This window comes from Pseudooceanicola aestuariicola (assembly GCF_045763785.1).
Lineage (GTDB): Bacteria > Pseudomonadota > Alphaproteobacteria > Rhodobacterales > Rhodobacteraceae > Pseudooceanicola.
In genome coordinates, this window is sequence record NZ_JBJGSF010000001.1 from 743455 (window position 1) to 856199 (window position 112745).

Annotated in this window: 113 protein-coding genes and 1 pseudogene (2 of these 114 only partly in view); 63 read left to right on the forward strand and 51 right to left on the reverse strand. The window is 61.1% G+C overall.

From position 1 onward, the window contains the following. Both ACI3GR_RS03270 and ACI3GR_RS03275 read right to left on the reverse strand, forming a co-directional pair. Positions 1–236: the 5' portion of a thioesterase family protein gene (locus ACI3GR_RS03270; RefSeq protein ID WP_407492571.1), read on the reverse strand. It extends 235 nt beyond the left edge of the window; 236 of the gene's 471 nt are visible here — the first part of the coding sequence; its start codon is at positions 234–236; the stop codon falls past the left edge of the window. Beyond that, on the reverse strand, positions 233–745 hold the full coding sequence (locus ACI3GR_RS03275) for an acyl-CoA thioesterase (protein ID WP_407492573.1): 513 nt from the start codon (positions 743–745) through the stop codon (positions 233–235). Before ACI3GR_RS03275 ends, ACI3GR_RS03270 begins: the two co-directional genes overlap by 4 nt. Before the next feature lie 140 nt (positions 746–885). On the opposite strand from ACI3GR_RS03275, the gene ACI3GR_RS03280 reads away from it, so the two are divergent. After that, positions 886–1437: a hypothetical protein gene (locus ACI3GR_RS03280; RefSeq protein WP_407492575.1), complete on the forward strand. Its 552-nt coding sequence runs from the start codon at positions 886–888 to the stop codon at positions 1435–1437. Between the two features lie 83 nt (positions 1438–1520). Here the strand turns inward: ACI3GR_RS03280 and gatB are convergent, their stop codons facing one another. The 4 genes from gatB to pepN form a co-directional block, all read right to left on the reverse strand. Beyond that, positions 1521–3035, reverse strand: coding sequence for an Asp-tRNA(Asn)/Glu-tRNA(Gln) amidotransferase subunit GatB (gene gatB, locus ACI3GR_RS03285; RefSeq protein WP_407492577.1), 1515 nt, complete (start codon positions 3033–3035; stop codon positions 1521–1523). 213 nt (positions 3036–3248) lie between these two features. Continuing rightward, positions 3249–4448, reverse strand: a complete 1200-nt coding sequence (locus ACI3GR_RS03290) for a hypothetical protein (RefSeq protein WP_407492579.1) — start codon at positions 4446–4448, stop codon at positions 3249–3251. A gap of 184 nt (positions 4449–4632) precedes the next feature. Next, complete coding sequence (locus ACI3GR_RS03295; protein WP_407492581.1) at positions 4633–5385, reverse strand: SDR family oxidoreductase; 753 nt, start codon at positions 5383–5385, stop codon at positions 4633–4635. 10 nt (positions 5386–5395) lie between these two features. Continuing rightward, a complete protein-coding gene (gene pepN, locus ACI3GR_RS03300; protein WP_407492582.1) occupies positions 5396–7945 on the reverse strand; it encodes an aminopeptidase N in 2550 nt (849 codons plus the stop codon). Between the two features lie 159 nt (positions 7946–8104). Here pepN and ACI3GR_RS03305 point away from each other — a divergent pair, with 159 nt between their 5' ends. The 3 genes from ACI3GR_RS03305 (at position 8105) to ACI3GR_RS03315 (ending at position 9986) form a co-directional block, all read left to right on the forward strand. After that, a complete protein-coding gene (locus tag ACI3GR_RS03305) occupies positions 8105–8299 on the forward strand; it encodes a hypothetical protein (RefSeq protein ID WP_407492584.1) in 195 nt (64 codons plus the stop codon). 126 nt (positions 8300–8425) lie between these two features. Then, positions 8426–9205 (forward strand): gamma-glutamyl-gamma-aminobutyrate hydrolase family protein, encoded by a 780-nt coding sequence (locus ACI3GR_RS03310; protein WP_407492586.1) that lies wholly within the window; start codon positions 8426–8428, stop codon positions 9203–9205. A gap of 229 nt (positions 9206–9434) precedes the next feature. Further along, entirely contained in the window at positions 9435–9986 is a 552-nt protein-coding gene (locus ACI3GR_RS03315; RefSeq protein WP_407492588.1) for a DUF2087 domain-containing protein, read from the forward strand. Between the two features lie 59 nt (positions 9987–10045). Here ACI3GR_RS03315 and ACI3GR_RS03320 read toward each other — a convergent pair whose 3' ends face one another. Together ACI3GR_RS03320 and ACI3GR_RS03325 are read right to left on the reverse strand one after the other, a co-directional pair. Beyond that, a complete protein-coding gene (locus tag ACI3GR_RS03320) occupies positions 10046–12295 on the reverse strand; it encodes a xanthine dehydrogenase family protein molybdopterin-binding subunit (RefSeq protein ID WP_407492590.1) in 2250 nt (749 codons plus the stop codon). Positions 12296–12298: 3 nt separating this feature from the next. Continuing rightward, positions 12299–12760, reverse strand: coding sequence for a (2Fe-2S)-binding protein (locus tag ACI3GR_RS03325; RefSeq protein WP_407492592.1), 462 nt, complete (start codon positions 12758–12760; stop codon positions 12299–12301). Between the two features lie 103 nt (positions 12761–12863). Here ACI3GR_RS03325 and ACI3GR_RS03330 point away from each other — a divergent pair, with 103 nt between their 5' ends. Continuing rightward, positions 12864–13454, forward strand: a complete 591-nt coding sequence (locus ACI3GR_RS03330) for a TetR/AcrR family transcriptional regulator (RefSeq protein ID WP_407492594.1) — start codon at positions 12864–12866, stop codon at positions 13452–13454. Between the two features lie 68 nt (positions 13455–13522). Here ACI3GR_RS03330 and ACI3GR_RS03335 read toward each other — a convergent pair whose 3' ends face one another. Together ACI3GR_RS03335 and ACI3GR_RS03340 are read right to left on the reverse strand one after the other, a co-directional pair. Continuing rightward, on the reverse strand, positions 13523–13912 hold the full coding sequence (locus ACI3GR_RS03335; protein ID WP_407492597.1) for a VOC family protein: 390 nt from the start codon (positions 13910–13912) through the stop codon (positions 13523–13525). A gap of 3 nt (positions 13913–13915) precedes the next feature. Beyond that, positions 13916–14668, reverse strand: coding sequence for an SDR family NAD(P)-dependent oxidoreductase (locus ACI3GR_RS03340; protein ID WP_407492600.1), 753 nt, complete (start codon positions 14666–14668; stop codon positions 13916–13918). 118 nt (positions 14669–14786) lie between these two features. Between ACI3GR_RS03340 and ACI3GR_RS03345 the strand changes: the two genes are divergently transcribed. The 6 genes from ACI3GR_RS03345 to ACI3GR_RS03370 all read left to right on the forward strand — a co-directional run bounded on the left by ACI3GR_RS03345 (position 14787) and on the right by ACI3GR_RS03370 (position 20739). Continuing rightward, complete coding sequence (locus tag ACI3GR_RS03345) at positions 14787–15731, forward strand: MBL fold metallo-hydrolase (RefSeq protein WP_407492602.1); 945 nt, start codon at positions 14787–14789, stop codon at positions 15729–15731. After that, positions 15722–16180 carry a methyltransferase family protein gene (locus tag ACI3GR_RS03350; protein ID WP_407492604.1) on the forward strand — a complete coding sequence of 153 codons (459 nt, stop codon included), beginning with the start codon at positions 15722–15724 and terminating at the stop codon, positions 16178–16180. Before ACI3GR_RS03345 ends, ACI3GR_RS03350 begins: the two co-directional genes overlap by 10 nt. Before the next feature lie 124 nt (positions 16181–16304). Further along, positions 16305–17879: a Re/Si-specific NAD(P)(+) transhydrogenase subunit alpha gene (locus ACI3GR_RS03355; protein ID WP_407492606.1), complete on the forward strand. Its 1575-nt coding sequence runs from the start codon at positions 16305–16307 to the stop codon at positions 17877–17879. A gap of 15 nt (positions 17880–17894) precedes the next feature. Continuing rightward, on the forward strand, positions 17895–19370 hold the full coding sequence (locus ACI3GR_RS03360; RefSeq protein ID WP_407492608.1) for an NAD(P)(+) transhydrogenase (Re/Si-specific) subunit beta: 1476 nt from the start codon (positions 17895–17897) through the stop codon (positions 19368–19370). Between the two features lie 196 nt (positions 19371–19566). Beyond that, positions 19567–19776 carry a hypervirulence associated TUDOR domain-containing protein gene (locus tag ACI3GR_RS03365; RefSeq protein ID WP_407492611.1) on the forward strand — a complete coding sequence of 70 codons (210 nt, stop codon included), beginning with the start codon at positions 19567–19569 and terminating at the stop codon, positions 19774–19776. Positions 19777–19779: 3 nt separating this feature from the next. Further along, positions 19780–20739, forward strand: a complete 960-nt coding sequence (locus ACI3GR_RS03370; RefSeq protein ID WP_407492613.1) for a DNA topoisomerase IB — start codon at positions 19780–19782, stop codon at positions 20737–20739. A 1-nt stretch (position 20740) separates the two neighbouring features. Here the strand turns inward: ACI3GR_RS03370 and ACI3GR_RS03375 are convergent, their stop codons facing one another. From ACI3GR_RS03375 to ACI3GR_RS03390, 4 genes are all read right to left on the reverse strand, one after another. Further along, positions 20741–21796, reverse strand: coding sequence for a YeeE/YedE family protein (locus tag ACI3GR_RS03375; RefSeq protein ID WP_407492615.1), 1056 nt, complete (start codon positions 21794–21796; stop codon positions 20741–20743). 218 nt (positions 21797–22014) lie between these two features. Then, positions 22015–22980, reverse strand: coding sequence for an ABC transporter permease (locus ACI3GR_RS03380; protein ID WP_407492617.1), 966 nt, complete (start codon positions 22978–22980; stop codon positions 22015–22017). Next, a complete protein-coding gene (locus ACI3GR_RS03385; RefSeq protein WP_407492618.1) occupies positions 22973–23980 on the reverse strand; it encodes an ABC transporter permease in 1008 nt (335 codons plus the stop codon). The genes ACI3GR_RS03380 and ACI3GR_RS03385 overlap by 8 nt, the downstream gene beginning before the upstream one ends. Positions 23981–24064: 84 nt before the next feature. Continuing rightward, positions 24065–25771: a peptide ABC transporter substrate-binding protein gene (locus ACI3GR_RS03390; RefSeq protein ID WP_407492619.1), complete on the reverse strand. Its 1707-nt coding sequence runs from the start codon at positions 25769–25771 to the stop codon at positions 24065–24067. Between the two features lie 245 nt (positions 25772–26016). On the opposite strand from ACI3GR_RS03390, the gene ACI3GR_RS03395 reads away from it, so the two are divergent. From ACI3GR_RS03395 to ACI3GR_RS03405, 3 genes are read left to right on the forward strand one after another with little or no spacing between them, the layout of a single operon-like run. Next, complete coding sequence (locus ACI3GR_RS03395) at positions 26017–27882, forward strand: ABC transporter ATP-binding protein (RefSeq protein ID WP_407492620.1); 1866 nt, start codon at positions 26017–26019, stop codon at positions 27880–27882. A gap of 3 nt (positions 27883–27885) precedes the next feature. Then, positions 27886–29049, forward strand: coding sequence for an acetylornithine deacetylase (argE, locus tag ACI3GR_RS03400; protein ID WP_407492621.1), 1164 nt, complete (start codon positions 27886–27888; stop codon positions 29047–29049). A 15-nt stretch (positions 29050–29064) separates the two neighbouring features. Then, positions 29065–30228 carry a M20 aminoacylase family protein gene (locus ACI3GR_RS03405; protein WP_407492622.1) on the forward strand — a complete coding sequence of 388 codons (1164 nt, stop codon included), beginning with the start codon at positions 29065–29067 and terminating at the stop codon, positions 30226–30228. Positions 30229–30319: 91 nt separating this feature from the next. Here ACI3GR_RS03405 and ACI3GR_RS03410 read toward each other — a convergent pair whose 3' ends face one another. From ACI3GR_RS03410 to moaA, 3 genes are read right to left on the reverse strand one after another with little or no spacing between them, the layout of a single operon-like run. After that, positions 30320–31360, reverse strand: a complete 1041-nt coding sequence (locus ACI3GR_RS03410; protein WP_407492623.1) for a glycosyltransferase family 4 protein — start codon at positions 31358–31360, stop codon at positions 30320–30322. 2 nt (positions 31361–31362) lie between these two features. After that, the gene (locus ACI3GR_RS03415; protein WP_407492624.1) at positions 31363–32643 is read right to left on the reverse strand and encodes a 3-deoxy-D-manno-octulosonic acid transferase; all 1281 of its coding nucleotides are present in this window, start codon (positions 32641–32643) and stop codon (positions 31363–31365) included. Between the two features lie 10 nt (positions 32644–32653). Then, on the reverse strand, positions 32654–33661 hold the full coding sequence (gene moaA / locus ACI3GR_RS03420; RefSeq protein WP_407492625.1) for a GTP 3',8-cyclase MoaA: 1008 nt from the start codon (positions 33659–33661) through the stop codon (positions 32654–32656). A gap of 136 nt (positions 33662–33797) precedes the next feature. Between moaA and ACI3GR_RS03425 the strand changes: the two genes are divergently transcribed. Continuing rightward, on the forward strand, positions 33798–34247 hold the full coding sequence (locus ACI3GR_RS03425; RefSeq protein WP_407492626.1) for a hypothetical protein: 450 nt from the start codon (positions 33798–33800) through the stop codon (positions 34245–34247). Here the strand turns inward: ACI3GR_RS03425 and ACI3GR_RS03430 are convergent. Genes ACI3GR_RS03430 through glmU form a run of 3 tightly spaced genes read right to left on the reverse strand, consistent with a single transcriptional unit; the run spans position 34237 to position 38105 of the window. Next, positions 34237–34929, reverse strand: coding sequence for a DNA alkylation repair protein (locus ACI3GR_RS03430; RefSeq protein ID WP_407492627.1), 693 nt, complete (start codon positions 34927–34929; stop codon positions 34237–34239). The two genes, ACI3GR_RS03425 and ACI3GR_RS03430, sit on opposite strands and share 11 nt — an antisense overlap. Beyond that, positions 34926–36749: a glutamine--fructose-6-phosphate transaminase (isomerizing) gene (glmS, locus tag ACI3GR_RS03435; RefSeq protein ID WP_407492628.1), complete on the reverse strand. Its 1824-nt coding sequence runs from the start codon at positions 36747–36749 to the stop codon at positions 34926–34928. Before glmS ends, ACI3GR_RS03430 begins: the two co-directional genes overlap by 4 nt. Next, positions 36750–38105, reverse strand: coding sequence for a bifunctional UDP-N-acetylglucosamine diphosphorylase/glucosamine-1-phosphate N-acetyltransferase GlmU (gene glmU / locus ACI3GR_RS03440; protein ID WP_407492629.1), 1356 nt, complete (start codon positions 38103–38105; stop codon positions 36750–36752). 113 nt (positions 38106–38218) lie between these two features. Here glmU and ACI3GR_RS03445 point away from each other — a divergent pair, with 113 nt between their 5' ends. From ACI3GR_RS03445 to ACI3GR_RS03455, 3 genes are all read left to right on the forward strand, one after another. Beyond that, positions 38219–38881: an HAD-IA family hydrolase gene (locus ACI3GR_RS03445; protein ID WP_407492630.1), complete on the forward strand. Its 663-nt coding sequence runs from the start codon at positions 38219–38221 to the stop codon at positions 38879–38881. Between the two features lie 64 nt (positions 38882–38945). Further along, complete coding sequence (locus ACI3GR_RS03450) at positions 38946–40238, forward strand: TCR/Tet family MFS transporter (RefSeq protein ID WP_407492631.1); 1293 nt, start codon at positions 38946–38948, stop codon at positions 40236–40238. Beyond that, positions 40235–41443: a DegT/DnrJ/EryC1/StrS family aminotransferase gene (locus ACI3GR_RS03455; RefSeq protein ID WP_407492632.1), complete on the forward strand. Its 1209-nt coding sequence runs from the start codon at positions 40235–40237 to the stop codon at positions 41441–41443. The genes ACI3GR_RS03450 and ACI3GR_RS03455 overlap by 4 nt, the downstream gene beginning before the upstream one ends. A 19-nt stretch (positions 41444–41462) precedes the next feature. Here ACI3GR_RS03455 and ACI3GR_RS03460 read toward each other — a convergent pair whose 3' ends face one another. Continuing rightward, the gene (locus tag ACI3GR_RS03460; protein ID WP_407492633.1) at positions 41463–41939 is read right to left on the reverse strand and encodes a pyridoxamine 5'-phosphate oxidase family protein; all 477 of its coding nucleotides are present in this window, start codon (positions 41937–41939) and stop codon (positions 41463–41465) included. A gap of 137 nt (positions 41940–42076) precedes the next feature. Between ACI3GR_RS03460 and ACI3GR_RS03465 the strand changes: the two genes are divergently transcribed. The 37 genes from ACI3GR_RS03465 to ACI3GR_RS03645 all read left to right on the forward strand — a co-directional run bounded on the left by ACI3GR_RS03465 (position 42077) and on the right by ACI3GR_RS03645 (position 75727). Then, positions 42077–43240: an isovaleryl-CoA dehydrogenase gene (locus ACI3GR_RS03465; protein ID WP_407492634.1), complete on the forward strand. Its 1164-nt coding sequence runs from the start codon at positions 42077–42079 to the stop codon at positions 43238–43240. Between the two features lie 42 nt (positions 43241–43282). Next, positions 43283–43561 (forward strand): hypothetical protein, encoded by a 279-nt coding sequence (locus tag ACI3GR_RS03470; protein WP_407492636.1) that lies wholly within the window; start codon positions 43283–43285, stop codon positions 43559–43561. Beyond that, complete coding sequence (locus ACI3GR_RS03475) at positions 43561–45114, forward strand: AMP-binding protein (protein WP_407492638.1); 1554 nt, start codon at positions 43561–43563, stop codon at positions 45112–45114. The genes ACI3GR_RS03470 and ACI3GR_RS03475 overlap by 1 nt, the downstream gene beginning before the upstream one ends. Then, entirely contained in the window at positions 45111–45686 is a 576-nt protein-coding gene (locus tag ACI3GR_RS03480) for a hypothetical protein (protein WP_407492639.1), read from the forward strand. Before ACI3GR_RS03475 ends, ACI3GR_RS03480 begins: the two co-directional genes overlap by 4 nt. Continuing rightward, a complete protein-coding gene (locus ACI3GR_RS03485) occupies positions 45683–45922 on the forward strand; it encodes a hypothetical protein (RefSeq protein ID WP_407492640.1) in 240 nt (79 codons plus the stop codon). The genes ACI3GR_RS03480 and ACI3GR_RS03485 overlap by 4 nt, the downstream gene beginning before the upstream one ends. Further along, complete coding sequence (locus ACI3GR_RS03490) at positions 45919–47526, forward strand: carboxyl transferase domain-containing protein (RefSeq protein ID WP_407492641.1); 1608 nt, start codon at positions 45919–45921, stop codon at positions 47524–47526. Before ACI3GR_RS03485 ends, ACI3GR_RS03490 begins: the two co-directional genes overlap by 4 nt. A 75-nt stretch (positions 47527–47601) precedes the next feature. Beyond that, a complete protein-coding gene (locus ACI3GR_RS03495; protein ID WP_407492642.1) occupies positions 47602–48564 on the forward strand; it encodes an NAD(P)H-dependent flavin oxidoreductase in 963 nt (320 codons plus the stop codon). 11 nt (positions 48565–48575) lie between these two features. Further along, positions 48576–50513 (forward strand): ATP-binding protein, encoded by a 1938-nt coding sequence (locus tag ACI3GR_RS03500; RefSeq protein ID WP_407492644.1) that lies wholly within the window; start codon positions 48576–48578, stop codon positions 50511–50513. Then, on the forward strand, positions 50510–51172 hold the full coding sequence (locus ACI3GR_RS03505) for a glutathione S-transferase family protein (RefSeq protein ID WP_407492645.1): 663 nt from the start codon (positions 50510–50512) through the stop codon (positions 51170–51172). The genes ACI3GR_RS03500 and ACI3GR_RS03505 overlap by 4 nt, the downstream gene beginning before the upstream one ends. Then, positions 51169–51834: a glutathione S-transferase family protein gene (locus tag ACI3GR_RS03510; protein ID WP_407492646.1), complete on the forward strand. Its 666-nt coding sequence runs from the start codon at positions 51169–51171 to the stop codon at positions 51832–51834. The genes ACI3GR_RS03505 and ACI3GR_RS03510 overlap by 4 nt, the downstream gene beginning before the upstream one ends. After that, entirely contained in the window at positions 51834–52694 is an 861-nt protein-coding gene (locus ACI3GR_RS03515) for a hydroxymethylglutaryl-CoA lyase (RefSeq protein ID WP_407492648.1), read from the forward strand. Before ACI3GR_RS03510 ends, ACI3GR_RS03515 begins: the two co-directional genes overlap by 1 nt. A 33-nt stretch (positions 52695–52727) precedes the next feature. Further along, on the forward strand, positions 52728–53510 hold the full coding sequence (locus ACI3GR_RS03520) for a crotonase/enoyl-CoA hydratase family protein (RefSeq protein ID WP_407492649.1): 783 nt from the start codon (positions 52728–52730) through the stop codon (positions 53508–53510). A gap of 291 nt (positions 53511–53801) precedes the next feature. Next, complete coding sequence (locus ACI3GR_RS03525) at positions 53802–54167, forward strand: NADH-quinone oxidoreductase subunit A (RefSeq protein ID WP_407492650.1); 366 nt, start codon at positions 53802–53804, stop codon at positions 54165–54167. Continuing rightward, a complete protein-coding gene (locus tag ACI3GR_RS03530) occupies positions 54158–54691 on the forward strand; it encodes a NuoB/complex I 20 kDa subunit family protein (protein WP_407492651.1) in 534 nt (177 codons plus the stop codon). Before ACI3GR_RS03525 ends, ACI3GR_RS03530 begins: the two co-directional genes overlap by 10 nt. Positions 54692–54703: 12 nt before the next feature. Further along, positions 54704–55309, forward strand: a complete 606-nt coding sequence (locus ACI3GR_RS03535) for an NADH-quinone oxidoreductase subunit C (protein ID WP_407492653.1) — start codon at positions 54704–54706, stop codon at positions 55307–55309. Continuing rightward, the gene (locus tag ACI3GR_RS03540) at positions 55309–56529 is read left to right on the forward strand and encodes an NADH-quinone oxidoreductase subunit D (protein WP_407493591.1); all 1221 of its coding nucleotides are present in this window, start codon (positions 55309–55311) and stop codon (positions 56527–56529) included. The genes ACI3GR_RS03535 and ACI3GR_RS03540 overlap by 1 nt, the downstream gene beginning before the upstream one ends. Further along, entirely contained in the window at positions 56526–56822 is a 297-nt protein-coding gene (locus ACI3GR_RS03545) for a hypothetical protein (RefSeq protein WP_407492654.1), read from the forward strand. The genes ACI3GR_RS03540 and ACI3GR_RS03545 overlap by 4 nt, the downstream gene beginning before the upstream one ends. Beyond that, positions 56803–58137: an NADH-quinone oxidoreductase subunit NuoE gene (gene nuoE, locus ACI3GR_RS03550; protein ID WP_407492655.1), complete on the forward strand. Its 1335-nt coding sequence runs from the start codon at positions 56803–56805 to the stop codon at positions 58135–58137. Before ACI3GR_RS03545 ends, nuoE begins: the two co-directional genes overlap by 20 nt. Before the next feature lie 16 nt (positions 58138–58153). Further along, entirely contained in the window at positions 58154–59101 is a 948-nt protein-coding gene (locus ACI3GR_RS03555; protein WP_407492656.1) for a helix-hairpin-helix domain-containing protein, read from the forward strand. An 18-nt stretch (positions 59102–59119) separates the two neighbouring features. After that, a complete protein-coding gene (locus tag ACI3GR_RS03560) occupies positions 59120–59347 on the forward strand; it encodes a DUF5337 domain-containing protein (protein ID WP_407492657.1) in 228 nt (75 codons plus the stop codon). A 5-nt stretch (positions 59348–59352) separates the two neighbouring features. Beyond that, complete coding sequence (gene nuoF / locus ACI3GR_RS03565; protein ID WP_407492658.1) at positions 59353–60645, forward strand: NADH-quinone oxidoreductase subunit NuoF; 1293 nt, start codon at positions 59353–59355, stop codon at positions 60643–60645. Then, on the forward strand, positions 60642–60995 hold the full coding sequence (locus ACI3GR_RS03570) for a hypothetical protein (RefSeq protein ID WP_407492659.1): 354 nt from the start codon (positions 60642–60644) through the stop codon (positions 60993–60995). Before nuoF ends, ACI3GR_RS03570 begins: the two co-directional genes overlap by 4 nt. Before the next feature lie 249 nt (positions 60996–61244). Beyond that, positions 61245–61649 carry a DUF5333 domain-containing protein gene (locus tag ACI3GR_RS03575; RefSeq protein ID WP_407492660.1) on the forward strand — a complete coding sequence of 135 codons (405 nt, stop codon included), beginning with the start codon at positions 61245–61247 and terminating at the stop codon, positions 61647–61649. A gap of 102 nt (positions 61650–61751) precedes the next feature. Continuing rightward, complete coding sequence (nuoG, locus tag ACI3GR_RS03580) at positions 61752–63770, forward strand: NADH-quinone oxidoreductase subunit NuoG (protein WP_407492661.1); 2019 nt, start codon at positions 61752–61754, stop codon at positions 63768–63770. Continuing rightward, a complete protein-coding gene (locus ACI3GR_RS03585; RefSeq protein WP_407493592.1) occupies positions 63770–64165 on the forward strand; it encodes a YNQ4 family lipoprotein in 396 nt (131 codons plus the stop codon). Before nuoG ends, ACI3GR_RS03585 begins: the two co-directional genes overlap by 1 nt. Positions 64166–64171: 6 nt before the next feature. Beyond that, positions 64172–65212, forward strand: coding sequence for an NADH-quinone oxidoreductase subunit NuoH (gene nuoH / locus ACI3GR_RS03590; protein WP_407492662.1), 1041 nt, complete (start codon positions 64172–64174; stop codon positions 65210–65212). A gap of 1 nt (position 65213) precedes the next feature. Continuing rightward, positions 65214–65708 carry an NADH-quinone oxidoreductase subunit NuoI gene (gene nuoI / locus ACI3GR_RS03595; protein WP_407492663.1) on the forward strand — a complete coding sequence of 165 codons (495 nt, stop codon included), beginning with the start codon at positions 65214–65216 and terminating at the stop codon, positions 65706–65708. Positions 65709–65719: 11 nt separating this feature from the next. Beyond that, a complete protein-coding gene (locus tag ACI3GR_RS03600; protein ID WP_407492664.1) occupies positions 65720–65932 on the forward strand; it encodes a DUF4259 domain-containing protein in 213 nt (70 codons plus the stop codon). Continuing rightward, positions 65932–66357 carry a carboxymuconolactone decarboxylase family protein gene (locus ACI3GR_RS03605; protein ID WP_407492665.1) on the forward strand — a complete coding sequence of 142 codons (426 nt, stop codon included), beginning with the start codon at positions 65932–65934 and terminating at the stop codon, positions 66355–66357. The genes ACI3GR_RS03600 and ACI3GR_RS03605 overlap by 1 nt, the downstream gene beginning before the upstream one ends. Next, positions 66354–66959, forward strand: a complete 606-nt coding sequence (locus ACI3GR_RS03610) for an NADH-quinone oxidoreductase subunit J (protein ID WP_407492667.1) — start codon at positions 66354–66356, stop codon at positions 66957–66959. Before ACI3GR_RS03605 ends, ACI3GR_RS03610 begins: the two co-directional genes overlap by 4 nt. Positions 66960–67041: 82 nt before the next feature. Continuing rightward, positions 67042–67347, forward strand: coding sequence for an NADH-quinone oxidoreductase subunit NuoK (nuoK, locus tag ACI3GR_RS03615; protein ID WP_407492668.1), 306 nt, complete (start codon positions 67042–67044; stop codon positions 67345–67347). A 4-nt stretch (positions 67348–67351) separates the two neighbouring features. Next, positions 67352–69496, forward strand: a complete 2145-nt coding sequence (nuoL, locus tag ACI3GR_RS03620) for an NADH-quinone oxidoreductase subunit L (protein ID WP_407492669.1) — start codon at positions 67352–67354, stop codon at positions 69494–69496. Next, entirely contained in the window at positions 69496–71052 is a 1557-nt protein-coding gene (locus ACI3GR_RS03625) for an NADH-quinone oxidoreductase subunit M (protein ID WP_407492671.1), read from the forward strand. Before nuoL ends, ACI3GR_RS03625 begins: the two co-directional genes overlap by 1 nt. Before the next feature lie 12 nt (positions 71053–71064). Next, positions 71065–72501, forward strand: coding sequence for an NADH-quinone oxidoreductase subunit NuoN (gene nuoN / locus ACI3GR_RS03630; RefSeq protein ID WP_407492672.1), 1437 nt, complete (start codon positions 71065–71067; stop codon positions 72499–72501). A 4-nt stretch (positions 72502–72505) separates the two neighbouring features. Then, on the forward strand, positions 72506–73264 hold the full coding sequence (locus ACI3GR_RS03635) for a biotin--[acetyl-CoA-carboxylase] ligase (protein WP_407492673.1): 759 nt from the start codon (positions 72506–72508) through the stop codon (positions 73262–73264). Positions 73265–73280: 16 nt separating this feature from the next. Next, a complete protein-coding gene (locus ACI3GR_RS03640) occupies positions 73281–74060 on the forward strand; it encodes a type III pantothenate kinase (RefSeq protein ID WP_407492675.1) in 780 nt (259 codons plus the stop codon). After that, complete coding sequence (locus ACI3GR_RS03645; protein ID WP_407492676.1) at positions 74057–75727, forward strand: ribonuclease J; 1671 nt, start codon at positions 74057–74059, stop codon at positions 75725–75727. Before ACI3GR_RS03640 ends, ACI3GR_RS03645 begins: the two co-directional genes overlap by 4 nt. Here the strand turns inward: ACI3GR_RS03645 and ACI3GR_RS03650 are convergent. The 6 genes from ACI3GR_RS03650 to ACI3GR_RS03675 form a co-directional block, all read right to left on the reverse strand. Beyond that, entirely contained in the window at positions 75724–76041 is a 318-nt protein-coding gene (locus ACI3GR_RS03650; protein ID WP_407492677.1) for a PilZ domain-containing protein, read from the reverse strand. The genes ACI3GR_RS03645 and ACI3GR_RS03650 overlap by 4 nt on opposite strands. A gap of 70 nt (positions 76042–76111) precedes the next feature. Further along, entirely contained in the window at positions 76112–77551 is a 1440-nt protein-coding gene (locus tag ACI3GR_RS03655) for a DEAD/DEAH box helicase (RefSeq protein WP_407492678.1), read from the reverse strand. A gap of 137 nt (positions 77552–77688) precedes the next feature. Next, entirely contained in the window at positions 77689–78642 is a 954-nt protein-coding gene (locus tag ACI3GR_RS03660; protein ID WP_407492679.1) for a glycosyltransferase family 2 protein, read from the reverse strand. Then, complete coding sequence (locus ACI3GR_RS03665; RefSeq protein WP_407492680.1) at positions 78639–79541, reverse strand: glycosyltransferase family protein; 903 nt, start codon at positions 79539–79541, stop codon at positions 78639–78641. The genes ACI3GR_RS03660 and ACI3GR_RS03665 overlap by 4 nt, the downstream gene beginning before the upstream one ends. A gap of 174 nt (positions 79542–79715) precedes the next feature. Then, on the reverse strand, positions 79716–81323 hold the full coding sequence (locus ACI3GR_RS03670) for a peptide chain release factor 3 (RefSeq protein WP_407492682.1): 1608 nt from the start codon (positions 81321–81323) through the stop codon (positions 79716–79718). Positions 81324–81473: 150 nt separating this feature from the next. Beyond that, positions 81474–82385 carry a Hint domain-containing protein gene (locus tag ACI3GR_RS03675; protein ID WP_407492683.1) on the reverse strand — a complete coding sequence of 304 codons (912 nt, stop codon included), beginning with the start codon at positions 82383–82385 and terminating at the stop codon, positions 81474–81476. Between the two features lie 181 nt (positions 82386–82566). Between ACI3GR_RS03675 and ACI3GR_RS03680 the strand changes: the two genes are divergently transcribed. The 7 genes from ACI3GR_RS03680 (at position 82567) to ACI3GR_RS03710 (ending at position 88475) form a co-directional block, all read left to right on the forward strand. After that, a complete protein-coding gene (locus tag ACI3GR_RS03680; RefSeq protein WP_407492684.1) occupies positions 82567–83346 on the forward strand; it encodes an SDR family NAD(P)-dependent oxidoreductase in 780 nt (259 codons plus the stop codon). Next, a complete protein-coding gene (locus ACI3GR_RS03685) occupies positions 83347–84462 on the forward strand; it encodes a YhaZ family DNA alkylation repair protein (protein ID WP_407492685.1) in 1116 nt (371 codons plus the stop codon). It begins immediately after the preceding gene. Positions 84463–84541: 79 nt separating this feature from the next. Next, on the forward strand, positions 84542–85624 hold the full coding sequence (locus ACI3GR_RS03690; protein WP_407492686.1) for an ABC transporter ATP-binding protein: 1083 nt from the start codon (positions 84542–84544) through the stop codon (positions 85622–85624). A gap of 148 nt (positions 85625–85772) precedes the next feature. Then, on the forward strand, positions 85773–85988 hold the full coding sequence (locus ACI3GR_RS03695) for a twin-arginine translocase TatA/TatE family subunit (protein ID WP_407492687.1): 216 nt from the start codon (positions 85773–85775) through the stop codon (positions 85986–85988). Positions 85989–85994: 6 nt separating this feature from the next. After that, positions 85995–86588, forward strand: a complete 594-nt coding sequence (gene tatB, locus ACI3GR_RS03700) for a Sec-independent protein translocase protein TatB (RefSeq protein WP_407492688.1) — start codon at positions 85995–85997, stop codon at positions 86586–86588. Continuing rightward, positions 86585–87604 carry a twin-arginine translocase subunit TatC gene (gene tatC, locus ACI3GR_RS03705; RefSeq protein ID WP_407492689.1) on the forward strand — a complete coding sequence of 340 codons (1020 nt, stop codon included), beginning with the start codon at positions 86585–86587 and terminating at the stop codon, positions 87602–87604. The genes tatB and tatC overlap by 4 nt, the downstream gene beginning before the upstream one ends. Positions 87605–87623: 19 nt before the next feature. Further along, a complete protein-coding gene (locus tag ACI3GR_RS03710; RefSeq protein WP_407492690.1) occupies positions 87624–88475 on the forward strand; it encodes an ATP-binding protein in 852 nt (283 codons plus the stop codon). Positions 88476–88576: 101 nt separating this feature from the next. Here the strand turns inward: ACI3GR_RS03710 and ACI3GR_RS03715 are convergent, their stop codons facing one another. The 24 genes and pseudogenes from ACI3GR_RS03715 to ACI3GR_RS03830 form a co-directional block, all read right to left on the reverse strand. Then, the gene (locus tag ACI3GR_RS03715) at positions 88577–89800 is read right to left on the reverse strand and encodes a peptidoglycan DD-metalloendopeptidase family protein (RefSeq protein WP_407492691.1); all 1224 of its coding nucleotides are present in this window, start codon (positions 89798–89800) and stop codon (positions 88577–88579) included. A 61-nt stretch (positions 89801–89861) separates the two neighbouring features. Continuing rightward, positions 89862–90515: a protein-L-isoaspartate(D-aspartate) O-methyltransferase gene (locus ACI3GR_RS03720; RefSeq protein ID WP_407492693.1), complete on the reverse strand. Its 654-nt coding sequence runs from the start codon at positions 90513–90515 to the stop codon at positions 89862–89864. Then, complete coding sequence (gene surE / locus ACI3GR_RS03725; RefSeq protein WP_407492694.1) at positions 90512–91294, reverse strand: 5'/3'-nucleotidase SurE; 783 nt, start codon at positions 91292–91294, stop codon at positions 90512–90514. Before surE ends, ACI3GR_RS03720 begins: the two co-directional genes overlap by 4 nt. Before the next feature lie 119 nt (positions 91295–91413). Next, positions 91414–92055 carry an SDR family NAD(P)-dependent oxidoreductase gene (locus ACI3GR_RS03730; protein WP_407492695.1) on the reverse strand — a complete coding sequence of 214 codons (642 nt, stop codon included), beginning with the start codon at positions 92053–92055 and terminating at the stop codon, positions 91414–91416. A gap of 49 nt (positions 92056–92104) precedes the next feature. Further along, positions 92105–92359: an amidophosphoribosyltransferase gene (locus ACI3GR_RS03735; protein WP_407492696.1), complete on the reverse strand. Its 255-nt coding sequence runs from the start codon at positions 92357–92359 to the stop codon at positions 92105–92107. A 201-nt stretch (positions 92360–92560) separates the two neighbouring features. Continuing rightward, complete coding sequence (gene purF, locus ACI3GR_RS03740; RefSeq protein WP_407492697.1) at positions 92561–94012, reverse strand: amidophosphoribosyltransferase; 1452 nt, start codon at positions 94010–94012, stop codon at positions 92561–92563. 186 nt (positions 94013–94198) lie between these two features. Continuing rightward, positions 94199–94753, reverse strand: a complete 555-nt coding sequence (locus tag ACI3GR_RS03745) for a CvpA family protein (RefSeq protein ID WP_407492698.1) — start codon at positions 94751–94753, stop codon at positions 94199–94201. A 23-nt stretch (positions 94754–94776) separates the two neighbouring features. After that, on the reverse strand, positions 94777–96141 hold the full coding sequence (radA, locus tag ACI3GR_RS03750) for a DNA repair protein RadA (RefSeq protein WP_407492699.1): 1365 nt from the start codon (positions 96139–96141) through the stop codon (positions 94777–94779). A gap of 59 nt (positions 96142–96200) precedes the next feature. Continuing rightward, on the reverse strand, positions 96201–96989 hold the full coding sequence (locus tag ACI3GR_RS03755; RefSeq protein WP_407492700.1) for a DNA repair protein: 789 nt from the start codon (positions 96987–96989) through the stop codon (positions 96201–96203). Between the two features lie 75 nt (positions 96990–97064). Beyond that, on the reverse strand, positions 97065–97514 hold the full coding sequence (locus ACI3GR_RS03760) for a paraquat-inducible protein A (protein ID WP_407492701.1): 450 nt from the start codon (positions 97512–97514) through the stop codon (positions 97065–97067). A 14-nt stretch (positions 97515–97528) separates the two neighbouring features. After that, a complete protein-coding gene (locus tag ACI3GR_RS03765; RefSeq protein ID WP_407492702.1) occupies positions 97529–98272 on the reverse strand; it encodes an ABC transporter ATP-binding protein in 744 nt (247 codons plus the stop codon). Then, positions 98269–99045, reverse strand: coding sequence for an MlaE family ABC transporter permease (locus tag ACI3GR_RS03770; RefSeq protein ID WP_407493593.1), 777 nt, complete (start codon positions 99043–99045; stop codon positions 98269–98271). Before ACI3GR_RS03770 ends, ACI3GR_RS03765 begins: the two co-directional genes overlap by 4 nt. A 5-nt stretch (positions 99046–99050) precedes the next feature. Beyond that, positions 99051–100094 (reverse strand): alanine racemase, encoded by a 1044-nt coding sequence (gene alr, locus ACI3GR_RS03775; RefSeq protein WP_407492703.1) that lies wholly within the window; start codon positions 100092–100094, stop codon positions 99051–99053. Between the two features lie 66 nt (positions 100095–100160). Beyond that, positions 100161–100370: pseudogene (locus ACI3GR_RS03780) on the reverse strand (DUF7716 domain-containing protein); the annotation flags it as partial. A 173-nt stretch (positions 100371–100543) separates the two neighbouring features. Beyond that, positions 100544–101386 carry a DUF1194 domain-containing protein gene (locus ACI3GR_RS03785; protein ID WP_407492705.1) on the reverse strand — a complete coding sequence of 281 codons (843 nt, stop codon included), beginning with the start codon at positions 101384–101386 and terminating at the stop codon, positions 100544–100546. A 102-nt stretch (positions 101387–101488) separates the two neighbouring features. Further along, complete coding sequence (locus tag ACI3GR_RS03790; protein ID WP_407492706.1) at positions 101489–102985, reverse strand: replicative DNA helicase; 1497 nt, start codon at positions 102983–102985, stop codon at positions 101489–101491. Positions 102986–103398: 413 nt separating this feature from the next. Further along, the gene (locus ACI3GR_RS03795) at positions 103399–104079 is read right to left on the reverse strand and encodes an orotate phosphoribosyltransferase (RefSeq protein WP_407492707.1); all 681 of its coding nucleotides are present in this window, start codon (positions 104077–104079) and stop codon (positions 103399–103401) included. 67 nt (positions 104080–104146) lie between these two features. Further along, the gene (gene pyrC / locus ACI3GR_RS03800; RefSeq protein ID WP_407492708.1) at positions 104147–105181 is read right to left on the reverse strand and encodes a dihydroorotase; all 1035 of its coding nucleotides are present in this window, start codon (positions 105179–105181) and stop codon (positions 104147–104149) included. Positions 105182–105225: 44 nt separating this feature from the next. Next, positions 105226–106146: a phosphoadenosine phosphosulfate reductase gene (locus tag ACI3GR_RS03805; protein WP_407492709.1), complete on the reverse strand. Its 921-nt coding sequence runs from the start codon at positions 106144–106146 to the stop codon at positions 105226–105228. An 86-nt stretch (positions 106147–106232) separates the two neighbouring features. Beyond that, complete coding sequence (locus tag ACI3GR_RS03810) at positions 106233–107291, reverse strand: glycosyltransferase family 2 protein (protein WP_407492710.1); 1059 nt, start codon at positions 107289–107291, stop codon at positions 106233–106235. Further along, positions 107291–108043 carry an FkbM family methyltransferase gene (locus tag ACI3GR_RS03815; RefSeq protein ID WP_407492711.1) on the reverse strand — a complete coding sequence of 251 codons (753 nt, stop codon included), beginning with the start codon at positions 108041–108043 and terminating at the stop codon, positions 107291–107293. The genes ACI3GR_RS03810 and ACI3GR_RS03815 overlap by 1 nt, the downstream gene beginning before the upstream one ends. Positions 108044–108045: 2 nt before the next feature. Next, complete coding sequence (locus ACI3GR_RS03820; RefSeq protein WP_407492712.1) at positions 108046–110403, reverse strand: glycosyltransferase family 2 protein; 2358 nt, start codon at positions 110401–110403, stop codon at positions 108046–108048. Beyond that, on the reverse strand, positions 110400–111047 hold the full coding sequence (locus ACI3GR_RS03825) for a sulfotransferase family protein (RefSeq protein WP_407492713.1): 648 nt from the start codon (positions 111045–111047) through the stop codon (positions 110400–110402). Before ACI3GR_RS03825 ends, ACI3GR_RS03820 begins: the two co-directional genes overlap by 4 nt. Beyond that, complete coding sequence (locus ACI3GR_RS03830) at positions 111044–112105, reverse strand: glycosyltransferase family 2 protein (protein ID WP_407492715.1); 1062 nt, start codon at positions 112103–112105, stop codon at positions 111044–111046. The genes ACI3GR_RS03825 and ACI3GR_RS03830 overlap by 4 nt, the downstream gene beginning before the upstream one ends. A 239-nt stretch (positions 112106–112344) precedes the next feature. On the opposite strand from ACI3GR_RS03830, the gene ACI3GR_RS03835 reads away from it, so the two are divergent. Beyond that, positions 112345–112745, forward strand: partial view of an AAA family ATPase gene (locus tag ACI3GR_RS03835; RefSeq protein WP_407492716.1) — the 5' portion only. It continues 508 nt past the right edge of the window; the window shows 401 of its 909 coding nt (coding positions 1–401); it begins with the start codon at positions 112345–112347; its stop codon lies beyond the right edge, outside the window.

Genomic DNA, 112745 nt, shown 5'->3' on the forward strand with positions numbered 1-112745 from the left:
GACACGCGCACCTGATCGCCCAGATGCAATTCCCGAACGTACCGGATCCGGAATTCTGCCGAATAGGTCGTGTGCGTGCCCTGACTGGTGTAATCCCAGCCCAGCCCGACCTCCTTGGCCCCTTCATCCACGCCTGTATCGAACAAAACGCCGTAGTAGGCCATGTTCAGATGGCCGTTCTGATCGATCCATTCGGGCTTGATGTCCATCACGGGGGACAGGAAAATATCGCTCAACTTCTGACTCCTAGCGGCAATCCGACCCAATCGGGCCGGGGCCAGTCTGCCTGTTGCGCTGCCATGGATTCAAGCGCTTTCCGGCGGGCTTCGGTGTAGGGGGCGACCTTGCGGGCCTTGATGTCCACATGCAGGTTCACCGTCTCGGCCGTGGCCGCGATCCAGCCGTCGCTGTGGATCAGTTCCTGACAGTAGTGAAACGCCCTTGTCCCGATGGCCAGCACCCGGAAAGAACAGCGGACCCTATCACCCAGATGCAATTCCCGCAGGTAACGGATGCGGAAATCGGCGGTCATCGTGGTAAACCCATAATCCCGGCGATAGGCCTCGTTAAATCCAAGCGTGTCAAAGCCATGGTTGCAGCCCGCGTCGAACAGGACACCGTAATAGGCCATGTTCAGATGCCCGTTGAAATCGATCCACTCGGGCCGGATCTCCATGGCTTCGCTTAGGAAACGGCCATCGACGATTTCGCCCTTCATGGGGCGGTGATGGGTGTCTTGGGTCATGCGGTTATCTCGTTCTGAACTATTGACCCGGTGGTAGAATAGGTGCGCGGCAGAGTAAATGGCCGCAGCCCCGCCCGCGCAGCCGCGATCCTCTGCATTGACTTGGCATCTCCGGTTCATACTCTTGGCCCATGCGGATCATGGACAAAACCGACGACCGGCTGACACTTGTGGACACGCAAGCGGACAAGCAGCTGGCGCTGCGGATCGTGGCGATCGCTTTGGTCGCCATTGGCCTGTGGATGCTGTGGGAAGGCGAATGGATCATCCTGCCTGTTACCCTAGCGGGCGCGGCGGCCGTGATCTATTACGCCAAACGCAGCAAGATGCAGTCGCTTATCGTCTTCGATCGGCCGCGCAACAGCGTCACGCTGACGGTGGACGATCGCAAAGGGCGACAGACGTGGGACTGGGCTTTAAGTGATGTCGAGACGGCGGAACTCAGCCGCCGGTACAACGATCTTTCGGATACGGGGCCCTCTACAGCGAACGACCGGCCGGACTTGGTGCTAAAGGACGGAACGCGGGTGCCCATGCGACCCTACCACGCGGCGGGCAGTCAAAGCTGGAACGCCGTTGCGGCGGTAAAGCTGTTTCTGGGCCAAGACCTTGATGACGCGCCCACCGGATGGATCCCACCGGAGGAGTTTGATCGTCTGTTCAGCGAAGAATTGGCCCGGCATCATCGCTAAGCGCCGACGAAAAAGGCCGGACAGGTCACCCCGTCCGGCCTTAAATTTCGACGCCGTAGGGCAGGGGTCACCCCGCCAGCAATTTACAGCCCCAGCTTCTGCGTCACCAATTGGTTCACAGCCGCCGGGTTCGCTTTGCCGCCGGTGGCCTTCATCACCTGACCGACGAACCAGCCGGCCAGTTTGGGGTTCTGCTTGGCCTTTTCGACCTGATCGGGGTTGGCTGCGATCACCTCGTCCACCGCCGCTTCGATCGCGCCGGTGTCGGTGACCTGCTTCATGCCTTCGGTTTCCACGATCTCTTCTGGATCGCGGTCCTGCGTATAGGCGATTTCAAACACGTCCTTGGCGATCTTGCCCGAGATATCGCCCTTTTTGATCAGCGCCACGATCTGGCCCAGACGGGCAGGCGAAATTGGGCTGTCAGAGATCCCCTTGTCGTCTTTCTTCAGACGGCCAAACAGCTCGTTAATTACCCAGTTTGCGGCCATTTTGCCGTCGCCACCAGCGGCCACGACCTGTTCAAAGAAATCAGCATTCTCGGTTTCAGCCGTCAGCACCGAGGCATCGTAATCCGACAGCCCCATATCGCCCATGAACCGCGATTTCTTGGCATCCGGCAGCTCGGGCAGGGACGCCGCGATGTCGTCGACCCAGCCCTGTTCAATCTCCAACGGCAGCAGATCGGGATCGGGGAAATAGCGGTAATCATGCGCTTCTTCTTTGGACCGCATCGACCGCGTCTCGTTCTTTTCAGCGTCGTACAGGCGGGTTTCCTGAACGACTTCACCGCCCGCTTCGACAATCGCGATCTGGCGGCGCGCCTCAAATTCGATGGCCGCCTGAATGAACCGCATGGAGTTCATGTTCTTGATCTCGCAGCGCGTTCCCAAGTGCGAGAAGTCCTGCGTTTCCATGTACTTCTCATACTGACCCGGACGGCAAACCGACACGTTCACATCCGCCCGCAGGTTGCCGTTTTGCATGTTGCCATCACAGGTGCCCAGATACCGCAGGATCTGGCGCAGCTTGGTGACGTAAGCCGCGGCTTCTTCGGGGCCGCGAATATCCGGGCGCGAAACGATTTCCATCAGCGCGACGCCGGTCCGGTTCAGGTCAACAAAGGACATCGCCGGGTCCATATCGTGGATCGACTTGCCCGCGTCCTGTTCCAGATGGATACGCTCGATCCGCACCAGACGCGCGACGCCTTCGCCCATCTCGACCAGCACTTCGCCTTCGCCCACGATGGGGTGGTACAGCTGGGAAATCTGATAGCCCTGCGGCAGGTCAGGGTAGAAATAGTTCTTACGGTCGAAGGCCGAATTCAGGTTGATCTGCGCCTTGAGGCCCAAACCGGTTTTTACCGCCAGCGCCACGCAACCTTCGTTGATGACGGGCAGCATCCCCGGCATGCCCGCGTCTACGAAAGCCACGTTCGAATTGGGCTCCGCGCCGAACTGCGTCGAGGCCCCGGAAAACAGCTTGGCCTTAGAGGAGACCTGCGCGTGCACCTCCATCCCGATGACAAGTTCCCAATCGTGCTTGGCCCCGGCGATTACCTTGGGCTTGGGCGCTTCATAAGTCAGGTCGAGCATGGCGATCCTCTCACGTCAGATACGTCTGGCGTTCTAGGCGAGAGGTCGCGGGGGGGCAAGGGTGGTTGGCGCCGTACGAGGGATCCTGAATTGGAATGATGCGCAGAGGGCAGTGGTCGTCCGCGCACGGCCGCTCCCCGGTGTTTCAAACCGGGCGGTCGTGTTGCTTCAGGCACCAAAAAATTTCGTGGTCTAAGGCCTGATGGCAGCCGCTCAAGCCCGACGCGCGATCCCCTGATCCGCCGCCAGCGCACGCGCCGCGACAGCCGCATCCACAGCGCTTTTTGCCTGCGCGGTGGCCGCCGCGATCCGACCCGAGGACAAGGGCCCCGCATGTGTGGCACCGGGCAGCGCATCGGCGCGCGCCCAGACCTGCGGATGCAGTTCGGTCAGATGCCGTTCGGTCAGGTCGGGCAGCGCCGCGTGGATCAACCGCCGGGCTTTCATCGCGTCCGGCGACAGGTCATCCGGCGCAGCGGCGGGTTTCATCCCGTCCACATAGGCCGCGATCAGGTTCGCCAGATGCGCATCCGACGTCCGGTCCAGAATGGAATGCAGCCCGGCCACGAAATACTCCGCGTCCAGCACCGCCCCGGCCTCTGGATCCAGCCGCAGCGCGTCGAACCACATCCAAGCATAGGCGCTTTCGCCCCAATCCGCCGCCATTTCAGCCCCTAGATCTGCAGATGTCTGGGACAAATCTGAATAAGAGCCGAACCAGCGCGGCAGAAGGTGCACACCGTAGTTGCGCAACCGGCCCGGGTTGGTCGGATCGGCCGCGATGACGTCACGGTGCAGCGCATCGACCAGATCACCGGCCTCTGGCACGGCAGCCAGCAAATCGCATTTTGCCGCCGCGACTTCGGCCGAGGTCGGGCAAAGCTCTTCGGCGCGGGCGATCAGTTCCGACGCCACGTCGAACCGCGCCATAAACGCGTCAGAGGGCGCAAAGGGCAAGGCATATGGATCGATCTGGCCCTCATAGGCCCAGGCGCAATCCATTTGCGCGCGCGCCGCGACCAAATGGATGGCCCAGCTTTCGGGATGCTCTTCGGCGATTTCGGTCAGGGCTTCGACGCCCATGGGAACCGGGCAATCGGTGCTTTGGATCGCGCTGCGGGCATGGCGTACCGCATCGTCCCGCGCGCCCACAGCCAGAACGGCGGCCAGCGCTTCGCCCGACGGGGTCGTGGCGCGGGTGCGGTCGGTTTCGGCGATCAGCCGGCCCAACATGTCCCAACGGTCCTGCCGTGCCAGAAACTGCCCCTTGGAAAAATAGGCGGTCCGGCTGCGATCCTGACGCGTCTCGGCCCGGATGGGCAGATTGGCAGAGGGCGCAACGGCCCCGGCGGACTCGGCGACAGGTTTGGCCCCGACGGGGGCAGGAGTTTTCTGGCGGCGGACACCGAACATGGACGACCCTCAATTTCTACGTTGCGGGCAACATCGCTGTTCATTCCGGCTGAAAATGGGCGCGTCTCGGGTCTTTGCGGGAAATGAACATGGCGGGTCGCCTTGAACCCGACGCAATGATGGCAGAAGTGAAGCAGGCCGCGCCGCCCCGCCGCCTGACCGCCCAACTTCTGAAGACTTTGCCCTATCGCCCGCCAGCGACGTCCACGATCGAACGCGTGGTATAGCTGGCCTTGTCGGACAATAGCCACAGGATCGCCTCTGCCACCTCTTCTGGCGTGCCGGGCCGACCTAAGGGCGGCGTATGGCCGATCTCAGCCAGCCGATCCGGCTCTCCGCCCTTGGCGTGGATCTCGGTCTCGATTAGGCCGGGGCGCACCGCGTTTACGCGAATACCTTCGCCCGCCAGTTCGTCGGCCAAGCCGATGGTAAAACAGTCGATCGCGGCTTTGGACGCAGCATAGTCCATGTACTGCCCGCCCATCCCCTTGCGCGCAGCGGTGGACGATACATTGACGATCCCGCCACCCCCACCATTCTTGCCGCCGCGCCGCATCAGGGCAACAGCCTGCTGCGCCACCAGAATGGCGCCCGTGACATTCACCGCAAACATTCGCGCCAGACGATCCGGCGTCAGATCCGCCAGCGACGCGCGGCTGTCGACGATCACGGCGTTGTTGACCAGATGCAGGGGCAGGGCGGGGTCGGCTACTGCGGCCTCTTGGCCCAGTCGCATCACATCCGCCGGGTTGCCCACGTCCGCCTGAATCAGCGTCACGGACGCGCCCTTGGCGCGGACGTCGTCTGCCACAGCTTCGACCCCGTCGCGATTGCGACCGTAGTGCAGGATCAGGTGGTCGCCTTCTGCCGCCCCGACCCGCGCACAGGCCGCGCCGATGCCGGAACTTGCCCCAGTGATTAGGAGTGTACGTGCCATCGCGCGTTCCCTATCCCAGAATACGGCTGACCATTTCCGAGGTGTCGCGGCTTAGCCCCGGCAGATCGGCGATGCGCTGCAAGTGTTCCTGCATCATCTCGCGGCGGTCGGTATCATAGCGCCGCCACGTCTGGAACGCCGAACACATCCGCGCGGTTGTCTGGGGGTTTACCGGATCCAGCTTGATCAGCCAGTCGGCCATCAGGCGATACCCTTCACCGCTGGCATGGTGGAAGCCTGCCTGATTCATCGACAGCGCGCCAAAGACAGCGCGGAACCGGTTGGGATTGGTCATGGTGAAATCGGGCCGCTGGGTCAGCGCATTCGCCACGCCTGCGGCCAGATCGGGCCGGGCCTGCAGAACCTGCACCATGAACCACTTGTCCATCACCAGACGTTCGTGCGCCCATTGATCGGCAAAGGACGCCAGCTCTAGCGATCCAAGGTCATTGGCCAACAGCGCCGACAGCGCGCCCATCTGCTGGGTCATATTGTCTGCGTCGGCATATTGCCCCTGCGCGGCGGCCCCTTCGTCACGGCGGGTCAGGAGGACCAGCAGACTGTTGGTCAACGCCCGCTTGCCGCCCTGTTCCGCGTCGGGCCGGAACTTTTCGGTCACCAGATGCCGATTGTACAGCGTCGCCAGATCACCGGCCAAGGCGTCAGACACGGCCCCGCGCAGAGCCTCGCGGCCTTCCCAGATGGCCTGAGGGTCCGGCGTCTGGCCCATGTCCGCGAAGGTCTGCGCCAGATCGTCTTCGGACGGAAGGCCAAGGCAAAGGGCCCGGAAGGCCGGGTCTTGGCTGTCGTCTGTGATCAGGGTCGTCAGGGCCTCTAGGTACAACGGGTCAGGGTCGGCCCCGTCGCCGATCATGTTGACCAAGGCCGATTTCGCCAGCTGACGCCCGGCTTCCCACCGATTGAAGGGATCAGTGTCATGTTGCAGCAGGAAGGCGCGTTCGGCGTTGTTGGTTTTACGCTCCACAATAATCGGGGCCGAGAAGCCGCGCAGGGGCGACGGGATCGGGCGTTTCGCCAGCCCGTTGAACGTAAAGGTCTGTTCCTTTTCCGTAAGCTCCAGCAGCGTGGTTGGCACGACCTCTTCGCCGGAAGGATCCAGCAGGCCGATGGCAAAGGGAATGACCTGCGGCTGCTTGTCGGTCTGACCGGGCGTATCGGGCAGGTCCTGCGTCAGCGTCAGGGTATAGCAATCACCTTTCCAAGCCTCGCGCATCGTGACCTTCGGCGTGCCTGCCTGCGAATACCACCGCTTGAACTGCGCCAGATCACGGCCTGTGGCGTCCTCGAAGACCTTAAGCCAGTCTTCGATCGTGCAGGCCTGCCCGTCGTGCCGTTCGAAATACAGATCCAGCGCCTTGGCATAGCCCGCATCGCCGACAAGCCGTTTCAGCATGCCGATCACCTCGGCGCCCTTTTCATAGACGGTCGAGGTATAGAAGTTGTTGATCTCCTGAAAGCTCTCGGGCCGCACCGGATGCGCCAGCGGTCCGCCGTCTTCGCGGAACTGGCGGCCCCGCAGGTCCAGCACGTCCGAAATCCGTTTCACGGGTTCAGACCGCATGTCGGCGGTGAACTGGGCGTCGCGGAATACGGTCAGCCCTTCCTTCAGGCACAGCTGGAACCAATCGCGGCAGGTGATCCGATTGCCGGTCCAGTTGTGGAAATACTCATGCGCGATGATCGCCTCGATCCGCTCAAAATTCGCATCCGTCGCGGTGCGCGCATTGGCCAGCACGGCAGAGGAGTTGAAGATGTTCAGCCCCTTGTTCTCCATCGCGCCCATGTTGAAATCGTCCACGGCCACGATGTTGAAGATGTCCAGATCGTATTCCCGCCCGTAGACCTCTTCGTCCCAGGTCATCGACTTTTTCAACGCTTCCAGCGCGAAATCGCATTTGTCCTCGTCCCCCGGACGGACCCAGATGTTCAGCTCGACCTCTTTGCCGGACCGGGTCGTGAACGTACCCGGCAGGTTGACCAGATGCCCCGCCACCAGCGCGAACAGATACGACGGCTTGGGCCACGGATCGTGCCATACGGCGAACCCGTCGCCTGCCGACACCTTGTTCCCGTTCGACAACAGAACCGGCATGTCCGACTCGATCCGCACGGTAAACGGGGCCATGACGTCAGGCCGGTCGGGGTAATAGGTGATCTTGCGGAACCCCTGCGCCTCGCACTGCGTCGAATACATCCCGCCGGACATATACAGCCCTTCCAGCGCGGTGTTGGCCTCGGGCGCGATCTCGACCTCGGCCTCCCAGACGAAACTGTCCTCGGGCACCTCGCAGGTTAGCCCGACGGTCGTGACCTGGGGCGTGACGTCTTCACCGTTGATCTTGCACCAGATCAGCCGCAGGTCTTCGCCTTCAAGGAAGAATGCGCGCCCATCCGCATCCGGATTGGGCGTGAACCGGACCCGTGAAATCACCCGCGTGGCCTGAGGGGCCAGACGGAATGTCAGATGCACATCTTCGACCAGCCAGTTGGGCGGCGTGTAATCCTTCAGATAGATCGTCGGGTTTTCTGCGTCTTTCATGCCGGCCTCCAATTCGTTGGCCTAACTTGTCCCAGCCGGGGCAGGGGGATGCAAGGGGTCGCGCCGCCTGCCGTGGCGATGGGCGCATCAAATTAAACTGAACCACCCGGGCCCTTTGTGCGTTCATATAGGGAAATAGTTATACAAAGGGACCAAATCATGTCTGCACCGACCACCAATGTCGAACGCCAAGCCGAAAAGCACCGTTTCCCGATCTGGGGCATCTTGGCCGCCGTCGCTTTTGGCGCCGCAATGGGCGCCGCGATCACCTTCACTGCCACCAATGATGATGGCCCCGAAGGCGCGGCGACGCAGGTCGATACCCGCACCGGTGCCGAAGTCGCGGGTGAATGACCCGGCAGACCTGTTGCACAATTGACGGGCATAGCTGCCCGTCTTCGCGCTGACGCACAGTCAGCGCCATTCCAGCCCGGCGGGGATGCGTGTATATAGTGTGGCAGTCCAAGAAAGGCTCGCACTATGGCACGCCCCCGCATCGGCATTATTACCAACCTTCACATCATCAACGACACCTACCGCACGCACGCGGGCGGTGTGATGAATTCCGAAGCGGTGGCCGAGGTCTCTGGCGGTCTGCCCCTGCTGATCCCTGCCGACCCGCGCCTATGTTCGGTCGAGGACTTGCTGGAAAACTTCGATGGCTTCGTTCTGACCGGCGGCCGCCCCAACGTTCACCCCGAAGAATACGGCGAACCCGCCACCGATGCGCATGGTGATTTCGACCGCGCCCGCGACGCGATCACGCTTCCTCTGGTGCGCGCCTGTGCCGAACGCGGCCAGCCGATCCTTGGCATCTGCCGCGGGTTCCAAGAGGTCGCGGTAGCTTTCGGCTCTGCCCTTCATCCGGAAATTCGCGATGTCGAAGGCCGCATGAACCACCGGATGCCCCCCGTCGGCACGGTCGAAGAACGTTTTGCCCTGCGCCACAAGGTGACGGTGAGCGAAGGCGGACCCTTCCACAAACTTTTCGGTGCGACCGAGGTGATGACCAACACGCTGCACGGTCAGGCCGTGATCCGGGCTGGCGAACGGTTCGTCATCGACGGCTATGCGCCCGATGGCACGGCCGAAGCGGCCTATGTCAAAGACGCCCCCGGCTTTACGCTCTCGGTGCAATGGCATCCCGAATTCAACGCCGGAATGGATCCCGTCTCCCGGCCGTTGTTCGCCGCTTTCGGCGAAGCGGCCCGCGCGTGGATGACCCGGCGCGAACCAGTGCCGTTGGCCAAGATCGCCTGATCGGGTCGGGCAGCCCGACGCAAAAGCCACAGCGCGAAGACCACGGCTTGGCAATCGCCGCGGGGCCACTTATCCTTTGCCCACGGTTGGCAGTTCCCGAGGCGTCGCTGAACCCGGATGGGTCCAAGCTAAACCTGCCACATCACGCGAAACGGTTCCGCAGTCCTAAGGCGCCGCATCGTCAAGTCAGCGACCAGCGATATTGGCCGGCGCCGGAAACGGATGCAGTATGACCAGAACGCCTCTTCCCCTTGCGACGGACGATTTGTCGACCTTTGCCCGCCACTTGTCGCGGCAGTTGGGCGACTCCGCCCCATCGCACCTTAGCTTGATGAATATGCTGGCCCGCGCCGCCGGGTATCAGAACGTCCAGCACCTGCGCGCCACGCAGGCGGCCGCCAATCGGTTGCCAGCAGAGGCGCCGCCGCAGCAGATCGATCATCGCCCGATCGAACGGACCCTGCACCAGTTCGATGGGCAGGGCCGTCTAAAGCAATGGCCATCCCGACGCGCGGTCCAGACCTTGGCGCTTTATGCCCTGTGGGCGGTGGTCCCGTCCCAAACGCCATTGACCGAAAAACAGGTGAACGCCGCGCTAAACGCAGAACATCTGTTCACCGACGCGGCAACGTTGCGCCGGACGATGATCGCGAACAGGCTGCTGATCCGTACGACGGACGGGTCGGAATACCGACGCGTAGAGCATGAACCACCCGCCGAGGCGCGCGACCTGATCGCCCGTCTGAAATCCCGGCGGGCGGCGCGGGTCGCAATGGCCTAACGGGCGTTCAATAAAAAAGGGCGCGGAACCTCCGCGCCCTTTGACCTTTTCCGACCCCCTCAGACGACAAAATCGAACTGATCCGCCAGCGGCAGGCTCCGCGCCCGCTTGCCCGTCAGGTCAAACAGCGCGTTCGCCAAAGCCGCAGGGGCAGGGGGCGTGCCCGGTTCGCCAATACCGCTGATCCGGTGGCCGTTTTCCAGAATGCGAATGTCCACCACCTCGGGCATCGTGTTCATCCGGATCGCGTCGTAGTCGTAAAAGTTCTGCTGTTCCGCGGCGCCATCTGCAAAGGTGATCTGCTGGTGCAGCGCCGCCGACAGGCCATAGGCCATGCCGCCAAACAACTGCGCCCGGATGTTCTGCGGGTCCAGCGCCGTCCCCACATCTGCGGCGATCCACGCCTTGGCGATCTTGATGCCCGCATCCGTCTGCTGGACCTCAATCACTTCGGCCACAGGGGTGCCGAAGCTGTGGCAGAAGGCAACGCCCCGGCCTACGCCATCAGGCGTCTGGCCGGTCCAGCCCGACGCCTCGCGCACGGCCTCCAGCACGGCGGCCGACCGTTCGTCTTCGGCCTTCATCAACTCCAGCCGGAATTCCAGCGGATCGGCACCGGCCGCATGGGCCATTTCGTCCATGAAGCTGTCAAAGAAAAACCCGTTGATCGACGCGCCCACCGACCGCCAGGGACCTACAGGCGGCATCATGCGGTGATCGCTCAGGTAGCCACGGATACGAGCGTTGGGGATGCCATAAGGCTGATCGAAAGCTCCTTCGACGGTGATCTTGTCGGGACCGCCGGGGACCATGCCCAAGATGATCTCCATGAAAGACGCGGTGGCGTTGATGGCCGAGATACGGCCATCCAGCATCACGGCCTTACCGTCCTTGACCGCCCCACGGAAAGAAGACACCGCGGCGGGGCGATAGTAGTCGTGCGTCATGTCTTCCTCGCGTGACCACATCAGCTGTACGGGCGTGCCCTGCATCTTGGTCGCCAGCCGCGCGGCAAAACGAGTGAAATCGGTGTACCCCCGCCGCCCAAAGCCACCGCCCATCAGCGTCGTGCGCATGTCGATGGCCTCTTCCTCCAGCCCGGCCTCTTCGGCGGCGGCGGTGCGGCATTGGATCGGCATTTGGTTGCCCGACCAGATCTCCATCCGGTCGCCGTGATGGATGGCTGTCGCGCTAAGCGGTTCCATCTGCGCATGGGCAAGGAATGGCACCTGATAGCCTGCCGTTACCTCTGTCGCGCCCTCGGGCAGGGTGGTCACGTCGCCACGGTCCAGCAGGGTAGAGTTCGCATCCCCCTCCATCGCGTCGCGCAAGGTGGCGTAGATTTCGTCACTGGTCGCGGGGTAAGAGCTTTCGGCCCAGTCGAAACTGACCGCATCGGCCCCCTGCATGGCTGACCAAGAGTTATTGGCGATCACCGCCACCCCATCGCCCAGATCGATAACGTCCTCGACGCCCGGCACGGCCAGTGCCTCGCCCGCGTCAAAGCTGCGCATCGCGCCGCCTTGATAGGGGTTCCGCTTCAGCGCGGCGAACTTCATGCCCGGCAGACGGATATCCAGCGAAAATTCCGCCGTGCCCGTGGCTTTGGGCATCTGGTCGTGGCGCGGCTGGCTTTGACCGATTTTGGTCCAGGCGCTGCGCGGGCGCAGGTCAGCGACAATAGGTTCAATCTCTGCCGCGTCTTCGGCAAGCTCACCATAGGCGATGCGGGTGCCATCGGGCGCGATCACCGCGCCGCCTTCGGTCTTCAGATCGGACCGAGAGACCCCCAGCCGCTGGGCCGCGGCTTCTTTCAACGTCTCTCGGGCCGAGGCACCGGCATGGCGCATCTTTTCGAACCCATCGGCGGTCGAGGTCGATCCGCCAGTGACTTGAAGCCCGAAGAACTTGCCCATGACGGACATGTTCTGCCCCAGCGTTTCCTGCCAGCCCGACAGTTTGTAATCGGCGACGGGCAGCATCTGTGCCCCCATCCCGCGGTTGTAATAGGCCTTTCCCGGAGGCCCGTGTTCGATGCGCAGATCGGCCGGGTCCATATCCAGTTCTTCTGCGGCCAGCGTGGCCCAAGTGGTCTGCACACCCTGACCCATTTCGGCCTTGGGCACGATCACCGTGACGCCGTCGCCATCGACAAGGATAAAGGGGTTCAGCGCCACCTGACCGTCGGTGGGGTCCAGCGGATTGGGCGCCGGTTTGCGCGCGGCGTAGACACCAAAGGCGACGCCCCCGGCGATGGCGGCGGTGCCGATCAAAAACGTGCGGCGGGCGATTTTTCCGATACGGGACATGGGTTACGCCTCCTGCATTTTGGCGGCGGCATCGTGGATGGCGGCGCGGATACGGGGGTAGGTGCCACAGCGGCAAAGGTTGCCGGACATGGCAATGTCGATCTCTTCATCCGTGGGATTTGGCGTTTCGGCCAGCAGTGCGGCGGCCTGCATGATCTGGCCCGACTGGCAGTAACCACATTGCGCCACCTGATGATCGACCCATGCCTGTTGCAGCGCGGCTGGGGCGTCGGGTGTGCCCAGACCTTCGATCGTCGTCACGTCCCCCCAGACATCGCCAAGCGCAACCTGACAGGATCGAACGGCTTGGCCGTCGATATGCACCGTGCAGGCCCCGCAGGCCGCGACGCCACACCCGAATTTCGTTCCGGTCATGTTCAGCCCATCGCGCAGCGCCCACAGCAGGGGCACCTCGTCCGGTAGGTCGATATCTTGGGGGGCGCCGTTGATCGTCAGTCTGGCCATGGAATCATCCCTTCGCTGAACTGCTTTTACTTTTTGACAAAATGCATCAAAAGTGTCAGCGCGTCAATTGACAATTTGGTCATAATCTGTCACAGAGTCATGCATGAACGTGCAACTCCTTCCAGATATTGACGAAAAAAAGGGTCGTATCCTGAACGCTGCCCTATCGGTCTTTGCGTTATACGGTTTTAAACGCGCCTCGATGGAGGATATCGCGAAGACGGCTGGCATGTCGCGCGCAGCGATCTATCAGCACTTTCGCAACAAAGAGGATATCCTTGTGCATGGGGTGCAGGCCTATTTCGATGTCGCGGCCGACAGCCTGACCAAGGCGCTGACACCCGCGCGTCCCTTGGATGAGGCGCTGCAACAGGCCTGTGCGGCCTCGACCGGTGGTCTGGCGCAGGCGCTGCTGGACAGCCCGCACGGCGAAGAACTTTTGTCGATGAAAGCCGGAGAGGCCGAAGATGCAACCGCCGCGGGCAATGCCCGGATCGCGTCGATCTGGACGGACTGGCTGGCGCAGGAAGAGGCCGCTGGGCGTGTCCGCTTGCCTGAGGGTGGCGCGGCAGAGGCGGCGCAAAGTATCATCGCAGGTCAGCATGGCCAGAAGATGCTGGCCCAAAGCTATGCGGATTATACAGCGCGATTGAAGGTCTATGCCGATCTGATGGCCCGGGCGCTGGCCCCTTAGGGTGGGTTTGTAACCACCATAATGGCGTGGGCTAAATGGCTGCGGTGTCGGTAGGTTAAAAACCCACCCTACGCGGGGTCAATTTCGGCATAGATTTCCAAACGGTTGCCATCGGGATCACTGAAAAAGATGGTCCGGTGGCCAAAGGGCTGATCTGTGACGGGGCGATCAAGACTGACGCCTTTGGCCTCAAGCTCTGTCGCACATTCTGCTACCGCGTCCGGCGGCACCCGGAACGCCAGTTGCAGGGCCGGGCGCGCAGCGAGGTCCGCATCATCGCCCGGATCGAACAGCGCGAGGGTCTGCGCGCCCACAGTCAGTTCCAGCCAGCGCGGGGTGAGGGCCCGGGTGAACCGGAACCCCATGATATCGGCGTAAAACGCGCGCATCCCGTCCAGATCACGGGTAAAGATCACTGTGTAATCAATCGCCCGGATATGGCTTAGCGCGCCAGTCACCGCCTAGACCTGGCCGCCGCCAATCAGCACTTCGGTCCCGTTGACGCTTTCACACAGCGGGTTGCACAGCCAGACGGCAGAGGCCGCAACCTCTTCTGGCGTGATCAGCTTCTTATGACGGTTCAGGTTCACCATCATATCGCGCGCCTCTTTTTCGCTGACGCCTGCACGCTGGGAAATCGAGTCGGTGTTGCGCGTAACGATGGGCGTATCGACATAGCCGGGGCAGATCGAATTGAAGGTGTAGGGCGCTTCCAGAAAGTCCTCGGCAAAGGAACGCATCATACCCAGCACGCCGTGTTTGGAGGCCGCATAGGCTCCGGCCCCCGCAGACCCGCGTACACCCGCGATCGATGACACCGCAATGCAGCGGCCCCAGTCGGTGGTCATCATCGACTTCAGCGCCTCGCGCACGGTGTAGAAACAGCCGTCGAGGTTTGTGGTCATAATCTTGCGCCAGAAGGCAGAGTCGGTCTTGTGCAGCTTCTTGCCCTCGGCGATCCCGGCGTTGGCCACGCAGATCTGGATCGGGCCGCGTGCCTCGACTGCGTCGGCCATGACGCGGATGATCTGGTCTTCGTCGGTGACGTCCATGACCATCGGGTGCATGCCGTCATCGGCCACCTCTTGCAGCACCTCAAGCCGACGCCCGGTGATCGTCACCTGCGCGCCCTCGGCCACCAGCGCCCGTGCGATGGCCAGCCCGATGCCGGTGCCGCCGCCCGTGACGATCGCGTGTTTTCCTGAAAGCATCATGGCCGCTCCTCCCATTTGCGGAAATTAGTTCCGCAGGACATTAGCCCGGCCCCGCCAAAGCGCAAGCGATTGCCTTTCATTCGCATTTGTGAATACGTTGAACAAAGGAGGAGCCACCATGAAACACCTGATCCCCGTCCTGTTGCTTGCCGCCACCGCCGCGACCGCCAGCGAAGACATCCCCGACCAGTACCCGCAGTCCGAGCTTTATTCGAAACCGGTCGAGGTCATCCCGCATGTCTTCAGCGCTATTGGCGCCACTGCCCCGCCGACTTACGAGAATTCGGGGCACAACAACAACCTCAGCTTCATCGTCACCGGGGACGGCGTGATCGTCATCAATGGCGGCGCGTCTTACCGTCTGGCCAATGCGCTGCATGATGAGATTAAGGCGATCACCGATCAGCCAGTGAAACTGGTGATCAATGAAAACGGTCAAGGTCACGCGATGCTGGGCAATTCCTACTGGGCCGAGCAGGGGGTCGACATTCTGGCGCACGAAGAGGCCATCGAAGAGGTCGAGGAAGAGGGCGATTTCATCCTGCAGGGAATGCAGCGCTATAACCGTGACAAGGCCGAAGGCACCACCGTGGTGCCAGCGAACCTTTCATTTTCAGACCAATATGACATCGAAATGGGCGGCGTGAAGATCGAGGTCATGCACATGGGCCCCGCCCATGGCCCCGGCGACACGCAGGTCTGGATCCCCGAATGGGAGATCTTGATCGCGGGCGATATCGCGTTTCACGAACGCATGCCGCCCATCTTTGCGGGTGCTTGCGTGAAGTGCTGGATCGAGACGTGGGAAACCAAGATGGAGCCGCTGGCCCCCACCTATGTGATCCCCGGCCACGGCCATCCCACCAACCTTGCGCAGGTGCGGCGCTACACCCATGATTATCTAGTGTATTTGCGCAAAAAGGTGGGGGAACATATCGACGATGGGGGTGACCTGTCCGGGGCCTATTATGTCGATCAGTCACCCTACGCCCACTTGGATACCTTCGAAGAACTGGCCACCAAGAACGCGGGCCGCGTGTACGAGGAAATGGAATGGGAATAAGGCGTTGGATTGATATCCCGCCGGTCTGGCTGGCCCTAGCGCTGGTCCTTGCCTGGGCGCAGTCGGAGTATTTGTCGCTGCGGCTGGGCTTTGGCGGCGCGTGGGCTGATCTTTTGGGTGGGCTGCTGGTCGGCGCGGGCCTAGTTCTGATGGCTTTGGCCGTCTACGAAATGGTGCGGCAGCGCACCACCGTCATCCCGCACCGCGAGGCGGATCACCTAGTGACGACAGGGATCTTCAGCCGGTCGCGTAATCCGATCTATCTGGGGGATGCGTTGGTACTGGCCGGGTTTATCCTGTATTGGGATGCCGTACCCAGCCTTGCCTTGGTGCCGATTTTCATCTGGGTGATCGAAACCCGCTTTATCATTCCCGAAGAGGATGGACTTCGGCGGAAGTTCCGTGCTGATTTCGCACGGTACTGCCAAAAGACCCGCAGATGGGTTTGACTCTGCGCTGCAGAACGGGCAAATCGGTTGAGATCGTCCGCGCAATAATCTTGCGCGGCTTGCAAATTTTGATGCGGAAAATTCCGCATTACGAAATCCAGTTGTTCAGAGGGGGACGACACAGGTGAAAATCGGAACGCCGAAAGAAGTCTTCGAAGGCGAAAACCGAGTGGCGATGACGCCGGACTCGGCCGCCCAGCTTCAGAAGCTTGGGCATGAATGCTTTATCGAAGCAGGGGCAGGGGCCAACGCGGGCTTTGCCGACAAAATGTACGAAGATGCGGGGGTTACGGTTGTCAAAACCGCCGCCGCGCTTTGGAAAGAAGTCGACATCATTGCCAAGGTGCGCCAGCCGAACGAGACCGAGCTGAAGCGCCTGACCGCTGACAAGACGCTGATTTCCTTCTTTAACCCCGCCGGAAACGAGCAGGGGATGGAACTGGCGAAATCCAAGGGTGCCACCGTCATCGCGATGGAAATGGTGCCGCGTATTTCGCGCGCGCAGAAAATGGATGCCCTGTCGTCCATGGCAAACATCGCCGGCTACCGTGCCGTGATCGAAGCGGGTAACAACTTTGGCCGCTTCTTCACCGGTCAGGTGACTGCCGCCGGTAAAGTGCCGCCCGCCAAGGTTCTGGTCGTCGGTGCCGGTGTGGCCGGTCTGGCCGCCATCGGGACCTCCACGTCGCTGGGCGCCGTGACCTACGCCTTCGACGTGCGCCCCGAAGTGGCCGAACAGGTCGAATCCATGGGCGCTGAATTCGTCTATCTGGATTTCGAGGAAGAACAGCAGGACGGCGCGGCCACTGGCGGCTATGCCTCTGTTTCTTCGCCGGAATTCCGCGAAGCACAGCTGGCCAAGTTCCGCGAACTGGCGCCCGAAATGGACATCGTGATCACCACCGCGCTGATCCCGAACCGCGAAGCGCCCGAGCTGTGGACCGAGGACATGGTCAAGGCCATGAAGCCCGGTTCGGTCATCGTCGATCTTGCAGCCGAAAAAGGCGGTAACTGCAAACTGACCGTCGCCGACGAAAAGATCGTGACCGACAATGGCGTGACCATCATCGGCTACACCGATTTCCCGTCGCGTATGGCCACGCAGTCTTCGTCGCTTTACGCCACGAACATCCGTCACATGATGACCGACCTGACGCCGGAAAAAGACGGCGTTGTCGATCACAACATGGACGACGACGTGATCCGCGGCGCGACCGTGACCCACAAGGGCGAAATCACCTGGCCGCCGCCGCCGCCCAAAGTGGCCGCGATCGCCGCCCAAAAGCCCAAGGAAAAAGCCCCCGAACTGACGCCCGAAGAAAAGCGCGCGCAGGAAGTGGCAGCCTTCAAGGCGCAGACCAAGCAGCAGGTTACCCTGCTGGGTGTCGGTGCCGTTTTGCTGCTGGCCGTGGGGCTGGTGGCCCCGGCAAGCTTCATGCAGCACTTCATCGTGTTCGTTCTGGCCGTTTTCGTCGGCTTCCAGGTGATCTGGGGCGTCAGCCATTCGCTGCACACGCCGCTGATGGCCGTGACGAACGCGATCTCGTCGATCATCATTCTGGGCGCGCTGATGCAGATCGGCTCGGGCTCTTGGCTGGTGATCCTGCTGGCGGCGTTGTCGGTCTTTATGGCCGGGATCAACATCTTCGGCGGCTTCCTCGTGACACGGCGCATGCTCGCCATGTTCCAGAAATCTTAAGGAAAGGCGGGGATCATGGATTACGGATTCACCACGGCGGCCTATGTGGTCGCGGCTGTCCTCTTCATCCTGTCTCTCGGGGGCCTCTCCGGGCAGGAATCTGCAAAACGCGCCGTGTGGTACGGTATCGTCGGCATGGCGCTGGCGGTGTTTGCCACGCTGATCGGTCCCGGATCGGGCCTGTGGCTGCTGTCGGTCCTGTTGATCGCAGGTGGCGGCGTCATCGGCATGTACGTGGCCAAGAAGGTCGAAATGACCGAGATGCCGCAGCTGGTCGCTGCCATGCACTCTCTGGTCGGTCTGGCGGCGGTCTTCGTCGGCTTTAACGCGCATATCGAAATGAACCGCGTGGCCGAGATCATGGCGACCGCGCCCACGTCGCTGAACGCGGCGGGCATGAAAGCCTGGATGGCCGATCAGGACTTTGGCACCTTTGCCGCGCTGATCGCCAAGAAAGACAGCGTCGAGCTTGGGATCCTCAAGGTCGAACTGTTCCTGGGTATCTTCATCGGGGCGGTGACCTTCACCGGGTCGGTCATTGCCTATGGCAAATTGGCCGGCAAGGTGACGTCGGCTGCGCAAAAGCTGCCCGGCGGTCACATGCTGAACGCGGCGGCGGCGATCATTTCGGCCATCTGCCTGTTCTGGTACGCCTCCACCGGTGGGTTCCTGCCGCTGGCGATCATGACCATCGCAGCGCTGTTCATCGGCTATCACCTGATCATGGGGATCGGCGGCGCGGACATGCCAGTGGTTGTCTCGATGCTGAACTCCTATTCGGGCTGGGCTGCGGCGGCGATCGGCTTCTCGCTTGGCAACGACCTTCTGATCGTTGTGGGCGCGCTGGTCGGCTCTTCGGGCGCGATCCTGTCCTACATCATGTGTAAGGCTATGAACCGGTCGTTCATCAGCGTGATCTTGGGTGGCTTTGGTGGCACCACGGGTCCGGCGATGGAAGTCGAGGGCGAACAAAAGCCCATCGACGTGGACGGTGTGGCGCAGGCTTTGGACGAAGCCGACAGCGTCATCATCATCCCCGGCTATGGTATGGCGGTTGCTCAGGCCCAGCAGAACGTGGCCGAACTGACCCGCAAGCTGCGCGCAAAGGGCAAGGAAGTGCGGTTCGCCATCCACCCCGTTGCAGGCCGTCTGCCGGGCCACATGAACGTGCTGCTGGCCGAAGCCAAGGTGCCTTACGACATCGTTCTGGAAATGGACGAGATCAACGACGACTTCCCCGATACGGACGTGGTCATCGTGATCGGGTCGAACGACATCGTGAACCCTGCCGCGCAGGAAGACCCGAATTCGCCCATCGCGGGGATGCCGGTTCTGGAATGCTGGAAAGCCAAGCAGGTGTTCGTGTCCAAGCGTGGTCAGGGGACCGGTTATTCCGGTATCGAGAACCCGCTGTTCTACAAGGACAACACGCGGATGTACTACGGCGACGCGAAGGATTCGATCGGCGCGCTGCTGGCCAAGATCGACTGATCTTTGGCCTGAGATTTGGGAAAGGGGCGGCCTTCGGGTCGCCCTTTTGCGTTGGGGGCGCGGGTATGTGGCAAGAGGGGGCTTTGCCCCCGGAGCCTGCGGCTCCTCCCCCAGGATATTTTCGTCAAGCTGAAAGGGGCTGGGGAACTGGGCGCCATGCCCGCGGGTTTCTTTCCCAGTTGTGAAGGAGGCTGCGATGATCCGCGAAGGCACGAACGTGAAATGGAACTGGGGAAACGGCGAAGCGACCGGTGAGGTCGAAGAGGTGTTTCACCGTGAGGTCACGCGGACGCTGAAGGGGGAAGAGGTGACGCGCAAAGGTAGCGACGACAACCCGGCCTACCTGATCCAGCAGGACGATGGCGACAAGGTCCTGAAGCTGAAATCCGAGGTCGAGCGGGCCTGAGCCATGGCGGCGCTGACTTATTATCCTGACAACAGGCCTGGGATCACGCGTGCGCGGCACGGGCGCGGGTTCACCTATCGCGCGCCGGATGGCACGACCATCGCGCGCGGACCGGAACGGCGGAGGCTTGAGGCGATGGCCGTGCCACCGGCCTACGAGGATGTCTGGATGTCGCCGCTGGAAAACGGGCACTTGTGGGCGACGGGCTATGATGCTCGCAGTCGCAAGCAATACCGCTATCACCCGGATTGGTCCGCCGCGAAATCGGCCGAGAAATACGATAGCCTGCCTGAATTCGGAGAGGCCTTGCCACGCGTCCGGGATCGCATCGCGCGCGATCTTGCGAACCGGGACGTCGGGGACGAGAGGTTCGCGCTGGCGGCGGCGCTGCTGTTGATTGATGAGACCGCTATTCGGGTCGGTACTGCGGCCTATGCCAGCGAAAACGGCACCTATGGCGCAACGACCCTACAGCGGCGGCATGTGCGCCTAGTGGACGGCGCGCTGCGCCTGACGTGGACGGCCAAGGGCGGGCGCAAGGCGCAGCGGGTTGTGCGATCAAAACGGCTGATGCGGGTCCTTCAGGCCGCGCGTGATCTGCCGGGGGCAGAGCTGTTCACTTGGGTGGACGATGCCGGAGAGGTGCGGCGCGTGTCCTCTACTGCGTTGAACGAATACCTGACGGACGTGAAAGGGTGTGAGGAGGCCTCGGCCAAAACGTTCCGCACTTGGGCCGGCAGCCGTGCCGCGTTTCAGGTGCATCAGGCCGAGGGCGAGGCCTGCACGATCAAAGCCATGGCAGAGGCCGCGTCGGACGCCTTGGCGAATACGCCGACCGTGGCGCGGAATTCCTATATCCACCCCAAGGTGATCGATCTGGCGGGCAAAAAGGAAAACCCGCTGCAGGAGGCCCGGCGCGGGTTGACCAAGGCCGAAACCGGCCTGCTAAAGCTGATCGGCTAGATCATTCAGCCGGTTGGACGGCTGCGGTCGAGGTGGCCCGCGCATCCAGCAGACGGTGGGCCACGACGCCACCAATCCCGATGAACAGCAGCGCCAGCAGGGCCGAGACGCCAAGCGTCGGCACGCCAGCAAGACCCGCACCGATCGTGCAGCCGCCTGCCAGCACGCCACCAAAGCCCATCAGTGCAGCCCCAACGATATAGCGACCGGTCTGTGCCGGGGTCTGGAAGCTTTGCCATTCGAACTGACGCGACAGAAGGGCCGACAAAACGCCGCCCAACAGTGCGCCGCCGATCAGGCCGGTGCCGAAGCCTGCGGGTACGGCGGTCGAGGCGATGGTCCAGAACAGGCCTTCGGTCATAGGGGCGATGAAAGACAGGCTTTCAAGGGTGATCGGGTCAAACTCATCATAAAGGATAAAGCCCGTGCCGACCCACCCCATGGGCACCAGCGCACCAAGGGCCGCCGCCAGAACCAGCGTGCCGATACCGTTGCCAGAGCGCAGGACGAAGGCCAGCGCGATAGCGGCCAGAATTGCGGACCAAAGGACGGCTCCACCGGGCAGGGCCGCCAGAGTACCATAGTCGCCTGCAGGCAGGGTCACGGTTGCCAGAGAAGTGCGCAGCGGGGCCAGCACACCTTTGAGCGTTGCGTGGGCGACGACGGCGAAGACAGCGAGAACCAGAAGCGCGCGCAGGTTGCCGCTGCCCGTCAGGACCACCAGTCGGGACACGCAGCCACGAGTCAGGATCATGCCCGCGCCGAACAACAGCCCACCGATGGCGATGGCCAGAACGGGGACCGAGGAGGCGACGTAGCGGTGACCTGCGAAATCAATCAGCCCGGTCAGCACGGCAGCTTGCGTGCCGATGACCGCCACGGCCAGGGCAAGCGCCCAGACACCCCGCGCCGCGCGGGCATCGTCGCCAATCAGCGCGCGCCGGAAGCAGAAGCGCGTGATCGCAGCCAGAACGCCGAAGGCAAGGCCAAGGGCGAGGGCGAACCAGACGCTGGCCTGTTGCGGGGTCAGATTTTCAAAGCCGAAGGATTCGAACATGGGATGCTCCTGCAGAACGGGATATTTTCCCGATATGCCGTGACCTGGGGTCATATCAAGCTATTCAATCATCTGATTGTTTGGGTTGCGCGGGACATTGTCCCGCATGTGGCGCAATTCTTGGATATGTGGTCCAAAGCGCCCGTACTGGCCGGACAACCATCACAACGAATAAGGCCGGGGCGGAACCCCGGCCTTATTTGCATATCGGACGGCGCTTAGCGGCCTCGGATGCGCGGGTCCAACGCGTCGCGCAAGCCGTCACCCAAGTAATTCACCGAAAGAACGGTCAGGGAGATGGCTAGGCCCGGCATGATCACCCGTTCCGGGTTCTGCTGCATGTAATCGACCGCGTCGAACAGCAGCCGCCCCCATGTTGGGAAATCCGGCGGGAAGCCGAGGCCTAGGAAGGACAACGCGGATTCAGTGATGATCGCATTGGCGATGCCAAGCGTGGCCGACACCACGATCGGAGAGATCACGTTCGGCAGGATGTGTCGCATGACCATCTTGGTGTTCGTCGTCCCGATGGACCGCGCGGCCAGAACGAATTCGCGTTCCTTCAGGGCCAGCACGTCGCCCCGGACAATCCGCGCCGTGGGCATCCAAGAGGTCACGCCGATGGCAACCACGATCAGGATGAAGATCCCCGTCTCGGGCCCGAACGCCCCGCTGAGCGGTTCACGGAACAGCAGAACCATGACCAGCAGAAGGGGCAGCAGAGGCAGGGCTAGGAACAGGTCCGTCGTTCGCATCAGCAGGTTGTCGAGCGCTTTGAAGTATCCCGCCAGTACTCCGACCAGCGACCCGAGGAACAGCGCCAGCAGCATCGCCGTGATGCCCACCGACAGCGACACCTGACCGCCTGCCATCAGCCGGGCCAGCATATCCCGGCCCAGTTGGTCAGTGCCGAAAGGATGCGCAAGGCTGGGACCTTGGTTCCGGGAGCGGATGTCGATGTAGGTCGCATCCAGTGGCCAGAGAAGCGGCCCGATAAAGACCAGGAGGACGATCAGCAGGAAGACGACGCCGCCAGCCATGGCACCCTTGTGGTGGCGGAACTGGCTCCAGACTTCGGCCCACTGGCTGCGCGGTGGGGTCTGGGGCAGGGGCGAGGTCAGCACGTCGGCGGCCTGCGCCTCTCCGGGACCGGGTTCGATATGGGGGCTGTTAGGCTCAGTCATAGCGGATCCGTGGGTCTAGGATGCCGTAAAGCACATCGGCGATCAGGTTGAAGAGCACGATGAGCACGGCAAAGATGAAGGTCAGGGTCTGTACCATCGGCAGGTCATTGGCCTGAATGGCGGTGATCAGAAGCTGACCGATCCCGTTCACCTTGAACACCTGTTCGGTGATGATCGCGCCGCCAAAGATCGACGGAATGCCAAGGGCGATCACCGTGACCACGGGGATCATCGAATTGCGCAGCACGTGGCTAAGAACGACGACCTTTTCGCCCAAACCCTTGGCCCGTGCGGTGCGCACGTAATCTTGGTTCAGGTTGTCCAGCATCGACGCCCGCATGAACCGCGCGATCTGCGCCGTGATCTGCAGGGCCAGCACCATCACCGGCATGATCATCTGCTGCAACTGGATGACGAAGGTATCCCAGTCGACCACCTTGTGGGTCGTGTCATAGATCGACGGGAACCAGCCAAGGTTGACCGAGAAGATCACGATCACCAGCACGCCCGAGAAGAACGGCGGGACGGAAAAGCCGATCATCGACACGAAGGTCCCGACGTTGTCGAACAGTGAATATTGGCGGTAGGCAGAATAGATGCCGATGGGCAGGGCGATCAGAACTGCGACCACGTAGGCCGTGCCGACAACCCAGAGAGTCTGGGGCAGGCGCTGCACGACGATGTCCATGATCGGCGACCGGGTCTGCCAGCTAAGCGCGCGCAATTCGCCCTCGGCCCAAGAGGTGCCGAAAATCGCGTCAAAAAGCACGCGGGGCTCGACCCAGAAAAACTGACGCAGCCATTTCCAGTACTGGATGTACCAAGCGTCGCCCAGTCCAAGCGCTTCGCGCATCTTCTGTTTGACCTCTGGCGGCACGGTCAGCGGCACCTGCGCCATCGGATCGCCCGGGGCCAGTTGCAGCAGTCCGAAAATCACCAGCGAAATAAACAAGAGGGTCGGTACGGCCAGAATGAGCCGTCGGATCGTGAATGTCAGCATTCAGGGAGCCCGTCTGAATAAGGGTAGGGTGGGGACGGGCCCCACCCTACGATTGGCCGGGAGCCAGACAGCCCCCGGTCAGCATCATCCGTCGATGCGGTACCAGTCAGCGACGTTCCACAGTTCCGAATCCCAGGTATTCAGAACAACGCCACCAAGCGTGTTGGAGTGTGCGGACACACGGCCACGATCCACCAGCGGAACTTTGACGTAGCTGTCCTTGGTGATCATGTCGTTCAGCTTCTTGGCCAGCTCTGCGCGCTTATCCAGCTCGCCCGTTTTGCCAAGTTCGGCGACCATTGCGTCAAACTCTTCGTTGCAGAAACGGTTGATGTTTTCGCCCTGCCACTGAGTTTCAGGCCGCGGGGCCTTTTCGCAGGTGTTCTGCGCCAGATAGGCTTCGGGGTCGGTGCCGTCGAAGTTGTTCGCGTACATTTCCACGTCCGCATAGAACTTCTGGAAGGTGTCGGGCGAACCCGGGTCACCACCGAAGAAGACCGAACCCGAAATATTGCGCAGTTCGGTTTCAACGCCGATCTCGCTCCACCACTGTTTGATCAGGGCTTGGAAGTCCTGACGCACGGCGTTGGTCGAGGTCTGGTAGGTCAGCGACAGCTCCATGCCGTCTTTTTCGCGGATGCCGTCACCATCGGTGTCGGTCCAGCCTGCTTCTTCCAGCAGAGCCTTCGCGCCTTCGATATCCTGCGTCAGACACTCGGTGTTGTCAGAGGCATAGATTTCCGGTGCGGGCACCAGGTTACAGGTCGGGCGACCCGCTTGGCCGTAGCCGATTTCCACCAGCAGCGGACGGTCGATTGCCATGGAAAGCGCCTTACGCACGCGCATGTCCGACAGGATCGGGTGGGGGTGCTTGGCAGTCGCACGTTCGCCTTCCGGCAGGTCGGGCGACGGATCGGTCATGTTCATCTCGATCCGCTCAACCAGCGTACCGAATGCGGACACGGGCGTGCCCTTGCCGCCTTTGGCCATCTCTTCGATGACTTCGGGGGCCAGCTGCAGGTTCCAGGCGTAGTCGAATTCGCCCGTTTCCATCACGGCACGACCGGCTGCGGCCGCATCGCCGCCACCTTTGAAGGTCACGGTCGCGAACGCGGGCTTGGCCGGGTCACGATAGTTGGGGTTCGCTTCCATCGAGATCACGTCGTTCGGACGGAAATCGGTGACCATGAAGGGGCCGGTGCCGATGGGGTTGAAGTTCGCCTCAGTACACTCGGGTGCTTTGGGGCCAAGGCAGTCTTGGAACTGTGCTTTCTGGATGATCGGGGACTGGCCGCCCATGAACGCCTGATAGGGGTTCGGCTTGGGTTCGGTAAAGTTCACCACGACAGTCAGGTCATCCGGGGTTTCGATGGACGAAATGCCTTCGAACTTGGCCAGCTGCGCACAGCCGCCTTCGGGATGCATGCAGTATTCCGCAGTAAAGGCCACGTCAGCCGAGGTGACGGGCGTGCCATCGGACCACAGCAGGCCTTCTTTCAGCTTCCAGGTGATTTGCTTGAGATCTTCGGTCACGCCACCGTTTTCGATGGTCGGGATTTCCTGGGCCAGATAGGGCACCATGTTGCCGTCTTGGTCGAAACGACCCAGCGGTTCGATAACCATCGAGGCCGCTTCGATGTCTTTCGTACCCGAAGACAGGTAAGGCGTCATGATCGACGGGGCCTGCCAATAGATAATATTGACGTGGCCGTCGGCGCCGCGTTCGGCCATGGCCATGGGGGCCATCCCGGAAACGGCAACAGCGCCGAGAAGCAGGGTTCTGAGTTTCATTCATCTCTCCATCGTTGGACTGACCGGCCACTTCTTTCGGTGACGCGGCGGGGTCGCGGGGCTGGGCGTTGGCCCGGAACCCAGAACAATTGATCTAGATTCACCGCGCGGGTGTATTCATCGAAAAGGGGTTTGGTTAAAATTGCAAGCCCGGTGAACGGCGGACGCTGGGTAAGCTTTGTGCTGCGTTTGACATTTTGCGCAAACCGTCGCTAGCGTCGGGCATCTACCGACAGGAACACGCCATGCTGGATCAGACACCGCCCGCAGATCACCCGGCCGCCAAAGCTGGGGCCAAGGACCCGATCGTTCGGATCGAAAACCTTAAGGTGTCGTTCCAGACCAAGGACGGAGAGGTCTTTGGGGTCGAGGATGTTTCGTTTTCCGTCCAGCCCGGAGAGACGGTCTGCATCGTGGGCGAATCCGGGTCGGGCAAATCGGTGTCGTCGCTGTCGCTGATGCGGCTGATCGAATATGGCGGCGGTACGATCGCAGGCGGCCACATGTTCTTTGATCGCTCCAAGGGCGGAGAGTTCGATATTGCCAATGCGGATCAGGGGCTTATGCGCACGATCCGCGGCAATGAAATCGGCATGATCTTTCAGGAACCGATGACAGCCCTGAACCCGGTCTTCACCATCGGGCGGCAACTGACCGAGGGCCTGCGCCTGCATATGGACATGTCCAAAGACGAGGCGACCGCCCGCGCCATCGAACTGCTGCGAGAGGTCCGTATCCCCGAGCCAGAGCGCCGGATGAAGCAATATCCGCACGAGCTTTCGGGTGGGATGCGGCAACGTGTGGTGATCGCAATGGCGCTGGCCTGTAAGCCGCGGTTGTTGATCGCGGACGAGCCGACCACCGCGCTGGACGTGACCATTCAGGCAGAGATTCTGGCCCTGATGGATCGTCTCAAGCGCGAAACTGGCACGGCAGTGATGTTTATCACGCATGACATGGCCGTCGTTGCGCAAATGGCTGACCGCGTGGTCGTCATGTTCCGCGGAAATAAGGTCGAAGAAGGCCCGGTTGCTGAAATTTTCAACAATCCGCAGCACGATTATACCAAAGCTTTGCTGGCCGCCGTTCCGAAATTGGGCGAAATGACCAGCAAATCCGCGCCCGAACCGATGAAGCTGGTCGGTGTCGAATCTTCCGAGGTCAAGCCCATTCCCGGCACCGATGAGGTGTTGCTGGAGGTGAAGAACCTGACCACGCGCTTTCCGGTGAAAGGCGGTTTCTTCCGCCGCACCATCGCACAGGTTCATGCGGTCGAGGACGTGTCGTTCACGGTGAACAAGGGCCAGACGCTTAGCCTTGTCGGGGAATCCGGCTGCGGCAAATCCAGCGCCGGACGGTCGTTGCTGCGACTGGTCGAGCCGAACTCGGGCGAGATCAGGCTGGACGGCAAGGACATCATGGCGCTGAACCAGTCCGACCTGCGTAAGGCGCGGTTGGACATGCAGATGATCTTTCAGGATCCCTTTGCGTCGCTGAACCCGCAGATGATGCTGCGCGATCAGGTGGCCGAACCGATGTGGAACTACAATACGCTGAAAGGGCAGGCGATGGAGGATCGCATCGCGATGCTCTTTGACCGGGTCCACCTGCCGCGCAGCTTCATGCGCCGCTATCCGCACGAACTCTCAGGCGGGCAGCGTCAGCGTGTGGCCATCGCCCGCGCGCTGGCCTTGAACCCAAAGCTGATTGTCGCGGATGAAGCCGTCTCGGCACTGGATGTCAGCGTGCAGGCGCAGGTCATCAACCTGATGATGGAGCTTCAGGCTGAACTGGGCCTGTCCTACCTGTTTATCAGTCACGACATGGCGGTCGTAGAACGCGTCAGCCACCGGGTCGGCGTGATGTATCTGGGCCGGATCGTGGAAATCGGGTCCCGGCAGGCGGTGTTCGAAAACCCGCAACATCCCTACACTCAGGCGCTGATGAAGGCGGTTCCGATCGCCGACCCCGATCGGCGCAAATCGGAAAAAGAATTGAACTTCAAACCCATCCCGTCGCCCATTCACGATCTGGATTACCGCCCTGAACCATCCGTTTACCAACGTGTGGGCGAGGATCACTTCGTATTGACGACGGACAGCGGCTACTAAGACATGCCAAGCAAACTAACGCCCTATGAAATCATGGAGAAGCTGGTCAGCTTCCCCACCGTTTCCCGCGATACGAACCTACCCCTGATCGACTGGGTCGAGGACTACCTGACCAGCCACGGCGTCCAGACCTTCCGCCACCTGCACGCGGATGAGCCCAAGGCAGGCCTTTGGGCGCACGCAGGCCCGATGGAAGAGGGCGGGGTGATCCTGTCGGGCCATACCGACGTGGTACCAGTCGATGGTCAAAAATGGGCCAGCGATCCTTTCACTGTCACCGAACGCGACGGGCGGTACTACGGCCGCGGGTGCTGCGACATGAAGGGGTTTGACGCGCTGGCCATCTGGGCCGTGGTCGAAGCGCAGACAAACGGCACGACGCGTCCGCTGCAACTGGCGCTGACCTATGACGAGGAAATCGGCCTTGTGGGCGCGGACCCATTGTTACGCGATGCGTCCGATAAATTCCCCCGCGCCAGCACGGCGATCATCGGCGAACCCACCACTATGCAGGCCGTCACCGGCCACAAGGGCGGCATGGCCTGGACGATGCATTTCCATGGCTACGAAATCCATTCGTCCCTGTCGCATCGTGGCGTATCTGCGATCATGGAAGGCGCGCGGCTGATCCAATGGGCGAACGAGGTGAACGCCGAAAGCGCCGCCGCAGAACCCAACGAAATCAACGCTCTGTTCGAACCTCCCTGGTCCAACCTGCACGTGGGCATGATCGAAGGCGGCACGGCGCATAACATCACCGCCAAGGATTGCGAGTTCGTCTTTTCGATCCGCGTCGCCCCCGGCGATGACCCTGAGGCCTGGCGCAAACGCATCATGGACAAGGTGGCCGAGGTCGAGGCGGGCATGAAAGCCATCCATCCCGACGCTTGGATCGAAGTGACCGAGCGGTTTGCCGGCCCCGGCCTTTTCAGCGAACCCGGTGGACCGGCGGAAACTCTGGTGCGCCAGATCACCGGCGATAACGCCCGCCATGTGGTCAGCTACGGCACCGAGGCAGGCTATTTTCAGGCGCACCGGTTTGATTCCGTGGTCTGTGGCCCGGGCAATATTGAACAGGCGCATCAGCCTGACGAATTCATCGAAATCGACCAGTTCAACGCAGGCCATGACTTCATGCGCCGCCTCTTGGACCGTCTGAACCAATAAACAAAGGAGGCACAAATGCCCGTTAAGAACCGCTTTGCCGAACTACTGCCCGAGATCACGGAATGGCGCCGTGACCTGCACGAAAACCCCGAGATCCTGTTCGACACTTTCCGCACCTCGAAGGTCGTCAAAGAGAAGCTGAAGGAATTCGGCTGCGAAGAGGTCGTGACAGGCCTTGGCCGCACCGGCGTCGTGGGTGTGATCAAGGGCAAGTCCACCGCATCCGGCAAGGTCATCGGATTGCGCGCAGACATGGATGCGCTGCCGATCCATGAACAGACCGGGGTGGAATATGCATCGAAAACGCCGGGCGCAATGCACGCCTGTGGTCACGATGGTCACACGGCGATGCTGCTGGGCGCTGCGAAATATCTGGCAGAGACGCGGAATTTCGACGGCACGGTTGTCGTGATCTTCCAGCCCGCCGAAGAAGGCGGCGGCGGCGGGCGCGAGATGTGTGCCGACGGCATGATGGAGCGTTTTGGCATCCAGGAGGTCTATGGCCTGCACAACTGGCCGGGTCTGCCGGTCGGCGAATTCGCGATCCGTCCCGGGCCGACGATGGCCGCAACGGACGAATTCACCATCACGGTAAAAGGGCGCGGCGGTCACGGGGCGAAACCGCACCTGACGATCGACCCAACGCTGGCGGCCTCTCACGTCGTCATCGCCCTGCAATCCATCGCCAGCCGCAATGTCGACCCGGTCGAGGCGATCGTGGTGTCGGTCACGTCTTTCCAGACGTCTTCCACGGCGTTCAACGTCATCCCTGACACGGTCGAACTGCGCGGCACGATCCGCACCCTGACGCCGGAAAACCGCAAGCTGGCCGAGGAAAAGATCAAATCCATCCCCGCCGCGATTGCCGCAGGCTTTGGGGCCGAGGCTGAGGTGATCTATCACTCCAACTACCCGCCGACCGTCAACTCTCCGGAGCAAACGGAATTCGCGGCCTCGGTCGCGGCCTCGGTTGCGGGCAGCTGTAGTGAGGCGCAGATCACCATGGGCGGTGAGGATTTTTCCTACATGTTGGAAGAGCGTCCCGGCGCTTATATCTTCATGGGCAATGGCGACAGCGCCGACGTCCACCATCCCAAGTACAACTTCAACGATGAGGCGATCCCGGCCGGGTGTTCCTGGTGGGCAGGGATTGTCGAGCAGCGGATGCCTGCGGCGTAAGCGTTACCGCGGTTTGGGGGGCTTTGCCCCCCGGCCCGTTGGGCCTTTCCCCAGGGATATTTGGGGACCAAAGAAGGGTAGGTGCGGTGCTTTAAGTCGCGGTCCAGAGCTGATCGTAGACCGCGTTAATGCCCGCGACTTCGTTGTGGATCGAAAAGCGGGTGGTGGCGTCCTGACGGGCGGTCGACCCCATGGTCGCCAATCGCGCAGAGTCGGACAGCAAGGCCGAGAGGTTTTGTGCGGCGGCCTCGGCGTCGTCTAGGGGCACGATCTCTCCGGCACCTTGCGCGGTGAATTCGCGGAAATAGCCGGCGTCAGAGGCGAGGAGGGGCACGCCGCAAGACATCGCCTCTAGCGGGGCGAGGCCGTAGCCTTCGTAGCGCGGCAATTGCATCACCAGATCCAGTTGGGGCAACAGATCGGCAAGGGCGTCGGGGCCAAGCTCTCCGACAAACAGTATACGGTCCGACAGCCCCGCGGCGGCGATTTTGTCCTTGAGGCCTTGTAGGAACGCGGCGTCTTTGGACTTGGTCTTGCCAATGATCAATGCGGTCGTGTCGGGGTGATCCGGCAGAACGCGAAGGGCCGTGTCGACGAAGACATCCGTTCCCTTTTCCGGGCGGATGCGGCCGATGGTGGCGATGCCGCGCTGACCGGGATAGCCCGTCTGCGCCCAGGTCTTTGCGCCATCAGCGACGGGGCGAAAGCGATCGGTGTCCACGCCATGCGGGACCACGGCGCGCACGTGTGGAACGAAATCGGCGGCACGGTCGGTCGTGGCAATCACGGCGTCCATCCGGCTGATCAGCCAGCGCGGGAACCACGAATGATATCGCTGCGCAGCCGAGGTAAAGACAATCCGGATCGGCAGCCGCAGCACATCGCGGGCCCAGATCGCCGTCATCATTTCGGGGTCTCGACGGACGTGCCAGATGGCGAAGGGTTTGCCCTGCGGTGGCGTGCGCGACAAGGATTTCGCCAAGGCGCGAGAAATTGGTTCAGGCGCGCCGGGCAGCGGATGCCCGACAAGACACATGTCGAACTGCCGGGCCTGATGGCGCACGACGCCCGCCGCAGTGCCCGACACGCCAGTGAAATTGCGGTTGAAGTTGGTGACGAACAGCTCTGGCATCGTCAGCCCAATGTCTGTGTCAGAAGGGTCTGCGCCAGATCGTCTATGTCCTGACCCGAAGACGTCGCCAGTCGTTTGGCCCGGGCGCCTTGGATGCTGCGCGCTTCGGCATCTTTGATCAGGCTTTGCACCGCAGTGGTAAGGCGCTTGGCGGATTTGACCAGGGTAACGGCCTGAGCGGCTTCAAATTCGGCGTAGACGTCGGCGAAGTTGGCCACCTTTGGTCCGCACAGGATCGCACATCCGGATTGGGCAGGCTCATAAGGGTTGTGCCCACCGGCGTCGGTGAAGGACCCGCCCAAGAACACCACGTCGCACAACGCGTACCAAAGGCCCATTTCCCCCAAGGAGTCAGCCAGATAGACATCCGCCTGATCTGGCGCGTCACCGGCGCTGCGCCGCGCGACGCTTAGGCCTGCTGCAGTCAGCTCTGTCGCAATAGCGTCGGCTCTCTCTGGATGACGGGGCGCGAGGACCAGATGAAGATCGGGCAGAACAGAGCGTGCTGCCAGATGCGCCTTGATCACCTGTTTTTCTTCGCCCTCATGGGTCGATGCGGCCAGCCAGCGGGACCGGGGCAGGGTGGACCGCAGGGCTGAGAGCTGATCTGGATCGATGGGCAGCGGGGCGGCGACGGCCTTGAGGTTGGGCCCAAGGGCCACCTTGGCCGGATCGGCACCGATGGCCAAAAGCCCGTCCAAGGTTGCGCGATCCTGGGTTCGGATCAGTTGGAACAGGCCCAGAAGATAGCGGGCCGTGTGGTCGAACCGCTGCCAGTTCTTCAGGCTGGCCTTCGACATCCGCGCATTGACAAGCGCCAGCGGGATGTTCGCGGCATGGGCTTCGACCAGCATTTGTGGCCAAAGCTCGCTTTCTACGAAGATACCGGCGTTGGGGCGCCAATGATCCAGAAACCGACGCAGGGCGCCCTGTTGGTCCAATGGCGCGAATTGATGGATCATGCCGTCAGGCAGACGTTTCGCAAGAATTTGCGCCGAACTGGCGGTCCCAGAGGTGATCAGCACCTGACATTCGGGCCGCAGCCCGCGCATCTTCTCAGCAAGCGTCAAAATCGACAGGCTTTCGCCAACACTGGCCGCGTGAAACCAGATCAACGGGCCGTCCGGGCGGTCTTGGGTCGCGTATCCCAGCCGTTCGCGTTGCCGGTCTGCGGGAACACCCTGACGGGTCAGCTTGCGCGAGACCACGCGCCAGACCAAGGGCGCAGCCAATGCGGCAATTCCACGATAGAATTGGTAGAAAACAGTGCCATGCACCCGCATTGGGGCCACCTTACCCGCCTGTGTGGCTCATATGCCGCGACACTTGGCCGTCGGCCTTCTGGCGGGAATAATCGAAATCATGACCCTTGGGTTTCATGGCAATAGCGACGCGGATCGCGTCTTCTAGCGGGGCGTTGTCGGTGGGGTGGGCGCGCAGAGGTTCGCGCAGATCGGCCACGTCTTCCTGACCAAGGCACATGAAGATCTCTCCGGTGCAGGTCACCCGAACGCGGTTGCAGCTTTCGCAGAAATTATGCGTCAGCGGCGTGATGAAACCGATTTTTTGGCCTGTTTCCTGCAGCTGCACATAGCGCGCAGGACCGCCAGAGCGTTCTGCCAGATCAATCAAAGTGTATTGCTGTGCCAGTTGATCGCGGAGATCGCGCAGCGACCAATACTGGCCAATCCGGTCTTCGTTGCCCAGATCGCCCATGGGCATGACCTCGATCCAGGTTAGGTCCATACCGCGATCGGCGCAAAACTCGGTCAGGGTAAACAGCTCGTCTTCGTTAAATTCCTTCAGCGCGACAGCATTCAGCTTGACCTTCAGCCCCGCGGCTTGGGCCGCGTCCAGACCGCGCAGGACCTGCGGCAGTCGACCCCAGCGGGTGACACGTGCAAATTTATCCTCGTCCAGCGTATCGAGCGATACGTTCACCCGGCGCACACCAGCGGCGTAAAGGTCTTTGGCAAAGCGTTCCAACTGCGACCCATTGGTCGTCAGCGTCAATTCCTTCAACGCGCCACTGTCCAGATGCCGGGACATCGATTGAAAGAAAGTCATGATATCGCGCCGGACCAAAGGCTCCCCACCCGTGATCCGAAGCTTTTCAACGCCGAGGCCGACAAAGGTCGAACACAGGCGGTCCAGTTCTTCCAGCGTCAACAGCTCTTTCTTGGGCAGAAAGGTCATGTTTTCAGCCATGCAGTACACACAGCGAAAATCACAGCGGTCCGTTACAGATACGCGGAGGTAGGTGATCGCACGGGCGAAGGGGTCAATCAAAGGCGCTGACATGGCGTGGAACTTATGGTTTGCGGGCGGCCGGGGCAAGGGCATTGGGATCGCAATGATAGGCGAACACACGCGGGTTGTCGCGCATTTGAGACAGGAAAGCATTGACGCCGGCCGCGATCGCGGCACCATCACCGGCATGACTCGATATGTTTTGCTTTTGCCTTTCCTGCTGGCCGCCTGTGCGGATGGTCTGCGTCTTTCGAAACCCAAGGCAGAGGCACCTGTCGTGTCTCAGCCAGCGCCTGACGATGCGATCCGCCCGCCGGATCGCCCCGGTGACGGTGTCCAGACAGCCTCTGTCGCAGATACGTCGGTCGCGCCGTCGGCCTCTGGGCCCGCGGCAAGTGGCGATCTGGGCGTGACGGTCGCATCGCTGGGCAATGCGGCAGAGCCGGGATTATGGCTGAAGACACCGCTAGTGAAGGTCGAGGGGCCGGGCACGGTTACCTATCAGGGGCAGTCGGCGCAGGCGAACCTGATCCCGATTTCGGGGCCTGCGTCCTCGGGATCCCGGGCGTCACTGCAGCTGATGCAGGCGCTTGGCGCACCGCTTACCGGCCTGCCGGAGTTCCGCGTCAGTCGCTAAGGTATTTCCCGGCCTCTTTGCGGGCAAAAGGTTTGAGGTCCGTACCGTGTTTGGCCAGAAAATCACGCGTGCGTTGCGGATCATGTTTGGACAGATCCCGCAGCCACCAGGCGATCGCTTTTTGAATAAACCATTCCTGATCAGGCACGTAGCCTGTAGCCCAGCCAAGCACACGATCACGGGCCGCAGCCTCTTCCGGCGACGGATGGTTCGATTTCGTCAAGAACAGTGTCGAGACCAGCGCGGCGCGACGCGTCCACATATGGTCCGAACCTGTCCAGTCCTCGACGATGTCCAGACGGCTAAGATCGGCTTGCAGTCTGCGGCTGATGGCGCTGCAAGCATGATCGGCGATGGCCCAGGCATCAAACTGCGGCACCCATGATTGCAACAGCGTCCAGACCTGATCGTCGGGCCGGATCCGCGCCTGAGTCAGCAGTTTGGCCGCAGCAATCCGCGCCTCGTGAATGTCGCTATCCCATAGGTCGCTGGCCAGAGCGATGCGCTGATCAATCGTCAGGCTTTGCCGCCAATCGCGCGTCAGATCGTTCAGGGCCGGGTTCGGCACGCCCATATAAATCCGGTCCGCCTTGTGATAGGCGGCGGCCCCTTCTGCGCGACCCGGTTCGATATGCGCCTGCATCGCTTCCAGCGCGGTTTCTGCGGTGGTCGGGGCGGTCATTCCACCGTGACGGATTTTGCAAGGTTACGGGGCTGATCCACATCCGTCCCCTTGGCAACGGCGGTATGGTAGGCCAGCTGCTGCGCCGGGATCGCGTACAGGATCGGGGCCAGTAGGTCGTCGACCTCGGGCATTTCGATCTGTCGCCAGATGCCTTCGCCCGCGACCTCGATCCCCTTGCGGTCCGACACAAGCAGCACCTTGCCGCCGCGGGCCATGACCTCTTGCATGTTCGATACGGTCTTGTCGAAAAGCGCGTCGCGGGGGGCCATCACGACGACCGGCACATTGGGGTCAATCAGGGCGATAGGGCCATGCTTCAACTCTCCACTCGCATAAGCTTCGGCGTGGATGTAGCTGATTTCCTTTAGTTTTAGAGCACCTTCCAAAGCCAGCGGGTACATTTGCCCGCGGCCTAGGAACAGCACATCGCGCGCCTCGGCCAGCTCTTGGCTGATCGCTTCGGTCACCGTTTCGGTATCCAGCGCAAGGTTAATCCGAGCGGGCAGGCCACGCAGGGCGGTGACGATCTGTTCCTGTCGCTCGGCATCCAGAGTGCCGCGCTGGCGTGCCGCCTCGATCGCGACGGTCAAAAGAACCGTCAACTGGCAGGAAAACGCCTTGGTCGAGGCGACGCCGATTTCTGTGCCTGCAAGGATCGGCAGCGCCACGTCGCTTTCCCGTGCGATCGAGCTTTCGGGAACGTTCACCACGGAAACGATCTGCTTTGCTTTGTCTTTGCAGTACCTTAGCGCGGCCAGAGTATCCGCCGTTTCACCCGATTGGCTGACGAACAGCGCGATCACGTCGTCGCCGACAGGCGGTTCGCGATACCGGAATTCAGAGGCGACATCGACCTCGACCGGGATACCAGCCAGCTTTTCGATCCAGTATTTTGCCACCACACAGGCGTAATAGGCGGTTCCACAGGCCACCAGAACCATACGCGACACGCCGTCAAAACTCAGGTCGCCTTCGACCATACGGACGTCATATCCGGCGTCGCCGAAGTAGTGGCCGATGGCTTCGCTAATCACCTGAGGTTGCTCGGCAATTTCCTTGGCCATGAAGTGCTTGTGCCCGCCCTTGCTGACCTCGGCACGGTCCCGCTGGATCTTGCGCGTCTCACGGTTGGCCAGTTGTCCGGCTGCATCGCGGATTTCGATCGAGGTGCGGGTGATGACGGCCATGTCGCCTTCTTCCAGATATGTGATCTGGTCGGTCAGCGGAGCCAGCGCGATCGCGTCAGAGCCGACGTAGTTTTCACCATCACCGTGACCGATGGCGAGCGGCGATCCCTTGCGCGCGGCAATCAGCAAATCGTCTTCGTTTTCAAAGAGAAACGCGAGCGCAAAGGCCCCGTCGAGCCGCTGCAGGATCCGCTCTACCGCGACACGCGGGCTGTCGCCCTCGCTCATGTATTGTGCGACCATCAGGGCAATGGTTTCGGTGTCGGTATCTGTTTGAATTTCGGCGCCTTTTTCCACAAGCTCGGCGCGCAATTCGCGGAAGTTTTCAATGATGCCATTGTGGACCACGGCGACCGGACCGGCCTGATGTGGATGCGCATTGCGGGTCGATGGCTCACCATGCGTGGCCCAACGGGTGTGACCGATCCCGGACTTCCCGGCCAGCGGTTCATGCACCAACAGGTCGGACAGATTGACCAATTTGCCGACCGCGCGTCGACGCGCCAGCGCACCGTCGTCCAGCGTGGCGATCCCGGCGCTGTCATAGCCGCGATATTCCAGACGGCGCAGCGCTTCGACCAAGAAAGGCGCCGCTTCATGCGATCCTAGGTACCCGATAATTCCGCACATTTACTTAACCTCTTGGGTCTTATTGCGCTTCTGCGCCTTCAACATTTCAAACAATTTCCGGGCCAGCCCCGGTTTGGTCACCTGACGCGCCCGGCCAATCGCCAGCGCCCCCGGTTCAACGTCCGAGGTGATGACAGAGCCCGAGCCGGTCATCGCGTCGTCGCCGATCGATACCGGGGCGACCAGCATGGTGGACGATCCGATAAAGGCGCGCGCGCCGATCCGAGTTTTGTGCTTCATGACCCCGTCGTAATTACACGTCACGGTGCCCGCGCCAAGGTTCGCCTCTTCGCCGACCTCTGCGTCTCCAACGTAGGTGAGGTGGTTGATCTTGGCGCCCCGATCCACGCGGGCCGCCTTGATTTCCACGAAATTTCCGACCTTTACGTCTTCTGCCAACTCAGCACCGGGGCGCAGGCGGGCATAGGGGCCGACAACCGCGCCGCGGCTGACGTGGCATCCTTCCAGATGGCTGAAAGCACGGATCGTGACGCCTGATTCCACAGATGCGCCGGGGCCAAAGACCACGTTCGGTTCGATCGTGCTGTCGCGTCCGATGACGGTGTCATAGGCGAAGTAAACGGTGTCGGGCGCGGTCAGGGTGACCCCGTCTTCCAGCGCTTCGGCCCGCATCCGCGCCTGAAACAGACCTTCTGCGCGGGCCAGTTCGGCGCGAGAATTAATGCCTAGCGTCTCAGCCTCGTCACAGGTGACGGCACCCGCCGATAGCCCTTGTGATCGGGCCAGCCCCACGATGTCGGTCAGATAGTATTCGCCAGAGGCATTGTCGTTGCTGACGGCATCGATCAGCTCCATCAACACAGCGGCATTGGCGGCCACAACTCCGGAATTACATAGCGTTATCTTGCGTTCTTCATCCGTCGCGTCCTTGAACTCAACAATTCGTTCAAGGTTTTGGCCGTCCATGACCAGACGACCGTAGCGGCCCGGATCTGCGGCTTCGAACCCAAGGACCACCACGTCATGCGCGCTGCGGGCGGATTGCATCCGTTCCAGAGTGTCGGGCTGGATAAAGGGCGTATCGCCATAAAGAACGATCACGTCACCGTCGAAGCCGTCCAAGGCCTCTCGCGCCTGCGCCACGGCATGGGCGGTTCCAAGTTGTTGATCCTGAACGGCAATGTCGACCGCAGGTTGATAATCGCACGCCGCGGCGCCGACCTGTTCGCCGCCATGGCCCGTGACCACGACGATGCGCGACGGCTCCAGCACCTCGCCCGAGCGGATCGCGTGGACCAGCATCGGTGCGCCGCCGATCTTGTGAAGTACTTTCGGCAGGTCCGAGTTCATCCTCGTCCCTTGCCCTGCGGCCAGAATGACCAGTGCGATGCTCATGCGCCCCTTGCCCCCGATTGTTTTTCGGTCGCGCTCGTTTTATCGGGTTAACGAAGAGTCGCAAGGGCGCGTCACATCAACTTGGGTTTCGAACCCGTAACAGGACAGCATCTATGGCCACTGTCGTTTTTGATCTTGATGGGACGCTTGCCAATACCAGCGGCGATCTGCTGGCGGCAGCGAACTGGTGTTTCCGCGATATGGGCTATGGCGACGTGCTGAACGATGCCGACGCGGGCACTGCCGTTAAGGGCGCGCGGGCGATGCTGCGGTTGGGCCTGATGCGGATGGGGCGCCCCGATGATGAGGCCGAGATCGAGCGTCAGTTTCCCCGGCTTGTGTCAGCCTATGGGGATGCGATTGCCGTGCACACCTACCTCTATCCCGGCGCGATGGAGGCTGTAGAGGCCTTAAAATCCGCGGGTCATGGTGTGGCGATCTGCACCAATAAGCCTGAGGGTTTGGCCCATGATCTGCTGAATAAACTGGGCGTGCGCGATGATTTTAGCGCGTTGATCGGGGCCGATACTCTGCCCGTGCGCAAACCCGACCCCGCACCGCTGCGCGAGGCGGTGATGCGCGCAGGCGGCGATCCGAGCTTATGCTGCCTTGTGGGCGATACCGACACCGACCGAAACACCGCGCGCGCCTTGGGCGTGCCGTCCGTTCTGGTCACCTTCGGCCCCGGAGAAGACGACATGGCTGCGCTGCAGCCCGAGGCGCTGATTTCCCATTTCGACGAATTGCCGCCTGTAGTTGCCACCTTGTTCGGATAACGCAGGACCAAGTTTGCCTTGACGGGGCAGGGGGCCGCGCCTAGCGGACGGGCAGAGGTTTTTCATGTCCACCGCGCCTGCGCCTACGCGCAAATCCACGATCTTCATCTTTGCCACGGTCCTGATCGATATGATCGGGCTGGGCCTGATCTGGCCGGTCGTGCCCGCATTGTTGCAGGATGTGGGCCATATGAATTTGGCCCGCGCGACGGAAATCGGCGGATGGATGTTCGCGGCCTATGCCTTGGCGCAGTTTCTGGGCGGTCCGCTGATGGGCAACCTGTCGGACGCCTATGGCCGCCGTCCGATGCTGCTGCTGGCGATTGGCGGGCTGGCGATTGACTATGTTTTTTCGGCACTTGCACCGACCATCTGGTTGCTGATCCTTGGCCGCGCCATCGCCGGATTTTGCGGCGCATCCCACGTGATCGCGACCGCTTATCTGACCGATGTGACCCCGCCGGAAGGCCGGGCGCGGGCCTTTGGCATGGTCGGCGCGGCCTTTGGTCTGGGCTTCGTGATCGGCCCGGCCATCGGTGGACTGTTGGGCGAATTTGGCCCGCGTGTGCCCTTCTGGGTGGCGGCGGCACTGGCCTTTGCCAACCTGATGTTCGGGTATTTCGTGCTGCCAGAGTCGCTGTCACCAGAAAAACGGCGGCCATTTCAGTGGCGACGCGCCAATCCTTTGGGCGTGCTCAAAGTTTTTCGCGGCTATCCCAGCGTTCTGCCGCTGACCCTTGTCCTGCTGATCTATTACTTTGCCGGTAGCGTGTATCCCACGCTTTGGTCCTTCTGGGGGATCGCGACCTTTGGCTGGACCGAGGCGGTTATCGGCCTGACGCTGGCGCTTTTTGGCATCATGGCCGCGCTGGTCGAAGGCGTCTTCTCTGGCCCGCTTGTTGCCCGGTTCGGAGAGGCGCGGGTTGTCATCGCCGGGCTGTGCGTCGGCACGGTCGGGGCTATAGGGTTCGGCTTTGCATCGTCCCTGCCGATGGTGCTGATGTTGCTTGTCTTTGTCTCGATCGAAGGGCTGGTGCATCCCTGTCTGACCGCGCTGATGACTCGGGATGTCCCGGACGACGCCCAAGGGGAATTGCAGGGTGGGCTGGCCAGTCTGATGAACATCGCGACGCTTACGTCGGCCCTGTTCTTCACGCAGGCATTCGGATGGTTCGCCCGGCCCGAGGCGGTAACTCCGCGACCCGGCGCGCCTTTCCTGATCGCTGCCGCCATTATGGCGCTGGCGCTTTTGCTGTTCCTGACGTTACGGGCGCGAGGCACGGGATCGGGTGGATTGACCAAGCCTGAGACCATCGCCAAGGTTGCAGGGCCCGCCACAGCCCCCGAGACACCATGACCGAACGATTCACAGGCTCTTTCACTCAGCAGGAACCGATCCCGGACGACGCGATCGATGCCGCCGTAGCCGTCATGCGCACGGGCCGGTTGCATCGCTATAACGTCGCCGATGGCGAAGCCGGAGAGGTCGCGCTGCTAGAGCAGGAGTTTGCCGCTGCCATGGGCGCGAAATATGCGCTGGCCACCGCATCGGGCGGGGCGGCCATGGCGACCGCCCTGCGGGCTTGCGGCGTGGGCCCTGGCGATCAGGTTCTGACCAATGCCTTCACGCTGGCCCCGGTGCCGGGCGCCATCGCATCTCTGGGCGCCGTGCCGGTTTATGTCGAGGTGACCGAGGGGCTGGTGATCGATCTGGATCACCTGTCAGCGCTGGCCGAAACAGTGGCCTACAAGACGCTTCTGCTGTCACATATGCGGGGGCACATCGCGGACATGGACGCGCTGATGGCGATCTGTGACGGCGCGGGGATCACTGTGATCGAAGATTGCGCCCATACCATGGGGGGCGCTTGGGATGGGGTGATGTCGGGCCAGCATGGCGCCGTCGCCTGCTATTCCACGCAGACCTACAAACATTTGAATTCTGGTGAAGGCGGGTTCCTGACCACCAATGATCCGGACATCATGGCCCGTGCGGTGATTTTGTCAGGAAGTTACATGCTGTACGACCGCCATCTTGCCGCGCCGGGGCCAGAGGTGTTCGAAAAGGTCAAGTACGTCACGCCCAATGTATCCAGCCGGATGGACCATTTGCGCGCTGCGATCCTGCGGCCACAGCTGCGAAAGTTGGCACAGCAGTGTGCGCGGTGGAACGAGCGGTACGACCGTGTCGAGGCCGGGTTGCGCGGCACGCCGGGGCTGACGTTGATCGACAGGCCCAAGAAGGAAACCTACGTCGGTTCCTCGATCCAGTTCTTGCTGTTGGATTGGTCGGAAAAAGCGGTGTCCGAGGTGCTGCGCCGGTGCGCGTCCCGCGGTGTCGAATTGAAATGGTTCGGCGGGGCCGAGCCTGTAGGCTTCACCTCGCGTTACGACTCGTGGCGTTATGCGCCGGTCGAGAAATTGCACAAGACGGACCGCGTCTTGAAATCCATCGTGGACATGCGCCTGCCCCTGACGTTTTCGCTGGAAGACTGCGACCTGCTGGCCCGTATCATCCGGTCAGAGGTGGGCGCAGTCTGGCAGGCCGGTCAAACCGCCTGAGCCTGCCAGACCTGATCGTTTAGAACGTCACGCGGCCATGATCGCCCGCGTCCGGCGTGTCGTCCGTCAGGTTGGACTTGGCGATTTCATAAAGGAAGCCTGCAGCGCCATCGGTGCTCCAGATTTCGCCTTCGGTGGGGCGGAAGGCCAGCAGACGCACGTCGTCGTCTTCACGGCCATCTTCGAACCACGCCGCAGCAACCGGCGACCAGATTTCGTCCAGCTTGTCGGGATTGTTGGCCACGGTCAGGCTGCCTTCGACATCTGCGTATAGCTTGGCCGAGGCTTCGGCCACGATCATCCGGATGCGGCCAGCGCCCTGCGCGGCCTTGTGCGCGTCGGTGCCTTCTGCGGTGATGAACCACACCACGCCTTCTTCTCGGTCTGCCTGCGGAGCCATCGGGACGCTACGGCCACCGATTTCCAGCATAACGGCGCGTGCGTCGCCTGCGTTGTCCCAGAAGGTATCGATCAATGTGTGCTTATGGTCTTTCATGGTATCCTCCAAATTTAAGGTAATGCCGGTTCGGGAAGCCAACGAAATCACGCCCCCAATTGTTCCTGCCGCTTGACGGGAAGACGCTTCTGTGGTCGGTATATGAACAGATGTTCAATAAACGGGAGGAGGAGCCCATGTTTGCGGCATCCATGACGTTCGATCTGGGCGAAGACGTGAACGCATTGCGCGAAATGGTGCACCGTTTCGCACAAGAGCGGATCAAGCCGATGGCGGCGGACATCGACGCCTCGAACGAATTTCCCGCAGCACTGTGGAAGGAAATGGGCGATCTGGGCCTTCTGGGTATCACCGTACCCGAAGAGTTCGGCGGCGTCGGTATGTCCTATCTGGCGCATGTGATCGCGGTCGAGGAAATCGCCCGCGCCAGTGCCTCTGTTTCCCTGTCGTACGGTGCGCATTCGAACCTCTGCGTGAACCAGATCAAGCTGAACGGCACGGATGAGCAAAAGCAGAAATACCTGCCCGGACTGGTGTCAGGTGATCATGTCGGTGCCTTGGCCATGTCCGAACCCTCTGCCGGGTCCGACGTCGTGTCGATGAAACTGAAGGCCGACAAGCGGAACGGATATTACGTTCTGAATGGCAATAAATATTGGATCACCAACGGCCCCGACGCTGACACGCTGGTTGTTTATGCCAAGACCGATCCCGACGCAGGCTCCAAGGGCATTACGGCTTTTATCATCGAAAAGGATATGACGGGCTTCAGCACCTCGCCCCATTTTGACAAGCTTGGAATGCGCGGGTCGAACACGGCCGAACTGATCTTCGACAATGTCGAGGTGCCGTTCGAAAACATCCTTGGCGAAGAGGGAAAAGGCGTCCGCGTGCTGATGTCCGGTCTTGATTACGAACGCGTCGTGCTGTCGGGCATCGGCACCGGGATCATGGCCGCCTGTCTGGACGAAATTATGCCCTACATGGTCGAACGAAAGCAGTTCGGCCAATCGATTGGGAACTTCCAGCTGATGCAGGGCAAGATTGCGGATATGTACACCAAGATGAACTCGGCCCGCGCCTACGTCTACGAGGTCGCCAAGGCTTGCGACAGGGGTGAGGTGACCCGGCAGGACGCCGCTGCCTGTGTGCTCTACGCCTCTGAGGAGGCGATGGTCGTCGCGCATCAGGCCGTGCAGGCTATGGGCGGTGCGGGCTATCTGAACGACAACCCCGTGGGCCGTATTTTCCGCGACGCCAAGCTGATGGAAATCGGCGCCGGCACCTCGGAAATCCGTCGGATGCTGATCGGGCGCGAATTGATGGGCGCGATGAGCTAAGGCCAAGCCCTGAGGAGGGCGCCGGAAAGGATGTTTCGCATCATGGTAATCGCGCTGTCAGGACTGATGATCGTGCTTGGCCTTCGGGTCGGGTGGTACGTCATTACGCGCACTGAAACCGACGCGATCACCCGTGCTGCGCAGGACTACGTCCAATCAATGCGTGTGACGGGCAGTGAGGCGGATAACGCAGATTGCTCGGCCCGTCCCGCGCCGGGACTGGCGTGGTTGACTGTTGTCTGTCGCCCTCAGGACGGGTCGAAGACCTACCGCTATTCCGTCGATCAATGGGGCCGCATCAACCGGCTGGCACCGCGCTGATGTTGGACCCGACCCTGTCATACGACGCCCTGCGCGACAGCTTCGATTGGGACATTCCGCCGCGGCTGAACATGGCGGCGCAGGTTTGTGACAAATGGGCGGCCAGCGATCCATCGCGGACGGCCATTATTGACGTCACCGGACCCACCCGGCGCGACGTGTCCTATGCGGCCTTGCGAGAGATGTCGGAACGGCTTGCCACGGCGCTGTCCGACCGGGGTGTGACACCGGGCGACCGGGTCGGCGTGTTGCGATCACAGGACCCATGGTGCGCTGCCGCCCATATCGCCATCTGGAAGCTGGGCGCGATTTCCGTTCCTCTTTTCAAGCTCTTCCGCGAAGACGCCCTGCGCAGCCGTGTCGAGGACTCAGGTCTGAGCCTTTCCGTCTCGGATGCTGAAGGGGCGGCGATGCTGGCACAGATCGGGACCGATGCGATCATCCCCGAAGATGGTCTGCCAGAGCATATGACCGCCACCCGTGACACCGGAGCAGAAGATCCGGCAGTGCTGATCTACACCTCTGGCACGACAGGCAAACCCAAAGGCGCGCTGCACGCGCATCGGGTGCTGACCGGCCACCTACCGGGGGTGGAGCTTAGCCATGATTTTCTGGGCCAGCCCGGCGATGTCATCTGGACGCCCGCCGACTGGGCGTGGATCGGCGGCCTGTTCGACGTGCTGATGCCTGGGCTTGCACTGGGCGTGCCGGTGGTGGCCACGCGGATGCCGAAATTTTCGGTCTCGGCCTGCCAGCAATTGATCGCAAGCACCGGCATTCGCAACATTTTCTTTCCGCCGACCGCCCTACGGATGCTGAAGGCCGAAGGGGCAGACATCCCCGGCCTGCGCTCCGTCGCCAGCGGAGGGGAGCCGCTGGGCGCTGAAATGCTGGCTTGGGGACGCGAAGCCTTGGGCGTGACGATCAACGAATTCTACGGTCAGACCGAATGCAACATGGTGGTGTCGTCCTGCGCGGGCCTCGCCCCGCCGCGGCCCGGTTGCGCTGGTCGCCCGGTGCCGGGGCATGAGGTGGCCGTGATCGACACTGCGGGTCAATTAACGGATGCCGAAGGCGATGTGGCCATCCGCAAAGGCTCGGCCTCTATGATGCTTGAATACTGGCAGAAACCCGACGCCACTGCAGACAAGTTTCGGGGTGACTGGATGCTGACAGGGGATCGCGGCGTGATGGAGGATGGCCATCTGCGCATCGTAGGCCGCGAAGACGATGTTATCACCTCGTCCGGTTACCGCATCGGCCCCGGAGAGGTCGAGGATTGCCTGATGACTCACCCAGCCGTCGCGACTGTGGGCGTTATCGGGAAACCAGACGCGCTGCGTACGGAAATCGTCAAGGCCTACATCGTGTTGAAAGACGGTGTTGAGCCGTCGGATGACACGCGTCAAGATATTGTTAACTATGTGAAATCACGCCTGTCCGGCCACAACTATCCCCGCGAAGTCACCTTTCTAGACGCGCTGCCAATGACTGTGACCGGCAAGGTGATCCGTAAAGACCTCAAGGCCATGGCCATGGAGGAGGGCACATGATCCGCCTTCCTCTGATCGCTTTGGCTTTGTGTCCCGTGAACGTTGCCGCAGAGGCTCTGCCAGACGTCCAGACCTGCTTGAACATCCATGTCGGTCGCTATGAATGGCTGCTGGATATCCATGCGGACACCCCGGTCGAATACATTCCCGGCGGCATCTGGCATGTGGAACAGGTGTTGAACTGCGGCACGATCGGTATCGTGCGATGTGATCTGGCCGAAGACCTGCAACAACGCGTCGCCTGCCAGAAAGACCTGCGCGCCGACCTTGATGACCTGACCGCCAGCGTCAAACGGGGGCTGACGGATCCCGCCGAAGTGACGGGCGAAGGCTGGCCGGAGCGGCTGTATTCAGTGTCCCATGCCTTGGCGCATGGCTCCTCTGCCGGGCCGGACTGCGCAAATGATACAGAGGTGATGCAGGTCTGGTGCGAGGCGAACCAAGCCACGAACCGCCTGCGCAACGCCATGCTGGCATGGGAAGTGGGCCGGTATCTGGACATCACCCCGGACGCGATCGAGGCCGGCTGGGCCGCCCCACCGCCGCCCATTAGACCGAGGCAGCGACCATGAGCCTTTGGAAACTCACTCAGCCCCTCGCGGTTCTGATCCTGAGCACCGCAGCCGCGATGGCCCAGCCCAAGGGCCTTGCCGCGCCGGATGCCTATGGCAGCCTTACCGCCCGCGTCGATCAGGCCCGTACCGATGGGCACGAAATGGCCGCCTGTGTGCTGGACGGCAGAATAGAAGAACTGGCCCGCATGGTCGCCGTGCTGGGCGCCAACACATCAAAGGAGGCGCGGCCATGAAGCTGCAAAGCCAGATCGTGACGGGATCAGAGGCCTATCAGGCCAACCGCCAAGCGCACCTAGAGGCCTTGGACCTTGTAAAACAAGCCGCAGAAGCCGCGACCCAAGGCGGCGGCCAGAAATCGCGCGACCGGCATGTGTCGCGCGGCAAAATGCTGCCCCGGGATCGGGTGGCGGGGCTTCTGGACCCGGGCTCGCCCTTTCTGGAGCTTGGGGCGACCGCCGCGCATGATATGTACGACAATGCAGCGCCCTGCGCCGGGATCATCACGGGCATCGGGCGGGTTCAGGGCCGCGAAGTCATGGTGGTCTGCAACGACGCCACCGTAAAGGGCGGCACCTATTATCCGATGACGGTCAAAAAGCACCTGCGCGCGCAGGAAGTGGCCGAAGAGAACCATCTGCCCTGCCTTTATCTGGTCGACTCGGGCGGTGCGAACCTTCCCAATCAGGACGAAGTTTTTCCAGATCGCGACCACTTTGGTCGCATCTTCTATAACCAAGCGCGGATGAGCGCGAAGGGCATTCCCCAGATCGCGGTGGTCATGGGCTCCTGTACCGCTGGTGGGGCCTATGTGCCCGCGATGTCCGACGTGACGATCATCGTGAAGGAACAGGGTACGATCTTCCTTGCCGGGCCGCCCTTGGTGAAGGCTGCGACCGGAGAGGTGGTAACCGCCGAAGACCTTGGCGGTGGCGATGTGCACACGCGATTGTCCGGGGTTGCGGATTATCTGGCGGAAGACGATGCCCATGCGCTGGCCTTGGCACGGCGGGCCGTCGGGTCGCTGGGAATCGAAAGCTACAGACCTGCCCTGCAGATGCAATCGCCCGAAGACCCGGCCTATGACCCCGAAGACATCATCGGCGCGGTTCCGGCCGATCTGCGCACGCCCTACGATATTCGAGAGGTCATCGCCCGGGTGGTCGACGGGTCGCGGTTCGATGAATTCAAGCCGCGCTTTGGCGAAACGCTTGTGACCGGCTTTGCGCATGTCATGGGGATCCCCGTCGGGATCATCGCCAACAACGGTGTGTTGTTTTCCGAAGCGGCGCAAAAGGGCGCGCATTTCGTGGAACTGTGTTCGAAACGCGGTATCCCGCTGGTTTTCTTGCAGAATATCACGGGCTTCATGGTCGGGCGGAAATACGAAAACGAAGGGATCGCGCGGCACGGGGCCAAACTGGTGACCGCGGTCGCCTCGACCAACGTGCCAAAGATCACGATGCTTGTTGGCGGGTCTTTCGGGGCTGGCAACTATGGCATGGCGGGTCGGGCCTACAGCCCGCGGTTCCTGTGGACATGGCCGAACTCTCGTATCTCTGTCATGGGCGGGGAACAGGCGGCAGGCGTGTTGGCGACCGTCAAACGCGATGGCATCGAACGCGCGGGTGGCACGTGGTCTGCCGAAGACGAGGCCGAGTTCAAACGTCCTACGATTGAGATGTTCGAGCGTCAGTCACATCCGCTCTATGCCTCGGCTCGCTTGTGGGATGACGGCATCGTCGATCCGCGCAAAAGCCGCGCGGTTCTCGCCTTGAGCCTCTCGGCCAGCCTGAACGCCCCGATCGAGGAGACACGCTTTGGCGTATTCCGCATGTGATCGTAAGGGACCGTGCGCAGGGGCGCTGCCTCCGCATTCCCGCGATATTTCCAGCAAGAGGATGGAGGGGCGCGCATGATCGAAACACGTTTGACCCGCGCCTTCGGGCTGGAACATCCGATCGTGTCGGCGCCAATGGCCTTGGCGTCTGGCGGCGCTTTGGCCGCGGCCGTATCGGGCGCCGGTGGGCTGGGGTTGATCGGCGGCGGATACGGCGATGCGGAGTGGTTGGAGACGGCGTTCCGTGACGCCGGCAACGCGCGCGTGGGCTGTGGTTTTATTACGTGGAAACTGGCCCAACAGCCGCATCTGCTGGATGCGGTTCTGGCCCATGATCCCGCCGTCTTGTTCCTGTCTTTCGGGGATCCGCGCCCCTTCGGCGATCAGATCGCCGATGCAGCTGTGCCGCTGATCTGTCAGGTCCAGACGATTGAACATCTGGATCAGGCCATCGAAGCGGGGGCCAAGGCCGTCGTCGCCCAAGGCGGAGAGGCAGGCGGGCATGGCGCGACGCGCGGCACGCTGAATTTCGTGGCCGAGGCGGCGGACCATCTGACCCGTCATGCGCCGAATGTTCTATTGTTGGCGGCTGGCGGGATCGCGGATGGTCGGGGCCTTGCGGCGTCGCTGATGCTGGGGGCGGACGGGGTTCTGATCGGGACGCGGTTCTGGGCGACGCAGGAATGCCTTGCTCCGGTTCCGATGCGACAGGCCGGTATCGCGGCTAATGGGGATCAGACGATCCGATCGTCTTTGCCTGATATCGCCCGGCGCTTGGACTGGCCCGCGCCCTTTACCATTCGCACGGCCCGCAACGCCTTTACCGATACGTGGGAAGGCGATCCCGAGGGGCTGCGCCAGCAAGACGAACTCCCCGCAGCCTATGCAAAGGCTTTTCAAGCGGGGGACGCAGACCTTGCCCCGCCGATCGTCGGAGAGGCGATCGGCCTGATCCATGACATGCCGAAAGCCGGGGACGTCGTTACCCGGATCGCAACCGAGGCCGAGGCCTTGCTGGCTGGCGCCTGGCGCCGCTGAGGGAGGATGAGATGTTTGATAAAATTCTGATAGCCAACCGTGGTGAAATTGCCTGTCGCGTGATCGATACCGCGCGCGCGATGGGTGTGAAAACCGTCGCTGTCTATTCCGACGCCGATGCCGCTGCGCGCCACGTCGCCATGGCGGATGAGGCCGTACACATCGGCGGCCCGGCTCCGGCCGACAGTTATCTGCGGGGCGATGCGATCATCGCGGCAGCGCAGGACACGGGCGCGCAGGCGATCCATCCGGGCTATGGCTTTCTGTCGGAAAACCCAGATTTCGTCGAGGCCGTCGAAGCGGCTGGGCTGACCTTCATCGGCCCCTCTGCCAAGGCAATTCGCGCGATGGGGCTGAAGGACGCGGCCAAGGCCCTGATGGAAAAGGCAGGCGTTCCGGTGGTGCCGGGCTATCATGGGGCGGATCAGGATGACGCGACTCTGTCGAAGGCGGCGGATGACATTGGCTATCCGGTGTTGATCAAGGCCGTGGCGGGCGGCGGTGGCAAGGGGATGCGGCTGGTCGAGGCCGCTGGTGATTTTGCCGACGCGCTGGCAAGCGCCCGGAGCGAGGCGAAGACAGCTTTCGGCAACCCCGATGTGCTGGTCGAAAAATTCATCGAAAAGCCCCGCCACATCGAAGTTCAGGTCTTTGGCGATGGCGCCAAGGCTGTCCATCTGTTCGAACGGGATTGTTCGCTGCAACGTCGCCATCAGAAGGTGATCGAGGAAGCCCCGGCCCCCGGCATGACCGAAAAGATGCGCGACGCGATGGGTCAGGCAGCGGTCCGCGCGGCAGAGGCGATTCAGTACAAGGGCGCGGGCACGATCGAATTCATCGTGGATGGCAGCAACGGTCTGCGCCCCGATGGCTTTTGGTTCATGGAAATGAACACACGCCTGCAGGTCGAACACCCCGTGACAGAGGCGATCACTGGTGTCGATCTGGTGGAATGGCAGTTGCGGGTGGCCAGCGGCGAACCACTGCCCCGGTCGCAGGATCAGCTGACCATCACCGGCCATGCGTTCGAAGCCCGGCTTTACGCCGAAGATGTTCCCGCAGGCTTTCTGCCCGCGACGGGGCGTCTGGCGCATCTTAGCTTTCCGGACGATGCCCGCGCCGATACCGGCGTGCGGTCGGGCGACGTGATCAGCCCCCATTACGATCCGATGATCGCAAAGGTCATCACCCATGGCGCAACCCGTGACATTGCGCTGAAACGTCTGTCACAGGCGTTGGGGGCGACACAGGTGGCCGGAACGGTGACCAACCTTGCTTTCTTGGGCGCTCTGGCGGCGCATGATGGTTTTGTCGCGGGCGATGTCGATACCGGGTTGATCGGTCGGGACATCGACGCGCTTTCAAAGGCGCCGGACACCACGGCCGAAAACATCGCTTGGGCAGCGATGATTGCTTTGGGGTTGGACCAGCCCCCCGAAGACCTGATCGGCTTCCGGCTGTGGGGCGATATGACCCGGCGTGTCATGCTGATGCAGGGGGATGAGCCGCAGGAGATAATCGTGACATCCCATGCGGGCGACCATCTGACCATCGCGATGCCAGAGGGGCAGGAAGTCACCGCAAAATATACGACTCAGTGGGTGCTGAACGGAACGCGGGCCCCGGCGCATCACGTCGATGGGGCGAAGATCACCGTTTTCTCGGGCTATGGTCAAAGCTTCACGCATGTCGACCCACTGGACCGCGCGGCGCAGGCCGGGGCAGGCGGCAACCTGATCGAAGCGCCGATGCCCGGTCTGGTGAAATCGATGCTGGCCGAGGTCGGGCAGGAGGTGACCGCAGGCACCCGGCTGGCCGTTCTGGAAGCCATGAAAATGGAACACGCCCTGACGGCCCCCCGCGACGGGGTTGTGGCCGAGGTTCTTGTATCCGATGGTAGCCAGGTTGAGGCGGGTGCCCCGCTGATCCGGCTAGAGGACGAAGAATGACACAACCGATCCTACACCATGTGCCAGGCGCGCGGTCTTTCCGCGTGCTATGGCTGTTGCAGGAAATGGGGATCACCCCCGAAATCGTGGAATGGCGTATTCAGGACGGGTCCATGCGCAGCCCGGAATTCTTGGCAAAATCCCCCGCGGGCCGCATTCCGGCCTTGGAAATCGACGGCACGGTCATCTACGAAAGCGGCGCGATCACAGAATATCTGTGCGAAACGCGGCCAGAACATGGTCTGGGGCGGATGCCGGGTGATCCCGAACGCATCCCGTTTCTGGAAATGATGCACTACGCCGAAACCATCGGCCATCTGATCGCAGGGCTGAACCTTCAGTGGATCTTTTTGCGCAATCCCGAAGACCGCTCTGACACCGTGGTTAAGATCGAAGCGCGTCGTCTGGCGGCCACACTGGCCCCGATCGAAGAAGCGCTGTCAAAGAACGACCATATCTTGGCCAGCGGGTTTTCCGCCGCAGATACGATGCTTGGTTTCACGCTGACGGCCGCAGGTCGATACGTCCGCTTGGAAAACTTCCCGCATATCCAAGCCTACAATGCCCGTATGGCCGAACGCCCTGCGCATAAATTAGCCTGCGAGCTGGACGGCGAGCGTAATTTCCCCGGCAAAGAGTTCTACGAGGTCGAGGCTTGATCACACTTCATCACTGCCCCCAGACCCGGTCGATGCGCGTGCTTTGGCTGCTGAATGAAATCGGCGTCGAATTCACGCTTGTCCGGCATCTGTTCGATAAATCCCTCCGCTCGCCGGAACATCTGTCCCGGTCACCTGCCGGGCGCGTGCCCGCGATCGAAATGGATGGAGAGACCTATTTCGAATCCGGTGCGATCATGGAAATCCTTTGCGAACGCTTCCCCGAACGCGGACTGGGGCGTCTGGCGGGGGATCTGGACCGACCGGACTGGCTGGTTTGGCTGCATTTTGCCGAAACCATCAGCCAGCACTGCGCTGCGCTGACGCAACAGCACGTGGCGATCTATGACGATGCCATGCGGTCCCCCATCGTGATGAAGCTAGAGGCCGCGCGGCTGAAGAAATGCTATGCCGCCATCGAAGGGCGCCTGTCGACCCCGGTGGAAAATCGCGATTACCTGCTGACGTCGGGCTTTTCGGCCGCCGATATCGCGGTGGGGCAGGCGGTTTATCTGGGCCAGTTCTTCGCCAAGCTCGACGATTTTCCCGAAACTGCAAAATGGTACGAACGGCTGTGCGAACGCCCGGCGTTTCAGGCGTCTTTGCCCGATGACGGCTCTGGCATCTATACGCAGGATTTCTACCCTGCGTGGGAGGTTTGATGTCTTACGTCGAGATATTCGAGGTCGGCCCCCGCGACGGATTGCAGAACGAAAAGCGGGATATTCCCGTCGCGGACAAGATCGCTCTGGTCGACGTACTTTCATCTGCCGGGTTTCGTCGGATCGAATGCGCGTCCTTCGTGTCGCCCAAGTGGGTGCCGCAGATGGCGGGATCGGCGCAGGTGCTGGCGGGGATCACCCGCGCCAAGGGCGTCCGCTATGCCGCCCTGACACCCAACATGCGTGGGTTCGAAGACGCGGTTGCGGCAGGCGCCGACGAGGTCGCGATTTTCGGCTCGGCCTCTGAAGGGTTTTCCAAGGCCAACATCAACGCCTCGATCGCCGAAAGTCTGGAACGCTTCGCCCCCGTTGCGCAGGCCGCGATGCAAGAAGGCCTGCCTGTGCGCGGCTATATCTCTTGCGTGACTGACTGCCCTTATGATGGCGCGACACCACCCGGGGCCGTGGCCCGCGTGGCCGCCGCGCTGCGCGACATGGGGTGCTATGAAATCAGCCTTGGCGACACGATCGGGCAGGGGACGCCGGAAAGCATCGCAACCATGTTGGACGCCGTGCTGGAGGAATTGCCGGCCTCGCGCCTTGCCGGACATTACCACGACACCAGTGGGCGGGCGCTTGATAATATCGAAGTGTCGTTGGAACGCGGTTTGCGGGTCTTCGATGCGGCTGTGGGCGGTCTTGGGGGATGTCCCTACGCGCCGGGCGCGGCAGGCAATGTCGCGACCGAGGCGGTGCATGATCGTGTGACCAAGCTGGGCTATGACACCGGACTGAATCGCGATGTCTTGGTGCGCGCGGCAGACATGGCGCGCCAGATGCGCGGCGACATGGTGGGGTGAAACCCCGCCTGAACGGACGAAAAGGAAGTAACCATGGCCGACACCGTATCCATCACCACCGACGATCGCGGCGTGGCCACCCTGTGGCTGGACCGTGCCGACAAGCATAATGCCCTATCGGCCCAGATGATCCGCGAGGTCCATGAAGCCGCCGACCGCATCGGCAAGGATGACAGCGTCCGTGTGGTGATCCTTGCGGCCAAGGGCAAGACTTTCTGCGCGGGCGGCGATCTTGGCTGGATGCGCGATCAGTTCGACGCCACGCCAAAAACCCGCGCGAAAGAAGCAGGCGCGCTGGCCTACATGCTGCAGGCGATCAACCTGATGCCCAAACCGGTGATCGGACGTATCCACGGAAACGCTTTCGGGGGCGGTGTTGGAATGGCCTCGGTCTGTGACGTCGCGATTGGCGCGGAAGCGGTGACCATGGCGCTGACGGAAACCAAACTTGGCCTGATCCCGGCCACGATCGGCCCCTATGTCGCCGCCCGGATGGGAGAGGCAAACGCCCGCCGGGTCTTTATGTCCGGCCGTCCCTTCAAGGGACCCGAGGCGGTCGAACTGGGGCTTCTGTCCCGCGCCGTAGTCGCCGAAGATTTGGACGACGCGGTCGAGGCCGAAGTTGTGCCCTACCTGCAGACCGCGCCTGCCGCCGTGGCCCGCGCCAAGGCCTTGCTGCGCCACCTTGGACCGCCGATCACCGAAGACATTATCCGCCATTCAATCGGCGAATTGGTCGCCTGCTGGGAAGGCCCCGAGGCGCGCGAAGGAATTGGCGCGTTTTTCGACAAATCCAAACCGTCTTGGCAAAGCTAAACCGAGGGCAGCGGCCCATATCCGTCGGGGTGCGTCAATTCGCGATCAAATTCTCGACGCCATGGCCTGTCGACCAACGGGAAACGCCCTAATTCTAGTGTGTGCCGGGGCGAAGTTTAACTGTTTGGAAACAGGTTCTTCGCCCTATATGTGCGCAGTGCAGCAAGAGAAGTATTCGCAAAACAGAATATGGCCGGGTTTGGTTGACCCTGCAATAGGTCGGGAGTAAACCGCCTTAAGCGCGGACATTTGCCTATCAACTGTCCTGGCCACAGGAAAGGAGCCATCCACGTGGAAGAGATGCTTCGGGAATACCTTCCCATTATCGTTTTCCTAGTTGTCGCAATCGGATTGGGCCTTGTTTTCATCATCGCGGCCATCATCATCGCGGTGCGCAACCCTGACCCTGAAAAGGTCTCTGCATATGAATGCGGGTTCAATGCTTTCGATGATGCAAGGATGAAATTCGATGTCCGGTTCTATCTGGTGTCGATCCTCTTCATCATCTTCGATCTGGAAATCGCAATGCTCTTCCCATGGGCGGTGGCGTTCAAAGACATCTCGATGGCCGGGTTCTGGTCGATGATGGTCTTCCTGGGCGTGCTGACGATTGGCTTCGCCTATGAATGGAAGAAGGGGGCACTGGAATGGCAGTAAGCACCGCAGTCAACGACGCTGGCGCCGATAAGGAATACGCCACGCAGGCCCTGAACCGGGAACTGCAGGACAAAGGTTTCCTGCTGACCTCGACCGAGGACCTGATCAACTGGGCCCGCACCGGGTCGCTGCACTGGATGACCTTCGGTCTGGCCTGCTGCGCGGTTGAGATGATGCACACCTCCATGCCGCGCTACGACGCCGAACGTTTTGGCATCGCGCCCCGCGCCTCCCCGCGTCAGTCGGACGTGATGATCGTTGCTGGCACGCTGACCAACAAGATGGCCCCGGCGCTGCGCAAGGTCTACGACCAGATGCCCGAACCGCGTTACGTGATCTCGATGGGATCCTGCGCGAACGGTGGTGGCTATTATCACTACAGCTATTCCGTCGTACGCGGCTGTGACCGGATCGTTCCGGTGGACATCTACGTCCCCGGCTGCCCTCCGACCGCAGAGGCGCTGCTGTATGGTATCATGCAGCTGGCCCGCAAAATCCGCCGTACCGGCACGATCACTCGTTAAGGCAGGGAACAGATGACCGAAGCCTTGAAGGAACTTGGCAACTACATCGAACTGAAACGGCCCGACTGCGTGTTGAGCTGGTCTATTGCGCTGGACGAACTGACAGTGGATGTGGCCCCGGCCAATATCGCGGGTCTGGTGGATTTCATGCGCTCCGATACGACCTGCCGGTTCTCGACCCTGATTGACATCACCGCCGTGGACCACCCGGAACGCGCGAAACGGTTCGACGTCGTCTATCACTTCCTGTCGATGTACCAGAACCAGCGCATTCGCCTGCGCCTGTCGGTCCGCGAAGACGAAATGGTGCCCTCGATCACCGAAACGCACCCTTCGGCCAATTGGTTCGAACGGGAAGTGTTCGACATGTTCGGCATCATCTTCTCGGGTCACCCCGACATGCGCCGCCTGCTGACGGACTACGGGTTCCGCGGCTATCCGCTGCGCAAGGATTTCCCGACCACCGGCTATACAGAGGTTCGTTACGACGAAGCGGCCAAGCGCGTGGTCTATGAACCTGTCAAACTGGTGCAGGAATACCGTCAGTTCGATTTCATGTCCCCTTGGGAAGGTGCGAAATACGTGCTGCCCGGGGATGAGAAGGAGGCCCAGAAATGATGGACGGCTCCAACCAATTCGGCGACGCCCAGACGGGCGAACAGAAGATCCGCAACTTCAACATCAACTTCGGACCGCAGCACCCTGCAGCCCACGGCGTGCTGCGTCTGGTGCTGGAGCTTGACGGCGAGATCGTGGAACGCTGCGACCCGCACGTCGGCCTGCTGCACCGTGGCACCGAAAAGCTGATGGAAAGCCGGACGTACCTGCAGAACCTGCCGTATCTGGACCGGCTCGACTACGTGTCGCCGATGAACCAGGAACACGCATGGTGTCTGGCGATCGAAAAGCTGACGGGCGTCGAAGTGCCCCGCCGCGCGTCGCTGATCCGCGTTCTTTATTCCGAAATCGGCCGTATCCTGAACCACCTGATGAACGTTACCACGCAGGCGATGGACGTCGGTGCGCTGACCCCGCCGCTGTGGGGCTTCGAGCATCGGGAAGAGCTGATGATCTTCTACGAACGGGCCTGTGGCGCGCGCCTGCACGCGGCCTATTTCCGCCCCGGCGGTGTGCACCAAGACCTGCCGCCGAAGCTTCTGGACGATATCGAGGAGTGGACCGGCCGGTTCTACGACTTCCTTGACGACCTGAACAATCTGCTGACGGAAAACCGCATCTTCAAACAGCGGAACGTCAACATCGGCGTCGTGACCGAAGAAGACATCCAGAACTACGCCTTCTCGGGCGTGATGGTGCGCGGATCGGGCTTTGCTTGGGACCTGCGCCGCGCGCAGCCCTACGAATGCTACGACGAATTCGATTTCCAAATCCCCGTTGGCAAGAACGGCGATTGCTATGACCGCTACCTGTGCCGGGTCGAGGAAATGCGCCAGTCGACGTCGATCGTGCTGCAGGCCATCGAAAAGCTACGTGCCCCCGAGGGCCAAGGCGACATTCTGGCCCGTGGTAAGATCACCCCGCCGAAACGGGGTGAGATGAAGACCTCGATGGAAGCGCTGATCCACCACTTCAAGCTGTACACCGAAGGCTTCAAGGTTCCTGCGGGTGAAGTTTATGCCGCGGTCGAAGCGCCAAAGGGCGAATTCGGCGTCTACCTTGTGTCGGATGGCACCAACAAACCCTACCGCGCCAAGCTGCGCGCCCCGGGCTTCCCGCATCTGGCTGCCATCGATCACATCGCGAAAGGCCACCAGCTGGCCGACGTGGCTGCGATCATCGGGACGCTGGATATCGTGTTTGGAGAGATTGACCGTTGAATAAGTTCCTAGTTTCGCTGCCCGCGCTTGGGCTGGTTGCCGCTTGTGCCATGCCGCCGCAGGGCGTGCCCGCCGATGCGGTCGGGTCCTATGATGCCGCCGTGGCATCCGTTGGCTGCGTGCTGCGGTCCGACAAGGACTACCTGCCTGTGGAATTGCAGACCGGCATGACCCGCGAACAGGTTCTTTCGATGACGGCGTATAAAATCGCCAACGACCAAGCTGTCAAACTTGAAGATGGCAGCGTACAACTGACGACCGGAGCCTGCGCGAATGCTGCGACGCCTGCATAAAGAGCAACCCGAAAGCTTTGCCTTCACGCCCGAGAACCAGAAATGGGCCGAGGCGCAGATGACCAAATATCCCGAAGGCCGTCAGGCGTCGGCGATCATCCCGCTGTTGTGGCGTGCGCAGGAACAAGAAGGCTGGCTGACCCGCCCGGCGATTGAACATATCGCTGAAATGCTGGGTATGGCGTACATCCGGGCGCTTGAAGTCGCGACCTTCTATTTCATGTTCCAACTACAGCCAGTCGGCTCGGTGGCGCATATCCAGATCTGCGGCACACTGTCCTGCATGATTTGCGGTGCCGAAGACCTTGTCGGCGTCTGCAAGGAAATGATCGCGGAAAAGCCGCATGAAGTGTCGGCGGACGGCAAGTTTTCTTGGGAAGAGGTCGAGTGCCTCGGCGCCTGCGCAAACGCGCCCATGGCCCAGATCGGCAAAGACTATTACGAAGACCTGACCACGGATCGCCTGCGCGAAATCCTGACGGAACTGGGCAACGGCAATGTGCCTGTCCCCGGTCCTCAGAATGGCCGCTATGCTGCCGAACCGCTCAAGGGTCTGACGTCGCTGACGGAATACGACAGCGGGCGCACTCAGTATAATGCATCGGCTGCTTTGGCGACCGAGATTGGCGATACGGTCAAACGCATCGACGGCACCGAAGTGCCACTGCTGACGCCGTGGCTGGGCAAGGGCGGTACCGCGAACCCCGCGAACAATCCTGATCCCCGTCCTGCTAAGGGTATGCCAGCCGATGGTACCGGTGTGACGGAACAGCAGGCACCCGCCGGCTCTGCCGCCAAGCCGCCGTCGAAAGCCGAACCCAATGGCACGACCAAGCAGGACGGCAGCCAGAAGGTGTCCGACGCGGTCGCCAAGGCGAAATCCGGCGACACGGCCAAAGCCGAAAAGCCCGCGCCCAAGGCCAAGCCGGGCAAGGTCGCCTATGCCGAAAAACCCCCGGCCGAAATGCTGGACGCTGCCGCCGCCGCACAGGATGGCCCGGCCAGTGTCACCGCCGAAGAAGGGGCAGGCACCAAGCCTCAGGCTCTGTCCGGCCCTGTCGGTGGCGCTGCGGACGATCTGAAACTGATCAAGGGCATCGGTCCGGCGTTGGAAAAGATGTGTCACGAGCTTGGCATCTACCACTTCGGCCAGATTGCCCAATGGGGCGGTGCTGAACTGGCATGGATCAACGATAATCTGACCGGCTTCAAAGGCCGCGCCAGCCGCGATAACTGGATCGATCAGGCCAAAATTCTGGCCGAGGGTGAATCAACTGAATTTGCTGAACGGGTGAAAAAAGGCGACGTGTATTAACTAGGGGATTTGGGGAATGGGACTGAGCTGCAAGACAATTTGCTGGATCATTGGCGCGATCGTTGGGATCGTGGCATTTGTCCTATTGAACCCCGGTATGGTCCTCCTGCTGGCGTTGATCATCGCGATCCTCGTCGGCGGCGTCGTCGGCTACGCGCTGACCACATTCGCCTGTTCCGACGCGGATGAGGCCAAAGCCGTGCCCTCCAGTTCGAATGACCAATCCGCTGATGCCGTTGCAGCACCTACCGCGGCCCCGACGCCGACGTCCACCAGCGGCCAGAACGTTGCTGCGGCCCCGGCGCCCACAGATGCCGAAGCAGGCGCTCAGGTCGACAAGCCCGCGGACGTGTCGGCCACGACCGAAGCGGCTGGCACGACCGATGCGGTCGCGTCAAAGTTCGTCGAGCCTGTCAGCGATACTCCAGCACCGGACGCGGCCTCCGATACGTCCGACGACAATGCCAAGGTGACCGAAGCATCGGCGTCGGCACCGACAAAGGCAGAGAAGACCGAAACGCCGGATGCCTCTGCCGCTGGGTCTGACGCCACTGCGACCGCAGCAGCCGAAAGCGCAGCGAAACCTGCTGCCAAGGCGGCGTCAAAGCCTGCAAAGAAACCGGCCAAAACGACTACGACGAAATCCAAGGCGAAGCCTGCGGCCAAGTCGAAAACAGCCGCCAGCAAATCAGCCGCCCCCGCCGACAAGGGCAGCGTGTCGAAACCTGCCAGCCTTGCGACCCTGGATGCACCGCGCGATGGCAAGGGCGACGACCTCAAGGTGCTGAAGGGCGTCGGCCCAGTGACCGAACGTGATTTTAACGCCAACGGTATCTATCACTTCGACCAGATCGCCGCGCTTTCGGCGGCCGAAATGAGATATCTGGCAGCGATCATGAAGGGCACGTCCGAACGTGAACTGAAGGAATGGAAACCCGTCGCCAAGAAATTGGCTAAAGGTTAACCGGGACCAGAGAGAAGAATGAGCAGCGATCCAAAACAAAGCGCACGTGCGATACAGGGCAGGCTTGCTAGCTTGGCTATCGTGCTGACCGCAGTGTTGTGGATGGCCGCGACATGGGCAGGGGGATACTGGGATTGGCCGCAACGCGTCCGGGCCCTGTTCGACTTGCTGGCATTGGCGGGCTTCGCCTTTGCACTGATTTTGACGTTTCGTATCTGGCGGCAAAGCCAGAAGGATGAAGGATAAAACGGATGCTTAAGGATCAAGATCGGATCTTTACCAATATCTACGGGATGCATGACCGCACGCTGAAAGGCGCGATGGCCCGTGGGCATTGGGACGGCACCGCCGAGATCATCAAGAAGGGGCGCGACTGGATCATCGACCAGATGAAAGCCTCCGGTCTGCGTGGCCGCGGCGGTGCGGGCTTTCCCACCGGTCTGAAGTGGTCGTTTATGCCCAAGGAATCCGACGGTCGCCCGGCCTATCTGGTGGTGAACGCGGACGAATCCGAACCCGGCACCTGTAAAGACCGCGAAATCATGCGTCACGATCCGCATACGCTGATCGAAGGTTGCCTGATCGCATCTTTCGCGATGAACGCACACGCCTGCTATATCTACATCCGTGGTGAATACATCCGCGAACGCGAGGCGCTGCAGGCCGCAATTGACGAAGCTTATGACGCCGGTCTGCTGGGCAAGAACGCAGCGAAATCAGGCTGGGATTTCGACCTTTACCTGCACCACGGTGCGGGCGCTTATATCTGCGGCGAAGAAACGGCATTGCTGGAAAGCCTTGAAGGCAAGAAGGGCATGCCCCGGATGAAGCCGCCGTTCCCGGCGGGCGCGGGCCTTTACGGTTGCCCGACCACGGTGAACAACGTGGAATCTATCGCTGTCGCTCCGACCATCCTGCGCCGCGGTCCTGAATGGTTCGCGGGCTTCGGTCGCGAAAACAACGCAGGCACCAAACTGTTCGCAGTTTCGGGCCACGTCAATCAGCCCTGCGTCGTCGAAGAGGCGATGTCGATCACCTTCGAAGAGCTGATCGACAAGCACTGCGGCGGTATCCGCGGCGGCTGGGACAATCTGCTGGCGGTGATCCCCGGCGGGTCGTCCGTTCCCTGTGTCCGTGGCGAGAAGATGAAAGACGCCATCATGGATTTCGACTATCTGCGGGGCGAACTGGGCTCGGGCCTTGGCACTGCAGCGGTCATCGTGATGGACAAGCAGACCGACATCATTAAGGCGATCTGGCGTCTGGCCAAATTCTACAAACACGAAAGCTGCGGCCAGTGCACGCCCTGCCGTGAAGGCACCGGCTGGATGATGCGCGTTATGGAGCGTCTGGTGAAGGGCGAGGCCTCGGTAGAAGAGGTCGACATGCTCTGGGACGTAACCAAACAGGTCGAAGGCCACACGATCTGTGCCTTGGGCGACGCGGCCGCATGGCCGATCCAAGGCCTTATCCGCAACTTCCGCGACGTGATCGAAGACCGGATCGAGGTCAAGCGCGGCGTCGCACGGGTGGCAGCCGAATGATCCGGGGCGCGTTGGTCATATCGCTTGTGGCGCTGACGGCGCTTGGCGCCTGCGGCAAGCGCGGCGGAAACGCGTTCGGCAACCGCATCGCCTTTGACGGGGCCTATTTCCGCGTGAAGGTGGATCGCGACCGGGACATGCCTCAGGCATTCACCGTAACCGTGCGGGACGCGGGCAAGACGCTGGATGGCGCGCGCGAAGCTGCCCGTCATAAGGCCAACGAATATTGTATCCGTCAGTACGGGAACTCCGACCTGACGTGGGATGTGTCTCCTGATGTTGACGCCGCGGCGCTGCCGCTGGTCAACGGCGACCTGATCCTAAGCGGGGAATGCGACGGATGGCGGTAAAGCCCGGATATCATCTGGCCAAGCTTGCGGCAGAATGCGCCAGCGAAGGTGTCCTTTCCCGGTCCGACCTCTGGGATCAGGGCATGCGTTTGACGTCCGACTTTGGTACCGCTACGGAATGAGCGGTTTTCAACGCATATCAAGCGGTTACGGCGCGCGTTATTGCATAACAAACGCCCCTGCACCCATCTGCGCAGCAGATGGGGTGGCCAATCGTGCCGCCCCCGGCTGCAAGAAAGGGGAACCGATATGCGCCTGACCAAAACTGTTCTGACCACCGCCCTGCTTCTGGGGATCGGGGCAGGGGCCGCGACGGCCAAGACGCCGTTGCGCGATGTGCCAGAAATTGACAATCAGATGTTCTCGGTCGCTATGGCGGTCGAGATCAGCGACAAATGCGAGTCGATCAAACCGCGGACGTTGAAGGGCCTGAACTTTTTGATGGGGCTGGCCAGCAAGGCCAAATCCATGGGCTACACCAGCGATGAAATCGACACCTACCGCAAAAGCGATGCGGAAAAGGCCCGGATGCGCGCCAAGGGCGAAGCCTACATGCGCGACAAGGGGCTGGATCCAACCAGCAGCGACGACCTGTGCAAGCTGGGCCAGATGGAGATGGCTCAGGGCACCCAGATCGGGTCGTTCCTGCGCTAAAGAAATCGCGGCCCTAGGGTCGCTTTGACACCAACCGCCCCGGCGTTACAGCCGGGGCAACTGGCCGGGCAACCGGTCCGAAGACAAGCAAAGTGAGAGACCATGTCTGACCTGCGCAAGATCATCATCGACGACCACGAGGTCGAAGTCGATCCGGCCATGACCCTGATTCAGGCCTGCGAAGAGGCCGGGATCGAAGTCCCGCGCTTTTGCTACCACGAACGTCTGTCCATCGCGGGCAACTGCCGGATGTGTCTGGTCGAGGTCGTGGGCGGCCCGCCGAAGCCCGCGGCATCCTGCGCGATGCAAGTCAAAGATCTGCGCCCGGGGCCGGAAGGTCAGCCGCCGGTCGTGAAAACCAATTCGCCGATGGTCAAAAAGGCCCGCGAAGGCGTGATGGAATTCCTGCTGATCAACCACCCACTCGATTGCCCGATCTGTGATCAGGGTGGCGAATGCGACCTGCAGGATCAGGCGATGGCCTATGGCGTCGACTTCTCGCGCTACCGCGAACCCAAGCGTGCGTCCGACGATCTGGATCTGGGCCCGCTGGTCGAAACCCATATGACGCGCTGCATTTCCTGCACCCGCTGCGTCCGCTTCACCTCCGAGGTCGCGGGCATCATGCAGATGGGCCAGACGGGTCGCGGCGAAGACGCCGAGATCACCAGCTATCTGAACCAGACGCTGGATTCGAACCTGCAGGGCAACATCATCGACCTGTGCCCGGTCGGTGCGCTGGTGTCGAAACCCTATGCTTTCACCGCCCGCCCGTGGGAACTGACCAAGACCGAAACCATCGACGTGATGGATGCGCTTGGATCTAACATCCGCGTGGACACCAAGGGTCGCGAAGTGATGCGTATCCTGCCGCGCAACCATGACGGCGTGAACGAGGAATGGATTTCCGACAAAACGCGGTTCGTCTGGGACGGTCTGCGCCGCCAGCGTTTGGACACGCCCTATATCCGTGAGAACGGCAAACTGCGCCCCGCAAGCTGGCCAGAAGCTCTGTCCGCCGTTGCTACGGCGATGAAGGGCAAGAAGGTCGCCGGCTTGGTTGGTGATCTCGTATCCGTCGAAGCCGCCTTTGCCCTGAAGCAGATGATCGAAGGTCTGGGTGGCAATGTCGAATGCCGCACCGATGGCGCGAAACTGCCTGCAGGCAACCGGTCTGGCTATGTCGGTACGGCGACGATCGAAGACCTCGATACCGCAGAATATATTCAACTGATCGGCACCAACCCGGCGATCGAAGCGCCTGTGCTGAACGCGCGTATCCGTAAAGCATGGATCAACGGCGCCAATATCGGCCTGATCGGCGAAGCGGCCGACCTGACCTATGAATACGCTCACATGGGCACCGATCGTGCGGCACTGGACGGCCTGACCAAGCATGACTTTGGCGCGGTCAAAGACGCGGCATCGGTCATCGTGGTGGGGCAGGGTGCCCTGCGCGAAGCGGATGGCGCAGCCGTGCTGGCCGCCGCAATGGACATCGTTGAGAAGACGAATTCCAAGCTGATGATCCTGCACACCGCCGCGTCCCGCGTTGGCGCGATGGACATCGACGCCACCACCGAAGGTGGGCTGAGCGCCGCAATCGACGGGGCCGAGGTGATCTATAACCTTGGTGCGGACGAGGTCGACATCGCGGATGGGGCTTTCGTCATCTACCAAGGGTCGCACGGGGACCGCGGTGCACACCGCGCCGACGTGATCCTGCCAGGCGCGGCCTACACCGAAGAAAACGGTTTGTTCGTGAACACCGAAGGTCGTCCGCAACTGGCCATGCGTGCCGGGTTCGCCCCCGGTCAGGCCAAGGAGAACTGGGCCATCCTGCGCGCCCTGTCTGCCGAACTGGGTGATGCGCTGCCGTTTGACAGCATGGCACAACTGCGCGCCAAGCTGGTCGAGGCCGTGCCGCATCTGAAACAGATCGACGAGGTTCCGGAAAACGACTGGACGCCGTTGTCGGCTGGAAAGCTTGGCGACGCGACCTTCGTGAACCCGATCAAGGACTTCTACCTGTCCAACCCGATCGCCCGCGCATCGCAGGTCATGGCAGAGCTGTCGTCCAACGCGGCCGCCCGCGCCAATCCGCCGGTCGCGGCCGAGTGATCCGCTTCGCCCTCATAACCGCGGCTGGCCTACTGGCCGCCTGCACCGCGCAAGAGCAGGTCTCTCGCGCGGCGACGGCGCCCGTGGGTGCCGTTTATGAAGGTGTTGAGACGCGGTTGCTGGACGATGATCTGGTGGCGTTTCACGTCAAGATGCGCGGTGCAAACAGCGCCCAAGACGTCACGGATTACGCAGAATGCGCCGCTGCGCAGTATACGCTGATACGTGGCTTCGGATTTGCCCGACATTTGCGCACAAAAACCGCCGAAGTCTCTGGCACTTGGCAGGCGGATGCGATTTATACCATCTCGGCGGCGATCCCCGCCGGGCTCCGCACGATCGACGCCGAAGTGACCGTCGAGAACTGCAAAAGCAACGGAATACCCACGGTGTGAGGACCTATGGCTGATTTCTTTTCCACTCACCCTCTCGGCATCCTCCTCCTGACCCTTGGTCAGGTTCTGCTGCTGGTGGTCCCCCTTCTGGTCGCGCTGGCGTTCCTGCTCTATGCCGACCGTAAAATCTGGGCCGCGGTCCAGCTGCGCAAGGGCCCCAACGTCGTTGGCGTCTTTGGTCTGCTGCAATCCTTCGCGGACTTCGGCAAATACATCACCAAAGAAGTGGTGATCCCTGCAGGCGCTGACAAGTTCGTCTTCCTGCTGGCGCCGATGCTGTCCTTTGTTCTGGCGCTGATCGCTTGGGCCGTGATCCCCTTCAACGATGGCTGGGTCCTGTCCGACATCAACGTCGCCCTGCTTTATGTCTTCGCCGTCTCGTCGCTAGAGGTCTACGGCGTGATCATGGGCGGCTGGGCATCGAACTCCAAATACCCGTTCCTTGGCTCGCTCCGCTCGGCCGCGCAGATGATTTCTTACGAAGTGTCGATCGGCCTGATCATCATCGGTGTGATCATCTCGACCGGGTCGATGAACTTTGGCGATATCGTGGCTGCACAGGATGGGGCGTATGGCCTGTTCTCTTGGTACTGGCTGCCGCACTTCCCGATGCTGTTCCTCTTCATCATCTCGGCACTGGCAGAAACCAACCGTCCGCCCTTCGACCTTCCCGAAGCGGAATCCGAACTGGTGGCGGGCTATCAGGTTGAATACTCCTCGACACCGTTCCTGCTGTTCATGATCGGTGAATACTTTGCCATCGTTCTGATGTGCGCGCTGGCGTCGCTGCTGTTCTTCGGCGGCTGGCTGTCGCCGATCCCCGGTTTGCCCGATGGCATTCTGTGGATGATCTTGAAGATGCTGATGGTCTTCTTCGTCTTCGCGCTCGTCAAAGCCGTGGTGCCGCGCTACCGCTACGACCAGCTGATGCGCATCGGTTGGAAAGTCTTCCTGCCGCTGTCGCTGGTCTGGGTTGTGATCGTGGCGTTCCTTGCAAAATTTGAACTTCTCGGCGGGGCCTATGCCCGCTGGATGATCGGAGGCTGATATGACTCAGATCGACTATACCCGCGCCGCCAAATACTTCCTGCTGTTCGACGTCTGGCAGGGGTTCAAAATGGGCCTGAAGTACTTCTTCAAGCCCAAGGCGACCGTGAACTATCCGCACGAAAAGGGCCCGCTGTCCCCGCGTTTCCGCGGTGAACACGCCCTGCGCCGCTATCCCAACGGGGAAGAGCGTTGCATCGCCTGTAAGCTTTGCGAGGCGATCTGCCCCGCGCAGGCCATCACCATCGACGCCGAACCGCGCGAGGACGGCAGCCGCCGCACCACGCGGTACGACATCGACATGACCAAATGCATCTATTGCGGTTTCTGTCAGGAAGCCTGCCCGGTGGACGCGATCGTCGAAGGTCCGAACTTTGAATTCGCGACCGAAACCCGGGAAGAGCTGTTCTATGACAAGGACAAGCTGCTGGCCAACGGCGAACGCTGGGAAGCCGAAATCGCCCGCAACCTAGAAATCGACGCACCTTACCGCTGAGGACCACGACTTTGGGCACCTGGGGACCAGGATATTTCGAAAACGACGCTGCGGCGGACTTCCTTCTTGATCTGAAGGAAGGCGGCGCATCCGTGCTGTTCGAAACCATGGCTGACCTGCGCGACGATCCCATGACGCCCGAACTTTGCGCCAAAGACGACTTTAGCGCCGCCTATCGCCACAACATCGGCGATCTGGCCCAACGCGCCGGGAGGGTTTCATAATGCCTGACAGCTCAAACCCGTTCGAGCAAATGATGAAACAGGCGCAGGACATGGCGAAAGCCATGAACCCGGCGCTTGAGTCTTTCACGCCCAAGGGGTTCGACGCCCTGTGGCCGACCATGCCCAAAGAGTGGATGGAAATGGCTTTCGGGAATGCCGTGAACAAGGAAGGGCTGGACGCCAAAACCCGCCTGTTCCTGACGCTGGCTGGGCTGACCATGCAGGGCGCACAGGGAGAGCCGCAGATCCGTATGACCGTGCGCCATCTGCTGGAACTGGGCGCGACGAAACAGGAAATCGGTGAATGCATCGCACAGATGTCGGTGTTCGCCGGACTGCCCGCCATGACCCGCGCGGGTGAAATTGCCAACGATGTGCTGAAAGACCACGCCGAGGCAAATGACAAAGACGAGGACACGGAATGACCGTTACCGCACTGGCCTTTTACATGTTCGCCCTGTCGACGCTAGTCGGCGGGCTGTTCACCGTCATCAGCCGAAACCCGGTGCACTCGGTTCTGTGGCTGATCATGACCTTCCTGTCTGCCGCCGGGCTTTTCGTCCTGCTTGGCGCGGAATTCGTCGCGATGCTGCTGATCATCGTCTACGTGGGCGCGGTCGCGGTTCTGTTCCTGTTCGTGGTGATGATGCTGGATGTGGACTTTGCCGCACTCAAGGCCGAAATGGCGAAATACATGCCGCTGGCGCTGCTGATCGGGGTGATCCTGCTGATGCAATTCGGCTTGGCCTACGGGTCTTGGGAAACCTCGGCCATGGCCGAAGCGAACCGTCTGGCCATCGCGCCGGAGGGCCAGAACACCAGCGGTCTGGGTCTGATCATCTATGACCAGTATTTCCTGATCTTCCAGCTGGCGGGCCTGATCCTGCTGGTCGCAATGATCGGGGCCATCGTGCTGACCCTGCGCCACCGCGATGACGTCAAACGTCAGAACGTGCTGGAACAGATGTGGCGCGATCCGGCCAAGGCTATGGAATTGAAGGACGTGAAGCCGGGTCAGGGGCTGTAACGCCCGCACCGCGAAACGAAACAACGGCGTCACAAACAGACGCCAAAAAAGACCGGGCAACCTGGACAAAGGACCGAGGGACATGATTGGGATCGAACATTACCTGACAGTAGCGGCCGCGCTATTTGTCATCGGCATCTTCGGGCTCTTCCTCAACCGGAAGAACGTGATCATTCTGCTGATGAGCATCGAATTGATGTTGCTGGCAGTGAACATCAACCTCGTAGCGTTTTCGTCGTACCTTGGCGATCTGGCCGGTCAGGTCTTCACGCTGTTCGTCCTGACGGTTGCCGCCGCCGAGGCCGCGATTGGCCTTGCAATCCTTGTCTGCTTCTTCCGCAACCGTGGCACGATCGCGGTCGAAGATGTCAACGTGATGAAAGGCTGAGCCGATGCTAGCTACCATCCTCTTCGCTCCGCTGATCGGCGCTTTGATCGCAGGCTTTGGCTGGCGCGTCATTTCGATCAAGGGCGCGCAATGGGTCACCACCGGGTTGCTGTTTCTGGCCGCCATCCTGTCTTGGATCACCTTCCTGACCCATGGTCCCGAAACCCAGCACATCGAAATCCTACGCTGGATCGAATCCGGATCGCTGTCGACCTCTTGGGGTATCCGTCTGGACCGCCTGACTTCGATCATGTTGATCGTGGTCACGACCGTGTCTGCCTTGGTGCACCTCTATAGCTTTGGCTACATGGCGCATGACGACAACTTCAAAGACGGGGAAGAAAGCTACCGCGCGCGCTTCTTCGCCTACCTGTCGTTCTTCACCTTCGCGATGCTGATGCTGGTGACCTCGGACAATCTGGTCCAGATGTTCTTTGGCTGGGAAGGCGTGGGCGTCGCATCCTACCTTCTGATCGGTTTCTACTATCGTAAACCGTCTGCCAACGCAGCCGCGATGAAGGCTTTCATCGTCAACCGCGTCGGTGACTTTGGCTTTGCGCTTGGCATCTTCGGCCTGTTCTACCTGACCGACTCCATCAAGTTCGACGACGTTTTCGCGGCCGCACCGCAACTGGCCGAGACGCAGCTGCACTTCCTCTGGACGGAATTCAACGCGGCGAACCTGCTGGCCTTCCTGCTGTTCGTCGGTGCAATGGGTAAATCGGCGCAGCTGCTGCTGCACACCTGGCTGCCTGACGCGATGGAAGGCCCGACCCCGGTGTCGGCCCTGATCCACGCCGCAACCATGGTGACGGCAGGCGTCTTCCTTGTCTGCCGTATGTCGCCGCTGATGGAATACGCGCCCGAGGCGATGGCCTTTGTCACTTTCCTTGGTGCCACAACGGCCTTCTTTGCCGCGACCGTGGGTCTGGTGCAGAACGACATCAAACGCGTGATCGCCTATTCGACCTGTTCGCAGCTGGGCTACATGTTCGTGGCCGCGGGCGTCGGCGTCTACTCTGTCGCGATGTTCCACCTGTTCACCCACGCTTTCTTCAAGGCGATGCTGTTCCTTGGCGCCGGTTCGGTCATCCACGGGATGCACCACGAACAGGACATGCGGAACTATGGCGGACTGCGGAAAAAGCTGCCCTATACTTTCTGGGCGATGATGATCGGGACGCTGGCCATCACGGGTGTCGGTATTCCGCTGACTCACATCGGTTTCGCGGGCTTCCTGTCCAAGGACGCTGTGATTGAATCCGCATGGGCCGGCACCGCAGGGGGCTATGCCTTCTGGATGCTGGTGATCGCGGCGCTGTTCACGTCTTTCTACTCGTGGCGCCTGATCTTCCTGACCTTCTTCGGCACTCCGCGCGGTGACAAGCATACGCACGATCACGCGCACGAAAGCCCGACCGTCATGCTGGTGCCGCTTGGTGTTCTGGCGCTTGGCGCGATCTTCTCTGGTATGGTCTGGTACGGATCTTTCTTTGGCGATCACAACCGGGTCAACGCCTTCTTTGGTATCCCGGCCCATCACGAAGCCGCCGCGGATGAAGAGCATGCCGAGGACGTGGCAGAGCTTCAGGCAGCTGCCGATGAGGTCAACGGTGAGGAAGAAGCCGCGACAGAGCCCGCAGCCACGACTGAAGCCGCCGATCACGGTGCCGACATGGCCCATGCAGGCATGGCGCCCGAAGGCGCGATCTACATGGCCCCCGACAATCACGTGATGGACGACGCGCACCATGCGCCGGTCTGGGTTAAGATCAGCCCCTTCGTCGCGATGGTCATCGGCCTTCTGACGGCGCTGTGGTTCTACATCTGGAACCCCTCCATGCCGTCCCGCGTGGCCGAGGCGAACCGCCCCCTGTACCTGTTCCTGCTGAACAAATGGTACTTTGACGAAATCTACGATTTCATCTTTGTCCGCCCGGCCTTCTGGATCGGTAAGTTCTTCTGGAAACGCGGCGATCAGAACACGATCGACGGCGGTATTAACGGTGTGGCCATGGGGATCATCCCCTTCTTCACCCGGCTCGCTGGCCGCGCGCAGTCCGGCTATATCTTCACTTATGCATTTGCCATGGTCATCGGCATCGCGGTCTTCGTGACCTGGATGACGATCGGCGGAGGGGCGGAATAATGAGCAACCTTCTTTCGATCACCACGTTCCTGCCTGCCATCGCAGCGCTGATCCTTGCGGTCTTCCTGCGCGGCGATGATGAGGCCGGGCAGCGCAACGCAAAGTGGGTGGCCCTGATCGCGACGGTCCTGACTTTCCTGATCTCGCTATTCATCCTGTTCGGGTTCGACCCCTCGGAAACCGGCTTCCAGTTCGTGGAAGAACGCGACTGGCTGATGGGCCTGCAGTACAAGATGGGCGTCGACGGTATCTCGGTCCTGTTTGTCCTGCTGACCAGCTTCATGATGCCGCTGACCATCGCCGCGTCCTGGGGCGTGACCAGCCGGGTCAAGGAATACATGATCGCCTTCCTGCTGCTGGAAACCCTGATGCTGGGCGTCTTCATGGCGCTGGACATGGTGCTGTTCTACCTGTTCTTCGAAGCAGGCCTGATCCCCATGTTCCTGATCATCGGCATCTGGGGCGGTCAGAACCGCATCTACGCGTCGTTCAAGTTCTTCCTTTATACCTTCCTCGGCTCGGTTCTGATGCTGGTGGCCATGGTCGCCATGTACGCCGACGCAGGCACGACCGATATCCCGACGCTGCTGGCGCATGACTTCGGGTCGGAAACCTTCAGCCTGCTGGGCATTCAGATCGTCGGCGGGATGCAAACGATCCTGTTCTTGGCCTTCTTCGCGTCCTTTGCAGTGAAGATGCCAATGTGGCCGGTCCACACCTGGCTGCCAGACGCGCACGTTCAGGCGCCGACGGCTGGGTCCGTGGTTCTGGCGGCGATCCTGCTGAAAATGGGCGGCTACGGCTTCCTGCGGTTCTCTCTGCCGATGTTCCCCGTTGGGTCCGACGTGCTGACGCCTCTGGTTCTGTGGATGTCGGCCATCGCGATCGTCTACACCTCGCTCGTCGCGCTGGTGCAGGAAGACATGAAAAAGCTGATCGCCTATTCGTCGGTCGCGCACATGGGCTATGTGACCATGGGCATCTTCGCAGCGAACCAGCAGGGGATCGACGGCGCGATTTTCCAGATGATCAGCCACGGCTTCATCTCGGGCGCGCTCTTCCTGTGCGTCGGCGTGATCTATGACCGGATGCACACCCGCGACATCGACGCCTATGGCGGCCTGGTGAACCGGATGCCGGCCTATGCGCTGATCTTCATGCTGTTCACCATGGCCAACGTCGGCCTGCCGGGCACCTCTGGCTTTATCGGTGAATTCCTGACGCTGATGGGTATCTTCCAGGTCAATACATGGGTGGCGCTGGTCGCGACCTCTGGCGTGATCTTGTCGGCCGCCTATGCACTGTACCTCTATCGCCGGGTGGTCATGGGGGAACTGATCAAGGAAAGCCTGAAATCCATTCAGGACATGACGTCGCGCGAACGCTGGATCTTTGCGCCGCTGGTGGCCATGACCCTGCTGCTGGGGGTCTACCCCAGCCTTGTGACCGATGTGATCGGCCCCTCGGTCGAGGCGCTGATTGATGACCATGAAACGGCACTGGCCGCAGCTGATCGCATGGGCGACAGCCGCGTTGCTGCCGCTACTTCGCACTAAGGGGGTCCGCTGATGTCGGCCGATCTGAATATCATCCTCCCGGAAATCCTGCTGTCCGCCTTTGCGATGCTGGCGCTCTTGGGGGCCGTCTACACAAGCAAGGACAAACTTGCCCCGGCGCTGACGTGGATCACCGCAGGTGTCATGGCGCTGATCGCGCTGTGGATCGCCCTGACGGGGGAAGGCACCAACCCGGCATTCGGCGGCATGTTCGTCGATGACGCCTTCGCACGCTTTGCGAAGGTAACCCTGCTGCTGTCTGGCGCCATCGTTCTGGTCATGGGCCAGCAATACATGGAGCGACGCAACATCCTGCGGTTCGAATATCCCATTCTGGTCGCACTTTCGGCGGTCGGGATGATGATGATGGTGTCGGCCGGGGACCTGATCGCGCTCTACATGGGGCTCGAACTGCAATCGCTGGCGCTTTACGTCGTCGCATCGCTGCGTCGTGACTCTGTCCGTTCGACCGAGGCTGGTCTGAAGTACTTCGTGCTGGGCGCGCTGTCCTCGGGTCTGCTGCTTTATGGTGCATCGCTTGTCTACGGCTTTGCTGGCACCACGCTGTTTTCCGGCATCGTGGCTGCGGCGGGCGAAGGCCAGGCGGCACTTGGCCTGTTGTTCGGGATCGTCTTCATGCTGTCGGGTCTGGCCTTCAAAGTCAGCGCCGTGCCCTTCCACATGTGGACCCCGGACGTCTATGAAGGCGCACCGACCCCCATCACAGCCTTCTTTGCCACGGCCCCCAAGGTTGCGGCCATGGGCCTGTTCGCCCGTGTGATGCACGACGCCTTCGGTGGCGTGGTCAGCGACTGGCAACAGATCGTGGCCCTGATGTCGGTTCTGTCGATGTTCCTTGGCGCGATCGCCGCCATCGGCCAGACCAACATCAAACGCCTGATGGCCTATTCGTCTATCGCCCACATGGGATACGCGCTGATCGGTCTTGCCGCCGGGAATGAGGCGGGCGTCAGCGCCATGCTGACATACATGGCGATTTATGTGACCATGAACATCGGGACTTTCGCCTTCATCCTGTCGATGCAGCGCGATGGCGAACCGGTGACCGATATCGCGTCGCTGAACCTCTACGCCAAGCATGAACCGGCCAAGGCGCTGGCGATGCTGGTGCTGCTGTTCTCTCTGGCGGGTGTGCCGCCGATGCTGGGCTTCTTTGCCAAGCTGGGTGTCTGGCAGGCAGGTATCGCGGCTGACATGGTCTGGCTGGTGGCGCTGTCCGCCGTAGCCTCGGCCATTGGTGCGTATTACTACCTGCGCATCGTGTTCTTCATGTACTTCGGTCAGGAAGGCGCGCAGCTGGATAGCGGCAAATCCCCGGTTCTGTTCACGCTGCTGATGGCATCGGCTGCGGTGATGATCCTTGGCATCGTGAACCTGTTCGGGATCGATGGCATGGCGCAGGCCGCCGCCGCGTCGCTGGTCAACTGATCCTATGACGGACGCATTGTCATGGCCTTCGGGCCATGACCGCATCATCCTAGACAGTACCGACAGCACCCTGTCAGAGGCGCAGCGCCGCCACGCCGCAGGGATCAACCAACCGACATGGGTACTGGCCCTGCACCAGACCCAAGGCCGCGGACGGCGTGGGCGCCCATGGTCCATGCCCAAGGGCAACTTTGCCGCCAACTTGATCCTGCCCATAACCGATACACCCGACCGGATCGCCCTGCGTAGTTTTACGACCGCGCTGGCGCTATATGACGCCTGTGTGGCGGCGACCGGACGGACCGACAGTCTGGCGCTGAAATGGCCGAATGACGTGCTGCTGAACGGCGGCAAGCTGGCCGGTATCCTGCTTGAGACATTGCAGTCTGGCGGGCATGTCACCGCGGTATCCATCGGCATCGGCGTGAACCTGGTCGCCGCCCCCGGCGCAAACGAGGTCGAAGAGCGCGCCCTGCGCCCCGTCGCCCTGACCGAACAGGGACCGGCCCCATCGCCCGAGGATTTCCTGACCTTCCTCGCCGCCGCCTTTGCGCGCTACGAGGCGCAATTCCTATCCTACGGCTTCGCCCCGATCCGCACCGCGTGGTTGACCCGCGCGGCACATCTGGGCGATCAGGTCACGGCACGCACGGGGACCTCGGAAACCATTGGCACGTTTGAGACGATCGATGACCACGGTCAGATCGTCCTGACCACATCCCAAGGCCGCCAGACCATCGCGGCCGCCGATATCTTCTTCTAACTTCAGGAGGCAGCGGATGCTTCTCACCATCGACACCGGCAATACGAACACCGTCTTTTCTATCTGGGACGGAGAGAAGTTCCTGTGCACCCTGCGCACCTCGACCGAACATCAGCGGACGGCGGATCAATACTACGTCTGGCTGTCGACTCTGCTGAGCCACCATAAGATACCGATGGACATCAACGCGGTCATCATCTCGTCCACCGTGCCGCGGGTGGTGTTCAATCTTCGGGTCCTTGCCGATCGCTACTTCAACTGCCGTCCTTATGTCGTGGGTAAGCCCGAATGCCTGTTGCCCACGCAGCCGCGCGTGGACGAAGGCACAGTCGTCGGCCCCGACCGTCTGGTGAACGCAGCCGGCGGGTTTGACCGTTATGGCGGTAACCTGATCGTGGTGGATTTCGGCACGGCGACCACCTTTGATGTTGTGGCAGAAGACGGCGCCTACGTCGGCGGCATCATCGCGCCCGGTGTGAACCTGTCGCTGCAGGCCTTGCACGAAATGGCCGCGGCGCTACCTCATGTCGACGTCACCAAACCGCAGAAGGTTATCGGAACTAATACCGTGGCCTGCATGCAGTCGGGCGTGTTCTGGGGCTATGTTGGGCTGGTCCGTGAAATTACCGAACGTATCAAGGCGGAATATGAGCGCCCGATGAAGGTTATTTCGACCGGAGGCCTTGCGCCGCTCTTCGCGCAGGGCGATACGCTCTATGACGAATTTGATGAATTCCTGACGATCCACGGCTTGCGGATCATCTACGACTACAATCGCGAACAGGGCAACGTATGAGCAATGAACGGCTGATCTATCTCCCCCTCGGCGGCGCCGGGGAAATTGGCATGAACGCCTATGTCTACGGCTATGGCGCGCCCGGAGAGGAACGGCTGATCCTTGTCGATATCGGTGTCGCTTTTCCCGATATGGACACCACCCCCGGCGTCGATCTGATCTTTGCCGACATCACGTGGCTGGAAGAACGCAAGAACCAGCTAGAGGCCGTGTTCATCACCCACGCGCACGAAGACCACGTCGGCGCTATCGGCCACCTGTACGAACGTCTGGGCATGCCCAAGGTCTATGCGCGTGCCTTCACCGGCAACATCGCGCGCGGCAAGCTGGCGGAATACGGGGTAGGGGACAACGCGGTCAAAATCTGCAACGCGTGGCCCGATCAGGTGGACGCGGGCCCATTCAAGGTGGGCTTCCTGCCGATTTCGCACTCCATCCCCGAAAGCTCTGCACTGGTCATCGACAGCCCCGAAGGCCGCGTGATCCACACCGGTGACTTCAAACTGGATGAAACCCCGCTGGTGGGTGAGGCGTTCAACGAGGAACTGTGGAAAGAGGTCGCGTCCTCCGGGGTCCGCGCGCTGATTTGCGATTCCACCAACGTTTTTTCGCATAACGAAGGCCGGTCCGAAGCCGTTGTCGGCCCCGAGATCACCAAACTGGTGAACGAGTCGACCGGCATGTTCGTCGCCACGACATTTGCCTCGAACGTCGCGCGGGTGAAAACGCTGGCCGACGCGGGTGCCGCTGCCGGGCGATCAATCTGCCTGCTGGGCCGTGCCATGCGCCGGATGATCGAGGCGTCTATCAAGACCGGCGTGCTGTCCGATTTCCCGACCGTCGTATCGCCCGAGGATGCCAAGAACATCCCGCGCGAAAACCTGATGCTGATCGTCACCGGATCGCAGGGTGAACGCCGTGCAGCCTCGGCCCAATTGGCGCGAGGCAAGCATATGGGGCTGACGATGAAGGAAGGCGACACTTTCCTGTTCTCGTCCAAAACGATCCCCGGCAACGAAAAAGGCGTGATCCACATCATCAACTCGTTCTCGGAACTGGGTGTGGACATCGTCGACGACAGCTCTGGCCTTTATCACGTGTCGGGCCACGCGAACCGCCCCGACCTGCTCAAGATGCACGAAGTGGTGAACCCGCAGATCGTCATCCCGATGCACGGCGAACACCGCCACCTGCGCGAACACACCAAGCTGGCCGAACAGAACCGTCGCAAGGGTGTTCTGGCCGTCAACGGCACGATGGTATCGCTGTCGGGCAATGCGCCCGAGGTGGTAGAATATGTTGAAACCGGGCGGACCTATCTGGATGGGTCTGTTCAGGTGGGCGCGCTGGACGGTGTTATTCGCGACCGTATCCGAATGGCACTGAACGGTCATGTGACCGTGACGGTGGTTCTGGACGAAAACGACGATCCGCTTGGCGATCCTTGGTGCGACCTGATGGGCTTGCCGGAAATGGGGCGGTCGCAAGCCGCGCTGCAGGACGTTCTGGAAGAAGACCTGAGCCAGTTCCTGAACCGTGCAAATGGCGCGACCTTGTCCGATGACGGCAAGATCGAAGAGGCGCTGCGCCGCGTGGTCCGCCAATCTGCCAACGACGAAATCGGCAAAAAGCCCGAAGTCACGGTTGTCGTCAGCCGCCTGACTTAACCCTGTGCCTCGCGCATAAGCTCGGTCACCGATGATCGGGCCAGCGCGGGGGCAAGGAACTCTAGCCCCGCTTGCCGGTCCCGCGACCAGCGCCACGCCACCTTGGCATAAAGACAGCCAGCAATGGTCAGCGCTTGAACCTGGCGTATGTCATACAGCGATACATGCATCGGTAGTTCGACCCGCGCGCCGCCTAACGACAGGTCGATGACGCGCAGGCTGGCTTTGGTCGTCGGAAAGTCCGCCACGCCCATCAGATTGACGCAGACGCGAACCTGTTGGCGTTGGTCGATCACTGATGCAAGTTTATGCATAAAAAAAACCCCTACCGATCCTATTCGGAAGGGTAGGGGCTGCATCTTAATAATAGCTGAAGATCGTTGCTTAGCCGGCGCGCCGTTCGTCAAAGCTCAGCGCGATAAAGCTGGGCATGTGATCGCCCATGCCGACGACTTTGTTGTCGTCCTTGCGACCGCCGCCACCGCGACGACGCCCACCGCGATCGCGGCCCTTGTCATCATTTTCACCAGCTGCTTGCGTTTCGGCAGGGGGGGTATCTGCCACCTTCGTCTCTACTGCAGGCATTTCTTCTGCCTTTGGCTTCGACCGGCTGCGCGTCCGCTTCGGCTTTTCGTCTTTGGTTTCAGCGGCGTCCGGCGCGGGCTTCGCGTCCTTTGCTCCCGGAACCTCTAGGCGCGGTATGGTTTGCTCAACCAAGCTTTCGATATCGGCAAGGTTCTTTTCATCCCGCGGGACGCAGATCATGATCGCTTTACCTTGGCGACCTGCACGACCTGTCCGGCCGATCCGGTGCACATAATCCTCGGCGTGCGAAGGCACGTCGAAGTTGAACACATGGCTCACGTTCGGAATGTCCAGACCGCGTGCGGCCACGTCAGAGGCGACGAGGAACCGAAGGGTCCCATCGCGGAAGCCATCCAGTGTCTTCATTCGCTGCGATTGGTCCAGGTCACCGTGGATCGGCGCAGCGTCGTAACCGTACTTTTTCAAAGACTTCGCCGTAACGTCGACGTCCATCTTGCGGTTACAGAAAATGATCGCATTCCGGCAGGCCTCGCCTTCGGATTCAATCAGATCGCGCAGCACGCGGCGTTTCTCGGATGCCTCGCGATCCTTGCGCGACCCTTTGAACATGACCACGCCCTGTTCGATCGTCTCAGAGGTGGTCGCCTGACGCGCCACTTCGATCCGGGCAGGAGCGGAAAGGAAGGTATTGGTAATTCGCTCGATCTCGGGCGCCATCGTAGCCGAGAAGAAAAGCGTCTGCCGCGTGAACGGCGTCAAAGAGAATATGCGTTCGATATCAGGGATAAAGCCCATGTCGAGCATCCGGTCAGCTTCATCCACGACCATGATCTGAACGCCCGTCAGCAAAAGCTTACCACGTTCGAAATGGTCAAGTAGGCGGCCCGGCGTCGCGATCAATACATCGACGCCACGGTCGATCAACTGGTCTTGTTCCTTGAACGAGACCCCACCAATCAGCAAGGCTTTGGTAAGCTTTAGGTGCTTGGTGTAAGTGTCGAAATTCTCGGCAACTTGTGCGGCCAACTCACGCGTCGGGCAGAGGACAAGGCTCCGCGGCATCCGCGCACGGGCACGCCCTTTGGCAAGCAGCGTAATCATCGGCAGCGTGAAGCTGGCTGTCTTACCTGTTCCGGTTTGCGCGATGCCCAGAACGTCTTGTCCGAGCAGGGCTGGCGGAATCGCGCCGGCCTGAATGGGGGTCGGCGATTCGTAACCGGCCTCGGCAATAGCTTTCAGGACCTTGGGGTCCAGATTCAAATCAGTGAATTTTGTCATACGTATCCGTGGTTTGCGGACACGTCTTGGCCCGCTCGGCGATTTGGACCTTTTGCCCCTATGGCAGAGTATAACTCAATTCGGTCCAATTAGCGCGGTGGTATAGAAAAAACACTGTTTCGTCAAACAGGTACCCGTTACGTCGCTGCGGGGCTGTCGCCGAAATGTTTTTCACGGACCTCCTCCAACGGCAATTCGACCCGACGCAATAGCCCTTCGGCGGCGAGGCGATCGAGATGACCGGGGGTCGACGCACAGACTTCGTCAAAGAACAACCTTAGCGCGCTTTCCCCACCTTCCGCTTCTATCATGGCAAACAATTCGTGAAGCGACAGGCCGCCCTTGTCGCGCGGGCGGTCAGGCTTCAGCTCTGCCCGATACGATCCTTGTTGATGACGGAAGCGATAATGGGCCAGCCAGTCGGGCCAAGATTTGGCGTGCATATGCGCCAAGGCGACCTGATCGAATTCTACAGAATTCGGGTTTTCCTGACCGTCCGAGTAGACGTTATGAATTTTGAAGTCGGCATCTGGCAGTCCGGCCCGGACAAAGATTTTGCCCGCGACATGGCTAAGGAACCCACCGTTCAGGTAGGGGCCATAGGTTGGCCAGACACGCTCGGACTGGGAACGGCGGGTTTGACGATCCAACGTCAACGTCTTGAAATTCCAGTATGTCTGAGGCTCTGCAGGTTGAGCCAAGGCCTCCATCGGCCGCATGCGCGCGACTTGAGTGCCTTCGGTCAAACTCGATAGCAAAGTGTCGATTGGCGCCTCGGGGATCAGAAATTCGTCCACGTCGATATGCGCCAGCCAATCGACATCGGCTCGCCGTCGATACGTCCTTGTGGCATTGCGAACCTGACGCACCTGATGTTTTTTGGGACGCCTGCCGCGCTGGTCCCAATAGGCGTCGTCCGTGACGACCGGCCTGATCCTTGGATGAGTCTTTAGTTTTTCCAAAAGGTTCTCATCTGGCGCATCAAGGTAAAGGTACAACCGATGCGCACCCATTTCCAAATGCCATGCGGCGAATGCCAGAACCTCTGCCATCGGGGCGCGGACGGTCGAGACAATGCCCCAAGTCGTCATCGCAAAAGTTCCGGGTACCAGCGGCTTAAGGGCCCTTCCAAATCCAGTGGATACTCCAGCAACATATTTCGTTTACCAAGTTTCTCGATCAGCGACGGCGTTGCCTCAGCGACTTCTGAAAAAAGCATCCGAAAGCCGTCTTCGCCCTCTTCTGCTTCCAGAAAATCAAGAAGCTCGGCCAGAAGGAACCGTTCGCCAATCTTGTTACGATAGGAGCCCTTGCTGCGCCTGAAGGCCAGATGTCTTTCAAAGGTCTCCCAATCCGGAGCATGCGCGTGACCCAAAGGCAGGTCGGGCAGGGTGATCCGATTAGAGATCCGTTCACCATGCCAAAAAGCCATATGGATGCCCAACCGAACCTTTTCGGCCCGTGGTTGTCCGCCTGCGCGCAGCAGGATCTTGCCCTCCAGATGGCTTAGAAACCCTCCGCGTAGGTAGTGTCCGAAATTCGGATAAACCTCTCTCAACGCGGCTTTTTTCAATCCGGCGTCCGTCGCAGTGCGTTTGAAAAGGCGTCCTTCACCACCAGCAAGCTGTTCGACCGGTGGGACGCGCAGCGCCGCGCAATCGTTTGGTATGTCGGCCAGAATATCCGTCATAGATTTTGGCGGCAGCAGAAACTCGTCCATGTCGATATGGGCCAGCCATTCGTGACGGGTGTTGCGCCATTCCTCGGTTGCGTTGCGCACCTGACGCAGTTGATGTTGCTCTGGCCTAAAGCGGCGGCGGTCCCAATGTGCGTCGTCACAGGCCACCAGTTTGACCCGGGGATGCCGCAAGGCTTCGATCTGGGCGGCATCTGGGGCGTCGAAGTACAGCGATACGCTTTCGGCCCCGAGTTCAAGATGCCAGGCGACAAACCGGGCGATGGCGGTTGTGTCGCCTTTGACCGTCGACACGACACCCCACGTGGGCGGCCCGGCGGGGGGGAGGGGAAGTGCGTGAGCTGTCCAGTCCAACGTTCTGACATGGCGAAACTCTTGCGAGTTATCCACAGTTGGGTGAGCCAAGGAGCCGTCAGGAAGCGTCATAGGATCAGACTGTCCTGTCGTGGCGCGTCTGACAAGTCTGGATCAGGCCATCATTTCCTTGGTCGCCGTCAGTGTCACATCCGGGTAATCCCGCTCGACCCGGTCGATGTCCCACTGCAAGCGCGTCAGGTAAACGACGTCGCCATCGTGGTCTTCGGCGATATGCTGTTTGTTCGCTGCGGCAAATTTTTCAACGGCTTGGCGGTCACCCTTCACCCATCTGGCCGAGGTGAACTGTGACTGATCAAACCGTACGGGTAAGCCGTATTCCATCTCAATCCGGCTGCCCAGAACTTCGAATTGCAGCGGCCCGACGACGCCGACGATAAAGCCCGATCCGAAGGTCGGCTTGAAAACCTTGGCCGCCCCTTCTTCTGCGAATTGCATCAAGGCTTTCTCAAGGTGTTTCGCCTTCATCGGATCGCCGGCGCGCACAGATTGCAGCAGCTCTGGTGCAAACGACGGGATCCCGGTGACGCGCAGCGCCTCACCCTCTGTCAGGGTGTCGCCGATGCGCAGCTGGCCGTGGTTCGGAATGCCGATGATGTCGCCGGCCCAGGCCTCTTCGGCCAATTCGCGGTCAGCGGCCAAAAACAGGACCGGGTTGGAAATCGCCATCGGCTTTTTCGTCCGGACATGGGTCAGCTTCATGCCCCGCTCAAAGTGGCCAGAGGCCATGCGGACAAAGGCGACGCGGTCCCGGTGCTTGGGGTCCATGTTGGCTTGGACCTTGAAAACAAAGCCGGAAACCTTTGTCTCATCTGGCGAGATCTGGCGCGGCTCGGCAGATTGAACCTGCGGTTCGGGCCCATAAGTCCCGATGCCGTCCATCAGTTCTTTGACCCCGAAAGAGTTGATAGCAGAGCCAAACCAGATCGGCGTCATATGCCCTTCGAGCACCGATTTCCGATCAAGCGTCGGAAGCAGTTCGCGCGCCATCTCGACCTCTTCCACCAGCTTTTCCAGCAGGTGGGCGGGCACATGTTCAGCCAGTTTCGGATCGTCCAGACCTTCGATCTGGATCGTCTCGGCCACGCGGTTCCGGTCGGCGCGGTCCATCAATTCCAACCGATCGCGCAGGATGTCATAACATCCAACAAACTCTGACCCCGACCCGATAGGCCAAGAAGCGGGCGTGACGTCGATCGCAAGGTTTTCTTGGATTTCGTCAATAATATCGAAGGTATCGCGGCTTTCACGGTCCATCTTGTTGCAAAAGGTCAAGATGGGAAGGTCGCGCAGACGGCAAACTTCGAACAGTTTCTGCGTCTGGCTTTCCACACCCTTCGCCCCGTCGATCACCATCACGGCGGCATCCACGGCGGTCAGCGTACGGTACGTATCTTCGGAAAAGTCCGAGTGGCCGGGCGTGTCAACAAGATTGAAGCGGAAGGTCTTGTAATCAAAAGACATCGCAGAGGCCGATACCGAGATGCCGCGATCTTTTTCCATCTGCATAAAGTCGGACCGCGTCCGCCGCGCTTCGCCCTTGGCACGGACCTGACCGGCCATCTGGATCGCCCCGCCGAACAGAAGGAATTTTTCCGTCAGGGTCGTCTTGCCCGCATCCGGGTGCGAGATGATCGCGAACGTACGGCGACGTGCGATTTCGGGCGGCAATTCGGGGCGGTTCTGGGGCGTGTCCAACATGGCGCGCATATAGCCGTGGCCCGTGAGGCGCGCAAGCGTGTCAGAAGGATGCGATGTTTAGCGGAATAGGCCGGCTGGGGCAGTTTTGGGCCAATCCGTTACACCGGCTGGGGCGATAAGCCTCCGACACAGGGTGATCCCGTCGCGCCTTCAGGCGTGACTGGGAAGGGTATCCGCCAGTTCTCGATCAACTTTATTGGGCTCAGAGTCGCGCACACGGGCATCAACCATCAACGTTTCCGCGGCGATGCCTTCGGCGTAAATGATCTCGTGCTGGTCAAAAAGCAGTTGGAAATATTCAACAAATCCGCCGTCCTGCTGAGTGATCGTGTCGCCGTTCACAAGGTGACGCGCCTTCACCAGTCCCTCTCCAGTCTTTCCTGTCGTCCGATCAATGAACAAACGATGGTCAGGGCTGACCACCAGATCATGGGCGTTGTTTACGGCACCTTTGCGGATGGCAATTGGCGCGAACTCTCCGACGGCGCGGACGGTCGAATGGCCAATCCAGCGAATTTCCTGAACGCCGTTGTCTCGAGTTTGGACGCGGTCGCCGATCTTTAGCGCTTCGATCTTTTTCTGCGCGCCAGAGGCCAAGGTGATCTTGGTCCCGCGCGTGAACGACACGCAGGCGACCTCGGCAAATTTGTGGGCGGCGTCACGGTCTATCCCGACCAGAGTATAATCGACCCGCGGGCTTAGCGGAGCGAGGGGCAGGGCGTAAACGGCGGTGACCGCGTCGGCCCGGTCGAGTTCGACCAGCACCAGCACCTCGGTCGTGGCGCCGTCGGGGGACATGAATGTCAGGCAAGAATCCAGATGTAGTACGGCCCCGGGCGTGCCGGTGCCAGTATCGTCGCTGACCGTTATTGCGCCAGTGTTCGTGGACTGAATGCCCAGACGATGTTGCGCGGCGTCCTCGGAAAACCAATAGGCGTCGTCCAGCGCAAGCTCTGCCGCGAAGGTAAGGTCGTCGCCTTCGTTCGCGCCATGCATGCAGGTCAGGTCACGGCCCAGATAGACCGGAAGGCTTGCTGCAGGTTTCGCAATGGCCGAAATCATGGGGTATTCACCTTTCCAAACGTCGAACGGGGCGGGGTGCAGATTAGCTAGGGGTGGATTGTGGCGGCTTCCGGGCAAGTCCCGGGTGTTTTGCCGTCATTGTTGCGTTTCCGGTCGGTAATCGAAATAACATGGGTTTCGCGAACATAAGGATAACGGGCACCGCCCGAAGGGAGTGGACATGGACCTGGGAATTTCAGGTAAGCGCGCGATTGTTTGCGCGTCGTCAAAGGGTTTGGGGCGCGGTTGCGCGATGGCGCTGGCGGCAGCGGGGGTGGACCTTGTGGTCAACGCACGCGGCGCCGAGGCGTTGGAGAAGACGGCGCAGGATATCCGCGACCGGTACAACGTGAACGTCACCGCTGTGGCGGCGGATATCACCACAGACGATGGCCGGGCCGAGGTGCTGGAGGCCGCAGGCGACATCGACATTCTGGTCAACAACGCAGGCGGCCCCCCGCCAGGCTTTTGGACCGATTGGGACCGCGAAGATTTCATCGCCGCGCTGGATGCCAACATGCTGGCCCCGATCGCGATGATGAAGGCCTTGGTGCCCGACATGATCGAACGCAAATGGGGCCGCGTGGTAAACATCACCTCGGCTTCGGTCCGGTCACCGATTTCGCAGCTTGGTCTGTCGAACTCGGCCCGCGCGGGGCTGACGGGCTATGTCGCGGGGACGTCCCGGCAGGTGGCACAGCACGGTGTGATCATCAACAACCTGCTGCCCGGCCTGCACGCAACAGATCGCGCCAAATCGTTGGCCGAGGCGACGGCGAAACGCGAAGGCGTCAGCGTCGAGATGGCCGAGGCGACGCGCGACGCCGCAAATCCCACCGGACGCATTGGCTCTGCCGCGGATTTCGGGGCGACATGTGCCTTCATGTGCTCTCAACACGTGGGCTTTATGGTGGGGCAGAACATCCTGTTGGATGGTGGGGCTTTCAACTCCACGATGTAGATGGCGAAGAATTTCTCATTAAAAGACCAGCTGTTTAACGCGGAAAAGGTCAGCTATCTGGCTGGCCTTTTTCGTGCGCAAAACCCTGAATTTGATCCGAATTTTGAAACCCGGTGCCTGTCGCGTTTCCCCGAGCTTGAGCTGAAAGAACGGATTGCATGGATCGCGGAGTGTCTGGTTCCAGCACTGCCCGACGATTTCCCCGAAGCGGCGGACCAGATCACAGCCGCGCTCCCTCCGCCATTGGACCCGACCCTGCGCGACGATGATTTCGGTGATTTCATATTCTGTCCCTTGGGCGAATATGCCGTCCTGCGCGGGCTGGAGGATCACCCGGACCGGGCGCTGGTCCTGCTGGAAGAGGTGACGCAGCGGTTTTCGATGGAATATGCGATCCGCCATTTCCTGAAGCGCTGGCCGGATCGGACCTACGCAAGGCTTAACGATTGGGCCGAACATTCCAGTTATCACGTCCGCCGATTGGTCAGCGAAGGCACACGGCCTCGGTTGCCTTGGGGCGCGGGTATCACCACGGACCCTGCGCACGCCCTGCCGTTGCTGGACAGGCTGCACTCCGATCCCACGCGGTTCGTGACGCGATCAGTCGCGAACCACCTGAACGATATATCAAAAAAAGATGCCGCGCCTGTCTTGCGGGCGCTGACCGCTTGGTCAGAGGCGGGCAGGCAAGAGCCGAAAGAACTGGCGTGGATGACCAAACACGCCTTACGGGATCTTGTGAAAAAGGGCGATCCGCAAGCCCTGCGTCTGCTGGGGTACGACCCGGGCGCTGAACTGGGCGTCGCGCTGAGCTTGCCAGCAACGGCGCAGATCGGCGAAGCGGTGCAGATCACCACGACCCTGACCAGCGCGACGGATCTCGCCGTTCTGGTTGATTACGTGATGACCTTTGCCCGTCCGGGGGGGCGCAGTCGGCAAAAGGTTCATAAGCTTGCGATCACGAACCTTGACGCTGGACAGCCGCTTAGTCTGACCAAACGACACAAACTGCCCGCAGACGCCACGACCTATAGCCTGCACCCCGGCCCGCACGAGATTGCCATTCAGGTTAACGGTATCATCCGCACGCGTGGCATCGTAACCCTGACCGCCTGACGACAAGCGCCAGCCCTTTACGAGAGCGATCCGCTTTGCTACCCGTCCGAAAGCCTTAGTAATTTGATCGGCAAAGACCTTGGTTACGCCCCCACGCTTGGAAATCCGGAACCTGACCCGCCATTTCGATGGCCGTCCGGTCGTGGATGACGTGTCGCTGTCGATCTACCCGGGACAGGTGACCTGCCTGCTAGGCCCGTCGGGTTGCGGCAAATCGACGACACTGCGGATGATCGCCGGGGTCGAAATGCAGGATAAGGGAGAGATCTGGGTCGACGGCAATCTGGTCTGCGACACCGTTTTTCGCGTTCCGGCTGAACGTCGTCGGATCGGCCTGATGTTTCAAGACTTTGCGCTGTTTCCGCATCTGACCGTGGCCGACAACGTGGCCTTTGGCCTGAAGGGCAGTAGGGCGGAAAATCGGGCGCGCGTGGAAACGATGCTGGACCGGGTGAACCTGCGCCGCTTTATCGACGCATGGCCGCACGAGCTGTCCGGCGGTGAACAACAGCGTGTCGCCTTGGCCCGCGCTTTGGCCCCCGATCCGCGCATCATGCTGATGGACGAGCCGTTTTCCGGCCTAGACAACCGCCTGCGGGATGAAATCCGCGACACCACGCTGTCGATCCTCAAGGATACGGGCACGGCGGTTCTGCTGGTCACGCATGAGCCGGAAGAAGCGATGCGCATGGCTGATGACATCGCGCTGATGCGGCACGGCAAGATCGTCCAGCAGGGCGCGCCCTACAATATCTACAACGCCCCGCGGGACAAGGAATCGGTGGCGTTCTTCAGTGATATTAATGCCATCCGCGGCACCGTTCGGAATGCGCTGGTCGAAACGCCCTTTGGCCAGTTCCTCGCCCCCGGTGTCCCGGACGGGCAAGAGGTGGAAATCGTCATCCGTCCTCAGCACCTGAAAATCGACTTTGACCGCGACGGGCAGGGGCCACTGCCCACGGCGCAGGATGGAACGCCAGCTCGCGGCACGGTGATCCGTGCGCGGTTCATGGGAAGTGAAAGCCTGGTCGAATTTCGCATGGATCACGACGGGTCAATCCTGAAGGCGACAGTGCCCAATGTTTTCCTGCCCAAACCCGGCAAAGCCCTGTGGCTGACCCTGCGACGCGACCGCTGTTTCGTCTTTCCGGTGACTGGCTAGGCACCATAGGCGATTTGCCGCGCCCTCAGGCCCTTTTTTCTACGCCAATCCAAGGATTGCACCTTCCCCTTGCGGGGCTTAGCCATTAGATACGTCTGGACTTTCGCACCGGGGATACCGTTCCCCGACGCACATGGGGAGAGAACTGATGCTCAACAATATCGGCCTTCCGGGCCTTCTGCTGATCGCCGTGGTCGTGCTGGTCCTCTTCGGACGCGGCAAGATTTCGTCGCTGATGGGTGAGGTCGGCAAAGGCATCACCGCCTTCAAAAAAGGCGTGAGCGACGGCACCAAAGAACTGGAAGACTCGCAGGCGGACGAAGCACGCGACGTCACGCCTGAAGAAGAAAAAGACAAGGCGTAATCCACCATGTTCGGCATGGGCTGGACCGAGCTTTTGCTCATCGGCATCGTCGGCTTGATCGTTGTAGGACCCAAGGACCTTCCGGTTCTGTTCCGCAACATCGGCCAGTTTGTCGGTAAGGCACGCGGAATGGCCCGAGAGTTTTCTCGCGCCATGGAAGAGGCTGCGGATCAGTCCGGTGTCAAAGAGGCGACGGATACGCTGAAAGGCCTGACGAACCCGGCCAAATATGGCTTGGACAAGGTCAAAGACGCCACCGACTTTACCAAGTGGGAACCCGGCTCGAACACCGCCAAGCTGGCCGAGGATCGCGCCGAAGCAGCGAAAAAAATCCACGCAGCCAGTGCCGAAAAAGCCAGCCAGCGCCGCGCCGCCGAAGAAGCGGCAGCGAAGGCCGAAGCAACTGGCCCGGGGGCATCCCAAGCAGATGCAACGCCCGACGCGGCAGCAGCCCCTGCGGCCAAGCCAGCGACGGATACCGCTGCGTCCGCAAAGGCCAAAACAGCGAAGCCAAAGGCTGACAAGCCAAAGACCGCCAAGCCTAAGGCCAAACCTAAAACGGCAAGCGCCAAGGCGACGGACACGAAGGACAAAGCATGAGCGCGGCCCACGACGAGATCGAAGACAGCTCTGCCCCGCTGATCGAACACCTGGCCGAACTGCGCAACCGCCTGATCCATTCGGTGGTCGCCTTCATCATCGGCATGGTGATCTGTTTCACCGTCTGGAACCCGATCTTTAACTTTCTCACGCAGCCGCTGTGTGACGCAATGTCGGCCCGTGGCCAGACGGGCGATTGCGGCCTGATCCTGATCAAGCTCCAAGAAGGTTTCTTCGTCGCGATCTCGATCTCGCTTCTGGGCGGGCTCTGCCTGTCCTTCCCCTACATTGCACTGCAGATGTGGCGGTTCGTGGCGCCGGGCCTTTATCGCTCGGAAAAAGGGGCGTTTCTGCCCTTCCTGATTTCGTCGCCCCTGATGTTCTTCCTGGGCGCTTCTTTTGCCTTCTACGTCGTGACGCCGCTGGCTTTCGACTTTTTCCTGGGCTTCCAGCAACCCGGATCGGTCCTGTCGGACGAAACGGTTGAAAACGGCATCGCCGGCATCGCCTTTCAGGGGTCCGCGCAGGAATACCTTTCGCTGACGATCAAATTCATCGTGGCCTTTGGCCTGTGCTTCCAGCTGCCCGTCCTGCTGACCCTGATGGGTAAGGCTGGTCTGGTGTCGGCCGAAGGTCTTGGCAACGTTCGTAAGTATGCGGTGGTCGCCATCCTTGTGCTGGCCGCTCTGGTTACGCCCCCGGATATCATCACGCAGGTGATCCTGTTCGTCGTGGTCTACGGCCTATACGAAATTTCCATCTGGCTGGTCCGTCGGGTCGAAACGAAACGCGAGGCCCGCCTGCGCGCTGAAGGCTATTACGACGACGAGGAAGAAGACCTTGCCGACGAAGAACCCGAAGTCGACGAACCCGCCGAAGACCCGCTTCTGAAAGAAGACCCTCTCATGAAGGAATTCGACGAGGACGAAGACACCTCGGGCGATGACGCGGAAGAGGACGACCCCGGCCAGGTGGATGACACCTTCAAGCCCGATCCCGGCGCGCCCAAGAAGTAATCCGCGCCGGAGCGTAAGAATGACCGACGATAGCCAAGCGCAGCTGACCCGTATCGCCGAGGCGTTGGAACGTATGTCTCCTGCGCCTCTGGCCTCGCCCGATTTTGACGGCGCGGATGCCTTCGTCTGGGAAACCGACCCTGAACGTCTGACGCCCGTTACCCGCGTGTCTCGTGTCGATCTGGACCTGCTTGTGGGCATTGACCGGTCGCGCGACACACTGCTGGCGAACACGCGCCAGTTCGCCCAGGGGCTGCCAGCCAATAACGCGCTGTTGTGGGGCGCACGGGGCATGGGTAAATCCAGCCTCGTCAAAGCGATCCACGCCAAGATCAATCAAAGCACCCCGCTGAAAATCGTCGAACTTCAGCGCGAAGACCTGCCAACCGTATCCCGGCTGATGCAGATCCTCAGCCGCAGTTCTCATCGGTTTTTGCTGTTCTGTGACGATCTGAGCTTTAGCCACGACGACCAGCACTATAAATCGCTTAAGGCGGTTCTTGACGGCGGCATCGCCGGGCGGCCCGAAAACGTGCTGTTCTATGCGACGTCCAATCGTCGTCACCTGATGCCGCGCGATATGATCGAAAACGAACGCTCCAGCGCCATCAACCCCGGAGAGGCGGTCGAGGAAAAGGTATCCCTGTCCGACCGCTTCGGTTTGTGGCTGGGCTTCCATCCCTGTGATCAGAACGACTATCTGGCGATGATCGACGGCTATTGTGCGGCCCATGGCTTGAAGGTCGACCCCGAAACCTTGCGCGCCGAGGCGATCGAATGGCAAGCTACCCGCGGCGCCCGCTCCGGGCGGGTCGCGTGGCAGTTCTTCACCGACCTCGCAGGACGGCACGGCGTTGCGATCAAGGGATAAGTCCCCCAATCCGCTTCTTCTGGTTGGTAAATACCCTCGGGGTTGAATGGCCCGGAGGGCCAGAAGGGGCAGCGCCCCTTCACCCGATCAGCCTTTAGACCTTAGTTCAGGTAATCCATGGGATCGGTCGCCTCTAGGCCCTTGCGCACCTCGAAATGCACATAGGGCGACGCGCCCGACCGGATTTCCGCCAGCTTCTGCCCGCGCGACACGGTTTGACCTTCCGACACGGCGATATTGTCGACGTTGGAATAGATCGTCAGCAATTTGCCCTGATGGCGCACGACGATCACCCGGACGTTGTCTGCATCCGATGTGATGGCCGCTACGGTACCCGCATCCGCCGCCCTGACCGAGGTGCCGGGATCGGCGGCAATATCAATGCCATCGCTCTTGCCGCGGGAATATTCGCGGATGATGCGCCCTTTGACCGGATAATCCATCGCCGCGCTGGAACTTGGCGCGCTTTGCTGCTGGCTCAGGTCAGGGGCCGCGGTGGGTTCCGAACGCGTGGGTTCTGGCGTCGCCTCGGCGATTGGGGCCGTGTCTTCCTGTGGCAGCGGCCGCGCAGCACTGGGCGGGACGGGCGTGGGTGTTCCGGTGCCCGGCGGCTCTGTCTCATCCGGGATGTCCCGAACGGGGGATGGCTGTGCGGCCACGGGGATAAGCAGATACTGACCTTCCCGAATGGTGTAATTGCTGTCGAGGCTGTTCCAATCCGCAAGAGATCGCACGGACACGTCATAAAGCCGCGAAATCGTATAGGCGGTTTCTCCGCGTTTGACCTGATGGCGCACAGGCTCTGGACCGGTCAGCTGATCCTGTGCCGGGGGCAGGGTAGCCACTTCGACACGCTGGTCGCCCGCGCGGTCGATGGCGTTGCCGGCCAGCGATGCGATATCGACCTGATCGGCGGGCAGTATGGGCCCGGTTCCTGTGGCACCCGTCGCGGGCGACGGTTCTGCGACGCGCGTCGGCAGCGCCAGAATCTCGCCATTGCGCAACCGGTCATCGGCGCGAAGGCCATTGTAGCTGGCCAAGCCCTGTGGATCGACACCGATCCGCGTGGCCACGTCACGTACCGTGTCGCCACGGCGCGACACCACGACCTGATAATTTGGATAGGAAATGATCCCGCGATCATCGGGCCGGGGACGGTCCAAAGTGGCTGTCTGTGCCGCCGCCGTCGTGGAAAATCCACCCAATCCGCCCCGAAGGTCGAAATCGGGGTTTTCGCAGGCCGCAAGTGCGATCAGCGCCACGCTCCCAAGCAAAACTCGCAGCGCGCTGGTGTTTGATCCAGCGATCCCGGCCATTCGTTGCATCTGTCGATCCCTCATCCGCCCCGTTTTCCGAGGCTTTATCACCCAAGACGCGCCCGCGTCGTTATTCGTCTTTGGCAAGCCCTTCAACCAGCGGAACAAAGCGCACTGGCCGCAGCTCTTCGTAATCGTATCCCGTCTCTAGCCTGTGCACGCGGATCAGGCTTTGCACCGTGTCCGACTGCCCGACGGGTAACACCATGATACCGCCGATCTTCATCTGAGCCAAGAGCGGCCCCGGCGCATCCTCGGCCGCGGCGGTCACAATGATACGATCAAAGGGCGCCTGATCGGGCAACCCGTGACTGCCGTCGCCCACGAAGGTGGTCACATTGCCTAGCTTCATCTTGTCGAACACGACCTCGGCTTCGCGCACCAAACGGGGGTGGCGGTCGATCGTATAGACCCGGCGCGCGATCTGCGCCAGCACGGCCGCCTGATATCCAGAGCCGGTCCCCACCTCCAGCACCCGATGCCGCGGTTCGACCTTCAGCGCCTGCGTCATCAATCCCACCACCGACGGCTGCGAAATCGTCTGGCCGCAGGCGATTGGCAGAGGCATGTCCTCATAGGCGCGTTCCGCGAACAAGCCTTTGACGAAATCGCCCCGGTCCACCTTTTCCATCGCTTCCAGCGTCGCAGCCTCGGTCACGCCACGGGATCGCAGCGTGAAAAGGAACTGCATCTTGCGTTCCGCAACAGAAGGCGTGTCGTTCATTCGATGCCCTTGAGGCTGTCCAGCACGTCATGTGCCGTCAAATCCGCCCGCATCGGCGTGACCGAGATATAGCGATCCAAGTTCACCGCCGCATCCGTTCCGGGGGCAGAGCCTTTGCGCTGATCGGTGCCACGCGCCCACAGGAAACGACGCCCGGCGGGGGACAAATGCGCCTCGACCGAGAAGGTGGTGCCGGGGCGGATGCCCTGTGGGGCGACACGAACGCCTGCCACCTGATCGGCAGGGCAGGGCGGGAAGTTCAGGTTATAGAACAGACCGTAGGCGTTGTCGTTCGCGGGCGCGGTGTCCAAGACTTTGCGGATCACGTCGGCGCCGTGCTGCCCCGAGGCCTCGAACGGGTCGTCGATGTCGAAGTTGTCGGGCCCGAGGTACTGAGACAGCGCAAAAGCGGGCAGGCCCTGCAACGCCCCTTCCATCGCGCCGCCCAAAGTACCGGAATAGAGCGCGTTCTCGGCCGAGTTATTGCCGCGGTTCACGCCCGACAACACCAGATCAATGGGCTGATCCTTCAGCACATCGTGGATGCCCGCCATGACGCAGTCTGCGGGCGACCCTTCGGCGGCAAAGCGGCGATCGCCCATTTTCGAAATCATCGTGGGGTGGGTGTAGGAAATCATATGCCCCACGCCCGATTGTTCGAACGCCGGGGCGACGACCCAGACTTCGCCGTCAGGGCCGGCCAGTTCGGCGGCGATCTTTTCCAGAACCTTTAGCCCCGGTGCATTGATGCCATCGTCGTTGGTAATGAGAATACGCATAAGTCGCCCCGCTGCCTGTTTCGGTCTGAATACCTAGGGCCGCGTGGGGGGGCAAGCAACGACCCGTTTCCGGGCCCAATCCAAGGTGCGGGTGAATCCTTTCCGCAACCCTTGGGCGCTTAGCCCAACTGCGCCAGCAGGCGCGCGGCTTCGATATCCGGGTGGACCAGCGCGTCGCGATCTTCGCCGGGGTGGAACCGGGCGCGCAAGGCGGTGGGCATCGGGTTAGGTGTCAGGATGTCGACACGGGGTCCCGAAGTTGCAGTTTCCGCGGCCCAGACGCGCGCCAGCGAAATTTGCGCGGCTTTGGTCGCACCGTAAGCCCCGTGGAATTTCTGCTCGGTCGCCGGGTCGTCAAAGAACACAGCCCGCCCATCAGTGCCCAGAAGCGGCGAGATGAAGGGGATCAGGTGGCCCATGCAGGTGACATTGCACTCGACCGATTTGGCCCAATCCTTGGCGTCGATATGCGCGGCGGGTGACAGCGGTGCGGTGTGGATCGCGGTGTGCGCCCATAGGGCAATCCCGCCCCACCGGTCGTGGATCGACCGGCACAACTGCGCCATGGCATCCGCCTTGGTCACATCCATCGGGGCCAGCGTGGCAGACCCGCCAGCCGTTTTAATGGCGTCGTCCAGTTCTTCCAGCGCGCCCACGGTTCGGGCGACGGCGACGATATGATGGGTCGGGGCAAGGGCGCGGGCCAGCGAAGCGCCAAGGCCCCGCGACGCACCGGTGATAAGGGCGATCTGGTCAGTCATGCCAGCGGTTTGGCGACTTTGCGCTGGCCCGTCAAGCGGCGGCTGCAGCTTAGCCTTGCGGCATGGTCAACGTCTTGACGCCGCCAAGGTTGCTGATCTGCACGACACCCGGCCCGATGGCCTGTACCTGTGCCAGCCCAATCCGGTCGCCCGGTTCGACTTTGCGCACGTCGCCCCCTGAAAAGCGCACCAGCGCTTTGGGCCCTTGCGGGTCAATCATCGTGCCCAGCAGCGCCATCCCACTCAGGTCCAGCGCCTTTTCGTCGGTCGCCAGTTCAGCGACATTTTCCGGCGTATCACTCATCTTTGCCTCATGTTCTTCAGCGCCTCTTTGGACGCGAGAAGCGGGCATTTGGCTGAGGATCAGAACAAAGGAAAGAGGTCGCGACGCGCACACGCCGTCACAGGCAGAAAAGCGCCGCAGCGCAGCATGGGCATAGGCGCCGTCATGCTGATCACGGGCGGTTAACCTAGTTGTTACAGGTGTTGGGGGTGGCGAAGGGGCTTATTCAGCCGCCTTCAATTCGAACCCACGCTGGATCATATCCGACGGCTCCACCGGATATTCCCCCGAGAAGCAGGCGTCACAGTACTGCGGACACTTGGCATTGCGCCCTTCGGCCGCGCCAACAGCCCGGTACAGCCCGTCCAGAGAGATGAACTTGAGGCTGTCCACCTGCAGGTGATCACGCATCTCATCCTCGGACATGGTTGCGGCCAGCAGCTTTTCACGCTGCGGCGTGTCCACACCGTAGAAACAGGGCCAGGCGGTCGGAGGAGAGGCGATGCGGAAATGCACCTCTGCCGCGCCAGCATCCAAGATCATCTCTTTGATCTTGCGGCTGGTCGTCCCGCGCACCACCGAGTCGTCGACCAAGATCACCCGTTTGCCTTGGATAAGCGCGCGGTTGACGTTCAGTTTCAGGCGGACACCCATGTTCCGGATCTGCTCGGTCGGCTCAATAAAGGTCCGACCCATGTACTGATTCCGCGTGATCCCCAGACCGAACTCGATCCCGCTTTCCGCAGCGAACCCGATGGCCGCAGGCGTACCGCTGTCTGGCACGGGGCACACCAGATCGGCCTCGACCGGGGCTTCGCGGGCCAGTTCCACGCCGATCTGACGGCGCGTTTCATAGACCGAGCGGCCGCCAATAATGCTGTCGGGACGCGAAAAATAGACATGTTCAAAGATGCAAAAGCGCGACGCCATCTTGCGGAAGGGAAAACGGCTCTCGACGCCCTGATCGGTGATCACCACCATCTCTCCGGGTTCGATTTCGCGCACGAATTCCGCGCCGATGATATCCAGCGCGCAGGTTTCCGACGACAGGGCATAGCCATCCGCGACTTTGCCCAACACCAGCGGACGCACCCCAAGGGGATCGCGCACACCGATCAGTTTGGTGCGGGTCATCGCAACGACAGAGAATGCGCCTTCGGTCCGACGCAGCGCGTCTTCCATCCGGTCTGGGATGTTGCGCTGCAACGACCGTGCCATCAGGTGGATGATGCATTCGCTGTCCGACGACGATTGGAAAATAGCGCCGCGTTCGATCAGTTCTTTGCGAAGCGCCTCGGCATTGGTGATGTTGCCGTTGTGGGCCAGCGCGGCCCCGCCCATCGCGAATTCACCAAAGAACGGTTGCACGTCGCGGATCGCGGTCTGGCCTTTGTTCCCGGCGGTGGAATAGCGCACATGCCCGATGGCCAGCGGCCCCGGCAGCGTGTCCATCACATCGGAAGACGTAAAGTTATCACGCACATAGCCCATCCGCCGGGCCGAGTTGAAGCCGTGTTCAGGGTCATGGACCACGATCCCCCCGGCCTCTTGCCCACGGTGTTGCAGGGCGTGCAGACCAAGCGCGACAAAGCTGGCCGCATCAACGGCGCCAATGACGCCGAAGATACCACATTCTTCTTTTAGCTTGTCGTCATCCCACGGAAGCGTCGGCATACGCGCTTCCATGTCGGCGTGGTCATCAGAATGGGCAGTTTTGGGGGTCTGGCAGGACAAGGCGTGCTCCGAATCCGGTCGGTCTCGTGCCCCTCATAAAACCTATGAACCGAAGTGTCACGAAAGGATCACAATACCGAGGCGCAGAACGCCAAAACGTGAAGAGCGGTCGTTTGATACGCGCGATTACTGTTCGCAGGTGCCGATCAGCTGTTCGTATTGCGTGGTGACCCAGCCCAAGGCGGCCTGCGGGTCTTCGCTTTCGAACTTGCCGGTCACTTGGCCAAACACCTGTGCAGACCGGCTATTGTCGACCACGGCGGTCTGCTGCGACGAAAACATCGTGTTGTACACGAAGAACGCGATCGCCACCAAAAGCAGCCCACGCGCCACGCCGAACAGGAACCCAAGCGCCTGATCCAACCCGCCAAGCGCAGACCGTTGCACGACGGATGCAAACAACGGCGTGAACAGCGAGGTGATCAGAAGAACTACGGCGAACACAGCGGCAAAGCCGGTGATCATCGACAATTCGCAGTTGTCCGAGATGAAATCGCCAATGACCGGGATTTCCTTGACCAGCGGCGCGACCTGCGGGGCGAAAATGAACGACAGGATGCCTGCCGCGATCCAGCCACCGATGGCCAGACCTTCGCGCACCAAGCCGCGCGAATACGCCAGCAGCGCGGACAGAACGATGACCACCGCAACCACGGCGTCAATAACTGTGAAACCTTCCATCCGCTTGTCCCTTTGCCTTGGCGTCAACCTGCGCCGAATACTTCGCCTACCACCGCCGTCAAGTCAGACATTTCGCGCAGCGACATCCCATCCCGGCCTTTGATCTTGCCACCGGCCGGGGCTATGGCGGAGGAAAAACCAAGTTTTGCCGCTTCTTTCAACCTGTTTTCGGTCTGACCCACCGGTCGAAGCGCGCCGGAGAGTGATATTTCGCCGAAGACGACGCTTTCGGACGGCAAGGCAACGTCTTCTCGGGCCGACAGGATGGCTGCAGCCACCGCCAGATCGGCAGCCGGTTCGCTGATTTTCAGTCCGCCCGCCACGTTCAGGTAAACGTCGAGGCCCGCGAACGGGATACCACACCGCGATTCGAGCACCGCAAGGATCATCGCAAGCCGTCCACCATCCCAACCCACGACCGTGCGGCGCGGCTGGCTGTGCGGGGTCGGGGCGACCAAGGCTTGAAATTCGACCAACACGGGCCGCGTGCCTTCGATCCCGGCAAAAACGACTGATCCGGGCGCGGGTTGGCCACGTTCCGATAGGAACAAGGCCGACGGGTTGGTGACCTCGGCAAGGCCAGAGCCGGTCATTTCGAACACGCCGATCTCATCCGCCGGGCCAAAGCGGTTTTTTACGCTGCGCAGGATACGGAACTGGTGGCCTCGCTCGCCTTCGAAATACAGTACGGTATCGACCATATGTTCAACGACGCGGGGACCAGCGATCTGGCCTTCCTTCGTGACGTGGCCCACGAGGATAACCGCCGCGCCTCGTCGCTTGGCAAAGGTCGTCAGTTCCTGCGCCGTGGCACGAACCTGCGATACTGAACCCGGCGCGCTGTCTACGTTGTCCGACCACATCGTCTGGACCGAGTCGATGATGACCAGATCGGGCCGTTCTTCATCCAGTGTGGTCATGATATCGCGCAGCGAGGTTTCGGTTGCCAACTGCACCGGCGCGTCGCGCAAACCCAGACGTGCGGCACGCAGACGGACCTGCGCGCTGGCTTCTTCCCCGGATATGTAGAACGTTTTCAAACCGGTAGAGGCAAACTTGGCCGCGGCCTGCAGCAAGAGCGTCGATTTCCCGATGCCCGGATCCCCCCCGACAAGAATTGCCGACGCAGGAACCAGACCGCCGCCCAGAACCCGGTCCAGCTCATCCATGCCCGAGGCTGTGCGCGGCGGCGGGTCTTCCTTGGTCGACAGGTCCGACAGCACCAGTTTACGACCGCGCGCGCCCTTCAGCGCCTTGCCGGGGCCAGAGGACAGCGGCGCCTCTTCTTGCAAGGTGTTCCATTCACCGCAGCCATCGCATTGCCCGGCCCATTTCGAATGACGGGCGCCGCAGTTCTGGCAGGTATAGGAGATTTGAGGTTTGGCCATGGCATATCTTGTGGCGCGTCACTGCCAGACGGTCAATGGCCTAAGCCAAGGGCGCGGCGTCACTCTGCCGGATGGCGGTTTGCGGCGGCTTTTTCCGACAGTTCAGTCAATCGGCGCTGCACTTCGGTGGTGCGGGCGGCAGGCGGCAAAACCGCGGGAAGAACTTCGCGCAGCTCTTCTTTCAGGCGCTGCAGCTTGCTCTTGGCGACCGCCTCTTCCAGCTCCAGACACCGGGACCAATGCACGATTTCGTTCGTGATGGCCGTTGCCTCTTCGATGCGCGCGTCGAATTGGGCCAACTCTTCATGGCGCTGGCGCAGGAAGGCGCGGGCGCGTTCAACCTTTTCATCGCTGTAGGTATGGGCCAGTTCAGCGCTCACGTGGCTCATCTGCGCGGCGATTTCCAAGATGCCCGGCTCCATATCGCCCAGATCGGGATGATCGCGCAGAAACTGAAACCTCTCACGAACAGAATCGAATTCGCCTTTCAGGTTGAAGGTGCCAGCCCGATCCCCGGCATGGGCCACGGCGTAGGCGCGTGTGACATCCGCCATGCCGATTTCGAACCGGCGGTGCGACAGTTCCAAGCGCTGGACCCGCCAAGTGGTAGGCAAGTAGATCCCAAGCATGATCAAAAGCGCCGTCAGACCGATCTGAACATACATCCCGATTTCAAGAGCTTGCCCGCCATATCCGATCTGAATTTCCGGCCAGGGCAGGCGCCCGGCAAAGGCCATTCCGGTTGCAATCACGGCGGTGGCAGAGACGAGGACGAGCGCGGCGACAATCACAGGTTGAAGAACAGACTGAATCTGTCTTGCGATGCGATTGATCCTACCTAGCGACATCAAAACCCCCGGACAGGTCAAAAATAAGCAAATTTCCGCCTGCTACCAAAAAGTATGGGTCGCAAAACCCAAGCGTCAATGATTCCCGTCGTTCACGCGACGCGAACAATGTGACAGCAAAAAGGAAACAATTACCAAAGAGGAGAAGAGGTAGAGCCCCCATGCTGTTTCCACCCGGCCAACGCCCATGCCTTTGGCCAGCGTGATGTAAAGCGCGATCAGGAAGATATCGGCCATCGCCAGCTTACTGAGAAAACCAAGCCATTTCCGCCACCTGTCGGGTGCACGTCCGGACTGGATCAATGCCAGAGTGATGACCTTTGCCATCGGCGCTACCAGCGCAAAGAGCGCGACGATCACCGCCAGAAACATGTCGGTTCGCCATAGCGATGCGATGCCAGAGATGACCGAGATTTCGGACAACCCAAACAACGGCAGCAAGCCTGCGCGCACCAAAGGGGCAAACCAAGAGATCGGAAAAAGGATCAGCAGCGACAGGTTCAGATAGAAAAGCCAGCGATGCATCCGTACCTCTCGTGTCAGCGCACCGTTTCGATCGGGCCCTCGGCGCGTCCGTGTATGAACTGATCGACATAAGGATCCCCGGAACCGTCCATGTCGGCCACGGGGCCAGTCCAGCGAATTTTGCCCCCGTGCAGCATCGCGACCCGATCCGATATCGCCCGGACCGAGGTCATGTCATGCGTGATGGTCATCGCCGTCGCGCCCATTTCCACAACGATTTCCCGGATCAATTCGTTGATGACACCGGCCATGATGGGGTCCAGCCCTGTGGTGGGTTCATCGAAAAAGATAATCTCGGGCTCGGCCGCGATGGCGCGGGCCAAGCCGACGCGTTTCTGCATGCCGCCCGACAGCTCGGCCGGGAACCGATCGGCGACGTCAGGCGACAGGCCGACCCGACGAAGCTTTTCCACTGCGATCTCTCGGGCCTCGGCCTTGGGGCGTTTCAAGGCACCGCGCATCAGTCGAAAGGCGACGTTTTGCCAGACCGGCAGGCTATCGAACAGCGCGCCCCCCTGAAACAACATGCCAAACCGCGCCAGAAAGGCGTCCCGGTCGTCGTGCCCCTCTGTGCCGTCCACAGTGATCGTACCGGAATCGGGCGTCACCAGACCAAGAACGCATTTCAGCAGGACCGACTTGCCCGTACCCGATCCGCCGATGATCACCACCGATTGGCCCTTGGGCACCTCAAGCGTCACGCCGCGCAGGACGTGGTTCGTGCCGAATGATTTATGGACGTCGTCGAACCGGATCATGCGGAAAAGAACACCCCCGTCAGCAGGAAGTTTGCCGCAAGGATCAGGACCGATGCGGCCTCGACCGAGGATTTTGTCGCCGCGCCGACGCCCTGCGCGCCACGGCCCGAGTTCATGCCGGAATAACAGCCCATCAAAGTCGCGATCACCCCGAAGGCCGCGCCTTTGACGAGCGAAGAGATCACGTCGAGCGGTTCGAGAAAATCCACCGTATTCTGCAGATAGGTGGCCGGGTTAAATCCAAGCGACCGTACCGCCACCTGATACCCGCCAAAGATGCCGATGATATCGCCAACACCCACCAGAAGGGGCACGGTGACCAGCCCGGCCAGAACGCGGGGCACGGTCAGGTACTTCATCGGGTGGGTCGACAGAGTGACCAAGGCATCAATCTGCTCGGTCACCTTCATCGTGGCAATTTCCGCCGCGATAGAAGAGGTCACGCGCGCGGCGATCATCAGGCCCACCAACACGGGCCCCAATTCGCGCACCATACCGATGGCCACGATCTGCGGCACCACGGCGGCAGCATCGAACCGCGATCCGCCCGCATAGATCTGCAGGGCCAACGCGCCGCCGGTAAAGACGGCTGTCAGTCCGACAACCGGCAAGGACAGCCAGCCGATGTTCAACAGGGCAGACAGAAATTCCCGCCCGTAGAATGGCGGCGTCACCAGATGACGCAGGGTATGTCCAGCGAAAATCGCGACACGGCCGATGGCGGCCAGAATTGCCAGAACCTGCGCCCCGATCCCGGCGAGGGCTCGGACCAGCCAGCTCACGCTGGTTTATACCGCCGCGTCAGACGCTCACCCAAAGAGGTCAGCACTTCGTAGCCGATGGTGCCCGCGTTGTCGGCAATCAGATCGATGCCCTGCTGCGGCCCCAGAAGGGTCAGCCCCTGCGGCTCTTCGGTCAGATGGGTGATGTCGACGCCGATGCTGTCCATGGAAATGCGTCCACGGATCGGGCAGGGGATGTCGCCTGCATAAAGCGACGTCTTCGGCCCGATGATCCGGTGGATGCCTTCGGCATAGCCGCCCGACACGGTGGCGATGATCGCGCGATCATTGGCGACCCAGGTGTTGCCATAACCGACGCTTTCGCCCGCCTGAATTTCGCGCACTTGAATCACCGGCAGGTCCAGCCGAACAACGGGCGCGGCCTCTTCAAACGGCAGACCGCCGTAAAGACCGATGCCGGGGCGCGTGACATCAAAGTGATACTCTGGCCCCAGCAGGATGCCGCCCGTGGCAGACAGCGAACAGGGCACGCCCAATCCTGCGGTCAGTTCCTTGAACAGACGCAACTGGCGGGTGTTCATCGCGTGATCGGGTTCATCCGCGCAGGCGAGGTGCGACATGATCAGGGTCGGCGAAAGCTCTAGCGCGGTGTCACGTACGGCCAGCCAATCCGCAGGCTCCATCCCCAGACGGTTCATGCCGGTATCAAGCTGAATACCGAAGGGATGACCCGGCAGCGCCTCGACATGGCGCAGCATCTGGTCGACGGAATTGATCATGGGCCGCAGGTTCAGGTCGCCGATCATGTCGGTATCGCCGCGCATGTGACCGGCGAAGACATTGATCTCGACCTCTGGGCCGAGGGTTTCGCGCACGGCAGCGCCTTCTTCGGCAACGGCCACAAAGAACTTGCGCGCACCGGCTTTGGCCAGCGCACGGGCGACATGTTCCACCCCCAGACCATAGCCGTTCGCCTTGATGACGGCGCCGGTTTCAGTGGCAGAAGAAGAGGCGGCATCCAAAGCGCGCCAGTTGGCGACCAAAGCGCCCAGATCAACGGTAAGACGTGCGGTACTCATAAGGGTCTTTTGACCGTGACGCGGGCTACGTGCAAGGGGATTTGGGGATCGCGCGGCGATCTGCGCCTAGGTCAAGAAAGCGTCGTTCCGGATATAGTGGTCTAACGCGGCAATCAGATCGGCGCGGGAATAGGTGCCGCGCAGGTCCTGTAGGTGAAGCGCGACGGATCCGATGTCATAGGCCTCGATCGTTTGGGCCAGCCCGTGCTGAACGGCAAGGACTGCCATGTCACGATCCTCGTCCCAGTCCGCGGCCTCGGAATCCAAGATCATGCAGGATGTTTTGGCGGTTTATGGATTTGCACCCGTTTCCACGTACAAGAAGCCGTCTTGCGCCCAAAGGTCAGGCTGATCGGATACGCGGCCTAGGGTCATCAATGCGGTCATGGCTTCTTTTGCTCGTCGCGATGGCGTCCCGGATCAACAATCGCTCTGGGCTGGAGGGCCGATCAAGGTTCCCAATTCTGGCGATAACGTTCCCAGATTTTTTCGCCGATCAGACAATCGGTTGCGCCCTGCGTTGGGATGATCCTCTCCGGCTCGGTTTGAATTGCGAAAGGGGCAGGGGGCGGCGTATCGCCCGCGATTTCCAGCACCAGTTTCTTGCGTACGGCGGCCGCGAATTCGGACCAGTCCAGCACAGGGACAACGAATGCCCCCGGTCCGCCGATGACGCAGTCACGGTAGTAGGCGTCCAGATTTTCGATGGTCCACATGCCCCCCATGCCTTCGCGGGTCATCAGGGGCAGCCCGTTGATCGTGATCCCCTGCGAAACCACCTGATCACGGGCCGCCAGCACAGGGGCGCCGTCGTTGTTTGGCCCATCGCCTGATACGTCGATTACACGCCGCAGACCGGTAAACCCGTTGTCGCGGAAATACACCGCCCCGACGGACAGGGCCGACGAAATCGATGTGCGCCTCATCCCACCAGTCGAATTCATGGCAATTGAGTCGGCAAAATTCTGGGCGTCTTCATAGGTTCTGATCACCGCCCATTCCTGAATGACTCGCTGGGAATAAGACCCGGCCCATTCGACATATGCGATGGCCACATGTCCGATCATGCCACCGTTGATGGCCTTCAGAACCTCGGGCGATACCAGTGCCTCGGCATAGCCGCGGCGCTGAATCTCCAGCTCGTTCGGCGTCATAGACCGGGACACATCGACCAGCAGCAGCAGTTCGACGTCCACTTCGATCGAATTGGGGTCATAGGGTTCGAGCTGCGCCAAGGCAGGTGCAGCGGGGGCAATGGCCATCACGGCCGCAAAGATCAGGGATCGGACCATAGGGCAGTGTCGCGCCGTCCGAGGTCATCTGTCGAGAAAAACCCGCCAGCCCACGAAAAGGTGAGCGGCGGGCGTATCTTCTTGCCGTGATGTTGGGCGGGATCAGTACCCGTCGTCGTTGCCTTGCTGCCAAGGCTTCACGAGGTTCCCGAACTTGGTAAAGCGGCCCTCGAAGGACAGCTCGACAGTGCCGATGGGACCGTGACGCTGCTTGCCGATCACGACCTCGGCCTTGCCGTGCAGCTTTTCCATCCGTTCCTGCCATTCGGCCATCTTGTCCAGCTGGTCGTCCGACGGCTTTTCACGCTCGACATAGTATTCCTCACGGAACACGAACATCACGACGTCCGCGTCCTGTTCGATCGAGCCCGATTCCCGAAGGTCAGACAGCTGGGGGCGCTTGTCTTCGCGGCTTTCCACCTGACGCGACAGCTGGGACAGCGCGATAACAGGGATGTTCAATTCCTTTGCGATGGCTTTCAGACCCATCGAGATTTCGGCGATTTCGTTCACCCGGTTTTCGGCCGTGCCGCGCACCAGCTGAAGGTAGTCGACGATCAACAGGTCCAGCCCGTGCGTCCGTTTCAGGCGCCGTGCCCGCGCCGCCAGCTGCGCGATCGGCAGGGCCGGGGTGTCGTCGATGAACAGCGGACAAGCTTCAAGGTCTTTGGCAGCCTGAACAAAACGACGGAACTCACCTTCGGTCATGTCACCCCGGCGGATGTTTTCTGACGGGATTTCGGCGGCTTCGGACAGAACTCGCGCGGCAAGCTGTTCGGCGCTCATTTCGAGAGAGTAGAAACCTACCACGCCGCCTTCGACCGCGCCTTCGGACCCGTCCGGCAGTTTGCCGCGCTTGTAGGCTTTGGCCACGTTGAACGCGATGTTGGTCGCGAGCGAGGTTTTCCCCATCGACGGACGACCGGCAAGGATCAGAAGGTCGGACTTGTGCAGACCGCCCAGCTTTTTGTCCATGTCGATCAGGCCAGTGGACACGCCCGCAAGGCCCCCATCGCGCTGATATGCGGCGTTGGCGACGTTCACGGCATCGGTGACAGCAGACAGGAATGACTGGAACCCGGACTCGGCCGAGCCCTGTTCGGACATCTTGTAAAGCTTTTGTTCCGCCTGAACGATCTGTTCCTTCGGCTCGTTCTTGACGTCCATCCGCATGGCTTCGGCGGCGATGTCCTGACCCAGCAGGATCAATTCGCGCCGGATCGCCAGATCATAGATCATCTGGGCATAGTCGCGCACCGCGTAGGCCGCGATCGCAGACCCCGCCAGACGCGCCAGATAGCCCGGTCCGCCCAGTTCCTTCAGGCCTTCGTCATTTTCCAGAAACGCCTTCAGCGTCACCGGCGTGGCCAGCGCGTTCTTGGCGATGCGCGCGGCGGCGACTTCAAAGATGCGGCCGTGGACGGGTTCGTAGAAATGGTCCGGTCCGATCAACGTCGCGATGCGGTCATAGACATCGTTGTTCGTCAAAAGCGCGCCCAGCAGCTGCTGTTCGGCCTCGATCGAATGCGGAACCGTGTCGGCTTGCGACACCTCTGGCGTGTTGTCGCCGCTGGCATTGAAGTACGAAAGATCGTTCATGTCTGCTCTGTCCCCGATTGCCGGATTTGCCGGAAGGATTGGGTGCGCCGATGCGCACCCGCCCCCCGATTCCCGTGCCTGTATCCGTGCCCCGAAGGTCCGGCCAATCAGCCCCCAAGTCTTGCTGTCAGCCGTTAACCCCCCGGTAAGGATTGGAGATACCGGAGGCGGTGCGGATCAGGCAATCTGGAAATCCTGTGGATAACCAGTGTATCTTTTGCCGCCACCAGATGTGGTGGTTTCCCTGCAAAACAGTAGACCATTTTGTAGATCGCAAGGCAAGCTTGCCGCGCTCTCTGTGGCAGCTTTGCACAAGCATCAGACGTCATTTCGCAGGGCGGAAATTCGTCTGATGCCGCTTCGCATCAAGTTGCGGCGTGCCCCCTGCGTCAGCGGGGGGCGGCGACGAATCGTCAGCCTTTGGTGCGCGCCTCTTGCCAGTCACGTGGCGCTTTCAGGAAGGCCTCGACCTCGTCCAGCGTGGCGGTCGAGAAGGCCTCGCGCCGACGCGCTTCGGCCAGAACGTCCCACCAGGTGCACAGGTGGTGCAGCGTCACCCCGTGATCGCCAAGCGTCTTTTCCGTGTCCGGGAAGATACCATAATAAAAGATGACCGCCGTATGCGCACAGGTTGCACCCGTGTCGCGGATCGCATCGACGAACGAGATTTTGGAGCCGCCATCGGTGGTCAGATCCTCGACCAGAAGAACCCGCTGCCCTTCGGTCATCGCCCCTTCGATCCGGGCATTGCGGCCATAGCCCTTGGGTTTCTTGCGCACATAGGTCATGGGCAGCGCCATGCGTTCCGCGACCAGCGCGGCAAAGGGGATGCCCGCCGTTTCGCCGCCTGCGATGTTGTCAAACGCCTCAAGGCCCGCGTTACGCATCACCGTGACGGTCAGGAAGTCCATCAGGGTCGATCGGATGCGCGGATAAGAGATCAGCTTGCGACAATCGATATAGGTCGGGCTGGGCAGGCCAGAGGCCAGCGTGAACGGTTCATCCGAGTTGAAGTGCACCGCCTGAATGTCCAGCAACATGCCAGCGGTCAGGCGGGCGATTTCTTCGGGCGCGGGATAGCTGGAGGGGATCATATGCGGGCCTTTCGAGTGGTGTGACCGTCGGATGCCTCCGGCGGGGATATTTGCAGCAAGAGGACTATCAGGACCAATAGACTGGGAAGCCGGGGTCGAAAACGGTGACGGGTCCAGCCTCGCAGTCGATCTTGGCGGGGAAGGCGGTGGCCGTGTCGGATTTGGTCAGGGTGATCGTGTCGTCATTGGCGGGCAGGCGGTAAAAGGCCGGACCGTTGAGAGAAGCGAAGGCCTCTAGCTGGTCGAGCGCGCCCGCCTCTTCGAACACATGCGCCAGCAGAGGCATCGTATTCGTTGCGGTGAAACATCCGGCGCAGCCACAGGCGTGTTCTTTCAGGTGGTCGGGATGCGGCGCGCTGTCGGTGCCAAGGAAGAAGCGTGCGTCGCCCGAGGTCGCGGCGGCGACCAGCGCCTGACGATGTTCTTCGCGCTTCGCGACGGGCAGGCAGTAGTAATGCGGTTTGATCCCGCCGACGAGGATGTGGTTCCGGTTGATAATCAGGTGATGGGTGGTGATCGTCGCCCCAAGGTCCTGATCGTTGGCCCGAACGTAATCGGCGGCATGGGACGTGGTGGTATGTTCCATCACGACGCGCAGGCCGGGCGTGGCGCGGCGGATTGGGTCCAGAACGGTTTCGATAAAGACGGCTTCGCGGTCAAAGATATCGACGTCCGAGGTGGTGACTTCGCCATGCATACACAGCGGCATCCCGATTTCGGCCATCTTTTCCAGAACCGGGCGAACCTTATCGAAGTCGCGCACACCCGAAGCTGAGTTCGTCGTCGCCCCCGCAGGGTAGAGTTTCACCGAGGTCGCGATCCCATCCGCATGGGCCTGCGCCACATCTGCCGGATCGGTGTCTTCGGTCAGATACAGCGTCATCAGCGGCTGAAATGTCATGCCGTCGGGCAGCGCGGCCATGATCCGATCCCGGTAAGCTGCCGCCTGCGCGCCTGTTACCACCGGCGGCACAAGGTTCGGCATCACGATGGCGCGGCCAAAGGTGCGGGCGGTTTCGGGCAGAACGGCCTGCATCATTGCGCCATCGCGCAAATGCAGGTGCCAGTCATCGGGGCGGCGGATCGTGATCGTGCGGGTCATGGCTTGCGATTACACGGGCGTAGGCAGAAGGGGAAGACCGAAGCTTAGCGAAGCTGTTCGTTCAGTTGCGCCAATCGTCTTTGGAACCGTGGTGCGTTAAACCTGTGCGTGACGTTTCGGCACAACATCCGCGCCAGATGTGGCCGGTCAAGCAGGTCCAGTTTGGTCAGCAGGCGGCGCAGATAGGGCAGGTGATTGCGGCGGGCGCGGTACATGCCGGCGAAAAAGCGTGGTGTCAGGCGATCTTCGGCGACGGCCTGTAAAACGGGGAACAGGCGGCGCATGAACAGCAGATGGGTCTGCAGAGCCTCTCCCATATAGGGCATGCGGTATTTCGTGACGTTTGGCTTGGTAAACAGTGCTGCGTGCATCGCATCCAGCGTGACGTCGGGGTCGTAGATCAGGTGCACATGCTGGGCCGCATCGACCATATCGGGTGCAAAGCCGTAGCGGCTGGTGAAATCATGGCGCCGCATTTCGACAAAGCGGTCGTCCCATTCAGTCACGCGCGGATCCAAGGTTGCCTGAGGCTGCACCGCCAGAACACGCGCGCCCGGCGCAGTCACCGAAAACGCCGTCGCCGCATAGCCGCAGGGGCCCGCGCCGTAAAAGACCACCGTTTCGAATTCGTCAAAGAACCCTTCGTCCACCAATTGGTCGAAATAGGCATAGACCTGAGGATCGCGGAACCACGTATCGCCATCAGAGGCGAGCAGCAGGCTGGACCACCCCATTTTCTGAGACATTTGCCATCCAAGGGGACGCGCGGATTCGGTCAGGCTGCGCATGCCCTGCACGGTTTCGAACGACACCAGAAGAACCGGGCCAGAGCGGACGAAAGCGGCGAAATGCTTTTTCCCAAGCCGGTCCGCGGCGCCGCGCGCCTCGGCCTGTTCAAGGATGCGTCGGGTCCAGTCCTGTTTGTCCAAACCCGACAAATCGTTAAGCGGAAAATTTCCGTCCATGCGCTATCCCACCCTAGAACGCGCTTGCTGCGTGTCCGAATCGACCTCTTGGGTCACCGGATCTCACGCAAGGCGTTCTGCCCTGATCAATTGGAATCGCCTGATATGTCCTGACGCCCCATAGTGCCGTATCGTATCAGAAAACGCGCCTCGTTCAACGAAACTGCGCGGGTGGGGGGCGTCATCAGCAAACGTCCGAACAGCGCACGGAACGGCTCTTGCAGCATCAACTGGTCGAACTGAGTCTTGCGCCACTGAACAGACGCTTCGTGCAGCGCGGCCAGTTCCGGATCCGCCTTTAGTGCGTCCAGTTCTGCATCCACTTGCGGGGCAAGGCCCATAATTGAGGTATCTTCGTCCTGATTAAAGTTCCTCTCGACCCAGTAATCCGTGCCCAGCATATGATCCGAATGCACGGCGCGGCCCCGCGCGGCCTTAAGCACGTAACTTTCCATCGTGCCCAAGGGATAATGGTTCAGCTGCACCAGTTTGTAGTTCGATCGTCCATAATTGCTGAATATCCGACGTGTGCGGAACTGGTCGTCCAACTCGCGCCCCTCACCATCGAACCAGCGGGCGTCGGGCAGCCGTTCGGGATCGGGCGACCGGGGGCGGTGGACCCCCATTTTGCGATAGGTGCCGTCATTTCGGTACAGCGTCTTGAACATGGCCGACCGCCATGGCCAGTACATCACCACCGGTGCTGCCTTGATAAAGGTGCGCGTGACCGGCGTATCCTGATACCGCGCAAAGCCAGAGCAGCCGAACAACCGCCATGTCAGCGTGACGGCGCTGGCGTCGGGCAGGGCGGCCAGAAGGTCGGGCAGGGTGCGGTTGCCTGTGTGAATGTTGACGAATTCGTCTACGTCCAGCGTTGCGATCCAGTCGGCGTCCCGCACGATCTGCATCTTGTCGGCCTGTTTGTAGGCGGTGAACTGAATGCCGCCCTGATCATAAGGGCCATCGTTGCGGACGTGGGTCAGCAGGCCCATGTCCTGCAGCCGGTCCAGCATGGTATCCGTGCCGTCCTGACAGTCGTTTGAAAAGACAAGGAAATCGGTAAAGCCACAGGCGCGGTGATGCGCCAGCCATTCCAGCAAAAACGCGCCTTCGTTGCGCACCGTCAGAACGGCCAGAAACCGCATCATCTAGCCCGTGTGAAGGTCACGACCTTCGCTGATGAATGTTTGGCCGTGTAAATCAGGCCCGCGCCATGCAATGTCTCAAAAACGGTCTTCACGCCTTCCAGTCCTGTTCTGTTTGGGTGCAGCGTCACCACCGCATTACGCACCCCGCCTAGATCAAGCTGCGGCAGCAGCGTTATCTCGGCCCCTTCGATCCCGCAGATGACGACATCCGGCTTTAACGCGCCGATGGTCTGTTTCGCAGGCAGTACTGGAACATCGGCAATGTGAAGGATCCCTGCCAGCGGTTCGCGATTGGTCGAGCTTTCGAAGAACTTGCGCCGAACATAGAAATTCCGGCTGCCACGTTCCTTGTCCAGTATCGCGTGATGGACGGTGATATTGGTCAGGTCATTTTCCGAATGCACCCGGCGGATGCAGGGGATGAGGGCCGGGTTCGCCTCGAACGTATGGATTTGTGCGGCTTCGGTATTCTTTGCGATGACCGCAGACATATGGCCGATGCCGCCGCCGAACTCGACCACCCGGTCACCTTTGCGCACGACAGCCAGCGCGGCGTTTGTCTGCTTCTCGTCGTATGTTCCATTGGCCAGCATGTTCCGCGCCTTGGGGAAAAGGGGCGGCATATCCGTGGGAAACCGGACATTGCGCGACATGACGTGGGAAGGGCGGCCCATTTCGGCCAGTTCAGTGCGCTTCAGCTGATCGCTGGAGCCTAGGAAGTGCTGGGAATGATCGGGGAAATCTTCCATTCTTAGCTTTCGAGGTCTTGCGCGAGCGCATAGGCGACGCGTTCGGTTTCGTTTAGGCGTACCGACAATGCCTGATTGTAAAGGTCTTGGAATTCAGGGGTTTTGTGAAGTTCTGCTGCCTTGGCCTGATGCCAGGCAAAGCCCGCATCGTGCAGGCGCTTCAGCTCTGAATCGGCCAGAAGCCGGTCCATTTCAGCGCGTAGGCGGGGCAGGTTGCGATGAATTGTGATGTCGCGGTAATCGCACCAATCCATCCGGATCCAGTAATTCAACCCGATGGACCGATCGACATGCAGCGCACGACCGCGTTGCCGTTTAATCAGATAACTGTCGGCCGAACGCAGCGCATAGTGGTTCAGCTGGATCAGGTCGTAGCCGATGGACTTTTTCGAGTTGCGCCAGCCGTTCTTGATCAGCTCTTTCGTGGCGATGGCGCCTGAACCGTTCACCCATTGCACCTGACCAGCCATAACATCCGCCAGTTTGTTGGGACGGTGGCAGGACAGTTTGGAATAGGCCCCGATGTTCTTGAACAATGTCTTGAAGCCCCAGACAGTGTGCGGCTTCGGGCAGAACTTCGGTGCGCAGGCGGTGAATTGTTCGATCACCGGGCGATCCGCCAGATCGGTGACGCCGCCATGTCCGAACAGCCGCCAAGTCATCGCGACATTGGTGGCCTGCGGCACCCGCGCAAAGAAATCGTCCAACGTGCCATTGCCGCAGCGCACGTTCACGAATTCGTCTACATCAATATGGGCGATCCAGTCAGCTTGCTGCAGAACCGGTTCCTGCGGCGCGATGTCCAGCGCGTGGGTTTGCGGCGACCGACCTTTCCAGCCGTCGTTGTTGCGGTGTTGAACGATCCCCAACTGGTCAAGCCGCTGTAGGATTTCGTCGGTGCCGTCGGTGCAATCGTTTGTGTAGATCAGGAAATTGTCGAAACCGATGGCGCGGTGATAGGCGACCCATTCGACGATATAGGGCGCTTCGTTCTTCATGCAGCCGACGATCACGCGACCGGTGCTGCCGCGCGGCAATTGGCGCGGGGTGGCAGGGGCAAAGGCTGGCTGCGGCGCTTCTTCGTTTAACTGACCGATGCGGTTGTGCGGACGAAAGGACGACCCGATCAGGAAATTGAACTTCTCGACCGCTTGGGGCGACATGATCTTGCGCGCGGCGTCCGAGATCTGGTCCTTGGCAGGCGGTTTCGGAGTATCACCTTTCAACTGCGCCACATCCGCCAACTTGGCCTTGGCGTGTTCTGCCGTAGTCCGTTCGATCCGCCACATCCATGCCAGCAGGTACTGAGAGGCGCGGTATCCGTTGCGCGGCGCAGGTTCACGCCACTCTGGCCCGGGGTGCACGGGGGCCAGCGCCTCTGGGTCCAACGCGGGATGTTCCGCGATCAGCTGGTTCATCATCGGCGCGAACCGACGAGAGATCTTGCCCAAGCTGGCCGGATTGATGGGCGGACCGTCTATCTGCAGCTCGTCCATGAACTTTTTCCACATCGGCCGCGGCAGCACCAGATTGCTGCGTGTCAGCAGACGCACCAGCAGCAGGTTCATCTGACGTGCCCGCGCGACCCATTCGGCCGAGGGCTCGGCCTCAATCACTCCCGGTTCGGCCCGCCCGATCTGGTCGCTGATATCGAATGCTTGCTGCAACTCTGTCGTGATATCCGGCTGCGCCCAGACCTGTGGATCATAGCTGCGGAACCGAAAGCTGCCGGGACCAAAGACCAGTTCCCACCGAGCAGCAAGCTCTTGATAGTCCAGCCAGAACGCCGGAGCCTGATTGCGCAGGAAGATGCCGTTTTCGGCCTCGGTCGCTGGGGTGGCGTCCAAACAGGCCTTCCACCAGTTGGGCTGATCGGCCAGCTCCAGTTCGGCGTTCAGGCCAATGCCGCGCCCCTCCATCACCTGTGCGGCGTAGGCACGTGTCAGAAGGCGGGCGGGTTCGTCGATATGCGCGGTGACGGTGATGTCCGACGACAAAGGCGTCAGCATATCGCGCAGCGTCTCCATCTCGGACCGCGCGACAAGACCCGAAGCCAGTTGTGCAGCCGACAGGATCAAAATGTCCGGCTTGGCCCGCGCCACGTCCTGTGCCAGTTGTTCGGTCAGCTGGTCCCGCAGCGCCTTTTGCTTGTCTGCCGTGATGAACCCGCGGTTGAATCGCAGCGGGTCAACGTTTTCCGGCGCGGTGACGGCCATGAACAGCCGCGTATGGTTCTGCGGTCCGGGCACCTTGGGAAACAGTACCCCCTTGCTTTCCAGCTGGGCGCGCTTTTCGGCCATCACGTCCTGCAAGCGGATGGTGCCGCAGCCTTCCAGCCCGATATGCAGGTGGATTTTCATCCCTCAGCAGTCTCTTCCGTTTTGGCCAGATGGGCGATGTTCCGATTGGCTTGCCCCCACCATGGCATGGCACGGCCTGTGAACGCTTCAAGCTGTTCGCGCGCCGTGACGGACGCCACATCAAGGATCATGAACCGATCATCACCAGCAAAAATGGTTTCCAGAAACGCGTAATGCGCCTCGATCCACAGGATGCGGTCGCTTTCTTCGGCCCCATAGCCGACGGGCAGGCCGGGCAGGGCCGCCTTTTCCATCCGTGCCACCATGGACGTCCAGTTCAGCATCGATGTGCTCAGGTCGACCGGGTCGCGCCAAGTGGCAACGAATTTGATCTGCGGATGGCCATGGCGCAGCGCGTCGATGATGCCGAAATCCATTTGCGGCCACGCCGGTTGCCGTTCCCGCAGGACCGAGATTTCCGACAGCGCCTCGAATTCCCCCAGCTTCGCCAGCGGATCGCCCATGCGGTAATAGCCCTCATACAATAGGTCCGCGACGAAGGTTTCCGCCAGATCCGGGTTTTCAGACTGCCCGGCCTTGATCCGATGATCCGCTGCATGCAGCCCAGAGCGGCGCAGGGCCCGCGCTAATGTTGTTGTGCCGGATTTCGGCAGCCCAAGGTTGATGATCTGCATCTTGGTCATCGCGTCACCCTTGCGTAAGGAGAGGGCAGGGGCGCAATGCCCAGAGATTTGACCAGGTCTTCCTCTTTCGGACACATGGTCCCCGCCCGTTTCAACTGATCCCGCATCGAGATATAGTCAGGCTGCGCCAGCAACCGATCACGTTTCGCGCGGTGCAGCTCGCAGGCCTGTTCATGCAATTCTGCGATCCCCGGCAGGGATTTCAGCGCCGCCATCTCGGCCTCTAGTGCTGGCAGATAGCGCAGGATCGACCGGTCCTCGAAGGCCATGTCGTTGCGTTCCCGCCAATAGGTGTCGTCGAAATCGCGGTTTTCGCGGTTCACGTCGCCCCGGTCGTTCTTGACCAGATAGCTGTCTAGGGATCGCAGTGCATAATGGTTCAGCGTCGCAAAATCACGTGATCCGGGCGCTGGAAACTTGCGCATCCGCCGCGGATTGGCCGCCACCAGAAACTGATGCGGCACGTCGCGCCCCGATCCGTCCGACCAGCTGGGCCGATCCTTCGGCGCCAGTTTCGATTTGAAAAACGGCCTGTGCGCGCCGAAATACTGAAGCGGAAAATCCCGGCGCACCAGGGATTTGACTTCGATCGCGAATTCTCCGCACCAGATGTCCGGGTTGTGGCTGTAGATGAACTGAGAGATCACGGGCCGATCCTCGAACGCCTCGACCCCCGCATTGGCAAAGAATTGAAAATTCAGGGAAATCGCCTGCCGATCCCAGCAGGCCTCGATCAGCGACGGGATCGTGTGATCGCCCACATGGATGTTCAGAAACTCGTCCACATCCGCGATCCACCACCAATCCGCCTGATCGACAACCGCCTGCTTCTTGGCGTCCTTCAACGCTTCCATCTGGTAATTGCGCCCCTCTGCGGGGTTGGGCAGATGCTGCACGATGCCGTGGTCGGCCAGCGTGTCCAGGATAATGTCAGTGCCATCATCGCAATCGTTGGAATAGAACAGGAAATCGGTGCAGCCGATCACACGGTTGAAGGCGATCCATTCGATCAGGAATGGACCTTCATTCTTGACGCATGTGATTGCCGTAATGCGCATGCCTGTGTTTCCGCCGCGTCAAAAGGCGACGCATTGTTCCCGACCCGACTGCTGTGCGGGCCTAAGGTGATTAGCGCAGGCAAGGACCCGCGCGACACCTTGTTTCTTTTGACCCAAGTTTCGCATTTGCAGGGCCCATCGTCAACGACTTGGCTTGCCCTTAGGTTGTGCCGCTACATCTCGTGGGCTTGACCCCGGGCCTTGCCCATGCGCTCTTACCCCGAAGACCGGAGGGGATGATGACCAAACTCAACACGATCGACGATGTACAGACCATGCTGGGCGCGCAGGATTACGTCGCGGGCAGGGCGCTTTCGACTGTTGTTTTCTTGGCGCTGACGCTGGGCCGCCCCCTGTTTCTGGAAGGCGAACCCGGCACCGGCAAGACGGAAATCGCCAAGGCCATCGCTACGGGTCTGGGCCGCCGTTTGATCCGCTTGCAATGCTACGAAGGTTTGGATGCGGCCTCTGCCGTTTACGAATGGAACTTCCCGGCCCAGATGATCGCCATCCGCACAGCCGAAGCCTCCGGAACCACTGACCGCGCTGCTTTGCAGCAGGAACTCTTCTCGGATGATTTCCTGACCGAACGTCCGCTCTTGCAGGCCATGCGCCCCGATCCGGCGGGCGCGCCTGTGCT

Coding starts and splice junctions, on each gene's coding strand:
- tatB (WP_407492688.1), top strand. CDS start 85,995: ATGTTCGGCATGGGCTGGACCGAGCTTTTGCTCATCGGCATCGTCGGC.
- nuoE (WP_407492655.1), top strand. CDS start 56,803: ATGCTGCGACGCCTGCATAAAGAGCAACCCGAAAGCTTTGCCTTCACG.
- ACI3GR_RS03570 (WP_407492659.1), top strand. CDS start 60,642: ATGATCCGGGGCGCGTTGGTCATATCGCTTGTGGCGCTGACGGCGCTT.
- ACI3GR_RS03360 (WP_407492608.1), top strand. CDS start 17,895: ATGGATTACGGATTCACCACGGCGGCCTATGTGGTCGCGGCTGTCCTC.
- ACI3GR_RS03395 (WP_407492620.1), top strand. CDS start 26,017: ATGCTGGATCAGACACCGCCCGCAGATCACCCGGCCGCCAAAGCTGGG.
- ACI3GR_RS03275 (WP_407492573.1), bottom strand. CDS start 745: ATGACCCAAGACACCCATCACCGCCCCATGAAGGGCGAAATCGTCGAT.
- ACI3GR_RS03650 (WP_407492677.1), bottom strand. CDS start 76,041: ATGCATAAACTTGCATCAGTGATCGACCAACGCCAACAGGTTCGCGTC.
- moaA (WP_407492625.1), bottom strand. CDS start 33,661: ATGTCAGCGCCTTTGATTGACCCCTTCGCCCGTGCGATCACCTACCTC.
- ACI3GR_RS03785 (WP_407492705.1), bottom strand. CDS start 101,386: ATGGTCCGATCCCTGATCTTTGCGGCCGTGATGGCCATTGCCCCCGCT.
- purF (WP_407492697.1), bottom strand. CDS start 94,012: ATGCCGACGCTTCCGTGGGATGACGACAAGCTAAAAGAAGAATGTGGT.
- ACI3GR_RS03470 (WP_407492636.1), top strand. CDS start 43,283: ATGGTAATCGCGCTGTCAGGACTGATGATCGTGCTTGGCCTTCGGGTC.
- nuoL (WP_407492669.1), top strand. CDS start 67,352: ATGCTAGCTACCATCCTCTTCGCTCCGCTGATCGGCGCTTTGATCGCA.
- ACI3GR_RS03575 (WP_407492660.1), top strand. CDS start 61,245: ATGCGCCTGACCAAAACTGTTCTGACCACCGCCCTGCTTCTGGGGATC.
- ACI3GR_RS03505 (WP_407492645.1), top strand. CDS start 50,510: ATGACACAACCGATCCTACACCATGTGCCAGGCGCGCGGTCTTTCCGC.
- ACI3GR_RS03430 (WP_407492627.1), bottom strand. CDS start 34,929: ATGACCGCCCCGACCACCGCAGAAACCGCGCTGGAAGCGATGCAGGCG.
- ACI3GR_RS03475 (WP_407492638.1), top strand. CDS start 43,561: ATGTTGGACCCGACCCTGTCATACGACGCCCTGCGCGACAGCTTCGAT.
- ACI3GR_RS03455 (WP_407492632.1), top strand. CDS start 40,235: ATGACCGAACGATTCACAGGCTCTTTCACTCAGCAGGAACCGATCCCG.
- ACI3GR_RS03685 (WP_407492685.1), top strand. CDS start 83,347: ATGGCGAAGAATTTCTCATTAAAAGACCAGCTGTTTAACGCGGAAAAG.
- pepN (WP_407492582.1), bottom strand. CDS start 7,945: ATGAAAGACGCAGAAAACCCGACGATCTATCTGAAGGATTACACGCCG.
- ACI3GR_RS03315 (WP_407492588.1), top strand. CDS start 9,435: ATGACCAGAACGCCTCTTCCCCTTGCGACGGACGATTTGTCGACCTTT.
- gatB (WP_407492577.1), bottom strand. CDS start 3,035: ATGCTCGACCTGACTTATGAAGCGCCCAAGCCCAAGGTAATCGCCGGG.
- ACI3GR_RS03610 (WP_407492667.1), top strand. CDS start 66,354: ATGACCGTTACCGCACTGGCCTTTTACATGTTCGCCCTGTCGACGCTA.
- ACI3GR_RS03405 (WP_407492622.1), top strand. CDS start 29,065: ATGCCCGTTAAGAACCGCTTTGCCGAACTACTGCCCGAGATCACGGAA.
- ACI3GR_RS03490 (WP_407492641.1), top strand. CDS start 45,919: ATGAAGCTGCAAAGCCAGATCGTGACGGGATCAGAGGCCTATCAGGCC.
- ACI3GR_RS03710 (WP_407492690.1), top strand. CDS start 87,624: ATGACCGACGATAGCCAAGCGCAGCTGACCCGTATCGCCGAGGCGTTG.
- ACI3GR_RS03695 (WP_407492687.1), top strand. CDS start 85,773: ATGCTCAACAATATCGGCCTTCCGGGCCTTCTGCTGATCGCCGTGGTC.
- ACI3GR_RS03735 (WP_407492696.1), bottom strand. CDS start 92,359: ATGAGTGATACGCCGGAAAATGTCGCTGAACTGGCGACCGACGAAAAG.
- ACI3GR_RS03765 (WP_407492702.1), bottom strand. CDS start 98,272: ATGATCCGGTTCGACGACGTCCATAAATCATTCGGCACGAACCACGTC.
- nuoF (WP_407492658.1), top strand. CDS start 59,353: ATGCTTAAGGATCAAGATCGGATCTTTACCAATATCTACGGGATGCAT.
- ACI3GR_RS03485 (WP_407492640.1), top strand. CDS start 45,683: ATGAGCCTTTGGAAACTCACTCAGCCCCTCGCGGTTCTGATCCTGAGC.
- glmS (WP_407492628.1), bottom strand. CDS start 36,749: ATGTGCGGAATTATCGGGTACCTAGGATCGCATGAAGCGGCGCCTTTC.
- ACI3GR_RS03535 (WP_407492653.1), top strand. CDS start 54,704: ATGACCGAAGCCTTGAAGGAACTTGGCAACTACATCGAACTGAAACGG.
- ACI3GR_RS03720 (WP_407492693.1), bottom strand. CDS start 90,515: ATGAACGACACGCCTTCTGTTGCGGAACGCAAGATGCAGTTCCTTTTC.
- ACI3GR_RS03310 (WP_407492586.1), top strand. CDS start 8,426: ATGGCACGCCCCCGCATCGGCATTATTACCAACCTTCACATCATCAAC.
- ACI3GR_RS03370 (WP_407492613.1), top strand. CDS start 19,780: ATGGCGGCGCTGACTTATTATCCTGACAACAGGCCTGGGATCACGCGT.
- ACI3GR_RS03830 (WP_407492715.1), bottom strand. CDS start 112,105: ATGCGCATTACGGCAATCACATGCGTCAAGAATGAAGGTCCATTCCTG.
- ACI3GR_RS03450 (WP_407492631.1), top strand. CDS start 38,946: ATGTCCACCGCGCCTGCGCCTACGCGCAAATCCACGATCTTCATCTTT.
- ACI3GR_RS03795 (WP_407492707.1), bottom strand. CDS start 104,079: ATGATCCCCTCCAGCTATCCCGCGCCCGAAGAAATCGCCCGCCTGACC.
- ACI3GR_RS03290 (WP_407492579.1), bottom strand. CDS start 4,448: ATGTTCGGTGTCCGCCGCCAGAAAACTCCTGCCCCCGTCGGGGCCAAA.
- ACI3GR_RS03345 (WP_407492602.1), top strand. CDS start 14,787: ATGAAACACCTGATCCCCGTCCTGTTGCTTGCCGCCACCGCCGCGACC.
- tatC (WP_407492689.1), top strand. CDS start 86,585: ATGAGCGCGGCCCACGACGAGATCGAAGACAGCTCTGCCCCGCTGATC.
- ACI3GR_RS03760 (WP_407492701.1), bottom strand. CDS start 97,514: ATGCATCGCTGGCTTTTCTATCTGAACCTGTCGCTGCTGATCCTTTTT.
- ACI3GR_RS03540 (WP_407493591.1), top strand. CDS start 55,309: ATGGACGGCTCCAACCAATTCGGCGACGCCCAGACGGGCGAACAGAAG.
- nuoK (WP_407492668.1), top strand. CDS start 67,042: ATGATTGGGATCGAACATTACCTGACAGTAGCGGCCGCGCTATTTGTC.
- ACI3GR_RS03480 (WP_407492639.1), top strand. CDS start 45,111: ATGATCCGCCTTCCTCTGATCGCTTTGGCTTTGTGTCCCGTGAACGTT.
- ACI3GR_RS03805 (WP_407492709.1), bottom strand. CDS start 106,146: ATGGACGGAAATTTTCCGCTTAACGATTTGTCGGGTTTGGACAAACAG.
- surE (WP_407492694.1), bottom strand. CDS start 91,294: ATGCGTATTCTCATTACCAACGACGATGGCATCAATGCACCGGGGCTA.
- ACI3GR_RS03320 (WP_407492590.1), bottom strand. CDS start 12,295: ATGTCCCGTATCGGAAAAATCGCCCGCCGCACGTTTTTGATCGGCACC.
- ACI3GR_RS03350 (WP_407492604.1), top strand. CDS start 15,722: ATGGGAATAAGGCGTTGGATTGATATCCCGCCGGTCTGGCTGGCCCTA.
- ACI3GR_RS03325 (WP_407492592.1), bottom strand. CDS start 12,760: ATGGCCAGACTGACGATCAACGGCGCCCCCCAAGATATCGACCTACCG.
- ACI3GR_RS03815 (WP_407492711.1), bottom strand. CDS start 108,043: ATGGAAGATTTCCCCGATCATTCCCAGCACTTCCTAGGCTCCAGCGAT.
- ACI3GR_RS03515 (WP_407492648.1), top strand. CDS start 51,834: ATGTCTTACGTCGAGATATTCGAGGTCGGCCCCCGCGACGGATTGCAG.
- ACI3GR_RS03305 (WP_407492584.1), top strand. CDS start 8,105: ATGTCTGCACCGACCACCAATGTCGAACGCCAAGCCGAAAAGCACCGT.
- ACI3GR_RS03380 (WP_407492617.1), bottom strand. CDS start 22,980: ATGACTGAGCCTAACAGCCCCCATATCGAACCCGGTCCCGGAGAGGCG.
- ACI3GR_RS03520 (WP_407492649.1), top strand. CDS start 52,728: ATGGCCGACACCGTATCCATCACCACCGACGATCGCGGCGTGGCCACC.
- radA (WP_407492699.1), bottom strand. CDS start 96,141: ATGGCCAAACCTCAAATCTCCTATACCTGCCAGAACTGCGGCGCCCGT.
- alr (WP_407492703.1), bottom strand. CDS start 100,094: ATGAGTACCGCACGTCTTACCGTTGATCTGGGCGCTTTGGTCGCCAAC.
- ACI3GR_RS03660 (WP_407492679.1), bottom strand. CDS start 78,642: ATGACGACTTGGGGCATTGTCTCGACCGTCCGCGCCCCGATGGCAGAG.
- ACI3GR_RS03445 (WP_407492630.1), top strand. CDS start 38,219: ATGGCCACTGTCGTTTTTGATCTTGATGGGACGCTTGCCAATACCAGC.
- ACI3GR_RS03655 (WP_407492678.1), bottom strand. CDS start 77,551: ATGACAAAATTCACTGATTTGAATCTGGACCCCAAGGTCCTGAAAGCT.
- ACI3GR_RS03605 (WP_407492665.1), top strand. CDS start 65,932: ATGCCTGACAGCTCAAACCCGTTCGAGCAAATGATGAAACAGGCGCAG.
- ACI3GR_RS03640 (WP_407492675.1), top strand. CDS start 73,281: ATGCTTCTCACCATCGACACCGGCAATACGAACACCGTCTTTTCTATC.
- ACI3GR_RS03330 (WP_407492594.1), top strand. CDS start 12,864: ATGAACGTGCAACTCCTTCCAGATATTGACGAAAAAAAGGGTCGTATC.
- ACI3GR_RS03385 (WP_407492618.1), bottom strand. CDS start 23,980: ATGCTGACATTCACGATCCGACGGCTCATTCTGGCCGTACCGACCCTC.
- ACI3GR_RS03645 (WP_407492676.1), top strand. CDS start 74,057: ATGAGCAATGAACGGCTGATCTATCTCCCCCTCGGCGGCGCCGGGGAA.
- ACI3GR_RS03555 (WP_407492656.1), top strand. CDS start 58,154: ATGGGACTGAGCTGCAAGACAATTTGCTGGATCATTGGCGCGATCGTT.
- nuoH (WP_407492662.1), top strand. CDS start 64,172: ATGGCTGATTTCTTTTCCACTCACCCTCTCGGCATCCTCCTCCTGACC.
- nuoI (WP_407492663.1), top strand. CDS start 65,214: ATGACTCAGATCGACTATACCCGCGCCGCCAAATACTTCCTGCTGTTC.
- ACI3GR_RS03810 (WP_407492710.1), bottom strand. CDS start 107,291: ATGCGGTTTCTGGCCGTTCTGACGGTGCGCAACGAAGGCGCGTTTTTG.
- ACI3GR_RS03680 (WP_407492684.1), top strand. CDS start 82,567: ATGGACCTGGGAATTTCAGGTAAGCGCGCGATTGTTTGCGCGTCGTCA.
- ACI3GR_RS03715 (WP_407492691.1), bottom strand. CDS start 89,800: ATGCAACGAATGGCCGGGATCGCTGGATCAAACACCAGCGCGCTGCGA.
- argE (WP_407492621.1), top strand. CDS start 27,886: ATGCCAAGCAAACTAACGCCCTATGAAATCATGGAGAAGCTGGTCAGC.
- nuoN (WP_407492672.1), top strand. CDS start 71,065: ATGTCGGCCGATCTGAATATCATCCTCCCGGAAATCCTGCTGTCCGCC.
- ACI3GR_RS03415 (WP_407492624.1), bottom strand. CDS start 32,643: ATGCGGGTGCATGGCACTGTTTTCTACCAATTCTATCGTGGAATTGCC.
- ACI3GR_RS03820 (WP_407492712.1), bottom strand. CDS start 110,403: ATGAAAATCCACCTGCATATCGGGCTGGAAGGCTGCGGCACCATCCGC.
- ACI3GR_RS03635 (WP_407492673.1), top strand. CDS start 72,506: ATGACGGACGCATTGTCATGGCCTTCGGGCCATGACCGCATCATCCTA.
- ACI3GR_RS03530 (WP_407492651.1), top strand. CDS start 54,158: ATGGCAGTAAGCACCGCAGTCAACGACGCTGGCGCCGATAAGGAATAC.
- ACI3GR_RS03495 (WP_407492642.1), top strand. CDS start 47,602: ATGATCGAAACACGTTTGACCCGCGCCTTCGGGCTGGAACATCCGATC.
- ACI3GR_RS03410 (WP_407492623.1), bottom strand. CDS start 31,360: ATGCCAGAGCTGTTCGTCACCAACTTCAACCGCAATTTCACTGGCGTG.
- nuoG (WP_407492661.1), top strand. CDS start 61,752: ATGTCTGACCTGCGCAAGATCATCATCGACGACCACGAGGTCGAAGTC.
- ACI3GR_RS03825 (WP_407492713.1), bottom strand. CDS start 111,047: ATGACCAAGATGCAGATCATCAACCTTGGGCTGCCGAAATCCGGCACA.
- ACI3GR_RS03295 (WP_407492581.1), bottom strand. CDS start 5,385: ATGGCACGTACACTCCTAATCACTGGGGCAAGTTCCGGCATCGGCGCG.
- ACI3GR_RS03375 (WP_407492615.1), bottom strand. CDS start 21,796: ATGTTCGAATCCTTCGGCTTTGAAAATCTGACCCCGCAACAGGCCAGC.
- glmU (WP_407492629.1), bottom strand. CDS start 38,105: ATGAGCATCGCACTGGTCATTCTGGCCGCAGGGCAAGGGACGAGGATG.
- ACI3GR_RS03500 (WP_407492644.1), top strand. CDS start 48,576: ATGTTTGATAAAATTCTGATAGCCAACCGTGGTGAAATTGCCTGTCGC.
- ACI3GR_RS03390 (WP_407492619.1), bottom strand. CDS start 25,771: ATGAAACTCAGAACCCTGCTTCTCGGCGCTGTTGCCGTTTCCGGGATG.
- ACI3GR_RS03755 (WP_407492700.1), bottom strand. CDS start 96,989: ATGTCGCTAGGTAGGATCAATCGCATCGCAAGACAGATTCAGTCTGTT.
- ACI3GR_RS03425 (WP_407492626.1), top strand. CDS start 33,798: ATGACTCGATATGTTTTGCTTTTGCCTTTCCTGCTGGCCGCCTGTGCG.
- ACI3GR_RS03670 (WP_407492682.1), bottom strand. CDS start 81,323: ATGTTGGACACGCCCCAGAACCGCCCCGAATTGCCGCCCGAAATCGCA.
- ACI3GR_RS03625 (WP_407492671.1), top strand. CDS start 69,496: ATGAGCAACCTTCTTTCGATCACCACGTTCCTGCCTGCCATCGCAGCG.
- ACI3GR_RS03790 (WP_407492706.1), bottom strand. CDS start 102,985: ATGAACGATCTTTCGTACTTCAATGCCAGCGGCGACAACACGCCAGAG.
- ACI3GR_RS03745 (WP_407492698.1), bottom strand. CDS start 94,753: ATGGAAGGTTTCACAGTTATTGACGCCGTGGTTGCGGTGGTCATCGTT.
- ACI3GR_RS03675 (WP_407492683.1), bottom strand. CDS start 82,385: ATGATTTCGGCCATTGCGAAACCTGCAGCAAGCCTTCCGGTCTATCTG.
- ACI3GR_RS03560 (WP_407492657.1), top strand. CDS start 59,120: ATGAGCAGCGATCCAAAACAAAGCGCACGTGCGATACAGGGCAGGCTT.
- ACI3GR_RS03340 (WP_407492600.1), bottom strand. CDS start 14,668: ATGATGCTTTCAGGAAAACACGCGATCGTCACGGGCGGCGGCACCGGC.
- ACI3GR_RS03280 (WP_407492575.1), top strand. CDS start 886: ATGGACAAAACCGACGACCGGCTGACACTTGTGGACACGCAAGCGGAC.
- pyrC (WP_407492708.1), bottom strand. CDS start 105,181: ATGACCCGCACGATCACGATCCGCCGCCCCGATGACTGGCACCTGCAT.
- ACI3GR_RS03365 (WP_407492611.1), top strand. CDS start 19,567: ATGATCCGCGAAGGCACGAACGTGAAATGGAACTGGGGAAACGGCGAA.
- ACI3GR_RS03460 (WP_407492633.1), bottom strand. CDS start 41,939: ATGAAAGACCATAAGCACACATTGATCGATACCTTCTGGGACAACGCA.
- ACI3GR_RS03465 (WP_407492634.1), top strand. CDS start 42,077: ATGTTTGCGGCATCCATGACGTTCGATCTGGGCGAAGACGTGAACGCA.
- ACI3GR_RS03730 (WP_407492695.1), bottom strand. CDS start 92,055: ATGACTGACCAGATCGCCCTTATCACCGGTGCGTCGCGGGGCCTTGGC.